Here is a 96,378-nt window from a genome sequence, read left to right on the forward strand (position 1 = left end):
CCGCGTACTGCACCGCCAGCGGCGGCAGCGGCGATGCCGGCCGTGCCGCACCGGAGGGTGGCGAGAACGATTCGTAGAGGGTGAACAGCTCGCGGAAGAGCACGCCCATGCTCCAGCCGTCGCTGACGATGTGGTGCATGGCGAGCAGCAGCACGTGCTCCTCGTCCACGAGGCGCAGCAGCGTCGCGCGCAGCAGCGGACCGCGCTCCAGGTCGAAGGGGCGCTCCGCGTCCTCCCGCGCCAGGCGGCGCGCCTCCTGCTCGCGCGCCTGCGGCGCGAGATCGGCGAGGTCCAGCACCGGCAGGCGCGCGGACGCGGCCGGGTGCACGACCTGCACGGCACCGCCCTGCTCCACCGGGCGGAACGTGGTGCGCAGCGACTCGTGGCGGCGCACCAGCTCGCCCAGCGCCCGCTCCAGGGCGCCCGCGTCGAGGCGCCCCCGCAGCCGGCGCGGCCGGGGCATGTTGTAGCCGGCGCCCTCCGGCTCCATCTGGTGCAGGAACCAGAGCCGCTCCTGCGCGAAGGACAGCGGCAGCGGCGCCTCTCGGGCGACGGGAATGAGCGGCGGGAGGGCGGCGCTCTCGCCCGCGCGCCGCCGCTCCTCCACGCGCCCGGCCACCTCCACCACCGTGGGCCCCTCGAAGAGCGCCCGCAGCGGCAGCTCCACCCCGAACAGCTCGCGGATGCGCGAGACCACCCGCGTGGCCAGCAGCGAGTGCCCGCCCAGCTCGAAGAAGCTTTCCTCTACCCCCACGCGCTCCAGCCGCAGCACCTCCGCCCAGATCCCCGCCAGCACCTCCTCCACCGGCGTCCGCGGCGCCACGTACCGGTCCGTGCCGGCCGCGTGCTCCGGCGCCGGCAGGGCCTTGCGGTCCAGCTTTCCGTTCGGCGTCAGCGGCAGCCGCTCGAGCACCACGATCGCCGCCGGCACCATGTACTCCGGCAGGCCCCGGCGCAGGTGCTCGCGCACCCCCTCCACCTCCACACCGCCGACGACGTACGCCACCAGCCGCTTCTCTCCCGGCTGGTCCTCGCGCACGATCACCCGCGCCTCGCGCACCGCCCCGTGCGCGAGCAGCCGCGCCTCGATCTCGCCCGGCTCGATGCGGAACCCGCGGATCTTCACCTGGAAGTCCGTGCGGCCCACGAACTCGATGGTCCCGTCCGGCAGCCAGCGGCCCAGGTCCCCGGTGCGATACATCCGGGCGCCGGCCTCGGCCGCGAACGGATCGACGACGAACCGCTCCGCCGTCAGCCCGGGCCGGTTCAGGTAGCCGAGCGCCACGCCCGCGCCGCCGATGTGCATCTCCCCCGCGACGCCGACCGGCACGGGCTGGCCGCGGGAGTCCAGGATGTAGACGCGCGTGTTGGAGATCGGCCGGCCCAGCGGGATCGTGCGCGCATCCGGCGCCACGTCGGTGACGGGATGGGTGATGGCGAACGTCGTGGTCTCGGTGGGGCCGTAGCAGTGGATGAGCGAGACGGGTCCACCCTCGGCCAGCACGCGCGCGAACGACGACGGATCGGCCGCCTCGCCGCCCGTCAGCAGGCGGCGGAGGCTGGCCAGCGCGCCGGGGATGGCCTGGGCGTGCTGGTTGAAGACGGCGGTGGTGATGAACAGCGTCGTGACCTGCTGGTCCGCCAGCGTCCCGGCGAACGCGTCGGGATCGAGCAGCACGTCCTGCGGGACGACGACGGTGCGGCCGCCGTGCAGCAGCGGCCCCCACACCTCCATCGTCGTCGCGTCGAACGCCGGGTTCGCCGCGAACGCCACCCGGTCGTCCGCGCCAAAGTCCGCATACCCGTTGTCGAACACGAGCCGCGCGATGGCGCGATGCGGCACCACCACACCCTTGGGCCGGCCGGTGGAGCCGGAGGTGTACATCACGTAGGCCGGCGCCTCGCCGTCGGCCGGAACGCGCGGATTTTCCGCGTTCCCCTCCGCCAGCGCATCCACGTCGACGCGCCGCACGCCGGGAAGCTCGGGAAGGTCGGCGCCGGGAAGGGCGAGCACGACCGCGGAGCCGCTGTCCGCGAGCATGAACGCGATGCGCTCCGCCGGGAACGAGGGGTCGATGGGCACGTACGCCGCGCCGGCCTTGAGGATGGCCAGCTCGGAGACGACCAGCTCGATGGAGCGCGGCATCAGGATCGCCACGCACGCCTCCGGCCCCACGCCCAGCGCGCGGAGGTGGTGCGCGAGACGGTTGGCCCGCGCGTTCAGCGCCGCGTACGTCAGCGAGCGGTCCTCGTGGACCACCGCCACCGCGTCGGGCGTGCGCTCCGCCTGCTCCTCGAAGAGCCGGTGGATGGGAGAACCCGCGGGGTGCTCCGCGTCCGTGCGGTTCCACTCCTCCACGACGTGCCGGCGCTCCGCCTCCGGCAGCACGTCGATGCTCCCGATCGCCCGCCCGGGAGTGGTCTCCAGCGCCTCGACCAGCCGCTCCAGCGCCGTGTGCATCATCCGGCACACCCGCTCCGCCTCCGCCGGGGCCGCCACCTGCGCCACCACCAGGAAATCGTCCCCCAGGTCGTTCACCGCGAGCGCCACGGGGTAGTTCGTCCGCTCCTGAAAGCGAATTCCCCGCCCGCCCGCCCCGGGCTGCCCCGCCGGCTGCGAACTCCCCCTCCCGCCGCTGTGGCGATAGTTCAGCAGCGAGGTGAACAGCGGCGCGGGTGCCGCCACCCCGCTGCAGCGCTGCGCCAGCGACAGCGAGGCGTGCTCGTGCCGCAGCAGGTCCGCCAGCAGCGCGTGCGTGCGCCGCACCGCCGCCTCGGCCCCCTCCTCTTCCACCCCGATCCGCACCGGCAGCGTGTTGATCAGCGGGCCCATCACCCGGTCCACTCCCTCGCCGCCCTGCATGCGGCCGAAGAGCACCGTCCCGAAGACCACGTCGCTCCGGCCCGAGACCCGCGCCAGCACCTGCGCCCACGCCAGGTGGCACAGGCTCGCCGCGCTCACCCCCAGCGCCCGCGCCCGCCGGCGCAGCCGCGCGGCGACGTCGCCCGCCACCGGAAGCCGCGCCTCCCCGATCCCATCTCCCTCCCTCCACACGTCCAGCAGCCCGTACGGCGCCGTCGGCTCCTCCACGTCGCCCAGCATGCCGCGGAAGAACCGCTCGTGCTCCTCCCGGCTCACCCCCAGGCGCGCCCGCGCCACGTAGTTGCGGAAGGGGAGCGGCGCCGGCAGCTCGGACTCGACACCCCGCAGGTGCGCCGAGATCTCCTCCTGCAGCACCTCCACCGACTCGCGGTCGTCCACCAGGTGGTGCATGAGGATCAGCAGCAGCCACCGGCCCCGTGCGCGGTCCTCGGCGATGCACGCCCGCAGCAGCGGCGCCCGCCCCAGCTCCATCCGGTACTGGCGAGGGTCATGGCGCCGCCACAGCTGCTCGGCCGCATCATCCGCCGCATCCAGCTCCACCTCATCCACCGACAGCGGCGCGTGCCGCCAGACGACCTGCACCGGCTCGCGCAGCCCCTCCCAGGCCACGCCCGTGCGCAGGATGTCGTGGCGGTCGATCACCGCCTGCAGTGCCGCCAGGTACTGCTCCAGGCGCGCGCGCGTGTCGAACTCGGTCACGCTCGACGTCAGGTACGGATCCCCCTCCTGCGACAGCAGATGGTGGAAGTGGATCCCCTCCTGCAGGTGGGTCAGCGGGTAGATGTCCTGCACGTTCGCGGCTCCGCCCGGCACCTCCGCCACGATCCGGTCGATCTCCACCTGCGTGAGATCCACCAGCGGGAGCATCTCCGGCGTGAGGAGCTCGCACCCCTCCGGGATCGCGTTCGCCGGGACCTCCATCTCGGGAAACGCTCCGCCCAGGGCCTGGGCCAGCTCCGCCAGCACCGGGGTGGTGAACAGGGCACGCACGTCCGCGTGTAGCCCCGCGTGCCGCATCCGCCCGATCAGCCGGATCGCCAGGAGCGAGTGCCCGCCCAGCTCGAAGAAGTGGTCCCACCGCCCCACCCGCTCCACCCCCAGCACCTCTGCCCAGATCCCGGCCAGCGCCGCCTCCACCTCTCCCAGCGGTGCCTCGTAGCTCCGCCGCGCGTACGCATCCCCCTCCGGCGCCGGCAGCGCCTTCCGATCCAGCTTCCCGTTCGCGGTCAGCGGGAGCGCGTCCATGAAGACGAACGCGGCCGGCACCATGTACTCCGGCAGGCTCTGGCGCAGGCGGTCGCGCAGCGCCTCGGCCTCCGCTTCACCCACCACGTACGCCACCAGCCGCCGGTCACCCGTCTCGTCCTCGCGCACGATGACGGTGCAGTCCCCGACGCCGGGCGCCTGGCGCAGCGCGGCCTCGATCTCACCCAGCTCGATCCGGAACCCGCGGATCTTCACCTGCTCGTCCAGGCGGCCCAGGTAATCGAGCGTCCCGTCCGCCAGCCACCGGACGCGGTCGCCCGTGCGATACAGCTTTCCGGCGCCGAACGGATTTTCGACGAACCGCTGCGCCGTCAGCTCCGGGCGGTTCAGGTACCCGCGCGCCACGCCGCCGCCGCCCACGTACAGCTCGCCCGGCACGCCCACGGGCAGCGGCCGCAGCGCCGGGTCGAGCACGTACAGCTGCAGGTCCGGGATGCGCACGCCGATCGGGCTGCCGGAGCCGCCGAACACGTCCGCCTCCGTCAGGCGGCGATAGGTGACGTGTACGGTCGTTTCGGTGATCCCGTACATGTTCACCAGCCGCGGCGTCTCGGCGCCGCGGCGCTCCACCCACTCGCGGAGCGTGGCGGGCTCCAGCGCCTCGCCGCCGAACACCACCACGCGCAGCGCCAGGTCGCCGCCCCGCTCGCCGTCGACGCGGATGAACTGCCGGAACGCCGAGGGGGTCTGGTTGAGCACGGTCACGCCCTCGCGCTGCACCAGCGCGTGGAACGCCTCGGGGTCGCGGCTGACCAGGTGCGGCACCACCACCACGCGGCCGCCGTAGAGCAGCGCACCCCACAGCTCCCAGACCGAGAAGTCGAAGGCGTACGAGTGGAAGAGCGTCCACACGTCGTCCGGGCCGAAGCCGAACCATGCGTCCGTCGCGGAGAAGAGCCGCGCCACGTTGCGATGCTCGATCAGCGCTCCCTTGGGCGCGCCGGTGGAGCCGGAGGTGTAGATGACGTACGCCAGCGAATCCGGCCCCGCGCCGCTCTCCGGGTTCTCCGCGCTCTCCGCCGCGATCTCGGCCGCCGCGCCGTCCAGGCTCACTAGCTCCACGCCCTCCCGCGCCGGGAGCGCGCCGCGCAGCGACTCCTGCGTCACCAGCACGGGCACGGCCGCATCAGCCAGCACGAACGCCAGCCGCTCGGCCGGGTAGCCGGGGTCCAGCGGCACGTAGGCGCCGCCGGCCTTCAGCACCGCCAGGAGGGAGACCACCATCTCCAGGCTCCGTTCCAGGCAGATCCCCACCCGCACCTCGGGGCCCACCCCGCGGCGCCGCAGGTGGTGGGCGAGCCGGTTCGCGCGCTCGTTCAGCTCGCGGTAGGTGAGCGACTCCTCCTCGAAGCGCACGGCCACCGCCCCCGGCGTGCGCGCCGCCTGCGTCTCGAACAGAGAGTGGATGCACCGGTCCGCCGGATACTCCGCTTCGGTCCCGTTCCACGCCTCCAGCACGAGCGCGCGCTCCGCCTCGTCGAGCAGCTCCAGCCGCGAAAGCCGTACGTCCGCATCCGCGGCGACCTGCTCCAGCACCCGTGCCAGGTGGCCCAGCATCCGGCGGATGGTGGAGCGGTCGAAGAGGTCGGTGCTGTACTCCACCGTGCCGTGGACGCCGCCGTCGTGCGGAACGGCGGTGAGCGACAGGTCGAACCGGGTGGTCTCCCACTCCGCGTCCACCCCCGCCATCCGCAGCCCCGCAAGAGGGCCTCCCCCGCCCTCGACGTTCTGGAGGATGAACATCACCTGGAAGAGCGGCGCGTGGCTCAGGGAGCGCTCCGGCTGCAGCTCGGCCACCAGCTTCTCGAAGGGCACCTCCTGATGCTCGTACGCGCCCAGCGTCCCCTCGCGCACGCGCCCCAGCAGCTCGCGGAAGGTGGGGTCGGCCGAGAGGTCGGTGCGCAGCACGAGCGTGTTGGCGAAGAAGCCGATCAGCTCCTCCACCTCCTTCCTCGTCCGTCCCGCGATCGGGCTGCCGACGACGATGTCCTCGCTCCCGCTGTACTTCGACAGCAGCAGCTGGAAGGCGGAGAGCATCACCATGTACAGCGTGGCGCCTTCGCCGCGGCCCAGCGCCTGTAGCCGGTCGAGCAGCGCGAGCGGCAGGTCGAACCTCTCCCGCGCGCCGCGGTGCGACTGCACCGGCGGCCGGGGCCGGTCCGTCGGCAGCTCCAGCAGTGCGGGCGCGCCCGCCAGCCGCTCCTTCCAGTAGCCGACCTGGCGGTCGAGCGCCTCGCCCTGCAGCTGCTCGCGCTGCCACACGGCGTAATCCGCGTACTGCACCGGCAGCTCGGCCAGCGGCGAATCGCTCCCCTCACGATAGGCCGCGTACAGCGCCGACAGCTCGCGCAGGAGGATGCCGCTGCTCCACCCATCGGTGACGATGTGGTGGACGCACAGCATCAGGACGTGCTCCTCCGCCGCCACCCGCAGCAGCGCGGCGCGGAAGAGCGGGCCCTCGGCCAAGTCGAACGGACGCGCCGCATCCTCCCGCGCGCGCCGCCGCACCTCCGTCTCGTGCGCAGTCTCGTGGAGCCCCGACAGGTCGTCGACGGGGAGCGCGAAGCCGGAGAACGGCGCGATCACCTGCACCGGCGAGCCGTCCACCTCGCGGAAGACGGTCCGCAGCGACTCGTGGCGGCGGACGATCTCGCCCAGGCTCCGCTCGAGCGCGCCCACGTCCAGCGCGCCGCCCAGGCGCAGCGCGGTGGGGATGTTGTACGGCGCGCTCCCGCCCTCGAGCCGGTCGATGAACCAGAGGCGCTCCTGGGCGAACGAGAGCGGGAGGGGACGATCGCGATCGACCGGTACCACCGGCGGCAGCACCGGCAGCCCGGCGCGGCGCATCTCCTCCACCCGCGCGGCCAGCTCCGCCACCGTGGGTCCCTCGAAGAGCGCGCGCAGCGGAACGACCACGCCCAGCGCGTTCTGCACCCGCGCCAGGAGCCGCGTCGCCAGCAGCGAGTGCCCGCCGAGCGCGAAGAAGTCGTCGTCCACCCCGACGGATTCCGTGCGCAGGACCTCGGCCCAGAGCTGCGCCAGGATCTCCTCCGTCGGCGTGCGCGGCGCGGCGGTACGCGCGTCCGCCGCGGCCGGCTCGGGCTCCGGCAGCGCACAGCGGTCCAGCTTGCCGTTCGCCGTCAGCGGAAGCCGGTCCAGCCGCACCCAGGCGGACGGGACCATGTACTCTGGCAGCAGCGCCTTCAGGTGCAGCCGGAGCGAGGCCGCGTCGGGCTGGGTCGTTCCCTCGGCAGGGACCCAGTACGCCACCAGCCGCCGATCGCCGCCCTCCGTCTCGCGCGCCATCACGGCGGCCTCCCGGATCGCCGGATGCGACGCCAGGGCGCTCTCCACCTCGCCCAGCTCCACGCGGAATCCGCGCACCTTCACCTGGCCGTCCACGCGGCCGGCGGGGACCACGGCACCGTCGGGGCGGTAGCGGCCCAGGTCGCCGGTGCGGTACACGCGGTCGGCCGGGTCGCCGGTCAGGGGATTGGCGACGAAGCGCGCGGCGGTCAGCTCCGCGTCGTTCAGGTAGCCGCGCGAGAGATAGGGGGTGCGGACGGCGATCTCCCCCAGCTCGCCGATGCCGGCCAGCGATCCCGACGGGGTGACGACCAGCAGTTCCACGCCGTCGATCCCCCGGCCCACGGGGACGGCCGGACTCACCTCCGCCAGACCGGTGGGGAGGCGGAAGCAGCCCATGGCCTGCGGCGTCTCGGTGGCGCCGTAGAAGTTGACGACCTCCGCGTTCGGGGCGATGGCGCGCAGCCGGGCCACGTCTCCCGCGCGCAGCACGTCGCCGCCGAAGCAGGCGAGGCGCAGCGCGGGCAGCTGTGCATCCCCCGTCCCCGTCGCGAGGATCTGTCCCATCGCGGGGGTGAGATGGACGATGGTGACGCCCGTCTCGCGCATCCATCCACCGAGCCACCCCGGCGTGCCGACCTGATCGGGATCGGGGATGGCGATGCTCCCGCCGACCGTCAGCGCGGCGAACACGTCCCGCAGCAGCGGGTCGTACGCGAGGCCGGAGAGGACGGAGACGCGGTCCGCATCCCCCAATCCGAGCTCGCGCGCGTACCAGCCGAAGAAGTGCGCCAGCGGCCGGTGCGTGCCGGCGATCGCCTTCGGCGTGCCCGTGGTCCCCGAGGTGAAGGCGACGTACGCCAGGTCGTCCGGCCCCACGGAGACGGCCGGCGCGGTGGAAGGGTATCCATCCCCCCCGCCCTTCCCGTCCGCCGTCAGCACGACGGTGACCCGGGCACTCTCCGCCAGCGCGGCGGCCAGCTACGCCGGCACCTCGCCCGCGGCGGAGATCCGCAGCAGGGCGGCGGGACGCGCCGCGCCGGCCTGCGCCGCCAGGCGGGCGGGCGGATACGCCGGGTCGAGGACGGCGAACGCAGCGCCGGCCTTCCACGCGCCCAGCAGCGCCCGCACCAGCGCCGCCGAGCGGTGCGCGTAGACGGCCACCACGTCGCCCGGCCGCACCCCGCCGTCGATCAGCCGGTGCGCGATGCGGTTGGCCGCCGCGTCCAGCTCGGCGTAGGTCCACGTCTCCATCGCATCGGAGATCGCCAGCGCTTCCGGAGACTGCGCCGCGTGGGCGGCGAACGCCTCATGCACGGCTCCGCGCCAAGCCTCGGCCTCGATCGGCCGTGCCGGGTCGGGAAGGATGCCGCGCGCCGCTTCCGTCGCCAGCGACAGCGCGCCCACGCGGGTCTCCGGCGCGGCCACGGCCTGGCGGAGCACGCCTTCGAGCTGCGCCAGGAGCGCGCGCATCCGCGGCGCGTCGAAGAGGTCGGCGGCGTAGACCAGGTTGACGTAGATCCCCCCGTCCCACTCCCCCACGTAGAGCGTGAGGTCGAACTTGCTGAACACCACGCCGCCCGGGCCGGCCCTCGCCACCTCCAGGTCGTCGGCGCGGAAGGCGCTGTCCTGGTAGTTGATGAGGTTGAGCATCACCTGGAACACGGGGGCGTGCGCCAGGCTCCGCTCGGGACGCACCTCCTCCAGCACCCGCTCGAAGGGGAGGTCCTGGTGCGTGTACGCGGCCAGCGTGGTCTCGCGCACCCGCCCCAGCAGCTCGCGGAACGACGGGTTGCCCGAGAGGTCGGTCCGCAGCGCCAGCGAGTTGAGGAAGAGCCCCACCATCCGCTCGGTCTCCGCCCGCGTCCGCCCCGCGATCGGCGCCCCGACGACGACGTCCTCCTGCCCGGCCAGGCGGCCGAGCACCACGTCCAGCGCGGCGAGGAGGACCATGAACAGCGTGGCGCCCTCGCGCCGGGCCAGCGCGTTCACCTCCGCCATCAGGTCGGACGAGACACGCAGGTGCTCGACCGCGCCGCGGTGCGATTCCACCGGCGGCCGGGGACGGTCGGCCGACAGCTCCAGGAGCGCCGGAGCGCCGTCCAGCGCGCGCCGCCAGTACGAGAGCTGCCGCTCCAGCGCGGCGGCGGACAGGCGCTCGCGCTGCCAGGCCGCGTAGTCCGCGTACTGCAGCGCGGGCTCCGGCAGCGGCGACGGCTCGCCGCGGGAAAAGGCGCCGTAGAGCGCGGAGAGCTCCTCCAGCAGCACTCCCAGCGACCACCCGTCGCCGATGGCGTGGTGGAGGTTGAGGAGGAGGTGGTGCTCGTCGTCGGCCACGTGGACGAGCGACGCGCGGAAGAGCGGCCCGCGCGCCAGGTCGAAGCGGTGCCGCGAGGCTTCGGCCGCCAGGCGCCCGGCCTCGGCCCGCCGCTCGCTCTCGGGGAGGTGTCGCAGGTCGGCGACCGGCAGGTCGAAGTCGGCCGGGGGCGGGGCGATCCGCTGCACGGGGACGCCGTCCACGGCCGGGAGCGTGGTGCGCAGCGGCTCGTGGCGGCGCACCAACTCGGCGAGCGCGCGGCGGAGCGCATCCTCGTCCAGACGGCCGGTGATGCGGTACGTGAACGGGATGGCGTACACCGGGCTCCCCGGGTCCAGCGCGTCCACGAACCAGAGCCGCTCCTGCGCGAACGTCACCGGCAGGTCGCCCTCGCGCGCGGCCGGGGCGATGGCGTCGTCGGCGCCGGCGTCGGCCGCCGCGCCGGTGCCGCGCAGACGGTCGATCTCGGCCGCGAGCCCGGAGAGGACCGGCCGCTCGAAGACGGCGCGCAGCGGCAGCTCCACGCCGAAGGCCTTGCGGACGCGCGCGGTGACGCGGGTCGCCAGCAGCGAGTGCCCGCCCAGGTCGAAGAAGCTCTCCTCGGCGCCCACCCGCTCGCGTCCCAGCACCTCCGCCCAGATCCCCGCCAGCACCTCCTCGGCCGGCGTGCGCGGCGCCACGTACCGGTCCTCCGCCGGCGCGAGCTCCGGCACCGGCAAGGCCTTGCGGTCCAGCTTGCCGTTGGGCGTCAGCGGGAGCGCGTCCAGGAAGACGAACGCGGACGGCACCATGTACTCCGGCAGGCTCCGGCGCAGGCGCGCGCGCAGCCCGTCGACCTCCACGCTCCCCACCACGTACGCCACCAGCCGCCTGTCTCCCGGCTGGTCCTCGCGCATCAACACCCGGGCTTCGCGCACCCCCGGATCCGCCGCCATCGCCGCCTCCACCTCTCCCGGCTCGATGCGGAAGCCGCGGACCTTCACCTGCTGGTCGTTGCGCCCCAGGAACTCGATCACCCCGTCCGGCCGCCAGCGGCCCAGGTCGCCCGTGCGGTACATGCGCGCGCCCGGCACGCCGACGAACGGATCGGGGACGAAGGCCGCGCGGGTCTTGTCGGGGTCGTTCAGGTAGCCCAGCCCCACGCCGTGGCCCCCGACGTGGATCTCCCCGGTGATGCCGACCGGCACCGGCTGCCCCTGGCCGTCGAGGATGTAGATCCGGGTGTTCGCCACGGGCCGCCCGATCGGCAGGCTCGCGACCCCGGGTGCCGGCGGGGCGCGCATGACGTGGTGCGTGACGTCGTCCGAGCACTCGGTGGGCCCGTACGCGTTCATCTGCGCGAGGTGGGGATAGCGCTCGAACCACTCGCGGCTGAGCTGCGGCGGGAACGCCTCGCCCGTGGGGATCAGCCAGCGCAGCCGGGAGAGGGAGATCTCCCGCCCCTCCGGCTCGCGGGCATGGTCCAGCATCGCCCGCAGCATGGTGGGAACAGCCTCGAAGACGGTGATCTCCTCCCCGTCCACCTGCCGCAGGAGCTCCGCCGGGTCGTAGGCGACCGCGTCGGAGAAGACGTGGGTCCGGCCGCCCACCATCAGCGCGGCGAGAAACTGCCAGACGGAGATGTCGAAGCTCTGCGGGCTGTTCTGCGCCACCACGTCGGCCGAGGCCAGCTCCAGGTCCTTCACCTTGGCGAAGAGGTGGTTGACCATCCCGCGGTGGTGGACCATCGCCCCCTTGGGAAGGCCCGTGGACCCGGAGGTGAAGATCACGTAGGCGAGCTGGTCGGGCGCGCGCTCCACCGGCCGGTCGCCGCCGCCCGGGCCGGCGGCCAGGAGGGCGGACAGGCCGCGGACGTGCGCCAGCGTGCCGGCGGCCTCCACCGCCGGCGCCTGGTGCCCGGCGTCGGCCACCAGCAGCCGCGCCCCGGATTGCCGCAGGATCCCGCGGATCCGCTCGGCGGGCCAGCGCGGGTCCAGCGGAAGGTAGACGGCGCCCGCCTTCCAGATCCCCAGCATCAGGGCCAGGAAGTCCGCGCTCCGCTCCGCGAGCACGGCCACGATGTCGCCGGGGCGCACGCGCTCGGCCTCGAGCGCCCGCGCCAGGGCGTTCGCCTTCGCGTTCAGCTCCGCGTAGCCGAGCGCGCCGCGGGCGTCCCGCACCGCCTCGGCGTGGGGCGTGCGCGCCGCCTGCGCCTCGAACAGCTCGTGGATGCAGCGGTCCGCCGGATACTCGGCTTCGGTCCGGTTCCACGCCTCGAGCACGAGCGCGCGCTCCGCCTGGCCGAGCAGCTCCAGCCGCGAAAGCCGCACGTCCGCGTCGGCGGCGACCTGCTCCAGCACCCGCTCCAGGTGGCCGACCATGCGGAGGGCCGTGCCGCGCTCGAAGAGGTCGGTGCTGTAGATCAGCACGCCGCGCAGGCCCTGGGGGGTGGCCGCGAGCTCCAGGGAAAGATCGAACTGGGCGCTCGCGTGCTCCGCCGCGACTCCGCGCACGTTCAGCCCCTGCAGCGCGCCTCCCCCGCCCCCGGCCTGCTGCAGCTCGAACATCACCTGGAACAGGGGCGAATGGCTCAGGCTGCGCTCCGGCTGCAGCTCGGCCACCAGCTTCTCGAAGGGAAGCTCCTGGTGCGCGTACGCGCCCAGCGTGACCTCCCGCACCCGCCGCAGGGTCTCGCGGAAGCTCGGATCTCCCAAGAGGTCGGTGCGCAGCACCAGCGTGTTGACGAAGAGGCCGATCAGCGCCTCGACCTCCTTCCGCGTCCGCCCCGCGATCGAGCTGCCCACGACGATGTCGTCGCTCCCGCTGTACTTCGAGAGCAGCACCTGGAAGGCGCCCAGCAGCGTCATGTACAGCGTCGCGCCCTCGCTCCGTGCCAGCGCCTGCAGCCGCTCCAGCAGCTCCGGGGAGAGCTCCACCGGCACCGTCGCCCCCCGGTACGTCTGCACCGCCGGGCGCGGATGGTCCGTCGGCAGCTCCAGCAGCTCCGGCGCTCCCGCCAGCCGCTCCCGCCAGTACGCCAGCTGCCGGTCCAGCACCCCGCCCGCCAGCTGCTCGCGCTGCCACACCGCGTAGTCGGCGTACTGCACCGGCAGCTCGGAGAGCGGCGACTCACGCCCCTCGCGGTACGCCGCGTACAGCGCCGACAGCTCGCGCAACAGCACCCCCAGGCTCCACCCGTCGCCGACGATGTGGTGCATCGACACCAGCAGCAGGTGGTCTTCGTCGCCCAGCCGCAGCAGCGCCGCGCGGAAGAGCGGGCCCGCCGAGAGGTCGAAGGGCCGTGCCGCCTCCTCCTGGACCCGGCGCGCGGCCGCCGCCTCGCGGTCCGCCTCGCCGAGCGCCGACAGGTCCTCCACCGGCAGGGCGAACCCGCCGAACGGCGCGATCACCTGCACCGGCGAGCCGTCCGCCTCGGCGAAGGTGGTGCGCAGCGCCTCGTGGCGCCGGACGATCTCGCCGAGCGCCCGCTCCAGCGCCGCCTCGTCCAGCGCGCCGCGCATCCGCACGGCGTTGGGAAGGTTGTAGAAGGCGTTCCCCGGCTCCATGCGGTCCAGGAACCACAGCCGCTCCTGCGCGAAGGAGAGCGGCGCCGGCCCCTCTCCGCGCGCGGGAATGGCGGCGGGGGCCGCGGCGGGGGCGGCCCCGGCCTGCTGCGCACGCCGCAGCTCCAGCAGCCTGCGCTGCGCGGGCGTCAGCTTCTCCAGGCGATCGGCCAGGTCAGTCATGGCCGCCCTCCTCCATCCCCGCCGCCAGCAGCGCCTCGACCTCGTCGTCGCTCAGCCCCTCCACCCCGGCCAGCAGCGCGCGCAGCTCGTCGTCGGCGGCCGGGCCGTCCACCACCGCCGCCAGCGCGGCCACCGTGGGCGCGTCGAACACGGCGCGCACGCCGATCTCCGCGCCCAGCTCCGCGCGGATGCGGGCCACCAGCTGCGTCGCCATCAGCGAGTCGCCGCCCTCCCCGAAGAAGTCGTCGTGCAGCCCCGGCGCAGCGCCGAGCAGCGTCTCCCAGATGCGCCCGATGGCCCGCTCCGTGGCCGACCATCCCGGGCGCGGGTCGCCGGCCGCCGCGTCCGCCTCCGCCTCGTCCGCCGCGGTGACCGCGGCCAGGGCCACGAAGCCGGGCTGCGGCGCGCGGTCGATCCAGAAGCGCTTGCGCTCGAAGGGGTAGGTGGGCAGCGGAACGCGGCGGCGCGCCTCGCCCCCGTGCACGGCGCGCCAGTCGACCTGGGTCCCCGCGGCCCAGGCGCGACCCAGCGCGCCCAGCAGCACCTCGACGTCGTCGGCCGGGTCGTCCGCGTGGCGGATGGAGTGGATGGCGGCGGATCCCGGCACCTGCCGCCTGACCAGCGACGACAGCGTGCGCCCGGGCCCGCACTCGATGAACACCCGCTGGCGCCCCTCCGCGGCCAGCGTGGCCACGCAGTCGGCGAAGCGGACGGCCTGGCGCAGGTGGCTCGCCCAGTACGCCGGATCCGTCGCCTGCTCCGGCGTGATCCACGTTCCCGTGAGGTTCGACACCCAGCGCAGCTCCGGCGCGCCGCGGGCGGTCTGGCGCACGCGCGCCGCGAAGGCGTCGAGGATGGGGTCCATCATCGGCGAGTGGAACGCGTGCGATGTCTCCACGCGCTTCGCCTCGATCCCGCGCCCCGCCAGCTCCGCCTCCAGCCGCGCGATCTCGTCGCCCGGCCCGGAGACCACGCAGCGGTCCGGCGCGTTGACCGTCGCCACGGACACCGATCCGCCCAGCGCCCCCTCCACCTCGGCGGCGGGGAGGGGGATGGCGAGCATGGAGCCCGGCGGCAGCGCCTGCATCAGCCGCCCGCGCTCGGCGACCAGGGCCAGCGCATCCTCCAGCGAGAAGACGCCGGCCAGGCAGGCGGCCACGTACTCGCCCACGCTGTGGCCGATCATCGACTCGGGCGCGACCCCCCACGCCATCCACTGCTTCGCGGTCGCGTATCCGACGGCGAAGAGCGCGGGCTGGGTCAGCGCCGTCTGCTTCAGCCGGTCCGCGCCGTCCGGGAAGATCGCCTCGCGCAGGTCCAGCCCCAGGTGCGGGCGCAGGAGCTCCGCGCAGCGGTCCAGCTCCTCGCGGAAGACGGGCTCGCGGTCGTAGAGGCCGCGCGCCATCCCCGCGTACTGCGCGCCCTGGCCGGGAAAGAGGAAGACGGCGGCGGGCGCCTCGCTCCCGGCCCGGCCGGCCACGCCGCGTGCCGCGTCGGCCAGCGCCTCGGCGGCCTCGGCGTGGGTGCGCGCCACGACGGCGCGGCGGTGGGCGAACGCGCGCCGCCCCTGCTGAAGCGTCCACGCCACGTCCGCCAGCGCCTGCTCCGGGTTCTGCTCCAGGTGCGCGGCCAGCCGCCGCGCCGCCGCGTCCAGCGCCGTCGCGGTGCGGGCGGAAAGGACCAGCAGCTGCTCCGCCCGCGACGGCGCGGGCGAGGGAGCCACGGCGGGCGGCTGCTCCATCACCACGTGCGCGTTGGTGCCGCCGATGCCGAACGACGAGACCCCGGCGCGCCGCGGCACCCCGGCGGGCGGCGTCCACCTTGCCAGCGCGGCGTTGACGAAGAAGGGGCTGGACGCGAAGTCGATCTGCGGGTTGGGCCGCGTGAAGTGCAGCGAGGGCGGGATCTCGCCCGTGCGCAGCGCAAGCGTGGTCTTGATGAAGCCCGCGATCCCCGCCGCCACGTCGAGGTGGCCGATGTTGGTCTTGATCGAGCCGATGGCGCAGTAGCCCGTGCGGTCCGTCCCGGCGCGGAACGCCTGCGTGAGCGCCTCGATTTCGATGGGGTCGCCCAGCTCCGTTCCGGTGCCGTGCGCCTCCACGTAGGTGATGGTGGCGGGATCCACCTCGGCGGCGGCGTGCGCGGCGCGGATGGCGGCGGCCTGCCCCTCCACCCGCGGCGCGGTGAAGCCGATCTTGGCGGAGCCGTCGTTGTTGATGGCCGACGCCAGGATCACCGCGTGCACGGTGTCGCCGTCCGCCAGCGCGTCTTCGAGCCGCTTGAGCGCGGCGACGGCCACCCCGCTCCCGCGCACCGCCCCCCGCGCCTGGGCGTCGAAGGCCCGGCAGTGTCCGTCCGGCGAACGGATGTTCCCCTCCTGGTAGAGGTAGCCGACGTGCTGCTGCGCCGGGACGTCCGAGCCCCCGACCAGGGCCATGTCGCAGTCGCCGCCCAGCAGCGCCTGGCAGGCCAGGTGCACCGCCACCAGCGAGGTGCTGCACGCCGTCTGCACCACCACGGCGGGGCCTTCGAGCCCCATCTCGAACGCCGCGCGGGTGGCCAGGAAGTCCTTGTCGTTCCCCATGCGCACGGCCATGTCGCCGGCCGCGGCGATCACGTCGGGGCGGGAGAGCAGGTTCAGGTAGTAGCTGCTCATGCCGGTGCCCGCGTACACGCCCACGCGGCCGGAAACGCGCGCGGCATCGTAGCCGGCGTGCTCCAGCGCCTCCCACGCCACCTCCAGGAACAGGCGCTGCTGGGGATCGGTGACCTCCGCCTCGCGCGGGGTGAACCCGAAGAAGGCGGCGTCGAAGCGGTCCACTTCCGCCAGCGCGCCCCCCGCGGGGACGTATGCGGGGTGGGTGCGCAGCGACTCCGGCACCCCCGCGGCGGCCAGCTCCTCGTCGGTGAAGCGGCGGATGGACTCCACCCCGGCGCGCAGGTTGGCCCACAGGGCGTCCACGCCGGGCGCGCCGGGAAAGCGCCCCGCCATCCCCACGACGGCGATCTCCAGCCCGGTGGGCTCGCTGGTCTGGCTCATCGATCGGTCGAAAAACTCGTCGTCAAAGAACAGGGAACAGGGAAACGTCTTCTCATCCGGTCACCCCCGTCAATCCTCACCCCGTCAATCGCGTCAATCCCGTCATCCCGTCACCCGTCACCCCGCGACCCCGTCGCGCCGGCCCGCCCCCTCGCCCGCAGCCTGTGCCGCCCGCTCCGAACCCGCGCGTCGTCCGCCTGGGCTGCGGCCGGCTCGGGCGCGGGGGCGTCCAGCGCAGCGGCCAGGGCGCTCACCGTCAGGTAACGGAACAGGTGGGTGATGGGCACCGGCTGGCCGAACGCCTCGCGCAGGCGCGCCTGCACCCGCACCAGCAGCAGCGAGTGGCCGCCCAGGTCGAAGAACCGGTCGTGCGCGCCCACGCTCTCCACCCCCAGCACCTCGGCCCACGCCGCGGCCACCTTGCGCTCCGCCTCGGTGCGCGGCGCCACGTACTCCCGGGACGCATACGCGTCTCCCTCCGGCGCCGGCAGCGCCTTCCGGTCCAGCTTGCCGTTGGGGGTCAGGGGAAGTGCATCCAGCGGCACGAACGCGCTCGGCACCATGTAATCCGGCAGGCTGCGGCCCGCGTGCGCCCGCAGCGCGTCGGCCTCCGCCGCGCCCACGACGTACGCCACCAGGCGCGTGTCTCCCGCCCCGGCCGCGCGCGCGACGACGGCGCACTCCACCACGGCCGGATGGCGGCGCAGCACCGCCTCGATCTCACCCGGCTCGATGCGGAAGCCGCGCACCTTCACCTGCGCGTCCAGGCGGCCCAGGTACTCCAGCACGCCCTCCGCCGTCCACCGCGCGCGGTCGCCCGTGCGGTACAGCCTCGCGCCCGGCTCGGCCGAGAACGCGTCGGGCACGAAGCGCTCGGCCGTCAGGCCGGGCCGGCCCAGGTAGCCCCGGGTGACGCCGTGGCCGCCGATGAACAGCTCGCCCGGCACGCCCGCCGGCTGCGGACGCAGGGCCGCATCCAGCACGTACACGCGCGTGTTCGCGATCGGGCGGCCGATGGGGATCGGCGTCTCCGCGACTTCGACCGCGTGGGTGGCGGACCAGACGGTGGTCTCCGTCGGGCCGTACATGTTGACGAGGCCGTTCGGCAGCACGGCCGTGATCTGCTCCGCCAGGTCCGGGGACAGCGCCTCGCCGCCGAGCAGGATGCGCTCGAGGCCCGACAGCGCCCCGATCCCGCTCTCCGCGATCATCATCGCCGCCAGGGAGGGCGTGCACTGCAGGTGCGTGACCGAGTGGCGGCGGATCTGCTCCGCGATGGACTCGCCGTCGCGCGCCCTGTCCGGCTCCGGCTGCACGACCACGCGGAAGCCGCGCGCCAGCGTCCAGAGCAGCTCCAGCACGTGGATGTCGAAGCTGATGCGCGTCACGGCCAGCCACGTCCCGGCCGCCGGTCCGCCCACCCGCTCGTCCATCCCGGCGAAGAAGCTCACCGCGTTCCCGTGCGTCACCTGCACGCCCTTCGGCTCGCCCGTCGAGCCGGAAGTGTAGATGACGTATGCCGCGTTCGCCGCATCGACCGGGGTCCGCGGCGCATCGGCAGAATTCGCTGCGATCGCGGCCGCGTCCTCATCCACCGAGACGATCCGCACGCCGTCCGTTGGCAGCAGGCCACGCAGCGATTCCTGCGTGACCAGCAGCGGCGCGCCGGAATCCTTCAGCATGTACGCCAGGCGACCCGCCGGATAGGACGGATCCAGCGGCAGGTACGCGGCGCCGGACTTCAGCACGGCCAGCATCGCCACCACCATCTCCGCCGAGCGATCCACGCAGATGCCCACGCGCGCCTCCGGCCCGGCGCCGAGCCCGGCCAGGTGGTGCGCCAGGCGGTTCGCCCGCGCGTTCAGCTCAGCGTACGTGAGCGACTCCTCCTCGAAGCGCAGGGCCACCGCCCCCGGCGTGCGCGCCGCCTGCATCTCGAAGAGCTCGTGGATGCACCGGTCCGCGGGATACTCGGCCCCGGTCCGGTTCCACTCCTCCAGCACGAGCGCGCGCTCCGACTCGCCGAGCAGTTCCAGCCGCGAGAGCCGCACGTCCGCGTCCGCGGCCACCTGCTCCAGCACCCGCTCCAGGTGGCCGAGCATCCGCTCGATCGTGCCGCGCTCGAAGAGGTCCGTGCTGTAGTTCAGTCCGCCGCGCAGGCCCTGGGGGGTCGCCATGAGCGTCAGGGAGAGGTCGAACTTGGCGCTCGCGAGCTCCGCTCCGATGCCGCCGACCTTCAGGCCCGGAAGCGCGCTTCCTCCACCCCCGGCGTCCTGGAGCGTGAACATCACCTGGAAGAGCGGCGAGTGGCTCAAGCTGCGCTCCGGCTGCAGCTCGGCCACCAGCTTCTCGAAGGGAAGCTCCTGGTTCGCGTACGCGCCCAGCGTCGCCTCCCGCACCCGCCGCAGCACCTCGCGGAAGCCCGGGTCGCCCGAGAGATCGGTCCGCAGCACCAGCGTGTTGATGAAGAAGCCGATCAGTTCCTCGATCTCCCCGCGCGTGCGCCCGGCAATCGGGCTCCCCACCACCACGTCCTCGCTGCCGGCGTACTTGCCCAGCAGCACCTGGAAGGCGCCCAGCAGCGTCATGTACAGCGTCGCGCCTTCGCTCCGTCCCAGCGCCTGCAGCCGCTCCAGCAGCTCTGGGGAGAGCTCCACCGGGACCGTGGCGCCCCGGTACGTCTGCACCGCCGGGCGGGGATGGTCGGTGGGCAGCTCCAGCAGCTCCGGCGCGCCCGCCAGGCGCTCCTTCCAGTACGCCAGCTGCCGGTCCAGCATCTCGCCCGCCAGCTGCTTGCGCTGCCACACGGCGAAATCGGCGTACTGCACCGGCAGTTCGGAGAGCGGCGACTCACGCCCCTCGCGGTACGCCGCGTACAGCGCCGACAGCTCCCGGAAGAGCACCCCCACGCTCCACCCGTCGCTCACGACGTGGTGCATCGAGAGCAGCAGCACGTGGTCTTCCTCGCCCAACCGCAGCAGCGCCGCACGGAACAGGGGTCCCGCCGAGAGGTCGAAGGGCCGTGCCACCTCCTCCCCGGCGCGCCGCCTGAGCGCCGCCTCGCGATCCGCCGCGCTCAACCCCGACAGGTCATCAACCGGCAGGACGAAGCCATCGAAGGGCGCCACCACCTGCACCGGCGAGTCGTCCACTTCCCCGAAGGTGGTGCGCAGCGTCTCGTGACGCCGGACGATCTCACCCACCGCGCGCTCCAGCGCCCGCTCGTCCAGCGCGCCCGTCAGACGCCATGCCCCGGGGATGTTGTAGGTGGCGCTCCCCGGCTCCAGGCGGTCCAGGAACCAGATCCGCTCCTGCGCGAAGGAGAGCGGCAGCGCTCCCGTGCGCTCCACCGGCACCACCGGCGGCAGCACCGGCAGCTCCCTGCGCCGCTCGTCCTCCACGGCCTTCGCCAGCTCCGCCACCGTGGGTCCCTCGAACAGCGCCCGCAGCGGCACCTCCACGCCGAACACCGCGCGGATGCGCGAGACCACCCGCGTGGCCAGCAGTGAGTGCCCGCCCAGCTCGAAGAAGCTCTCCGTCACCCCCACCCGCTCCAGGCGCAGCGTCTCCGCCCAGATCTCCGCCAGCACCTCCTCGGTCGGCGTACGCGGCGCCACGTAGCGCTCCTCCGCCGGGGCGAAGTCCGGCGCCGGCAGCGACTTACGGTCCAGCTTCCCATTCGGCGTCAGCGGCAGCCGGTCCAGGGCGACGAACGCGGATGGGACCATGTACTCCGGCAGGCTCCCCCGCAGGTGCTCCCGCAGCTCATCCGCCTCGACAGCCCCGACGACGTACGCCACCAGCCGCCAGTCGCCCGGCGCATCCTCGCGCGCCACGACCACGCAGTCGGTCACGTCGGCGTGGCCCCGCAGGACGGCCTCGATCTCTCCCGGCTCGATGCGGAAGCCCCGGATCTTCACCTGCCCGTCCAGGCGGCCCAGGTACTCCAGCGTCCCGTCCGCCCGCCAGCGCGCCCGGTCGCCCGTGCGGTACAGCCTCGCGCCGCCTTCCACCGAGAACGGATCCGGGACGAAGCGCTCCGCCGTCAGGCCGGCACGTCCCAGGTAGCCGCGCGCCACCCCCGCCCCGCCGATCAGGAGCTCGCCCGGCACGCCCGCCGGCTGCGGGCTCCCGAGCCCGTCGCAGACGTACAGGCGCACGTTCCCCAGGGGACGGCCGATCGGGTGTCCCGCCACGATCCCGTCCTGCGGGACGGGGTGCGTGGAGGCCAGGATGGTCCCCTCGGTGGGGCCGTAGAGGACGTGCGTCTCCGCCCCGGGGAGCGTCTCCCGCATCTCCGCCAGCAGGTCGGCCATGACCCGGTCGCCGCCCACGAAGACGCGCCGCAGCCGTCCCAGCCGGGGCGTCTCGCGCTCCGCATGCACCAGCTGCCGCATCAGCGCGGGGACGGCGTGCACCAGCGTGGCGTCCGCGATCTCCTCCAGCAGCGCGGGCGCGTCCAGCACCCGCTCGCGCTCCACCAGGCGCACCGCGCCTCCCGAGATCAGCGGCAGCAGCGCCTCGAAGAGCCAGATGTCGAAGGCGTACGAGGCCAGCGCCGGCATCACGTCGCCCTCGCCGACGCCGAACGCCTCGCGTGTGGCGGCCAGCAGGTTGGCCAGCGAGCCGTGCTGCACCAGCACCCCCTTGGGGCGGCCCGTGCTCCCCGAGGTGTAGATCACGTACGCCAGGCCCGCGTCGGAGGCGGGCACCTCCGGCGCCGCCTCCGCCGCCGTCTCCGGAAGCCGGTCCACCCGCACGAGGGTGGCCCCGTGCTCCGGCAGCACCCCGGCCGTGTCCCCCGTGGCGACCACCACCGGAAGCGCCGCGTCGGTGAGGATCCACCCCAGCCGCTCCGCCGGGTAGCCCGGATCGAGGGGGACGTAGGCGCCGCCCGCCTTCCAGATCCCCAGCACCCCCACCAGCAGCTCGGGCGTGCGCTCCATGCACAGCCCCACCGGGGTCTCGGGCCCGACCCCCAGCTCGCGCAGGTGCCGGGCGAGGACCGCCGCGCGCCGGTCCAGCGCGCCATAGGTCACGGCCTTTCGGCCGTCCAGGAAGGCAACGGCCTCCGGAGCGCGCCGCGCCCACTCGGCGAAGAGCGCGTGGGCCGGCGGGTCGGAGCTTCCGCGCTCCGTGCGGTTCCAGGCATCCACCACCAGGCCGCGCTCTTCTGCCGAGAGCAGCTCCAGCTGCGAGAGCCGCACGTCCGCGTCCGCGGCGACCTGCTCCAGCACCCGCTCCAGGTGCCCCAGCATCCGCCGGACGGTGGTGCGGTCGAAGAGGTCGGTGCTGTAGTTCAGTCCCCCGCGCAGGCCCTGCGCGTGCACGGCGATGTTCAACTCGAGGTCGAACCTCGTGGTCCCGAGCTCCGCTTCCACGCCCCCGCCCTTCAGACCGGCGAGACCGCCCGCGGGCTGGTTGCGGTCCTGCAGGGAGAACACGACCTGGAAGAGAGGAGAGTGGCTGAGGCTGCGCTCCGGCTGCAGCTCGGCCACCAGCCGCTCGAACGGCACCTCCTGGTGCTCGTACGCGCCCAGCGTCGCCTCGCGCACCCGCCGCAGCACCTCCCGGAAGCCCGGGTCGCCCGAGAGGTCGGTCCGCAGCACCAGCGTGTTGACGAAGAAGCCGATCAGCTCCTCCACCTCCCGGCGCGTGCGTCCGGCGATCGGGCTCCCCACCACCACGTCCTCGCTCCCGGCGTACTTCGAGAGCAGCACCTGGAACGCGGAGAGCATCACCATGTACAGCGTGGCGCCCTCGCTCCGCCCCAGTCGCTGGAGACGCTCCAGCAGCTCCAGGGGCAGCTCGATCCGCTCGCGCGCGCCCCGGAACATCTGCACCGCCGGGCGGGGACGGTCGGTGGGCAGCTCCAGCAGCTCCGGCGCGCCCGCCAGGCGCTCCTTCCAGTACTCCAGCTGCCGATCCAGCACCTCGCCCGCCAGCTGCTCGCGCTGCCACACCGCGTGGTCGGCGTACTGCACCGCCAGCTCCGGCAGCGGCGACTCACCGCCCTCGCGGTACGCCGCGTACAGCGCCGACAGCTCGCGGAAGAGCACCCCCAGGCTCCACCCGTCGCTGACGATGTGGTGCATCGAGAGCAGCAGCACGTGATCCTCGGCGCCCAGCCGCAGCAGCGCGAGACGGAAGAGCGGTCCCGCCGAGAGGTCGAATCCCTGCCGCTCTTCCTCCCCGGCCCGACGCCTGACCGCCGCCTCGCGATCCGCCTCGCCCAGCCCTGACAGGTCCTCCACCGGCAGGGCGAAGCCGCCGAACGGCGCGATCACCTGCACCGGCGAGCCGTCCGCCTCGGCGAAGGTGGTGCGCAGCGCCTCGTGACGCCGGACGATCTCGCCCAGCGCGCGCTCCAGCGCCGCCACGTCCAGGGCACCGCCCAGGCGCCACGCCGCGAGGATGTTGTAGGCGGCTCTTCCCGGCTCCAGGCGGTCCAGGAACCAGAGCCGCTCCTGCGCGAAGGAGAGCGGCAACGCACCCGTGCGCCCGATCGGCACCACGGGCGGCAGCACCGGCAGCCCCGCGCGGCGCATCTCCTCCACGCGCCCGGCCAGCTCCGCCACCGTGGGCCCCTCGAAGAGCGCCCGGAGCGGCAGCTCCACGCCGAACACCTGCCGCACCCGCGACACCACGCGCGTGGCCAGCAGCGAGTGCCCGCCCAGCTCGAAGAAGCTCTCCGTCACCCCCACCCGCTCCAGGCGCAGCATCTCCGCCCAGATCTCGGCCAGCACCTCCTCGGTCGGCGTCCGCGGCGCCACGTAGCGCTCCTCCGCCGACGCGAGCTCCGGCGCCGGCAGCGCCCTGCGGTCGAGCTTGCCGCTCGGCGTGAGCGGAAGCCGCTCCAACGGGACGAACGCCGCCGGCACCATGAAGTCCGGGAGCTTCCGGCGCAGGTGCTCGCGCAGGACCGCCGCCTCCACGCCGCCCACCACGTACGCCGCCAGGCGCCGGTTCCCCGCCGCGTCTTCGTGCGCAACCACCGCCGCCTCGCTCACCCCCTCGCGCTCCAGGAGCCGAGCCTCGATCTCTCCCAGCTCGATCCGGTAGCCCCGCACCTTCACCTGTGTGTCCACACGACCCAGGAACTCGATGGTCCCATCCGCCAGCCACCGCCCCAGGTCTCCCGTTCGGTACAGCCGCGCTCCAGGCTGGGCGCCGAACGAGTCGGGAACGAACCTCTCCGCCGTCAGCGCCGGCCGGCCCAGGTACCCCCGCGCCACCCCCGCGCCGCCCACGTACAGCTCGCCGGCGACCCCGACCGGCACCGGCTCCCCTCGCGCGTCCAGCAGGTAGATACGCGCGTTGGAGATCGGTCTCCCGATCGAAGCCCCCGGCGCCTCCCCCTCTGCGCCGCAGCTCCGCACCGTGGAGGTCACGCTCGCCTCCGTGGGGCCGTACTCGTGGTACAGCCGCGCGCCCGGCAGCCGGGCCCGGAGCTCCGCCACCATCCCCACGGGGATGGGCTCCCCTCCCAGTACGATCCGCCGCAGGCTGGAGCACCCCTCCAGCCCTGGGTGCTCCAGGAACGCCTGCATCTGGGAGGGAGTGAGGACCAGGGTGCTGACCTCCCGGCGGCGGACGACCTCCACCAGGTAGTCCACCTCCCGCTGTCCACCGGGCCGCACGAGGACCAGGCGGGCGCCCGCCAGCAGCGGCGAGAACAGCTCGCGCACCGAGACGTCGAAGCTGAGCGACGTCCTCTGCAGCAGCGCGTCGCCGGCTCCGAGCTCCCAGTGCCGTTCTCCCCAGGCCAGCAGGTTGATGACGCCACGGTGCCCGTTCATCACCCCCTTCGGCTGCCCCGTGGAGCCGGAGGTGTAGATGACGTACGCCAGGTTCTCCGGGGTCAGCGCCCCGCGCCCGGGATTGGAGTCGGGCCGGCCGGTCCAGGCGGAAGCCTCTCCATCGAGCACCTCGATCGGAACGCCGGATCCGTCGAACCGTTCCGAGAGCGAGCGCTGCGTCAGCAGCACCACGGGCGCGCTGTCCCGGAGCATGTAGCGCAGCCGCTCCTCGGGATACTCCGGATCGAGCGGCACGTAAGCCCCGCCGGCTTTGAGCACCGCCAGCACGGCGACGACCATCTCGATGCCGCGCTCCACGCACAGCCCCACCCGCGACTCCGGACCTACGCCCAGGTCTCCGAGGTGGTGCGCCAGCCGGTTCGCCCGCGCGTTCAGCTCCGCGTACGTCACCTCCTCGTCCTCGTAGACCAGCGCCACCGCGTCGGGCGTGCGCTCCACCTGCGCCTCGAAGAGCTCGTGCACGCAGACGCCCCGCGGATACTCCGCGTCCGTGCGGTTCCACGCCTCCACCACCGTGCGGCGCTCCGCCTCCGGCAGCACGTCGAGGCTCCCGATCGCCCGCCCGGGGGTGGCCTCCAGCGCCTCGACCAGCCGCTCCAGCGCCGTGTGCATCATCCGGCACACCCGCTCCGCCTCTGCCGGGGCCGACACCTGCGCCACCAGCGAGAACGCCTCCCCCAGGTCGTCCACCGCGAGCGCCACCGGGTAGTTCGTCCGCTCCTGTGCGCGAATGCCCCGCACACCCGCCCCGGGCTGCCCCGCCTGCTGCGAACGCCTCGTTGCGCCGCCGTAGCGATAGTTCAGCAGCGAGGTGAACAGCGGCGTGGGTGCCGCCACACCGCTGCAGCGCTGCGCCAGCGCCAGCGAGGCGTGCTCGTGCCGGAGCAGGTCAGCCAGCAGCGCATGCGTGCGCCGCACCGCCGCCTCGACCCCTTCCTCTCCCACCCCGATCCGCACCGGCAGCGTGTTGATCAACGGGCCCATCACCCGGTCCGCCCCCTCCCCGCCCCGGCCGAAGAGCAGCGTCCCGAAGACCACGTCCGCTCGGCCGCTCAGCCGCGCCAGCACCTGCGCCCACGCCAGGTGGCACAGGCTCGCCGCGCTCACCCCCAGCGCCCGCGCCCGGCGGCGCAGCCGTGCGGCGACGTCGCCCGCCACCGGAAGCCGCGCCTCCGCGATCCCGTGTCCCTCCCCCAACACGTCCAGCAGCCCGTACGGCGCCGTCGGCTCCTCCACGTCCCCCAGCATGCCGCTGAAGAACCGCTCGTGCTCCTCCCGGCTCACCCCCAGGCGCGCCCGCGCCACGTAGTTGCGGAACGGCAGCGGCGCCGGCAGTTTCGACTCGACACCCCGCAGGTGCGCCGAGATCTCCTCCCGCTGCACCTCCAGCGACTCGTGATCGCTGGTCAGGTGGTGTCTGAGCATCAGCAGCAGCCACCGGCCACGCGCGCGGTCCTCGGCGATGCACGCCCGCAGCAGCGGCGCCCGCCCCAGCTCCATCCGGTACCGGCGAGGGTCATGGCGGCGCCACAGCTGCCCGGCCGCATCCTCTGCCGCATCCAGCTGCACCTCTTCCACCGGCAGCGGCGCGTGGCGCCAGACGACCTGCACCGGCTCGCGCAGCCCCTCCCAGGCCACGGCCGTGCGCAGGACGTCGTGGCGATCGATCACCGCCTGCAGTGCCGCCAGGTACTGCTCCAGGCGCGCGCGGGTCTCGAACTCGCCCACGCTCGACAGCAGGTACGGGTCGCCCTCCCGCGACAGCAGGTGATGGAAGAGGATTCCCTCCTGCAGTGGGGCCAGCGGGTAGATGTCCTGCACGTTCGCGGCTCCGCCCGGCACCTCCGCCACGATCCGGTCGATCTCCACCTGCGTGAGATCGACCAGCGGGATCATCTCGGGTGTGAGGAGCTCGCACCCCTCCGGAATCCCGTTCGCGGGGACCTCCACCTCCGAGGACGTCCGGCCCACGGCCAGGGCCAGCTCGGCCAGCACCGGGGTGGTGAACAGCGCACGCACGTCCACGTACAGCCCTGCGCGCCGCATCCGCCCGATCAGCTTGATCGCCAGGAGCGAGTGCCCGCCCAGCTCGAAGAAGTGGTCCCACCGCCCCACCCGCTCCACGCCCAGCACCTCTCCCCAGATCTGGGCCAGCGCCGCCTCCACCTCACCCAGCGGGGCCTCGTAGCTCCGCCGCGCGTACGCATCCCCCTCCGGCGCCGGCAGCGCCTTGCGGTCCAGCTTCCCGTTCGCGGTCAGCGGCAGCGCGTCCAGGAAGACGAACGCGGCCGGCACCATGTACTCCGGCAGGCTCTGCCGCACGTGCGCGCGCAGCGCCTCGGCTTCGGCGTCGCCGACGACGTACGCCACCAGCCGCCGGTCGTCCGTCTCGTCCTCGCGCACCACGACCCGCGCTTCGCGCACCGCCGCGTGCGCCGCCACCGCGCCCTCCACCTCCTCCAGCTCGATCCGGAACCCGCGGATCTTCACCTGCTCGTCCAGGCGGCCCATGAACTCCAGGTTCCCGTCCGCGCGCCACCGCACCCGGTCGCCCGTCCGGTACAGCCGGGCTCCCGGCTCCGCGGAGAACGGATCGGGGACGAAACGCTCCGCCGTCAGCGCCGGCCGCGCCAGGTACCCGCGCCCCAGCTGCCCTCCGCCCACGAAGAGCTCCCCCGGCACTCCGATGGGACACGGCGACATGCGGCCGTCCAGCGCGTAGAGAACCGTCCCCGGCGAGGGGCGGCCGATCGGCACCGCGCCGGCCGTGGCGTCACGCGCCTTCAGGGTATGGATGCAGCAGCCGACCACCGTCTCGGTGGGGCCGTACTCGTTGGTGATCGACACCTCCGGGGCCACCTCGCCCCAACGCGCCACCACCTCACCCGGCAGGCTCTCACCGCCGACGACGAACCGGCCCGTGGCGCGTGCCGCCTCGCCCGGCGCCAGCTGCTCGAGCAGGAGCGACAGGTGGGCGGGCGTGATCTTTACGAAGCCGAACGGGCCGGACGAACGAAGTACCGTCGCCAGCGCCTCGACCCCTTCATCCGGTGCGAGCACCACGGCTTCGCCGGCCAGCAGCGGAACGAAGAGGCTGGTTACCGTCAGGTCGAACGAGAGCGACGAGTGCACCGGAGCGCCCTGCCCGCTCCCGGATGCGTACTCCGCGCCGGCCCACGCCAGATAGCGCGCGAGTCCTCCGTGCGGGATGGCGGCGCCCTTGGGCCGCCCCGTAGACCCCGAGGTGTAGATCACGTACGCCAGGTTCTGCGCGGCCACCCTGCTCTCCGGCGCATGCGCCGGCTCCCGTGCGATCGCGCTCCCCTCCACGTCCAGCCGCACCACGCGCGCGGCGTGCGCGGGAAGCCTCTGCTCGAGGGAGGAGTGCGTCAGCAGCACGGGCACCGCGGCATCCTGGAGCATGAACGCCAGGCGATCCGCCGGATACTCGGGGTCCAGCGGCACGTAGGCGCCGCCGGCCTTCAGCACGGCGAGTACGGCTACGACCATCTCCGGGGTCCGCTCCACGCACAGCCCCACGCGCACCTCCGGCCCTACGCCCAGCGCGCGCAGGTAGTGCGCGAGCTGATTGGCACGCGCGTCCAGCTCGGCGTACGTCAGCTCCGCTCCCGCGAAGACCACGGCCACCGTTTCGGGCGTGCGCGCCGCCTGCTCCGCGAAGAGCTCGTGCACGCAGCGGTTCGCCGGAACCCCGGCCGCCGTCCGGCTCCACTCCTCCAGCACCAGCGCGCGCTCCGCCTGGCCGAGCAGCTCCAGCTGCGAAAGCCGCACGTCCGCGTCTGCGGCGACCTGCTCCAGCACCCGCTCCAGATGGCCGAGCATCCGCTCGATCGTGCCGCGCTCGAAGAGGTCGGTGCTGTAGCTCAGTCCGCCGCGCAGGCCCCGGGGGGTCGCCGCGAGCTCCAGGGAGAGATCGAACCTGGCGACCTCCATGGCCGGTGCGGCTCCGCTCATCTTCAGCCCCGCGAGCGCGCCTCCCCCGCCCCCGGCGTTCTGAAGCGTGAACATCACCTGGAAGAGCGGCGAGTGGCTCAAGCTGCGCTCCGGCTGCAGCTCGGCCACCAGCTTCTCGAACGGCACCTCCTGGTGTTCGTACGCGCCCAGCGTCGCCTCGCGCACCCGCTCCAGCACCTCGCGGAAGCTCGGGTCGCCGGAGAGATCGGTGCGCAGCACCAGCGTGTTGACGAAGAAGCCGATCAGCTCCTCCACCTCCCCGCGCGTGCGCCCGGCGATCGGGCTGCCCACCACCACGTCTTCGCTGCCGGCGTACCTGCCCAGCAGCACCTGGAAGGCGCCCAGCAGCGTCATGTACAGCGTTGCGCCCTCGCTCCGCCCCAGCGCCTGCAACCGCTCCAGCAGCTCCGGGGAGAGCTCCACCGGGACCGACGCGCCCCGGTGCGTCTGCACCGGCGAGCGGGGATGGTCGGTGGGCAGCTCCAGCAGCTCCGGCGCGCCCGCCAGGCGCTCCCGCCAGTAGGAGAGCTGCCGATCCAGCGCCTCGCCCTCCAGCTGCTCGCGCTGCCAGACGGCGTAGTCCGCGTACTGCACCGCCAGCTCCGGCAGCGGCGACTCCCCGCCCTCGCGGTACGCCGCGTACAGCGCAGCCAGCTCGCGGAAGAGCACCCCCATGCTCCACCCGTCGCTGACGATGTGGTGCATCGAGAGCAGCAGCACGTGGTCTTCCTCGCCCAGCCGCAGCAGCGCCGCGCGGAAGAGCGGTCCCGCCGCGAGGTCGAACGGCCGTGAAGCCTCCTCCCCGACCCGGCGCCTGACCGCCGCCTCGCGATCCGCCTCGCCCAGCCCGGACAGGTCCTCCACCGGCAGGGCGAAGCCGTCGAAGGGCGCGATCACCTGCACCGGCGCGCCGTCCGCCTCCGCGAAGACCGTCCGCAGCGCCTCGTGGCGCCGGACGATCTCGCCCAGGCTCCACTCCAGCGCCGCCTCGTCCAGCGCACCCTCCAGGCGCCGTGCCACGAACATGTTGTAGACGGCGCTTCCCGGCTCCAGCCGGTCGATGAACCAGAGCCGCTCCTGCGCGAAGGAGAGGGGCAGCGCCCCCGTGCGCTCGGCCGGCACCACCGGCGGCAGCACCGGCAGCCCCGCGCGGCGCATCGCCTCCACGCGCCCGGCCAGCTCCGCCACCGTGGGCCCCTCGAAGAGCACCCGCAGCGGCACCTCTACCCCGAACACCTGCCGCACCCGCGAGACCACGCGCGTGGCCAGCAGCGAGTGCCCGCCCAGCTCGAAGAAGCTCTCCGTCACCCCCACCCGCTCCAGGCGCAGCACCTCCGCCCAGATCTCCGCCAGCACCTCCTCGAGCGGCGTCCGCGGCGCCACGTAGCGTTCCAACGCCGACGCGAGCTCCGGCGCCGGCAGCGCCTTCCGGTCCAGCTTCCCGTTCGGCGAGAGCGGGAGCGCGTCCAGGAAGACGTACGCGGACGGGACCATGTGCTCCGGGAGCTCCCGGAGCAGGTGCTCGCGCAGGACTCCCGCCTCCACGTCGCCCACCACGTACGCCACCAGCCGCTTCTCCCCGGGCACGTCCTCGCGCGCCACGACCACGCAGTCGGCGACGCGCTCGTGCCGGCGCAGCACCGCCTCGATCTCGCCCGGCTCGATGCGGAAGCCGCGCACCTTCACCTGCGCGTCCACCCGCCCCAGGAACTCCAGCTCGCCCCGGACCGACCACCGCACCCGGTCGCCGGTCCGATAGAGCCGCGCCCCGGTCTCGCCGCCGAAGGGATCGGGAACGAACTTCTCGGCGGTCAGTCCCGGCCGGCCCAGGTAGCCGCGGGCCACCCCCACCCCCCCCACGTACAGCTCGCCGGGGACGCCGAGCGGCGCCGGCCGGCCGGCCGCGTCCAGCACGTACACCCGCACGTTCTCCAGCGCCCGGCCGATCGCGGGGGCACGCCCGTCCGCCTCGCAGCGGGCGGAGGCCGCGCAGACCGTGGTCTCCGTCGGGCCGTAGGCGTTCACGAAGGCACGGCCCCCGCTCCACCGCTCCACCGTGGCGGCGTCCACCGCCTCGCCCGCGCTCACCACCGTGCGCAGCTCCGGCAGGTCGTCCGGCGGGAGCACGGACAGCACCGAGGGCGGCAGGGTGGCCACGGTCACCCGCCCGCGCCGCAGCGTCTCCAGCAGCCCCGGGCCGGGGAGGAGCGCCTCGCGCGGCGCCAGCACCAGCGTGGCCCCGGCCAGCAGCGCGTCGAACAGCTCCGCCACCGCCGCGTCGAAGGAAAGCGAGGCGAACTGGAGGACGCGGCTGGTGTCGTCGATGCCGAAGCGGCGGGCCTGCGCGTACGCCAGGTTGGGGACGCCGCGGTGCGGCACCATCACCCCCTTGGGCGTCCCCGTGCTCCCCGAGGTGTAGATGACGTACGCCAGGTTCCCGGGGAGCACGCCGGCGGTCGGCGCCCGCGCGCTCCCGGCCTCGATGCGCTCGCGGTCGGCGTCGAGGCAGACCACCTCGGCGGCGTGGGGCGGGAGCCCCTCCGGCAGGGGGAGGCGGGTGAGCAGGAGACCGGCGCCCGAGTCGGCGAGCATGAAGGCCAGCCGCTCGGCCGGGTAGGCGGGGTCCAGCGGCACGTAGGCGCCCCCGGCCTTGAGCACGGCCAGGAGCGAGACCACCATCTCCACGCCGCGCTCCATCAGCACGCCCACGCGCACCTCGGGGCCCACGCCGCGGCCGCGCAGGTGGTGGGCGAGGCGGTTGGCGCGGCCGTCCAGCTCCGCGTACGTGAGCGACTCCTCCCCGAAGCGCAGGGCCACCGCCCCCGGCGTGCGCGCCGCCTGTTCCTCGAAGAGCTCGTGGATGCACCGGTCCGCCGGATACTCCGCTTCGGTCCGGTTCCACTCCTCCACCACCAGCGCGCGCTCCGCCTCCGGCAGCACGTCGAGGCTCCCCATCGCCCGTCCGGGAGAGCGCTCCAGCGCCTCGACCAGACGCTCCAGCGCCGTGTGCATCATCCGGCACACCCGCTCCGCCTCGGCCGGGGCAGCCACCTGCGCCGCCAGCGAGAACCGCTCCCCCCGGTCGTCCACCGAGAGCGACACGGGGTAGTTCGTCCGCTCCTGGCCCATGATCCCGCGCATCCCCGGCAGGGCCTGCGGCGCCTCCCCGGACTGCGCGCGCTTCTTCTCTCCGCCCCCCTTGCTGTGGCGATAGTTCAGCAGCGAGGTGAACAGGGGGGTGGGCGCCGCCACCCCGCTGCAGCGCTGCGCCATCGCCAGCGACGCGTGCTCGTGGCGCAGCAGCCCGGCCAGCAGCGCGTGCGTGCTCCGCACGGCCGCCGCCGCGCCCTCGGCGCCCACCCGGAGCCGCACGGGGAGCGTGTTGATGAGCAATCCCATCACGCGGTCGGCGCCCTCGCCCCCGGCCATGCGGCCGAAGAGCACGGTGCCGAAGACCACGTCGTCCCGCCCCGACACGCGCGCGAGCACCTGCGCCCACGCCAGGTGGAAGACGCTCGCCGCGCTCACCCCCAGCGCCTGCGCCCGCTCCCGCAGCCTGCGGGAGAGCTCCGCGTCCACCCGCAGGAGCGCGTCGGTGACGCCGGTGCCGTCGCGCCACGCGCCCTGCACGCCGAAGGGAACGGTCGGCTCGGTGACGTCGCCCAGGAGCTCGCGGAAAAAGCGCTCGTGCTCCTCGCGGCTGACGCCCAGCCGCGCCTGCGCCACGTAGTTGCGGTACGGCTGCGGCGGCGGGAGCTCGTGCGCGCGCCCCGCCATGTGCGCCTCGACCTCGTCGTGGATCACGTCGAAGGTCGTGTGGTCCTCCAGGAGGTGGTAGTACCACCACAGGAGCACCCACCGCGCGTTCGCGGGGTCGGCGGCGACGAAGAGGCGCATCATGGGCGCCCGCCCGATGTCGATCCGGTGGTTGCGCGGATGGAAGCGCTCCCAGAGCTGCGCCGCCACGTCTCCCGCCGCCGGGTCGAACGCGACCTCCTGCACCGGGAGCTCGGCCCCGCGCCAGACCACCTGCACCGGCTCGCGCAGCCCCTCCCACACCACGCCCGTGCGCAGGATGTCGTGCCGGCCGACCACCCACCGCAGCCCGGCGAGGAAGGCGTCCAGCCGCTCGCGGGTGTCGAAGGCGACCCCCCAGGCGTTCAGGTACGGGTCGTGGTCCTCCGCCATCACGTGGTGGAAGAGGATCCCCTCCTGCAGCGGGGCCAGCGGGTAGATGTCCTGCACGTTCGCGGCTCCGCCCGGCACCCCCGCCACGATCCGGTCGATCTCCGCCTGGGTGAGATCGACCAGCGGCAGCATCTCCGGCGTGAGGAGTTCGCACCCCTCCGGGATCCGGTTCGCGGGGACCTCCACCTCCGGAGACGCTCCGCCCACGGCCAGTGCCAGGTCGGCCAGCACCGGCGTGGTGAACAGGGCGCGCACGTCCACGTACAGCCCCGCGCGCCGCATCCGCTCGATCAGCCGGATCGCCAGGAGCGAGTGCCCGCCCAGCTCGAAGAAGTGGTCCCACCGCCCCACCCGCTCCACGCCCAGCACCTCCGCCCAGATCCCGGCCAGCGCCGCCTCCACCTCCCCCAGCGGCGCCTCGTAGCGCCCCCGCGCGTACGCATCCCCCTCCGGCGCCGGCAGCGCCTTGCGGTCCAGCTTGCCGTTCGGCGTCAGCGGCAGCGCGTCCAGGGAGACGAACGCCGCCGGCACCATGTACTCCGGCAGCTCCCGGCGCAGGTGCTCGCGCAGCACGCCCGCCTCCACCTCGCCCACCACGTACGCCACCAGCCGCCTGTCCCCCGGCACGTCCTCGCGGGCCAGGACGACGGCCTCGCGCACCTCCGGGTGCTCGGCCAGCCGCACCTCGATCTCGCCCAGCTCGATCCGGAAGCCGCGGATCTTCACCTGCTCGTCCAGGCGGCCCATGTAATCGAGCGTCCCATCCGCCAGCCACCGGACGCGGTCGCCGGTGCGATACAGCTTTCCAGGGCCGAACGGATTTTGGACGAACCGCTGCGCCGTCAGCTCGGGGCGATTCAGGTAGCCGCGCGCCACGCCGCCGCCGCCCACGTACAGCTCGCCCGGCACCCCGATCGGCACCGGCCGCCGCGCCGGATCGAGCACGTACAGCCGCAGGTCGGGGATGCGCACGCCGATCGGGCTGCCGGAGCCGCCGAAGACGTCCTCGCGGCCGAGCGGCCGGTAGGTCACGTGCACGGTGGTCTCGGTGATCCCGTACATGTTCACCAGCCGCGGCGTCTCGGCGCCGCGGCGCTCCACCCACTCGCGGAGCGTGGCGGGCTCCAGCGCCTCGCCGCCGAACACCACCACGCGCAGCGCCAGCTCGCCGCCCCGCTCGCCGTCCACGCGGATGAGCTGCCGGAACGCCGAGGGCGTCTGGTTGAGCACGGTCACGCCCTCGCGCTGGACCAGCGCGTGGAACGCCTCGGGGTCGCGGCTGTCCAGCTCCGGCACCACCACCACGCGGCCGCCGTACAGGAGCGCGCCCCACAGCTCCCAGACCGAGAAGTCGAAGGCATACGAGTGGAAGAGCGTCCACACGTCGCTTTCCCCGAAGCCGAACCAGGCCTCGGTGGCCGCGAAGAGGCGGACGACGTTGGCGTGCGTCACCTCCACGCCCTTCGGCTTACCCGTGGATCCCGACGTGTAGATGACGTACGCCAGCGAATCCGGCCGCGCCCCGTGCTCCGGCGCCTCCGACGACTCGGCGGCGATCGCGTCGGCATCGACGTCGAGCCGGACGACCGTCGTCGCATCCGACCGCAGCCCATCCGCCAGACTGCCCGTGGAGACGACGATGGAGACGCCGGAATCTTCCACCATGTAGGCGAGGCGATCCTCGGGATACGCCGGGTCGAGCGGGAGGTAGCCCGCGCCCGACTTCAGGATGCCGAGGATGCCGACCACCGTCTCGAACGATCGCTCCACGCACAGGCCGACGAGCGTATCCGGCCGCGCGCCCAGCTTCCGCAGATGGTGGGCGAGGCGATTCGCCTCCTCGTCCAGCTCGCGGTACGTCTTCGGATGCCCGTCGAGCGTGACGGCGACGGCCTCCGGCGTGCGCGCCGCCTGCGCCTCGAACCGCTCATGGATGCAGCGGTCCGCCGGGTACTCCGCTTCGGCCCGGTTCCACGCCTCCAGCACGAGCGCGCGCTCCGGCCCGCCGAGCAGCTCCAGTTCCGAAAGCCGCACGTCCGCGTCGGCGGCGACCTGCTCCAGCACCAGTGCCAGGTGGCCCAGCATCCGCTCGACCGTGGCGCGCTCGAAGAGGTCCGTGCTGTAGTTCAGCGCGCCACGCAGACCCTGGGGGGTCGCCGCGAGCGTCAGGGCGAGATCGAACTTGGCGATCTCCATGGCCGCTCCGACGCCGCTCACCTCCAGCCCCGCGAGCGCGTCTCCCCGGCCCTCGACGTTCTGGAGCGTGAACGACACCTGGAAGAGCGGCGAGTGGCTCAGGGAGCGCTCCGGCTGCAGCTCGGCCACCAGCTTCTCGAAGGGCACCTCCTGGTGCGCGTACGCGCCCAGCGTCGCCTCGCGCACGCGCCCCAGCAGGTCGCGGAAGCCCGGATCTCCACCGAGGTCGGCGCGCAGCACCAGCGTGTTGACGAAGAAGCCGATCAGCTCCTCCACCTCCCGGCGCGTGCGCCCGGCGATCGGGCTGCCTACGACGATGTCCTCGCTCCCGCTGTACTTCGACAGCAGCACCTGGAAGGCGCCCAGCAGCACCATGTACAGCGTCGCGCCCTCGCGCAGTGCCAGCACCTGCAGCCGCTCCAGCAGCTCCGGGGAGAGCTCCACCGGGACCGACGCGCCCCGGTGCGTCTGCACCGGCGGGCGGGGACGGTCGGTGGGCAGCTCCAGCAGCTCCGGCGCGCCCGCCAGCCGCTCCCGCCAGTACGAGAGCTGCCGCTCCAGCGCCTCGCCCACCAGCTGCTCGCGCTGCCAGACGGCGTAGTCGGCGTACTGCACCGCCAGCTCCGGCAGCGGCGACTCCCCGCCTTGGCGGTACGCCGCGTACAGCGCAGACAGCTCGCGGAAGAGCACCCCCGTGCTCCACCCGTCGCTGACGGCGTGGTGCATCGTGAGCAGGAGCACGTGATCCTCGGCGCCCAGCCGCAGCAGCGCCGCACGAAAGAGCGGTCCCGCCGAGAGGTCGAACCCCCGCCGCGCCTCCTCGCCGGCCCGGCGCCTGACCGCCGCCTCGCGATCCGCCTCGCCCAGCCCCGACAGGTCCTCCACCGGCAGGGCGAACCCGCCGAAGGGCGCCACTACCTGCGCCGGCGAGCCGTCCACCTCGCCGAAGGTGGTCCGCAACACCTCGTGACGCCGCACGATCTCCCCCAGCGCGCGCCCCAGCGCCCGCTCGTCCAGCGCACCCGCCAGGCGCCATGCCGCGGGGATGTTGTAGACGGCGCTTCCCGGCTCCAGCCGGTCGATGAACCAGAGCCGCTCCTGCGCGAAGGACAGCGGCGCGGGACCGCCACCCGCGCGGGGGCGGATGGCGTCCGGCTCGTGCGCCGGGGCGGTCTGCTGCCGCAGGATCTTCTGCAGCAGGGCCCGGCGCTCCGGTGACAGCTTGTCTACTCGTCCGAGTACTTCGCTCATCGAGCCTTCGTCTCCGGTATCACGGCGGCGGGAGCCACGGCGGGTAACGGTCGGGACGGGAAATCAGTCCGCGCCGAGAAGCTGCAGCACCTCGTCGTCCGACAGCCCCTCCAGCTGCTCCAGCGCGTCCGCGAGCTCCGACTCCTCCACCCGCGCCAGCACCAGCTTCTCCACCTGCAGCGCCAGGCCGGCCACCGTGGGGCTCTCGAAGAGCGCGCGAAGCGGAAGCTCGATGGCGAATACGTCGCGGACGCGCGAGACCACGCGAGTGGCCAGCAGCGAGTGCCCGCCCAGCTCGAAGAAGCTTTCCTCCACCCCCACCCGCTCCAGCCGCAGCACCTCCCCCCAGATCCCCGCCAGCACCTCCTCGGTCGGCGTCCGCGGCGCCACGTACCGGTCCTCCGCCGACGCGCGCTCCGGCGCCGGCAACGCCTTCCGGTCCAGCTTCCCGTTCGGCGTCAGCGGCAGCGCGTCCAGGAAGACGAACGCGGACGGCACCATGTGCTCCGGCAGGCTCTGGCGCAGCCAGGCCCGCAGCGCGTCCGCCTCCACGGCGCCCATTACGTACGCCACCAGCCGCGTCTCCCCCGGCACGTCCTCGCGCGCCAGGACGACGGCCTCGCGCACCTCCGGGTGCCCGGCCAGCCGCGCCTCGATCTCGCCCGGCTCGATCCGGAACCCGCGCACCTTGGCCTGCGCGTCCAGGCGGCCCAGGTACTCCAGCGTCCCGTCCGCCATCCACCGCACCCGGTCGCCGGTGCGGTACAGGCGCGCGCCGGGCTCGGCCGCGAACGGGTCGGGCACGAAGCGCTCGGCCGTCGCGGCGGGGCGGTTCAGGTAGCCGCGCGCCACCTGCGCCCCGCCCACGTACAGCTCTCCGGGGACGCCGACCGCCGCCGGCCGCCTCGCCGCGTCCAGCACGTAGCAGCGGGTGTTGGGGACCGGCTTCCCGATCGGCACCTGCGAGACACGGCCGCTCTCCGGCGCCTCCCAGAGCGTCACGCCGATGGTGGTCTCGGTGGGCCCGTAGCTGTTCAGCAGGCGCACCCGTCCGCCCGTCGCGGCCTGCCACGCGCGCACCTGCCCCGGGAGCGCGGCCTCCCCGCCGATCACCACCAGCCGCAGCGACTCCGGGAGCGCCTCGGGACGGGCATCCAGGTGGGGCGACACGTGGTGCCACACGGCCGTGGGCAGATCCAGGACGCTGACGCCCCACCGGTCGCAGGCCTCCCAGAACGACCCGGGCGTCTCGAGCATCTCCTCGGTGCGCAGCACCAGGGTCGCGCCGGAGGCGAGCGTGGCGAAGATCTCCTCCGCCGCGGGGTCGAAGCTGATGGAGGCGAACTGGAGGAACCGGTCGCCCGGCTGGACCGCGAACTCCCGGGCCGCGTGGGCGGTGTAGTTGACGAGCGCCCGGTGCTCGACGGCGACGCCCTTGGGGGTCCCCGTGCTCCCGGACGTGTAGATCACGTAGGCCAGCGAGCCCGGCCCCGCTCCGCTCTCCGGGTTCTCCGCGCTCTCCCCCGCGAGCTCCGCCTCCGCGGTCTCCACGCTCACCACGTCGATCCCTGCCCGCACCGGGAGCGCGCCGCGCAGCCGCTCCTGCGTCAGCAGCACCGCCGCCGCGGAGTCGGCCACCATGAACGCCAGCCGCTCGGCCGGGTACGCGGGGTCCAGCGGCACGTACGCGCCCCCGGCCTTCAGCACGGCCAGGAGCGAGACCACCATCTCCAGGCTCCGCTCCAGGCAGATCCCCACCCGCACCTCCGGTCCAACGCCCAGGCGGACCAGATGATGCGCCAGCCGGTTCGCGCGCTCGTTCAGTTCGCGGTAGGTGAGCGACTCCTCCTCGAAGCGCACGGCCACCGCGTCCGGCGTGCGCGCCGCTTGTTCCTCGAAGAGCCGGTGGATGGGAGAACTCGCGGGATACTCCGCGCCCGTGCGGTTCCACGCCTCCACCACCTGCCGGCGCTCCGCCTCCGGCAGCACGTCGATACTCCCCATCGCCCGCCCGGGAGAGAGCTCCAGCGCCTCGACCAGCCGCTCCAGCGCCGTATGCATCATCCGGCACACCCGCTCCGCCTCCGCCGGTGCCGCCACCTCCGCGGTCAGCGAGAACTCCTCCCCCCGGTCGTCCACCGAGAGCGACACGGGGTAGTTCGTCCGTTCCTGTACGCGAATGCCCCGCCCGCCCACCCGCGGCTGCCCCGCCTCCCGCGAACGCCTCGTCGCGCCGCTGTAGCGATAGTTCAGCAGCGAGGTGAACAGGGGCGCGGGTGCCGCAACGCCGCTGCAGCGCTGCGCCAGCGCCAGGGAGGCATGCTCGTGCCGCAGCAGGTCCGCCAGCAGCGCGTGCGTGCGCCGCACCGCCGCCTCGGCCCCCTCCTCTCCCATCCCGATCCGCACCGGCAGCGTGTTGATGAAGGGGCCCAGCACCCGGTCCGCCCCCTCCCCGCCCTGCATCCGGCCGAAGAGCAGCGTCCCGAAGACCACGTCGCTCCGGCCCGAGACCCGCGCCAGCACCTGCGCCCATGCCAGGTGGCACAGGCTCGCCGCGCTCACCCCCAGCGCCCGCGCCCGCCGGCGCAGCCGTACGCCCAAGTCGCCCGCCACCGGAAGCCGCGCCTCCTCCATCCCATGTCCCTCGCCCCACACGTCCAGCAGCCCGTACGGCGCCGTCGGCTCCTCCACGTCGCCCAGCATCCCGCTGAAGAAGCGCTCGTGCTCCTCCCGGCTCACCCCCAGGCGCGCCTGCGCCACGTAGTTGCGGAAGGGGAGCGGCGCCGGCAGCTCGGACTCGACACCCCGCAGGTGCGCCGAGATCTCTTCCCGCAGCACCTCCAGCGACTCGTGGTCTTCCGTCAGGTGGTGCGTGAGCATCAGCAGCAGCCACCGGCCACGCGCGCGGTCCTCGGCGATGCACGCCCGCCGCAGCGGCGCCCGCCCCAGCTCCATCCGGTACCGCCGGGGATCATGGTGCCGCCACAGCTGCTCGGCCGCATCCTCTGCCCCCGCATCCAGCTGCACCTCCTCAACCGGCAGCGGCGCGTGCCGCCAGACGACCTGCACCGGCTCGCGCAGCCCCTCCCAGGCCACGGCCGTGCGCAGGATGTCGTGGCGGTCGATCACCGCCTGCAGTGCCGCCAGATACTGCTCCAGGCGCGCGCGGGTGTCGAACTCGGTGACGCTCGACTGCAGATACGGGTCTCCCTCCCGCGAAAGCAGATGGTGGAAGAGGATCCCCTCCTGCAGCGGGGCCAGCGGGTAGATGTCCTGCACGTTCGCGGCTCCGCCCGGCACCCCCGCCACGATCCGGTCGATCTCCGCCTGGGTGAGATCGACGAGCGGCAGCATCTCCGGCGTGAGGAGTTCGCACCCCTCCGGGATCCGGTTCGCGGGGACCTCCACCTCCGAGGACGTCCGGCCCACGGCCAGGGCCAGCTCGGCCAGCACCGGCGTGGTGAACAGGGCCCGCACGTCCACGTACAGCCCCACCCGCCGCATCCGCTCGATCAGCTTGATCGCCAGGAGCGAGTGCCCGCCCAGCTCGAAGAAGTGGTCCCACCGCCCCACCCGCTCCACCTTGAGCACCTCTGCCCAGATCCCGGCCAGCGCCGCCTCCACCTCCCCCAGCGGTGCCTCGTAGCTCCGCCGCGCGTACGCATCCCCCTCCGGCGCCGGCAGCGCCTTGCGGTCCAGCTTCCCGTTCGTGGTCAGCGGCAGCCGCTCCAGCGCGACGAACGCCGCCGGCACCATGTGCTCCGGGAGCTCCCGGCGCAGGTGCTCGCGCAGCACGCCCGCCTCCACCTGGCCCACCACGTACGCCACCAGCCGCTTCTCCCCGGGCTCGTCCTCGCGGGCCACGACCACGCAGTCGGCGACTCCCTCGCTCCGCCGCAGCGCGCCCTCGATCTCGCCCAGCTCGATGCGGAAGCCGCGCACCTTCACCTGATGGTCGAGCCGCCCCAGGTACTCGATGGCGCCGTCCGCCCGCCACCGCGCCCGGTCGCCGGTACGGTACAGCCGTGCGCCGCCCCGCACCGAGAACGGATCGGGGACGAAGCGCTCCGCCGTGAGTGCCGCGCGGCCCAGGTAGCCGCGCGCCACCTGCACGCCGCCGATGTACAGCTCGCCCGCGACCCCCACCGGCACCGGCTCGCCCGCCGCGTCCAGCAGGTAGATGCGGACGTTGGCCATGGGAGATCCGATCGGGGTGATGGCGGCCGCGTCGGGCCGGCCCGTGCACGGCCAGGCCGTGACGTCCACCGCGGCCTCGGTGGGACCGTAGACGTTGTACAGCCGCGCCCAGGGCGCCTGGCCCGAGAAGCGGCGGACGAGCTCCGCGGGGAGCGCTTCGCCGCCGCACATCACCGTCCGGAGCGCGTGGCACGCGGCCAGCCCTCCCTCGTCCACCAGGGCCTGGAGCAGTGACGGAACCGCGTGGAGGGTCGTGATCCCCTCGCGCTGCATCAACTCCAGCAGGTACCCTGGATCCCGGTGTCCCTCCGGCCGCGCCAGCACCAGCCGGCCGCCCACGAGCAGCGGGGGAAGCAGCTCCCGCAGCGAGGCGTCGAAGCTGTACGGCGTCTTGTGAAGCACCGCGTCGTCCGCGGAGAGCCCGGAGAGATCCTGCATCCAGCTCAGCGCGTTGATCACGGCGCGGTGCGGGACCCCCACGCCCTTGGGCCGGCCGGTGCTTCCGGAGGTGTAGATGGCGTACGCCAGGTGCTCCGGCGTGAGCGTGCCGCGTTCGGGGTTCGTCACCGGGCGGCGGCCCCAGGCCGGTGCGGCTTCGTCCAGCTCCAGCACCGGCGCGCCCGTGCTCCCGATCCGGTCCCGGAGCCTCCGCTGCGACAGCACCACCGCCGGGTCGCTGTCGGCCAGCATGTACGCCAGGCGGTCCGCCGGGTATGCGGGGTCCAGCGGCACGTATGCCCCGCCGGCCTTGAGCACCGCCAGGAGCCCCACCATCATCTCCAGGCTCCGTTCCAGGCAGAGCCCCACCCGCGCATCGGGGCCCACGCCCAGGGAGCGGAGGTGGTGCGCCAGGCGGTTCGCCCGCCGGTTCAGCTCCGCGTACGTGAGGGGCTCGCCTTCGAACACCAGCGCCGTCGCGTCGGGCGTGCGCGCCGCCTGCGCCTGGAACAGCTCGTGGATGCACCGGTCCACCGGATACTCGGCCGCCGTCCCGTTCCACGCCTCCAGCACGAGCGCGCGTTCCGCCTCGCCGAGCAGCTCCAGCCGCGAGAGCCGCACGTCCGCGTCGGCGGCGACCTGCTCCAGCGCCCGTGCCAGGTGGCCGAGCATGCGGACGGCCGTGCCGCGCTCGAAGAGGTCCGTGCTGTAGCTCAGTACGCCACGCAGGCCCTGGGGGGTCGCCGCGAGCGTCAGGGAGAGATCGAACTTGGCGCTCTCGAGCTCCGCACCGACTCCGCTCACGCTCAGCCCCGCGAGAGCGTCTCCCCGGTCCTCGGCGTTCTGGAGCGTGAACAGCACCTGGAAGAGAGGCGAGTGGCTCAGGCTGCGCTCCGGCTGCAGCTCGGCCACCAGCTTCTCGAAGGGCACCTCCTGGTGCTCGTACGCGCCCAGCGTCCCCTCGCGCACGCGCCCCAGCAGCTCGCGGAAGGTGGGATCTCCGGACAGGTCGGTGCGCAGGACGAGCGTGTTGGCGAAGAAGCCGATCAGCTCCTCCACCTCGCGCCGCGTCCGCCCGGCGATTGGGCTGCCGACGACGACGTCCTCGCTCCCGCTGTACTTCGACAGCAGCAGCTGGAAGGCGGAGAGCAGCACCATGTACAGCGTGGCGCCCTCGCCGCGGCCCAGCGCCTGGAGACGGTCGAGCAGCGCGAGCGGCAGGTCGAGCCGCTCCCGCGCGCCGCGGTGCGACTGCACCGGCGGCCGGGGCCGGTCCGTCGGCAGCTCCAGCAGCGCCGGCGCGCCCGCCAGCCGCTCCTTCCAGTACGCCAGCTGCCGGTCCAGCATCTCGCCCGCCAGCTGCTCGCGCTGCCACACGGCGAAGTCCGCGTACTGCACCGGCAGCTCCGGCAGCGGCGACTCCCGCCCCGCCAGGTACGCCGCGTACAGCACCGACAGCTCGCGGAAGAGCACCCCCACGCTCCACCCGTCGCTCACGACGTGGTGCATCGAGAGCAGCAGCACGTGCTCCTCGGCGCCCAGCCGCAGCAGCGCCGCGCGGAAGAGCGGCCCCGCCGAGAGGTCGAACGCGCACCGCGCCTCCTCCCCGAAGCGCTGTCTGATCGCCTCCTCGCGATCCGCCTCGCCCAGCGCCGAAAGGTCCTCCACCAGCAGGGTGAAGGCGCCGAAGGGCGCCACCACCTGCATCGGCGAGCCGTCCACGTCGGCGAAGGTGGTGCGCAACGCCTCGTGACGCCGGACGATCTCACCCAGCGCGCGCTCCAGCGCCCGCTCGTCCAGCGCACCCTCCAGGCGCCATGCCCTGGGGATGTTGTAGGTGGTGCTCCCCGGCTCCAGCCGGTCGATGAACCAGAGCCGCTCCTGCGCGAAGGAGAGCGGCAGCGCCCCCGCGCGCTCCACCGGCACCACCGGCGGCAGCACCGGCAGCTCCGCGCAGCGGATCTCCTCCACGGCCTTCGCCAGCTCCGCCACCGTGGGTCCCTCGAAGAGCGCGCGCAGCGGCAGCTCCACGCCGAACACCGCGCTCACCCGCGACACCACCCGGGTAGCGAGCAGCGAGTGCCCGCCAAGGTCGAAGAAGCTTTCCTCCACCCCCACCCGCTCCAGCCGCAGCACCTCCGCCCAGATCCCTGCCAGCACCTCCTCTGTCGGGGTGCGCGGCGCCACGTAGCGCTCCTCCGCCGACGCGAGATCCGGCGCCGGCAATGCCTTGCGGTCCAGCTTCCCGTTCGGCGTCAGCGGCAGCGCCTCAAGCACCACGAACGCCGCCGGCACCATGTACTCCGGCAGGCTCCGCCGCACGTGCGCGCGCAGCGCGTCCGCCTCGACAGCCCCGACGACGTACGCCACCAGTCGCGGCTCGCCCGGCACGTCCTCCCACACGATCACCCGCGCCTCGCGCACCTCCGCGTGCGCCGACAGCACGGCCTCGATCTCCCCCGGCTCGATGCGGAAGCCGCGGATCTTCAGCTGTTCGTCCAGCCGCCCCAGGTACTCCAGCGTCCCGTCCACCCGCCAGCGCGCCCGGTCACCCGTGCGGTACAGCCGCGCGCCGCCTTCCACCGAGAACGGATCGGGGACGAACCGCTCCGCGGTCATCGCGGAGCGGCCCAGGTAGCCGCGCGCCACCCCCGCCCCGCCGATCAGGAGCTCGCCCGGGACGCCCGCCGGCTGCGGGCTCCCGAGGCCGTCGCAGACATACAGGCGCACGTTCCCCAGGGGACGGCCGATCGGGTGCCCCGCCACGATCTCGTCCTGCGGGACGGGGTGGGTGGAGGCCAGGATGGTCCCCTCGGTGGGGCCGTAGAGGACGTGAGATTCCGCCCCGGGGAGCGCTTCCCGCATCTCCGCCAGCAGGTCGGCCATGACCCGGTCGCCGCCCACGAAGGCGCGCCGCAGCCGGGCGAGCCGGGGCGTCTCGCGCTCCGCCTGGACCAGCTGCCGCATCAGCGCCGGGACCGCGTGCACCAGCGTGGCGTCCGCGATCTCCTCCAGCAGCGCGGGCGCGTCCAGCACCCGGTCGCGCTCCACCAGGCGCACGGCGCCTCCCGAGGTGAGCGGCAGCAGCGCCTCGAAGAGCCAGATGTCGAAGGCGTACGAGGCCAGCGCCGGCATCACGTCGCCCTCGCCGACCCCGAACGCCTCGCGCGTGGCGGCGAGCAGGTTCGACAAGGAGCCGTGCTGCACCAGCACCCCCTTGGGGCGGCCCGTGCTCCCCGACGTGTAGATGACGTACGCCAGGCCCGCGTCGGACGCGGGCACCTCCAGCGCCGCCTCCGCCGCCGTGTCCGCAAGCTGGTCCACCCGCACGAGGGTGGCTCCGTGCTCCGGCAGCACCCCGGCCGTGTCCGCCGTGGCGACCACCACCGGAAGCGCCGCGTCGGCGATGATCCATCCCAGCCGCTCCGCCGGGTAGCCCGGATCCAGGGGGACGTAGGCGCCGCCCGCCTTCCAGATTCCCAGCACCCCCACCAGCAGCTCGGGGGTGCGCTCCATGCACAGCCCCACCGGGGTCTCCGGCCCGACCCCCAGCTCGCGCAGGTGCCGGGCGAGGACCGCAGCGCGCCGGTCCAGCGCGCCATAGGTCACGGCCTCCCGGCCGTCCAGGAGGGCGACGGCCACCGGCGCGCGCCGCGCCCACTCGGCGAAGAGCGCGTGGGCCGGCGAGTCGGAGCGTCCGCGCTCCGTGCGGTTCCAGGCATCCACCACCAGGCCGCGCTCTTCCGCCGAGAGCAGTTCCAGCTGCGAGAGCCGCACGTCCGCGTCCGCGGCGACCTGCTCCAGCACCCGCTCCAGGTGCGCCAGCATCCGCCGGACAGTGGAGCGGTCGAAGAGATCGGTGCTGTACTCCAGCGCGCCGCGGACGCCGCCGTCGTGCGGGACGGCGGTGAGCCCCAGGTCGAACCGCGTGGTCTCCACGTCCGCGGACACCGCCTCCATCCCCAGCCCCGCGAGGCCGAAGCCGGAGCGATCGGCGTTCTGCAGCGCGAACATCACCTGGAAGAGCGGCGCGTGGCCCAGGGAGCGCTCCGGCTGCAGCTCGGCCACCAGCCGCTCGAAGGGCACCTCCTGGTGCTCGTACGCGCCCAGCGTCCCCTCGCGCACGCGCCCCAGCAGCTCGCGGAAGGTGGGGTCGCCCGAGAGATCGGTGCGCAGCACGAGCGTGTTGGCGAAGAAGCCGATCAGCTCCTCCACCTCGCGCCGCGTGCGCCCGGCGATGGGGCTACCGACGACGACATCCTCGCTCCCGCTGTACTTCGACAGCAGCAGCTGGAAGGCGGATAGCATCACCATGTACAGCGTGGCGCCCTCGCTCCTGCCCAGCGCCTGGAGCCGGTCGAGGAGCGCGCGCGGCAGGTCGAACCTCTCCCGCGCGCCGCGGTGCGACTGCACCGGCGGCCGGGGCCGGTCCGTCGGCAGCTCCAGCAGTGCGGGCGCGCCAGCCAGGCGCTCTCGCCAGTATGCCAGCTGTCGATCCAGCCCCTCGCCCTGCAGCTGCTCGCGCTGCCACACGGCGAAATCCGCGTACTGCACCGGCAACTCGGCCAGCGGCGAATCGCTCCCCTCGCGATAGGCCGCGTAAAGCGCCGACAGCTCGCGCAGGAGAACGCCGCTGCTCCACCCGTCGCTGACGATGTGGTGGACGCACAGCAGCAGGACGTGCTCCTCGTCCGCCACCCGCAGCAGCGCGGCACGGAAGAGCGGGCCCTCGGCGAGGTCGAACGGACGTGCCGCGTCCTCCCCGGCCCGGCGCCTGACCGCCGCCTCGCGCTCCGCCTCGCCGAGCCCCGACAGGTCCTCCACCGGCAGGACGAACCCGCCAGAGGGCGCGATCACCTGCACCGGGCCTCCGTCCACCTCGCGGAAGACGGTGCGCAACGCCTCGTGGCGGCGGACGATCTCGCCCAGGCTCCGCTCCAGCGCGTCCACGTCCAGCGCGCCGCCCAGGCGCAGTGCGGTGGGGATGTTGTATGGCGCGCTCCCGCCCTCCAGCCGGTCGATGAACCAGAGGCGCTCCTGGGCGAACGAGAGCGGGAGGGGACGATCGCGATCGACCGGTACCACCGGCGGCAGCACCGGCAGCCCGGCGCGGCGCATCTCCTCCACCCGCGCGGCCAGCTGCGCCACCGTGGGTCCCTCGAAGAGCGCGCGGAGCGGAACGACCACGCCCAGCGCGTTCTGCACCCGCGCCAGGAGCCGCGTCGCCAGCAGCGAGTGCCCGCCGAGCGCGAAGAAGTCGTCGTCCACGCCGACGGACTGCGTGCGCAGGACCTCGGCCCAGAGCTGCGCCAGGATCTCCTCCGTCGGCGTGCGCGGCGCGGCGGAACGCGCGTCCGCCGCGGCCGGCTCGGGCTCCGGCAGCGCACGGCGGTTCACCTTCCCGTTCGCCGTCAGCGGAAGCCGGTCCAGCCGCACCCAGGCGGACGGGACCATGTACTCCGGCAGCAGCGCCTTGAGGTGCAGCCGGAGCGAGGCCGCGTCGGGCTGGGTCGTTCCCTCGACAGGGACCCAGTACGCCACCAGCCGCCGGTCGCCGCCCTCCGTCTCGCGCGCGGTCACGGCGGCCTCCCGGATCGCCGGATGCGACGCCAGGGCGCTCTCCACCTCACCCAGCTCCACGCGGAAGCCTCGCACCTTCACCTGGCCGTCCACGCGGCCGGCGGGGACCACGGCGCCGTCGGGCCGGTAGCGGCCCAGGTCGCCGGTGCGGTACACGCGGTCGGCCGGGTCGCCGGTCAGGGGATTCGCGACGAAGCGCGCGGCGGTCAGCTCCGCATCGTTCAGGTAGCCGCGCGAGAGATAGGGGGTGCGCACGGCGATCTCCCCCAGCTCGCCGATTCCGGCCAGCGATCCCGACGGCGTGATGACGAGCAGGTCGACGCCGTCGATCCCCCGGCCCACGGGGACGGCCGGGCCCGCCCCCGCCAGGCCGGCGGGGAGGCGGAAGCAGCCCATGGCCTGCGGCGTCTCGGTGGCGCCGTAGAAGTTGACGACCTCCGCGTTCGGGGCGATGGCGCGCAGCCGCTCCACGTCGCCCGCGCGCAGCACGTCGCCGCCGAAGCAGGCGAGGCGCAGCGCGGGGAGCTGTGCATCCCCCATCCCCGTCGCGAGGATCTGCCCCATAGCGGGGGTGAGATGGGCGACGGTGACGCCCGTCTCGCGCATCCATCCGCCGAGCCACCCCGGCGTGCCGACCTGATCGGGATCCGGGATGGCGATGCTGCCGCCGACCGTCAGGGCAGCGAAGACGTCGCGCAGCAGCGGGTCGTGCGCGAGGCCGGAGAGGACGGATACACGGTCCGCATCCTCCAATCCGAGCTCCCGCGCGTACCAGCCGAAGAAGTGCGCCAGCGGCCGGTGCGTGCCGGCGATCGCCTTCGGCGCGCCCGTGGTGCCCGAGGTGAAGGCGACGTACGCCAGGTCGTCGGCGGCGACGGACACCGCGGGCGCGGCCGAGGGGAACCCACCAAGCCCGTCGTCCCTGCCGGCCGGCAGGACGACCGTCGTCCGCGCGGTCTCGGCGAGCGCGGCGGCCACCTCCGCCGGCACCTCGCCCGCGGCGGAGATCCGCAGCAGGGCGGCGGGACGCGCCGCGCCGGCCTGCGCCGCCAGGCGGGCGGGCGGATACGCCGGGTCCAGGATGGCGAACGCCGCGCCGGCCTTCCACGCGCCCAGCAGCGCCCGCACCAGCGCCGCCGAGCGGTGGGCGTAGACGGCCACCACGTCGCCCGGCCGCACCCTGCCGTCGATCAGCCGGTGCGCGATGCGGTTGGCCGCCGCGTCCAGCTCGGCGTAGGTCCACGTCTCCATCGCATCGGAGATCGCCGGCGCTTCCGGAGACTGCGCCGCGTGGGCGGCGAACGCCTCGTGCACGGCCCCGCGCCAGGCCTCGGCCTCGAGCGGCCGTGCCGGGTCGGGAAGGACGCCGCGCGCTGCTTCCGTCGCCAGCGACAGCGCGCCCACGCGGGTCTCCGGCGCGGCCGCGGCCTGGCGGAGCACGCCCTCGAGCTGCGCCAGGAGGGCGCGCATCCGCGGCGCGTCGAACAGGTCGGCGGCGTAGACCAGGGTGACGTGGATCCCCCCGTCCCGTTCCCGGACGTACAGCGTGAGGTCGAACTTGCTGGCCACCTCGCCGCCCGAGCCGGCCTCGGCCTCCGCCACCTCCAGGTCGTCGCCGCGGAAGGCACCGCGCTGGAAGTTGGCGAGGTTGAGCATCACCTGGAACACGGGGGCGTGCGCCAGGCTCCGCTCGGGACGCACCTCCTCCAGCACCCGCTCGAAGGGGAGATCCTGGTGCGCGTACGCGGACAGCGTGGTCTCGCGCACCCGCCCCAGCAACTCGCGGAAGCTCGGGTCGCCCGAGAGATCGGTCCTGAGCGCCAGCGAGTTGAGGAAGAGCCCCACCATCCGCTCGGTCTCCGCCCGCGTCCGCCCGGCGATCGGCGTCCCGACGACAACGTCTTCCTGCCCGGCCAGGCGTCCGAGGACCACGTCCAGCGCGGCGAGGAGGACCATGAACAGCGTGGCGCCCTCGCGGCGGGCCAGCGCGTGCACCTCCGCCGCCAGGCCGGACGGGACGACCAAGCGCTCGAGCGCGCCGCGGTGCGATTCCACCGGCGGCCGGGGACGGTCCGTCGGCAGCTCCAGCAGCGCCGGCGCGCCCGCCAGCCGCTCCTTCCAGTAGCCGAGCTGGCGGTCGAGCACCTCGCCCCGCAGCTGCTCGCGCTGCCAGGCCGCGTAGTCCGCGTACTGCAGCGCGAGCTCCGGCAACGGCGACGCTTCGCCGCGCGAGAAGGCGCCGTAGAGGGCGGAAAGCTCCTCCCGCAGCACCCCCAGCGACCACCCGTCGCCGATGGCGTGGTGGAGGTTGAGGAGAAGGCGGTGCTCGGCGTCGGCGACGCGGACGAGCGACGCGCGGAAGAGCGGCCCGCGCGCCAGGTCGAAGCGGTGCCGCTTGGCTTCGGCCGCCAGGCGGCCGGCCTCGGCCCGCCGCTCCTCGGCGGGCAGGTGCCGCAGGTCGACGACGGGCAGGTCGAAGTCGGCCGGGGGCGGGGCGATCCGCTGCACGGGAACGCCGTCCACGGCGGGGAGCGTGGTGCGCAGCGACTCGTGGCGGCGCACCAGCTCGGCCAGCGCGCGGCGAAGTGCATCCTCGTCCAGACGGCCGGTGATGCCGTACGAGAACGGGATGGAGTACACCGGGCTTCCCGGGTCCAGCGCGTCCACGAACCACATCCGCTCCTGCGCGAACGTCACCGGCAGGTCGCCGTCGCGCGCGGCGGGGATGATGGCGCCCTCGGCGGACGCCATGCCGGTGCCGCGCAGGCGGTCGATCTCGGCCGCGAGCTCGGAAAGGACGGACCGCTCGAAGACGGCGCGGAGCGGAAGGTCCACGCCGAAGACCTTGCGGACGCGCGCGGCGACGCGGGTCGCGACCAGCGAGTGCCCGCCCACGTCGAAGAAGCTTTCCTCCGCGCCCACCCGCTCCCGTCCCAGCACCTCCGCCCAGATCCCCGCCAGCACCTCCTCGGTCGGCGTCCGCGGCGCGACGTACGCCTCCTCCACCGCCTCGTACTCCGGCGCGGGGAGCGCCTTGCGGTCCAGCTTCCCGTTGGGGTTCAGCGGGAGCGCGTCCAGGAAGACGAACGCGGACGGAACCATGTACTCCGGCAAGGTGCGCCGCACATGCGCGCGCAGCGACTCGGCCCGCGCCTCGCCGACCACGTACGCCACCAGCCGCGGCTCGCCCGGCGCGTCCTCGCGCGCCGTCACCACGCAGTCGGCCACGTTCTCGTGCCGGCGCAGCACCGCCTCGATCTCGCCCAGCTCGATGCGGAAGCCGCGCACCTTCACCTGCCCGTCCATCCGCGCCACGAAGTCCAGCATCCCGTCGGCGCGCCAGCGCACCTTGTCGCCGGTGCGGTACATCCGCGCGCCGGGGCGCTTGGCGAAGGGGTCGGGGACGTAGCGCTCGGCGGTGAGCGCCGGCCGCCCCAGGTAGCCGCGCGTGACGCCGGCGCCGCCCACGTAGATCTCGCCGGGGACGCCGACGGGAACGGGCCGTCCCGCGGGGTCCAGGACGTAGTGCGTGACGTTCCCCAGCGGCCGCCCGATCGGCGGTGGGCGGGTGCCGTCCGTGGCCTGCACGGCGGTGGAGCGGACGCTGACCTCGGTGGGGCCCCAGCCGTTGAAGAATCTCCGGCCGGGCGCCCAGCGCTCCACCAGCTCGGCCGAGCAGATCTCCCCGCCCAGGATCACCACCTCCAGCTCCGGAAGGTCGGCCCACGGGGTGGCCGCCAGCGCGCTGGGGGTGAACTTGGCGTGGGTGATCCGCTTGCGGGCCAGCAGGCCGGTCAGCTCGTCGCCGGGGATCGTCTCCTCGCGCGGGGCCACCACCAGCGTGCCGCCGTTGGCCAGCGCGGTGAAGACGTCGAGCACCGAGGCGTCGAAGTGCAGCGGGGCGAAGAGGAGCACCCGCGACTCCGGCCCGTTCCCGTACAGCCGGGAGAAGGTGGCGATGGTGTTGCACACGCCGCCGTGCTCCACCAGCACCCCCTTGGGCAGCCCGGTGGAGCCGGAGGTGTAGAGGACGTACGCCAGGTGGCGCGGCCCGATCTCCACCGCGGGCGGCGTGGCGGGATGGCGTTCCAGCTCCGCGTCCAGATCACCGCCGACGACGAGGACGTGGTATCCCGCGGCCCAGGGGCGCGCGGCGCTCGCCGCGTCGGCGATCACGATGCGGGCGCCGGACTCGGCCAGCATGAACGCGGTGCGCTCGTCCGGCGCCGCGGGGTCGAGGGGGACGTAGGCCGCGCCGGCCTTCATCACCCCCAGCAGGCCGGCGATCGCCCCGCTGCACGGCTCCAGGCAGAGCGCCACCCGCCCCTCGGGGCGCACCCCCAGCTCCACCAGCCGGTGGGCGAGGCGGTTGGCCCGCGCGTCCAGCTCGGCGTAGGTGAGCGACTCGCCGCCGAACTCCACCGCGGTCGCGCCGGGCGCGCGCGCGGCCTGCGCCTCGAAGTGGTGGTGGATGAGGACGAGGTCGGTCAAGGGCTCGTCGGTGCGGTTCCACGCCTCCACCACCAGCGCGCGCTCGCTCTCCGGCATCAGCGACAGCCGCTCCACCCCGCGCGAGTCGTCGGCCACCATCTCCGCCAGCACGCGCCGCAGGTAGCCCACCCAGCGCTCCACCGTCTCCCGCTCGAACAGCGAGGTCGCCCAGGTGAGGCGCCCGGCGATGCGCCCGTCCGACTCCTCCAGCGAGAGCGACAGGTCGAACTTCGCCGTGTCCCGTTCCACGCCCGCCGCACGCCCCAGCTCCAGCCCCGGCAGCGCCATGCTGCCCCGGGGCGCGTTCCGCCAGTCGAGCATCACCTGGAAGAGCGGGGTGTACGACATGCTGCGCGCGGGCTGCACCAGCTCCACCACCTGCTCGAAGGGGATGTCCTGGTGACGCTGCGCCTCGAGCGCCCGCTCCCTCACCCGCTCCAGCAGCCCGGCCACCGTCGGCGCGCCCGACAGGTCCACGCGCAGCGCCAGCGTGTTGACGAAGAACCCGATCAGCCCCTCGATCTCCGGCCGCCCGCGGCCGGCCGTCGGCGTGCCGATCACCACGTCCTCCTGGCCCGAGAGCCGGCTCAGCACCACGGCCCACCCGGCCAGGAGCGTCATGTACAGCGTGGTCTCGTGCCGGCGCGACAGGGCCTTGAGCCCCGCCGCGAGCTCCGCGTCCAGCTCCAGCGGGAACCCCGCACCCGCGTGGTCCATCTCCGCCGGCCGCGGGCGGTCCGTGGGCAGCTCCAGGAGCTCGGGGGCGCCCGCGAGCGTCCGCGTCCAGTACTCCGCCTGCTCCCGCAGGACGTCGCCCTCCACCCAGCGCCGCTGCCACGCCGCGTAGTCCGCGTACTGCACGGGAAGCGCGGGGAGCCGCGCCTCCCTCCCCTCGTGGTGGGCGGCGTACAGCGCCGAGAGCTCGTCGAAGAACACGCCCATGGACCACCCGTCGGTGACGATGTGGTGCATGGTCAGCAGCAGCACGTGATCGTCGTCCGCCAGGCGGATGAGCTGGCCGCGGACGAGGGGCCCGCGCCGCAGGTCGAAGGGCGCGCGCACCTCCTCCGCCATCACGCGCTGCAGCTCCGCGTCCGGGCGGCCCGCCAGGTCGAGCTCCACCAGGTGGAATCCCACCTCCGCGGGGGCGATGCGCTGCTCCGGGGCCCCGTCCACCTCCGTGAAGGTGGTGCGCAGGGCCTCGTGGCGGGCCACGATCCCGTCCAGCGCGCGCGCCAGTGCCGCCCGGTCCAGCGTGCCGCGCAGCCGAAGCCGCTGCGCCGCGTGGTACGCGCTCCCCAGGCCGCCCATCTGCTCCAGGAACCAGAGGCGCTGCTGCGCGAAGGAGAGCGGCAGGCGCCCGCCGCGGTCCACCCGCTCGATCGGCGGCAGCTCCGCACGCCCGGCCGCGGCCAGCACCTCCGCCAGGTCCTTCAACACCGGGCACTCGAACACCTTCCCCGGCTCCACCTCCAGCTCCAGCACCTCCTGGACGTGCGCGGCCATCTGCAGGGCGAGCAGCGAGTGGCCGCCCAGCTCGAAGAAGTCGTCGCGGCGGCCCACCCGCTCCACACCCAGCAGCTCGCTCCAGACCTCGGCCAGCACCTGCTCCAGCCCGCCCACCGGCGCCTCGTAGCCGTGCCGCACGAACGCCTCGCCCTCGGGCGACGGCAGCGCCTTGCGGTCCAGCTTGCCGTTGGGCGTGAGCGGCAGCGCATCCAGGTGGACGTACGCCGCCGGCACCATGTACTCCGGCAGCGTCTCGCCCAGGTACACCCGGAGCACGTCCGCTCCGGCCGTCCGGTCGCCCACCACGTACGCCACCAGCCGCTTCTCGCCCGGCTCGTCTTCCCGCGCCAGGACCACGGCCTCGCGCACGGCCGGGTGCTCCGCCAGCCGCGCCTCGATCTCGCCCAGCTCGATGCGGTAGCCGCGCACCTTCACCTGGTGATCCACCCGGCCGACGAAATCGAGCCGCCCGTCCGTGAGCCGGCGCGCCCTGTCACCCGTGCGGTACAGGCGCGCTCCGGGCTCGCCCCCGAACGGGTCGGGGACGAAGCGCTCCGCCGTGAGCCCCGGCCGGCCCAGGTAGCCGCGCGCCACCCCGGCCCCGCCCACGTACAGCTCGCCGGGCACGCCCACCGGCAGCGGCTCGAGCGCGTCGTCCAGGACGTAGGCGCGCACGTTGGCGATGGGCGCGCCGATGTCCGGCTTGCGCGCGGGGTCGGCGCACTCCGCCGCCGTGCTCCAGATGGTGGCCTCGGTGGGCCCGTACAGGTTCCACAGCCGGTGCCGCGCGCCCCAGCGCTCGACCAGCTCCGCCGGCAGCGCCTCGCCGGCCACCGTGATGGTACGCAGCGCGGGCAGATCCCCCGCCGGGAGCGCCGCCAGGGCGGAGGGAGGAAGGGTCACCGTGGTAACCGCGTGCCGGCGCAGCAGCGCCAGCAGCCCGGGCCCCGGCAGGAGCTCGTCGCGCGGGGCCACGCAGAGCGCGGCACCCGACGCCAGCGCCATCACCAGCTCGAAGGCGGCCGCGTCGAAGCTCAGCGAGGCGAACTGCAGCACCCGGTCGTCCGGGCCCACCCCGAACGCGCGCTGCTGCGCGGCCGCGACGTTGCACAGCCCCCGGTGCGGCACCAGCACGCCCTTGGGGCGGCCGGTGGAGCCGGAGGTGTAGATCACGTACGCCGGGTGCTCCGGCGCCAGCCCGCCACGTGCCGGGTTCGTCTCCCGCTGCGACGCCCACGCCGGCGCGGCCGCGTCCAGCTCCAGCACCGGCACGCCGCCGAGCCCGTCGAGCACCCCGGCCAGGGCCCGCGCCACCGCGCTCTGCGTCAGCACCACGGCCGGGGCGCTGTCGGCCAGCATGTATGCCAGGCGGTCGCGCGGATACGCGGGGTCCAGCGGCACGTACGCGCCCCCGGCCTTCAGAACGGCCAGCACGGCGGCCACCATCCCGGGGCCGCTCTCCACGCAGAGGGCCACCCGCACCTCCGGCCCCACGCCCCGCGAGCGGAGGTCGTGGGCCAGCCGGTTGGCCCGCGCGTTCAGCTCCGCGTAGCTCAGGCGCTCGTCGCCGAAGACCACCGCCGGCGCATCGGGCGCGCGCTCCACCTGCCGCTCGAACAGCTCGTGGATGCACAGCCCGCGCGGATATTCGGCCTCCGTCCGGTTCCACGCATCCAGCACCAGGTGCCGCTCGGACTCCGGCAGCAGCGGGAGCGCGTCCACGCTCCGCAGGTCGTCGGCGACGAACGCCTCCAGCACCCTGCGCAGGTACGCCAGGTGGCGCTCGATGGTGGCCTCATCGAAGAGCGCCGTCGCGTACTTGACGCTTCCCAGGATCCGGTCGTCCGCCTCCCACAACCCGAGCCAGAGATCGACCTTCGCATCCACGTGCGCGGACTCCACGGCCGCGCCCGCTTCCAGCCCCGGGAGCCACAGGGTGCTGCCGTCTCCCCGGGCCAGGTTCTGCCACGCGATCACCACCTGGAAGAGCGGGTGGTGCGACAGGCTGCGCGCCGGGTCGACCAGCTCCACCACCTGCTCGAAGGGGATGTCCTGGTGGTGCTGCGCCGCGAGCGCCCGCTCCTTCACCCGTCCCAGCAGCTCCGCCACCGTGGGCGCGCCCGACAGCTCCAGGCGCAGTGCCAGGGTGTTCACGAAGCAGCCGATCAGCCCCTCGATCTCGCGCCGTCCGCGGCCTGCCGTCGGCGTGCCGATCACCACGTCGTCCTGGCCCGAGAGCCGGCTGAGCACCACGGCCCACCCGGCCAGGAGCGTCATGTACAGCGTGGTGCCGTGCCGCCGCGCCAGCGCCTTCAGCCCCGCCGTGAGCGCCTCGTCCAGCTCCACCCCGAGCAGCGCCCCCGCATGGTCCACCTGCGCCGGCCGCGGGCGGTCGGTGGGCAGCTCCAGCAGCTCCGGTGCGCCCGCCAGCGTCCGCGTCCAGTAGTCCGCCTGCTCCCGCAGGACGTCGCCCTCCACCCACCGGCGCTGCCAGACCGCGTAGTCGGCGTACTGGACCGGCAGCGCGGGAAGGTGCGCCTCCCTCCCGTGGGCGTGGGCGGCGTAGAGCGCGGAGAGCTCGTCGAAGAGCACGCCGAACGACCAGCCGTCGCTGACGAGGTGGTGCATCGCCAGGAGCAGCACGTGATCGTCCGCCGCCAGCCGGACGAGCCGGCCGCGGACGAGCGGCCCCCGCTCAAGATCGAAGGGCGCGTGCGCCTCCTCGGCGATCAGCCGGCCGAGCTCGGCCTCCGCGTCGGCCCGTCCGCCGAGGTCGTGCTCGACCAGGTGGAACCGGCTCGCCGCCGCCGGCGCGATCCGCTGCCCGGGAACGCCGTCCACCTGCGCGAACGTGGTGCGCAGCGCCTCGTGGCGGGCCACGACCCCGTCCAGTGCCCGCGCCAGCGCGTCCACGTCGAGCGCGCCGCGCAGGCGCAGGACCTTGTGGAGGTGGTACACGCTCCCCGGGCTCCCCAGCTGCTCCAGGAACCACAGCCGCTGCTGGGTGAACGACAGCGGCAGCGCCCCCGTGCGCTCGGTCGGCACCACGGGCGGCAGCACCGGCAGCCCCGCGCGGCGCATCTCCTCCACGCGCCCGGCCATCTCCGCCACCGTGGGTCCCTCGAAGAGCGCCCGCAGCGGCAGCTCCACGCCGAACCGCTCGCGGACCCACGACACCACCCGCGTGGCCAGGAGCGAGTGCCCGCCCAGCTCGAAGAAGGGGTCGTGCACCCCCAGCCGCTCGACGCCCAGCACCTCGGCCCAGATCCCCGCCAGCACCTCCTCCACGGGGGTGCGCGGTGCCACGTACGTCCCTTCCGCCGGCGCGAGCTCCGGCGCCGGCAGTGCCTTGCGGTCCAGCTTGCCGTTGGGGTTCACCGGGAGCGCGTCCATGTGGACGAACGCGGCCGGGACCATGTACTCCGGCAGCCGCGCCGCCAGGTGGGCGCGCAGCGCCGCCGCGCCCGCGGGGTCACCCGTGTAGTAGGCCACCAGCCGCGGGTCGCCGACCTCCCGGTCGCGCGCCACCACCACCACCTCGTGCACGGCCGCATGCTCGGCCAGCCGCGCCTCGATCTCGCCCGGCTCGATCCGGAAGCCGCGCACCTTCACCTGCGCGTCGCCGCGGCCCATGAACTCGATGGTCCCGTCCGGCAGCCACCGCCCCAGGTCGCCCGTGCGGTACAGCCGCGCGCCGGGCGCCGGGCCGAAGGGATCGGGGAGGAAGCGCTCGGCCGTCTGCCCCGGGAGCCGCCGGTACCCGCGCGTCACCCCCACGCCGCCGAGGTACAGCTCCCCCGTCACCCCCACCGGCACCGGCTCTCCGGCTCCGTCCAGGACGTAGATCTGGGCGTTGGCGATGGGGCGGCCCGGCGGCATGGAGCGGCCGGGGTAGCTCGCCAGGTCCGCCCGGGCGAAGTGGTGGGCCGTGATCCCGGTCGCCTCCGTGGCACCGTACGGGTTCAGGAACTCGGGACGCGGCTCCGGCACCCTCGCGAGCTGCCGCGGGTACAGCGGCTCCCCGCCGAAGACCACGATCCGCAGCCCGCCGATCGCCCGCCCCCCGTCCGCCTCCACCAGCGCCTGGAAGCCCGTCGGCGTGAGGTTCATCAGGGTGATCCCCGACGCCACGATCTGGTCGGTGATCCTCCGGGGCTCGAACGGCTCGCGCGCCAGGTGCAGCCTCCCGCCCACGAACAGCGGGGCCAGCAGGTTGCGCTGCGTCAGGTGGAAGCTGAAGGAAGTGACGACCAGGACCGAGTCGCGCTCCGAGATCCGGGTGGCGCCCAGGTACCAGTGGAGCAGGTTCGACGCGCCCCGGTGCGTCATCTCCACCCCCTTGGGCCGGCCCGTGGAGCCCGAGGTGTAGATCACGTACGTCAGGTTCTCCGGCGACAGCGCGCCGCGCTCCGGGTCGGTGGCCGGCTGCCTCCCCCACCAGGGCGCGTCCTCGTCCAGCGCGAGCAGGGGCAGCTCCAGCCCCGCGAGCCGTCCGGCCAGCGAGCCCTGCGTCAGCACCACCACCGGGGCGCAGTCCCGCACCATGTCGAGCAGCCGCTCATGCGGATAGGCGGGATCGAGCGGCAGGTACGCTCCCCCCGCCTTCAGCACCCCCAGCACGGCGACCACCAGCTCGGGCCCCCGCTCCACGCAGATCCCCACGCGCACGTCCGGCCCCACGCCCCGCTTCCGGAGGTGGTGCGCCAGCCGGTTGGCCCGGGCGTTCAGCTCCCCGTACGTCAGCTCCCGGTCTTCGAAGACCACCGCCACCGCGTCGGGCGTGCGACCGGCCTGCGCCTCGAACCGTTCGTGGATGAACGACTCGGCGGGATACGGCGCCTGCGTGCGGTTCCACTCCTCCGTCACGCGTCGGCGCTCCTCGGCCGACAGCAGCGTCAGCCGGTCCACCGGCCGGGTCTCGTCCGCCGCCATCCCCGCGAGGACGCGGCGCAGGTATCCCGCGTAGCGCTCCACCGTCTCCCGGTCGAACAGCGCCGTCGCGAACACCATCTCTCCCGCGACCCCGCCCCCCTCCTCCCGCAGCTCGAGCGAGAGGTCGAGCCCGACCGTCGAGCGCGTCTCCAGACCGGGCAGCTCCGGCTCGCTCCCGTCCCGCCACACGAAGGCCGCCCGGAACAGCGGCGTGGCGGCGCCGTCCGGCTGCACCAGCTCCGCCACCCGCTCGAAGGGAAGATCCTGGTTTCGCAGCGCCCCCTGCACCCGCGCCTCGACCCGCCCCAGCAGCTCCGCGGCCGTGGGCGAGCCCGACAGGTCCACCCGCACCGGCAGCGGGTTCACGAAGCCCGTGGAGGTGCCGATCACCAGGTCCGTCTGCCCCGACAGCCGGCCCAGCACGGCGGCCCACCCCGCCAGAAGCGTCGTGGAGATGTGCGCACCGTGGCGGCTTCCGAGCGCCTTCAGGGCCGTAAAAAACTCCTCGTCCAGCTCCAGCCGGACGAGGGCCACGGCGTGGTCCGCCTGCGCGGGGCGCGAGCGGTCCGCCGGCAGCTCCAGCGGCTCCGGGGCGTCCGCCAGCGTCTTCCGCCAGTACTCCGCCTGCTCCCGCAGCAGCCCGTCGTCGCTCGCCGGCAGCTCCGCCCGGACCGCGCTCACCGTCACCGGCAGTGATGCGGAGGATGTCCGACCAGCAACCACGTCCATAGACTGTTTCCCGTCGAAAATCGCCTAAGACGTGAACCTGTGGGGCCCTTGTGCCCCGCAGGATTCGTTGTCGTGCCAGCCCACGTGATTTCCCGACACTCGCTGATCGGCCCCGCCCGAGAGTGGAGACAGCCTCCCACATCACCGCCTCGATGACTGAGGCGGGGGAGGCGGTCCGATTACGTCCGGCGGCCCAGCTTTTGGTCTGGAGGAATTGAACAAAGATGTCCAAAACGTAGGGAAATAACGATAACGTGGGCGATTGCCTTGCGTCAACCGTATCCCGTCACGTTTAGCGGAGTTATTTTGCTCCCTTTCTGACTCCCTGTCAGATAAGAGTTTGCGAAAAATAACGACCCGCTTAAACCTGAGGAATGAATATATCGCTTTGACACAAAAGATGCGCATCTGATGTACCGCTGCATTGACTCCGTTTGACTTCTATGACTTCCCTGTCGGACTGGAGCTTTTGCGAGGAGATGGGAGACTCGGCTATTCCTTTGAACAGCATGGAGTTACCACGATTTGCAGGTCAGGGGCTCCATGTGATCTCCAACAATTCCCTCTGCATATCAACCCCGAAGGTGCGCATCGGATTGGATGGAACATGACGCGGGAGAGTCGTTCGTGTGCCGCGGCGACCAGAGCCGCTGCCGCGCGAAGGACAGCGGCAGGCCCGCCCCGGCCCGCGGACTCGATCGCCGGCAGCTCCGCCCGGCGCGCGCTCACCGTCACCGATCCTGGACTTGCCAGCTTCAAATAAATCCCGGCACTCGCGCGTTGCCGCACGACCCTCGACCTTGGCGGATTATCCTGGCGGCGAACGCGCTTGCGCTCCTTCCGCGACCGGGCTTATCCTCGAAAAGAGTCTGAAAGCAGGTGCCGTATGGGCCGGGTCCTCCCGCGCCCAGCGCGCGGACGCGATCCGCCTCCTTTCGCCGAACCGACGGAGCAGGACGATGAGCACGCTGGTCGCCACCCGAGCCTTCGGGCGGATGGGGAACGGCCAGTTCACCGTAGACCTGAAGGGCGTGTGTCCAACCTCGATCATCCCGATTGCCCGAGCATGGCCGCCATGGTGGGCGCCTACCAGGCTCCGCACGCGCTCTACGACCGGGCGAGAGCCCTGGACGGGATCACGTTCGACCCGCTCGGCAACTGCTGGCTCGTCACCGACCACCGGGCCGTCCGGAGCATCCTCGAGGACCGGCGGTTCACCTCCGACCTGCGCTTCGCGAGCGGGGGGAGGGCCCGGCCGGCCCGGCGGTCGTTCATCCAGGACGCGGTCGAGAAGCAGATCATCTTTTCGGACGGGGCGGACCAGCACGGCGCCCAGCGGGTGATCCTGCAGGAGTCGTCTCGCAAGATGCAGGAGCTGTCCGGCTGGATCCGGGAGCTCGCGGCCGGGCTGCTCCAGCCGCTGCGCGCACGGGGCGGGTTCGACCTGGTGGCCGACTTTTCCCTGCCGTACGCGCTGCAGACCGTCTGCCGGGTGTTCGGCATCCCGGTGGACGACCCCGGCCGGGTGGCCGAGCTGGCGCGCTGGTCCTCCACCCAGGCGGACGTCACCAGCGGCTACCTGAACATCCGGATGCAGGAGATCATGCTGTTGGGCGACTTCTTCCGGAGGCTGGTCGCCGCGCGCAGGTCCTCGCCGTCCGACGACCTGGTCAGCGCGTTCCTCAAGGCGGGCACCTTCGAGCAGGACGAGGACCTCGTCGTCAACTGCATGGGGGCCTTCGCCGCCGGCAGGGTCACCACGCAGAAGCTGATCGGAGACGGCGTGCCGATGCTGTTCCCGGAGTGGGCCGCCTGGCGGGAGATGGTGGCGGCGAACCCGGGGACCAGCCGGCGGCTGACCGAGGAGCTGCTGCGGATGGTGACGCCCACCCGCTATCTCGGGCGGCACGCCACCGAAGACGTGGACCTTTCGGCCGAGTGGGGCCCCGGACACCTGATCCGGACGGGGCAGAGGGTCGTCCTGTTCCTGGAGGCCGCCAACCGCGACCCCGCCCGCTTCCCCGACCCGCACGAGCTGCAGTGGGAGCGGCAGCCGAACCCGCACCTGGCGTTCGGCCACGGCGCGCATCGCTGCCCCGGGGCGAGCATCGCGCGCGTGGAGATCCAGACCGCCCTGGAGACGCTGCTCGCGACCTTCGAGACGCTCGGTCCGGATCCGTCCGCACCGCCTGTCTGGGATCCGAACCCCAACCTCGGCGGCTATCGTTCGTACCCGTGCCTGTGCAGCTGAAGCCAGACTCTTTCGCCGGCCGGGCCGCGGCGCACGGGGAGGCCGGCCGCGGTGCGGAGCTCGCGATGCGCATCGGGAAGGTGCGCGGCCGTCCGCCAGGACGAAGCGGCTCACCAGGAGAGAGTGGTCCGCCGCGCGGGCGAACGCAGGTTCACGCGGAGGACACCACGCTGCCTCGGGGACGCCGTCCGGACGCGGATGCCGCGGTGGGGATGATCCAGGCCTTCAGGAGAACCGGGGATGACGGCATTCAGGTTCGATGATCCCGATCAGTACGTGCACGGCACCCCGTTCGCCGAGTTCGCGCGCCTGCGGCGGGAGGCGCCGTTCGCCTGGCACGAGGCGTCGCAGACGCGCGGCGGCTTCTGGCTGGTCACCCGGCACCACGACGTGGTGTCCATCTCCCGCGACCCGGAGCGCTTCGCCACCAGCGCGCCGCTGCTGGCCGACCCGCTGCCGCGCGCCCTGTGGGCTACGTTCCCGTCGGCGGCGATGATCGCCGACAACCTGATGACCTTCGGCCCCGAGCAGCACGCGCGCTTCCGGCCGCTCGCCACCGCGCTGCTGGCCCCGGCGTCGCTGCTGGCCATCGAGGACCGCGTCCGCGCCGTCTGCGCGCGGATCGTAGACGACGTCTCCGGCCGCGCCGGCTTCGACTTCGCCTCCGAGGTGGCGCTGCGGGTCCCCGTCGAGATCCTCTTCGGCATGTTCCTGGGCGTCCCGGACGACGACCTGGACCGGGTGCGGGACTGGGTGCTCACCATCAATGCCATGGACGACCCGGTCTTCCGCCCGCACAGCGGGGCGATGATCGAGGCCGCCAAAGCGCTGTACGAGTACGGGTTCGCCCTTTTCCGCCGGCTGCGGGCAGAGCCCCCCGGGCCCACGCTGCTGAGCACGCTGGTGCACGGCGAGGCGCCCCGGGGGATGACGCCGGAGCAGTTCTTCCTGGTGTACTGGTTTCCGCTGGTCGCCGGGGCGTTCGACACCACGGCCAGCACCATCGCCGGCGGTGTCCGGGCGCTGCTCGAGCACCCGGACCAGCTGCGCCGGCTGCGCGAGGATCCCACGCTCATCCCCGTGGCGGTGGACGAGCTGGTCCGCTGGGTCTCGCCCGTGATCTACTTTCGCCGGACGGCGACGGTGGACACGGAGTACGAGGGCCACCACATCCGCCGCGGTCAGAAGGTGGTGCTGTGCTACGCCTCCGCCAACCGCGACGAGGAGGCGTTCGCCGATCCCGACGTGTTCGATGTGGGGCGCAAGCCCAACCGGCACGTCTCCTTCGGATACGGCCCGCACTACTGCCCGGGGGGGCGCATCGGCTCGCTGGTGGTCCGCCTGTTCCTGGAGGCGCACCTGGACCGCATCGCCGGGCTGGAGCTGGACGGCCCCGCGACCTGCACCCGCTCGGCGTGGATGAACCGCATCCGGTCCATGCCCGTCCGCCACCGCGCGCAGGTGCCCGCGGCGGGAGCGGCCCATGCCTCGGCTGCCTGACCGGGCGCAGCTTGAAACGTGAACCCCCGCGGCTGCCGCACGTGCAGCGGCCGCGGGGGTTCGTCCATGCAGACCCTTGTTCGCGGGGTCGAGCCACAGCCAACCGCAACCGTGCGCCGGTCAATCCACCACCCGCGCCGACCCGGCACCGGGTCCCTCATACTGAATCCGGGAATTTGGTTAATACACCCAGACCCATCCCAAGCTGACGTCATCCTGAGGCCGGCCAGACCGTAATCAGCGTCTGCGCAAGCGTTTGCAGGCCGAAGGATCTATAATCGCGGCAGCACGAGATTCGATGGGACGCATCAATACTTCACGAAGACTTGGTATCAGTCGTCGGCATATCCGTAGTCCGCGAGGACGTCTCCGAACTCACGCTCGAACGCCCTCAGGTGGTGCTCCTCGAAGACGTCGCGCCAGGAGTCCGTTCGCCCCTCGTGGAAGGTCTTCGTGCCTCCGAACAGGCCCCTGGTGAGCTGCTCGGTCGGGACGTCGACGGCCAGGAACCTTGCCCAGCGCTCGACCGCCGCAGCCTGGACCGCCCGGCTCCCCCCGCCCTCTTCTCCGACCAGGTCTTCGAACCGGAGCTTGAGCACGTTCGGGTGATACAGCAGCCACCTGTTCTGCCTGTAGACGTTCCGATACGGGAACTCCGGATCGGAGATGGCGAACGACAGCATCCGGTCCATGCTCCCCAGGCTGCGGAGGATCGGTCGATACACCAGCGCGGGGGGGTGCTGGACGGCGACGTCACTCTCGGCGAGGAACCTGATCATCGAAACGATCTGCGCCCTGGGATCCCGGTAGTTGTACACCATGTACGGCGCGCCCGTCCTTCGCCACCCGTCCAGGAACCGCGGGCCGGCCATCTGCCAGGGGAACAGGTGGGTGGAGACCACCAGCCCGGGAAGGAACAGGGTCTCGTCGCTCAACTTCCGTATCTCGCTCCAGACCTCGTGCATTGCAGGCGCCACTTCCCACCTTATTCCCATGCTCTCGGACCTGGCGTGCTGCGCCAGCAAGGGCAGGAGGACGTCCGGTTCCAGGGCCGGGAATCTGTCGACGAGGGCGGCGACGGCTGGATTCCGGAGGAGGTTTCGTTTCATCTCCTCCCTGGGGATCCTGTCATCCGAGGGATTGATCGCATCGCCGGTCTGCAGGTACCCGGCCCGGCCATACAGCTTCAGGATCAGGTGGGAGCCGGACTTCGGGATGCTCACGAGAAGAGAGCCCGAGCAGGCAGCCTGGACGTCGTCGGTCTGGGTCATCCTTGATTCTTTCTTTTGGAGAAAGGAAAGCCCGGGCGGCAGCCGGTGCCGTGCTGGTTCCGGCCTGGCGCGCCGGGCCGCGCGGCGTGCGAACGACAGCGTCCGGAGGCTCCGGCGGGCCCGCCGGACCGGAGTGCGGCGACGCCGGGGCCGGGCTTTCGCCCAGCCGGACCCGGTAGCCGATCGGCTTCTCCTCCGCGCATGTTCAGTCACATTCGGAGTGACAATCTCGCCGCGCGCGTCGGCAGCCGAAGTCTCCACGATCTGCAGCTGGATGGGGCGCACGACACGGACAGGAACCCCGCGGAGACGCAGTTCGGCCCCGGATTCACGCGGCGCTGGTGATCCCCGGACTCGCGGGCATCCTTCCCCGGCCGCGCAGGCGACCGGGACTCACCACGTTCGTCCGTGCGGACCCTTTTTCGCGGTCGGTCCGCAGCCAGCCGCAACCGTGCGTCGGCCGGGGCGGATCCATGCCCCGGCGCGCCGTCAGAGCGACGCCAGCTCCAGGCGCTCGGGGGGAACGCCCATCACCTCGGCGTACTCGCGGCGGCCCCAGCGAAAGTACGACCACGCCTCGGCGCCGTCGTGGGGGTGGTCCCACTCCACCGGCCCGGCGGGGGGAGCGTGCAGCCGCAGCCCCTTCTCCTCCAGCCACGCGTCGTCGTAGACCGTGTCCTGATAGCGGTAGCCCTCGTCCGGGAGGATCACGGCGGTGAGCGCGTCGGGGTTGTTCCGGGCGTACCAGTCGGCCACCAGGAACGCCGCGCCGCTGGTGGGGCCCATGAACACCGCGTGCTCCGCGTGCAGCCGCCGGGTGGCGTGGTAGGCCTCGGCGGCGCCCACCCAGTGCACCAGGTCCACCGCCGCGTGGTCCACGTTGGCGGGCACCAGGCTGTTCCCCAGCCCGCGCAGCGTGCGCTTGCCTTCGGACAGGCCGAAGATGACGCTGCGGTGCGTGTCCACCGCCACCACGCTCAGCCCGGGGGAAAGGAGGCGGAGGGCCGACGCGGTCCCGCAGAGCGACCCGCCCGAGCCCACCGGGCCCACCAGGCAGTCCACCGCGCCGGCCGCGTGGGCGAGCTGCTCGGCGCAGGGGGCGAAGCTGGCCGGGTTCTGGGGGTTGGTGTACTGGCGGGGGCAGAACGCGTCCGGATTCTCCGCCAGGATCCGCTCCAGGAACTCGAGCCGGGCGATCTGGAAGGCGCCGGATGGGCCCGGGTCGCGCAGGATGTGCACGGTGGCCCCCAGCTCCTCCAGCCGGCGCCGCAGCGGCGGCTCGATGGAGGGGTCGCTCACCAGCTCCAGCGGGTGCCCGTGCAGCCGGGCCACCATCGCCAGCGACAGCCCGAACGTCCCCGAGCTGGTCTCCGCGATCACTCCGCCCGGCCGCAGCTCGCCCTCCTCGCGCGCCCTGGCGACGATGTAGCGCGCGGGGAGCAGCTTCGACAGCGTGAACACGAGCCCCACCAGGTTCGGGCGCAGCCACACCAGGCGGGGAAGCACCAGCGCGTCCACCACGCTGGCGTTGATCACGGGACCGGCCGACGCCTGTGTAGTCACACTCTCGCGGTGGCGATCGTCACGCGGGGCGGCACCGCGAACCCGTCGGTACGGTTCGCGTAGTACCGCCGCTCGGCCTCCTCGCGCGAGAGGAAGCCGGCGTCGGAGAAGCCGAGTGATCGCAGCATCGCTCCGAGCTCATCGGGTGTGAAGTAGCTGATCCACGGCTCGCCGGCCGACGCGGAACCCTCGGCGAGCCTCGAGGCCGCCGCGTCCGTGTGTGCGAACGTGAACACGATCTCGCTCCGCTTTGGGAACGACAGCACGGTGCGCAGCGTCGCCTCGATCGCGTCGCGGGTGAGGTACATCGTGACGCCGAGCCACGAGAAGAACGTGCGCTTCGCCGTGTGCACGCCGCAGCGCGCGAGGCCGTGGGAGAGCGTCTCGCGCTCGAAGTCGATGTCGGCGAAGCGCACGTTCGGCGGGATCTCGATCCCCGCCGCGGCAAGCGCCGCGCGCTTTGCCGCCTGGCTGGCCGGGTGATCGACCTCGACGATCGCGAGGCGGTGCGCCCAGGGTGGCTGGCGGTACGCGAAGGTGTCGAGCCCGGCGCCCAGAAGCACGTACTGCTCGACGCCGTCCGCAACGGCGTCCATGAGCGCATCCTCGGCGAATCGGCTCCGCAGGACCACGTGCGAGCGCAGGCCGCGCGAGGCCGGCGTCTGCAACTCGTCGGCGTGCGCGCGGATCTGCGCCTCGATGTCGCCGCCGAGCAGCCGCGCGACGACCGTGTCGTTCAACACGGGGGGCTTGCCGTCGACGATGAGGTGTGCCGCCCGCTCCACGGCGACGCCGCGCGCGGTGCCGCTCGCCGCGCGCCGGGCGCCTGTCATTTCCGTTTTCAGCCTCAGCAGCCGCAACGCACGTTCACCGGCGAGGCGGGCAACTGCCGCCTGCCAGCCCGGGGGTGGAGGGCGGAAGTCACGGGTGGCGGGATCCAGGCGTGCGTGCGCGATGGCATCCTGCGAGACGCCTAGTTCACTCGCCAGGTCCGCCGTTGTGATCGGCTCCAGCAAGCAGTCGGTCGCCTCCTTGTAATCCACAGCGCGCTCCTGCCCGTCTGGTGAACAAATGAATGGGCAAAGATCGGTTGGTGCATCACCAACAGGGGCAAGAACAAGGCTGGCCGCTCTCCCGCAAAGAAGGACGACCAGCCTCGACGCGAAACGACCCCGAAGGCCGCCCGCTCACCGAAGCTGCCCTGCTGGACGGCCCGGGTCAGTCAGGCATCGCGGACCTCCACGATAACCCGGGCGCTTGCCCCGGGTCAACAGTTCCCGTCAAATTTGGCGGAAGCATATTGGCTCTTTCTTACTTCCTGTCGGATAAGTGCTTGCGAGGAGATGACCGATCCGTTTAAACTTGAGGAATAAAAATTCCACGCTGACGCAAAAGGTGCGCTCCGGGCGGACGGCATGGCGTAATGAAGTCGTTCGCATGCTGCGGCGACCCGGTGTTTTATGGTGAGGCAAAGCTTGCCAAATCCGGCGGGTGAAGAGCTGACGGCCGGCATCGCACCCGGGCTGGCTCGCGCGTGAGGCGCCGGGCAGCCACTCCAGGCACTCTGGAAGCCGGAGGCGCCAGTGATCGGACGGGAGAAATGGAGAGCTGGATCGAGACCTGGCCGCGCCCCGCGGTAGCGACGTGCGACGCACCCGGGCTCGTCACCCACTTCCGGCGGTCGGATTCTCGCCCGGTGGTCTACCGGCGCGCATCGGTGCACGCCGGTGTCCCGCCTCGAAGGGAGCAGCGAAATGACTGACCTGGCGACCTCGGCCCGGGTGCTGCCGGCCGACCTGAGCCATATCGCGAATGTGACCATGCCTGCTCAGGGCCTGGGCGCAGTGGTCGTCGGCCTGGGGCGGGCAGGGTTGGGGCTGCACATTCCCGTCCTGGAGAAGATTCGCCGTGACGGGGCCGCAGCTTCACCCTTCGGGGCTGTCGTCGGTCTGGTCGACGCCGTGGAAGCGGGAACCAGACGCGCGCTGCATCGTCTCGAATACGACTATGGATACGACCCGGGGCGGATCAGCTGCGCGACCTCGCTCGCGGCTCTGAAAGGCATCGATCCGGACCATACGATCGTGCACATCTGCACGCCCGCGGACGATCACGCATCGGCCCTGCGCGCCGCGACCGAGGCCGGATTCCGGCGCATCATCGTCGAGAAGCCCTGCGCCGGCAACACCGCCGACGTCGACGAGATGCGGCGTATCGCCGATCGGACGGGCGCCAGCATCGCCGTGATCAACCCGTACCTGTACAGTCGCTCCGTCGCCAGCTGCAAGGACAAGATCCAGCAGGTGGGACAGCAGCCCCACTACCTGGAATTCGAGATGTCGAAGCCGCGGACAGCTCCGACGCTGTCCGGGCGCTCGCGGCCGGAATCCGTCATGGACGTCGAGATGCCGCATCAGATCGCCACGGCGCTGTACCTCACCGAGGCGTCGCGATACAGGGTGCTTCGCGCCGACGTGCGGCACATGCACTATCGGGAGATGGAAACCGAGCCCTGCCAGGTCGTCCGGAACATGGGAGTCGGCGTTATCGTCCTGGAGCTGGATCAGTGCATCGCGGTCCTCGTCTCCTATCTCGATGCGCTGACACGCACGCGGGAGCTGAAGCTGCGCTTTCCCAACACCGAGCACATCGAGGCGTTCCTGCCGGTCACGGGAGACGACCACTACAGCGTGATCATCGAGTACTCCGGTCACAATACCGATGGGTCGGCCGAGCAGACACTGGTCGCGAAGCTGCCCGACGACATGCTTGCGCGATGCCTGTTCGACATGTATACGCGATTCATTACCGATTCCCCGCAGCTCAGTGATCTCACCTTCAATCGGAAGGTGATCGATGTGATGGACAAGGCGAAGGCGTTCGCACGGATTCGAAGGTAGGGGCACGACGCCTCGATGCAGCACGCCCGGTTCGCATTTACGGCGGGCTCATCCTCCCGGGCGCGATCGGTTCACATCTCACGCTCACGGCCGAATGATCCGGCCGGTGAGTCATCCCGCCTTATCGCCACTTTCGGCTGACGACAATGGACGAAGCCCCGCCCCGGGATTCCGCCGCGATCGCGAGGCGGCTCGAAGCGCTTGCATCCGCGCTGCGCGGCGGTGCGAATCCGTTCCTCCACGATGCGGAGATGCCGGACCTCGTGTACGGCATCAATGGCTTCGGGATGAACTGGCTGGCCGCCGCGACCGACGTTCCCGACGTACGGGAGGTGATTCTCGACCGGCTTTACGACGCGGTGAGCTCGCGGCCGGACGCGCCCGGCATCCTGGTGAATCTCGGTCGGATCCTGAGATCGGACATCCATCCGACATCGTGGCTGAATACCGAGAAGCAGCGTTGGCGCCACCGGCTGGTCGACCTGCTCGGACGCGTGTGCCGTGAGCACGCCGGCACGGCGGTGGGCGAGAGTGCCGTTCGGGAGACCGTGCGCACGATCGTTTCCGATTCATGCATGGTCACGCTCGATGTGCGCGGGCAGTGCCTGGATGGCCTCGCCGAGTGTCTCGCCGAGCTTCCGTCACTGGACATCGAGCCGCACCTGGAGGTGGTGGAAGAGATCGTGACGCGGTTCCGCCCATGCCATGAGCGTGCGCTCGCGTTGCAGGTGACGGATACCCACGACACGATCGACCCTCACACCGACCTGCCGGACCGCCGGTTCCTGGAAGTCCTGGAGCGTGCCGCGATTGTGAAGGCACGAGAACGGGCCTTCGTTTTCGGAGCCAGGCTTGCCGACGCCGTTCTCGGCGTCCGGCCCGACGGACGCGCACCGTCGATTGCCGCGCTCGCGCAGGAAGGTCGTGCGGCACTGGCCGCGCTGCGGTCCGGGGTCCTCTCCTCGGCCGAGTTCGAAGCGTTCATCGAGGCGCGTCTTCCGAGCCGGGCCGGCGATCTCGCCGACTACGTGGTCAACCGTCACCAGGTGCTCGTCGACGGCCTGACCATCCAGGATCTGTTCCGGTGGCTGATCGCGGCGCCCGAGAACTCATCCAGCGACCGGCGTTCGCGCCGGACCATCACCGCCTTCTTCAGGCAGGTGCTCGGGATGGGGCAGGCCGCGAACGCGGGACTGGATGCGAGGCCGTTCTTCATCGACCATGGCTACGGACCGGATGGGAAGCAGCTCGATTGGCCGAGCTACGTGTTCCTGCCGGCGGGCACCATCTGGGGGAAGGGTGCGGGGGTGGACCTTTCCTGCGGCGTGGCGTTCGGCGGGGGAGTCGATCTCGCGGCTCGTCGCGGCCGCGACGCTGCGTATATCGGGGGAAGCTGGTCGGCCACCCTGTATCATGGCCATTCGCACGTGGGTGGCGGACACGGGTCGCAGGGAGCGGAGTCGAGGGATCGCATTCTTCACTTCGGTCTTACGGTGGATGACGGAGCGAGGCTTCCCTGGGGTGTGTACGTAGAAGCGGAACAGCATGTCGGCGGCCGTGTGTACCCGGGAGTCCGCACCTATCCACTGGCACCCGCGCGTTGAATCTGCTGGATTGCAAAGGGGTTGCAGCCTGTCCTGCGACCTTTCCGCGCCAGAGTCGATCAGCAGCCCCGACTCGACGGCACCCCCGGGCTGGCCAGGGCGCCCGCCGAGTCTCGCGCCCGACAGGGAACGGTGCCGGAATTGATCTCGTTGACACCGTGTGGCGTGACGGCCATCTTGACAGAGCGGCGGGAAACGGTTCGGCCGCCGCTTCCACCCCTTCCCATTCTCCGGAGGCCCCCTTGCGACGCATCTTCGCTCTTCTCCTCGTCACACCGCTCCTGGCGAACTGCTCCGAGTCCGTGACACCGGTGGCCCCTTCGGGGCCCGTGCACGACCTGGTTCAGTCGCCGCTGGATGACGGCTGGACGGATTCGCCGGCCGACGACTGGACGCTCGATGCGTGGCTCGCGCAGGCGCCGTCCGAGGAGTCGCCGCTGCAGAGCGCGCCCGGGGCGGGGGCGCTGATGTTCTTCGGCCACCCGACCGTCGGCACGGCTTACCCCCCGGGGGTGCACGACGAGTCGTTCCACGGCAGGGACAGGGTCATCCCGGGCGCCGTGGCGATCAATGCGGGCGACAAGGTGACCTTCCGGGTGTTCCCCGGGCACCGGGTGGCGATCTACAAACCCGGTACGCGGCCCGAGGACCTCGTGGTCATCCCCGGGTTCCCCTTCGTGGTCGACCCCACGAACCGGCTGGCGATCCAGGCGGCACCGGTGCCGGTGCTCTCGTTCACGTTCCACAATCCCGGCACCTACCTGGTGATCTGCGCCACCACGCCGCACTTCGTCAACGCCAACATGTACGGCTGGGTCCACGTGCGGTAGGCGGCACGACGACCGCAGACGACGAGGCCGCTCGTCTTCACGCAGAGACGCAGAGGCACGGAGAGTGGTTCTCTCCGTGCCTCTGCGTCTCTGCGCTGCGTGAGATATTCAATCAGGGCTTGATACGAAATCCGAGAATTTGGTTGATGCACCCGATCGGTTCCACGATGACGTCATCCTGAGGCCGGCCAGACTGTAATCAGCGTCTGCGCAAGTGGTTGCAGGCCGAAGGATCTATCATCGCGGCAGCACGAGATTCGGGGAAACGCACCAATACTTCACCCGGACCTGGTATGATTCATCATCAGTAGAGTCGAGCCGTGGCGTGGATGCCCGGTTTCCCCGGCCCGCTCATCGAACCGGACGTGCGGATTCCCGCATCCGGCTCTCCGACCGGGTTCACCTCGAGGCATGCGAAGGCGCCACCTGCCGACGTCTGTACAGTTGCACCAGGCCGAGATTCGACCCGCCGGGCGCTGCTTCAGGAGGGGAAGAAGGAGGGGATGCGCACCCCCTCGCCGCGGCCGCCCGCGACGCGCTGGACGAGGTCGGCGACCGCGAGGTCCAGGGTGCCGAGCCCGAAGGGGCTGAAGATGACGATTCGTCCGTCGTGCGGCGGCGGCTCCACCCTCCCCAGCAGGATCTCGCCCAGGGAGCCGTGGACGAAGTCGGTGTTCCCGGCCAGCTCCGAGGCCAGGTGGATGGAGGTCTGCGCCCGGTTCACGTGGTGGAGGTCGTCGACCACGTTGTGGTGGGCGAGGATGGCCTCGGGCGCCAGGTCGCGCAGCGACACGTGCAGGAGCGTGGCCCCCGGCGGGCAGACGGAGAGGTCGTGAACGTGCGGCCGGATGGCGGTGGTGCCGAAGGCGGTGAGGGGAGCCGCCGCGAGCACCTCCTCCACGCTCGCGGCCACCCGGAGCTCGGCGCCGGGGCGCCCGGCCGCGATCCCCTCGCCGAAGCGGCGGGCCCGCGCCTCGTCCAGGTCGAAGACCACGAAGCGCGGCACCTCCGGCCACGCCACGGCCAGGAAGTGCGCCACCTCGGCGTTGATGGGGCCGCACCCCACGAAGCCGACCGCCTCCGGCGCGCGGCCGCCGCGCAGCACGCGGGCGGCCAGTGCGGCGCTCGCGGCCGTGCGCTGCTTGCTGATGATGGAGCCCTCGAGGATCGCCCGCGGGCGGCCGGTGTCGCGGTCGTTCAGGATCACCACCGCCGAGGCCCGCTCCATCCCCCGGCGCACGTTCCCGGGAACGGAGGCGATCCACTTCACCCCGGCGAGCCGGAAGCCGTCGCCGAGGTAGGCGGGGAGCGAGATGATCCGGTCCTCCTCGCTGTCCGGGAAGCGCAGGAAGCTTGAGTGCGGGAGCGAGGTCTCGCCCCGCGCCTGGGCCTCGTACGCCCTCCGGACCGCGTCGACCACCTCGTCTTCGCGGCCGTGCAGCGCGCCCTCGACCTCGCGCGCGCCCAGGACCAGCACGTCGTCACCGTGCAACGGGAGGCTCCTTCTCGTCGCTCCAGAGGTGCGCGATGTCGCCCAGGTTGGCCTCCACCCAGGCGTCGCTGAAGATGGTGTCGAGGTAGCGGTCGCCGCGGTCGGGGAGGATGGCCACGCAGGTCGACCCCGCGGGGATCTCGCCGCGGAGCCGCTCGACCGCCGCCACCACGCCCCCCGACGAGCCGCCGGCGAGGATGGCCTCGCGCCGCAGCAGCCGGCGGCACCCGGCCACGCACTCCGCGTCGGTCACGAAGACGGGGCGGAAGGAGCCGGGGTCCGGGCAGAGGGGCGGGCGGATGGCCGAGCCCAGGCCGGGGATCAGGCGGCGGTGCTTCACCGTCGAGAAGATCTGGCTTCCCACGGCGTCCACCGCGATCACCCGGGTGGGCGCCCCCTGGTCGTGCAGGTAGTCCACACACCCGCGCAGCGTGCCGCAGGTGGCGGTGGCCACGAAGAGGTAGTCGAGCGGCGCCGGGGCCAGGTCGGCCAGGATCTCCTGGATCGTGGCCCGGTAGTGGGCGCCGGCGTTCTCCTCGTTCGCGTACTGGTCGGCCCAGAAGCTCCCCTCCACGGTGTCGAGGATCTCCCGGACGCGCCGCAGCTTGGCCGGGAGGAGCTCCCCCGTTTCCGGGTCGGGGCGGTCCACCACCTCGATCTCCGCCCCGTAGGCGCGCAGGATGGAGAGGTTGAGCGAGGTGGTCTTCGCGTCGACGATGCAGCGGAAGCGCAGCCCGTGGTAGGCGCAGGCCTGGGCCAGGCCGATCGCGGTGTTCCCGGAGCTCGCCTCCACCACCAGGGTGTCACGGCCCACGGCGCCGCTGGCCAGCGCGTGCTCCAGGATCGCCGCCGCCGCGCGGTCCTTGGAGCTTCCGCCCGGGTTGAACCCCTCGAGCTTGGCGTGGCAGGCGAACCCCACCCCCGCGAAGAGGCGCTCGAGCGGCACCAGCGGGGTGTTGCCGATGGTGGAGAGCACCCCCCGAGGCCTCGCACGCCCTCCCTGTCTGCGGGAAGACTCGGAAAGCAAGGCGGTGGGAGAGGCCAGTGTCACCCCGTGCAGCGGCGGGGCCGGTTTGATGTTCATCAGCCGTCCTGGCGTTGACCTGGGATGCGACCGGTCCGTTCCCGCGGCCGCCGCGGGACGGCCGGGTTGCCGGCTGACAGGCCGGGCTCACGGGGTGAGGCGGCTCGTGGGAACGGCGTGGCCCGGGCGCTGCCGCATCGGCGGCCGATGCGGCAGCGCCCGGGCCCGCCCCACGTTCGATTGTGCCTGGATTCCCTGCGCAACGCCGGTAGACGAGGTGCTCGCGGGTCGCGCCGCCCGGCGTGCGGCGCTCAGGGCGCCGCGGTCTGCAGGGCGCGCCCCAGCCGCGCCACGGCCTCGTCGATCATCTCCGGGGTGGAGTGCGAGAAGTTGAGGCGCATGCAGTTGCTCCCCGTGCGGCTGCCGTCCGCGGCGAAGGCGTGCCCGGGGACGAACGCCACCCCCTGCTGCAGCGCCACGCGCAGCACGTCGCCCGCATCGAGCCCGTCCGGGAGCTCCACCCACACGAACACGCCGGCCGCGGGACGGCGCCAGCGCGCGCCGGCGGGAAAGTGCTTCTCCAGCGCCGCGATCATCGCGTCGCGGCGCCGGCGGTACTCGCGGCGCAGCATGGACAGGTGGCCCGGCAGGTGCCCGCCCTCCAGGTACCGCGACGCCGCCCGCTGCGAGAAGGTGGCGGTGTTGATGTCGCTGGCCTCCTTGGAGATCGCCAGCAGCGGCACCAGGTGCTCCGGCACCATCAGCCACCCCAGCCGGAGCGCCGGCGCCAGCACCTTGGAGAACGACCCCACGTAGAACACCCACTCGCGCTCGAGCGCCCGCAGCGGATGCGCCGGGGGGCCGTCGTACGCCAGCAGGCCGTAGGGGTCGTCCTCCACGATCGGCACGCCGTAGCGGCGCGCCAGCTCCGCCAGCCGCACCCGCTTCTCCGGCGGCATGCTGACCGCCAGCGGGTTGTGCCCGTCCGGGACGGTGTAGATGAAGGCGGGGCGCGCGCCCCCGGCCAGCAGCGCCTCCACCGCGTCCACGTCCATCCCCGTCTCCGGGTCCGTGGGCACGGTCAGCAGCCGGGGCGAGAACGGCTCCACCGCCTGCTGAAAGCCGGTGTAGCACAGCGTCTCGGCGATCACCTCCCCGCCCGGCTCCAGCAGCAGCCGGGCGAGCAGGCTGAGCCCCTGCTGCGCCCCCGCGGTCAGGAACACCTGCTCCGGCGCGAACGCCACCCCGCGCTGCGCCATCAGCGCCGCCACCTGCATCTGCAGCGGCGCGTGCGGCGGCGAGTACTGCAGGGCGGCGGGGTTCTCGTGCAGCACCGCCGCCGACGCGCTGCCATACTCCGCGGCGGGGAACAGCTCCGGCGCGGGAAGCCCCAGCGCCAGCGAGATCGTGCCCGGGCGCGTGCCCACCGACAGCATGGTCTGCAGCGCCGACGTGCCCGAGCGTTGCGCCCACTCCGCCAGCCGCAGCGAAGGGGCGCCGGTCGCGGTCTCGATCATCAGATGTTCCCGCGGCGTTCCTGCTCGCGCTCCACCGCTTCGAACAGCGCCTTGATGTTCCCGGAGCCGAAGCCCTGGGCGCCCTGCCGCTCGATGACCTCCACGAACATGGTGGGGCGCGCCTCGATCGGCTCGCTGAAGATCTGCAGCAGGCGCCCGTCGTCGTCCGAGTCCACCAGGATTCCCAGCTCCTGCAGCTCCGTCATCAGCGCGGGCTCGATGGCGCCAACGCGCTCCTCCAGCACCTCGTAGTAGGTGCCGGGGATGCGCAGGAAGCGCACGCCGTTCTCGCGGATGGCCCGCACCGTGGCGCGGATGTCGTTGGAGAGGAAGGCCACGTGCTGCGCGCCGGCGCCGTGGTTGAAGTTCAGGTACTCCTGCACCTGCGACTTGCTGCCGTTGTGGGCCGGCTCCACGATGGGGAACTTGATCTTCCCCGAGGCGTCTTCCACCACCTTGGAGTTCATGGCGCTGTGCTTGGTCCACACCATCTCCTGGTGCGACTGGTGGAAGCCCAGCACGTCCTTGTAGAAGGCGACCCAGTGGTCCAGCTGCCCCTGCTCCATGCTCACCGCCACGTGGTCCACTTCCACGAACCCGACGGGGCGGGTGGCCGGCGCGTCGGTGATGGCCTCGAACCCGGGGAACAGCGTGTCGGTGTAGCCCTGCCGCTCCACCAGCGTGTGCACGGTGTCGCCGGGCGCGCCAATGGTGGCGCGCACCACGCGGCCGCGGTCGTCCTCGTGCACCTGCGGCGGCGACACCGGCCTGGCGCCGCGGCGCACCGCGGTCCGGAAGGCGAAGTCCACGTCCCTGACGCGGAACGCCACGTCCTTCACGCCGTCGCCGTGCAACGCCGCGTGCCGGGCGATCGGCGAATCGGGATCCAGCCCGCTGGTGAGCACCAGGCGGTTGTCGCCCTGCTCCATGACGATCGAGAGCCGGTCGCGCACGCCGGTCTCCAGCCCCGCTCGCGCCACCGGGCGGAACCCGAACATGCTGCGGTAGAAGTGCGCCGCCTGGTAGGCATTGCCCACGTACAGCTCCACATGGTCGATGCCGTCCAGCTGCAGCGCGCTCTGGATGGCGGGGACCCTGACGACTTCCGGCTCGAGCGTTGCCATGCCGCCTCCGTTGGTGGGGAGAGGAGAGTGTGCGGGCGCCGCGTGGAGGCTCGCCTCCCGCCGCGGCGCCGTCGTGCCGGGAGTCCGGCGGCGGCAGCAGCGCGCCGCGGTCATGGAAAGATGGATGCCCTCACGTGATCCGCCAAGATCCGTGAGTACCGTACTCTACTCATTCGCTTCCCCCCGCGTCAACCTTTACCCCCCCGCCAGCCCTGCTGCCGAGCACGGACCGCGGCTGAGCCGATCGGCCCGGAATCTCGCTGTTACAGGCGCTTTTGAACCCTGCGGGCTCGACTGGCCGAAAACGCCCGGTCACCGGCAGGAATGGGTCGAGACCTGCGGTACGCGGCGATCCGGGCAGGGGCCCAGCCGGAGAACACCGCCTTTTGGGGACGCCGGGGAGACGGGTCCGGTTGACGAATGATCAACCGTCCTGTAACTGATTAACTGTCCTGGAAAGTAATCCCACCTTGCTTCAACCCTCCTTTACGCCGCTCTCGCGTCTCCGGCGGACGTGTGCACGGGCCGATCGCCGTGCCGCCGGCCAGCGGGGGGGCTCCGCGCTCAGGCTCGCCAGGCGCTCCGGAGTGGCGGCGGGACCAGAGAGAAACGAAAGTGAACGTGACCGCACTGCCGAAGTTCCCGCCCGCGCCGGCGGAGAAGACGTTCGAGCCCGGGCTGCTGCGCGAGTTCTCCTCCCGCGTGTTGCAGACGTTCGGGGTGCCGGCAGCGGACGCGGAGCTGGCGGCGGGCGTGCTGAGCAGCGCGGACCTGCGCGGCATCGACACGCACGGGGTAGCCCGGCTGCCGCAGTACGTGGAGATGCTCGCGCAGGGACGCATCAACCCACGCCCGCGCATCCGCACGGTCCGGGAAACGCCCGCCACGGCCACGGTGGACGGAGACAACGGGCTGGGGCTGGTGGTGGGCCCGCGCGCCAACGAGCTGGCGATGGAGAAGGCGGAGCGGGTGGGAACCGGCTGGGTGGCCGTGGGGAACAGCAATCACTTCGGGGCGGGCGAGTACTACCCGCTGCAGGCGCTGCCTCGCGGCCTGGTCGGCTGGGCGATGACCAACTCCCCGCCGCAGGTGGCGCCGCTGTGGGGCGCCGAGAAGATGCTGGGGACCAACCCCCTGGCGATCGCGTTCCCCGCGCTGGAGGAGCCGCCGGTGGTCATCGACCTCACCACCAGCGCATTCGCCTTCGGCAAGGTGGAGGACGCGGCGCGCCGGGGGATCTCCATCCCGGAAGGGTGCGCCATAGACCGCGACGGCCGGATGACCACCAATCCGCACGCCATGCTGGACGGAGGCGCGCTCCTTCCGCTGGGGTCCGACCGCGAGCGCGGCGCGCACAAGGGGTACTGCCTGGGGGCGATGGTGGACCTGCTCTGCGGACCTCTGGGGGGTGCCAGCTGGGGGCCGTTCGCGCCGCCGTTCCCCGCGCACCTGCCGCCGCCGGCGCGGACCGTGGGAAAGGGGGTGGGGCACCTGTTCGGCGCGTTCCAGGTGGCCGCGTTCGCCGATCCGGCGGAGTTCGGACGCCAGGTGGACGACTGGATCCGCACGCTCCGGGCGACCCGGCCCGCCGAGGGCACCTCGGGCCCCATGATCCCCGGTGATCCCAACCGCCGCGCGGAACAGGTGCGGCGGCGGGAGGGGGTCCCCGTCATCCGGCCGGTGGTGGAGGCGCTGGAGCGCGTCGCCCGGCAGACAGGCGTCCCCCTCGGCTGAGGGGGCGGATCAACACACGAAATCGACCGAATTCTCAGACCGCCATCGTATGCGTTTCATGCCGCGGGGTGATCGACCGCGCTGAGCTTCTCGCAACCAGGTCCAGTTCCCTCGCAGCAGCCGCGCTCCCGGCAAAAGGCGGCGTGACTCACGGCTGTGGTAGGCTCTTGGTCAGCCGGATTCTCGCCCGACTGCAGATATGGGCGAGAACTGCCCAAGAATGCAGTTTCGGAGGCCATCGAAGCACTCCATCATGAAGCGTATGTCATCTAACCAGAATGAGTTATGAGGGCGTTACAGTTCGCTGACCAGAGAAAAAACCACGCTGCAGGTCGACCTGTCGAGAATTGCCCAAATTTCGCCGAGCGGCCGGATGTGAAAACGGTTGCCAGAATCGCAAGCCGCGATCTGACAACCGTTTACGTGCTACTCGAACTTAGCAGGGGTGAGCGAGGGGACTTGAACCCCCGACCTCCAGGGCCACAACCTGTTCCCGGCCGTAACCCACTGTAGTCAGCCGTAACGAAACCCCGCAGATTTCCTCACATTTTTTCGTGGCTGACCGTAAAAACGCGTAATCTACCGGAAGCGGAACCGACCCACGCTGACCCAACCGCTTATCCCACGAATCGGACGCTCGCTACAGCACGTCGACGATTCGCAAGCGGGGCACGGCCGCCTACACCGCCGCGCGCTTCCGGAAACTCGACCCGGCGCCGTCCAGACTCCCCTACCTCCTCCGCGGGAATGAGCCGCGTGCCGTAGCTACCAGTCGCCCTCGACTTCGCCGCCGCCGCGCGGCCACACGTACCCGAGGTTGCGGATCAGCAGCCACGGGAAGGGCATGTATCGCGTTGTCACGTAGATGTCGCCGGCGGTACCCGCGATGCTTCTCGAGTGCCAGGCGCTGATGTGCACCATCCCCTCGCGCGGCGTGTCGGAGGCCCACCCGAGGATGCGCACCATCGTGTAGGCGGCCGGCCCTCCATCCTCGTCCAGCACCCCCTCGCACATCTCCGAGTCCGTGACCAGCGGGGCGTCCGTGGGATCGTTGGCGTTGCGGCAGAGGTACAGCGGATGCCAGCCGGCGCGAGCGCTCGGGAGGAGGTAGAACTTCGCGAACTTCGAGAGCCAGTACCCGCCGGCCGTATCGCCCAGTTGCTCGTCTCGCACGTAGGCGTGGTCACCCCACCGCTCGAGCTCGTGGATGGGGACGCAGAACACCCTGCCGAGGTACACCTCCGACAGGGGGCAGCCCATCCGCAGGCGCTTCAGGAGGTGGTACGCGCGGAGCGTGTCGACCCCCGAGCCGCCCGACGGGTACTTGTTGTGGAGGATGCCCTGGTGGAGGATCCCCTCGGCCGTGGGGCCGTGGACGTGCAGGTGGGTAAAGAACGTCTTCTGCCACAGCGGCGCTGATCCCTGGACCATCCCGTAGTAGACCCCGTGGAGCATCCGGGCGTTCAGCTCCTGCTTTTCCTCGGTCAGGTCGAGCGGGTCCGAGTACCCAACCTCGGTGAGCCATACGTCGCGCCAGTCGACAACGCTCGGGTCAGCCCATTCCTGCATCGTGGCGACGACGTTCGACGCGTACTTGTCGTACTTGTGGACCGAGACCACAACCCGGTACCCCTCGGCTTCCGCCGCTTCGACCGCCGGCGCTGCGAGCCGCTCCTGCATCCACGTGCGCGCGGCGGCGGCCTGCAGGCACGAGTCGGGGTTCGGGGGAGCCCCGAATTGGGAGATCGGCATCTCGCCGATGACGAGCGTCTTGCCGGCATCGCGGATGATCGGTAACGCACGTGCGACCAGGACGTCGTAGTCGGCCCCGGTGCCCTTGAAGAGGGCGGTACAGGTCGCCTCGTTCCAGATCGACCACGCGTCGACTTGCGGATATCGCGACACGACCGTTCGGACGTAGTACTCCCACCACTCGGCATTCGGGACCTGGTGCGCGATGTCGACCGTGTCCGACATGTCCGCACGGCCGTACGGCGGCGTGTAGGCAAGCGTGCCGAGGATCTTGATTCCCCCGGCGTCGAGCCTCGCCACGGTGATGTCCGTGCTGTCGAAGTTCCACTGATGTTGCACGTACGCGAGTGCCGGCCAGTCAAAGTCGACGCGCGCCCACGTAATGCCGGCCTGCGTCATCAGCGGCACCATGTACTGGTCGCCGGTGTGCTGCAGGCCGTTCGCCATGATCCCGAAGCGCTCCGCGAACGACGGGTCCGAGATGTTCAGGCCGGTACCGAAAGCCATCTTAACGAATCGTGGCCGGCTCGCGCGCGAGCCGAAGCCTTCCCTGGGCAGACCCGTCGCCGATTCGTCCGTGCAGGCGGCGAGCGCGACGCCAAAGAGGGCAAGCCCGAGGCACATTCGTCTGGTCATTGGTGCGACTCCTCCTGTTGGTGGGGGGAGCGGCGTCCCGAAGTGAGCCGTTGCAGGGCCCTCGTAGGCCATCGCGCGCCCGGCTCACCTCGAAAGACCATGGACCGCTATCATCTTCTGGGCGCGTCGGTGCACGCGGCCAGCAGCAGCACGGGTTCCAGCGGAACGATGGATGGGACGAGACGGCGCATGTTCCCCCCTCGCATGGGCGTGGACGTCGCCAGAGATGTTCGCCGGGGGGCACCGCGCGAACCGCGGTGAACTGGCGGCCAGTCCCACAGTGCGTCGCCTTAGGAGCCAAGTCAACGATTTTAGTCGTTTATTGAACGCAACTCACCGGTTGCATCCCGAGTCTCGTGTCATTAAGGCAAATCCGTCGGAAAATGGAGTGGCAATAAATTGGAAAAACCGGAAACAACGAAACGGCCGCCGAACGTAAGGTACGTTCTGACGGCCGTTTGGAAGGGGTGAGCGAGGGGACTTGAACCCCCGACCTCTAGGGCCACAACCTGCTCGGGAGTTGTAACCACTTGTATCTGTCCGTAACGAATCCGCGGCTTCACTCACTTTTCTGAAGGCCGTAAACACCTGTAAATAAGCCGTAACCGCAGCGGTCCACCGGCCGTACACTGTACGGAAAATAAACTGGACGCTGCCTCCCCAGATCAGACAAACTCCAGCGCTGTGCGGATTTCACCCGAGTCGGAGAACAGATGCCTAACTCGGCTCCGCGCCCTTGAGACTACACCCGTCGCCGATCCCGACCACCACCAGCTCGGCCATCACCAACGTCCGCGCGCGGGTTTCCGCATCAATGTGTGCGGACGGGTCGAATCCGATCACCAGATCTGCATCCATGCGCCAATCTTGTTGACAGGCACAGTCGGAGTTCCTACTCTCGCCTGAAGGGGAATGGCAACCCTGTACGCCGACCACCTGCCGTCCGCCATGACGGCGTGTGCCCCGTGCCCGGCATGCAAGCAGGCCTCCAGGTGCCGGAACTCCCGCAGGGAGTCCGCAGCGTCTTCCTCAGCCACAACGGCCGTCAGAAGCAATGGGTCCGCCGCCTCGCCGCACAGTGGCGCGGGTTGGGCCTCCGAGTCTTCTACGACGAGGACAGCGTCATGCCCGGCGAGGACGTGATCGCCGCGATCGAGCGCGGCATCACCGGCTGCGACCACGTGGTCCTCGTGCTGAGCCCCGCCGCGCTTACGAGCCAATGGGTGGCCATGGAGATAGCAATGACACGCATCGGTGATCCGTCAGGCCGGGACCGGCGTTTGATCCCCATCCTGATCGAACCGGTCGACTCCGAATCGATCCGGCCCGCCATCCGTTGCCTGAGCATCGTGGACCTCACGGAGCCAGATCGCCGCAACGAGCGGTACCATCATCTCCTCCGTTCTCTGGGGCTCGACCGGCCCGACCTGCCCGATCCACCTGCATTCGAGGACGAACCTTTGCCGGTGCCGGCGTTCGATGCCACGGGCACGGCCGCGCCCAACGGCGACGGCGGCGCGCCGGTCGCCACCGTGACGCGCCAGCTCGGTTTCGAGTTGGTCATCGACGGCGACCTGGACGACTTCGACCCGCAGGCCCAGCAGAAGCTTTTCGCCGCGATCAAGGAGCTGCTCGAGACCGGCGACGAGTTGAAGATCCGCAACATCCGCCGCGGTAGCATCATCGTAACCTTGGACCTGAGCCCGGAGCAGGCGGAGCGGCTGTTCTGGGCGGTCCAGCGCGGCGAACTCGACGAACTCGGCGTGCGCGAGGGGCGCGTGCTGGACGAGGACGACGAAGCCGAGGACGACGAGGCCCGGGAGAGATGGCAGGCGGAAGGATCAAGGACCGTGCTCGACAGGATTGTGCGGGAGGGGAGAGGGCACAGTCTCCCGGTGCACTCCGCACCCGTGTTCCGCCACGCTAACGCCGCCCCCGGCGAGCCAAGGCCGCTCTCGTTCGCGCAGGAACGGCTGTGGTTCCTGTATCAGCTCCAGTCGGAGAACCCCTACTACAACCTGTCCGGCACGGCGCGGATCCGTGGAGTGCTGGACTACGCGTCGATCGAGCGCGCGCTGCAGGAGATCGTCCACCGTCACGAGGTGCTGCGGTCTACCTTCCATACGAGTCACGGCTACCCGGTCGCGGTTGTCGACGCGCAGCCACGGTGCGCCCTGGTTGTGACAGGGCTGACAGAGGTGAACGACGCCACCCGCGCAAGCGTGTTGCGGCGACTCATCACCGACCAAGCGCTGCAGCCGTTCGACCTAGGTACCGGCCCGCTTCTCCGCGTGATGGTGGCCGCGCTCCGGCCGACCGAGCACCTGCTCCAACTCACGGTGCCCCGGATTGTGGGCGACGAGTGGAGTCTAGGACTGCTGTTCCGGGAGCTGTTGGCTCTCTATCGGGCCTACCGGTACGGGCGCGAATCACCGCTCTCGGAACTGACGCTGCAGTACGCCGACTTCGCGGCGCGGCAGCGCGAGCTGCTCGCCGGCACGTGGGTGGAACGGCAGCTCACTTGGTGGAAGGAGCGGCTCGCCGGCGCGCCGGCCCTGCTGGAGCTGCCGACAGACCGGCCTCGCCCGGCGGTGCGGTCAGACCACGTCGGCAATGAACGGATAGAGGTTTCGCGGGAGTTGCACGAAACGCTGCGCGAGTTGGCGCGGCGCGAGGAGCTTACGCTGTACGAAGTGCTGCTGGGCGCCTTCCAGATGCTGCTGGCCAAGTACAGTGGAAGCAATGACGTGCTGGTGGGAACCCGGGTTGCCGGGCGACGGACCTCCGTGCTCGAAGAGATGGTCGGCTGTCTGGCGAACACGGTGGTGATGCGCACCGACCTGTCGGGAAACCCCTGTATCCGCGAGGTGTTGGCACGGGTGAGGATGGGCGTAATGGGAGCGTACGCGCACCAGCAGCTCCCGTTCGAGGTGCTTGTGGAGGAGCTACGGCCTGAGCGCAGCCTGAGCCACAATCCCCTGATCCAGGTTTGGTTCGCGCTGAACTCCAAATTGGAGCTTTCGGACTTCCTTCCGGGGCTGCAAATGGAGCCGGTGGAGGCGCCCCTCGCCACGCCAGGGTTCGACCTCGATCTGCTCTTCATCGAGCACTCCGGCGGCTTGCGAGGGGTCCTTCGCTACAGCAGTGACCTCTTTGAGCGGAATACTATCGAACGGATGCTATGTCACCTGAAAAGAGTGTTGGAGCAGGTTGCCGAACAGCCGAAACTACTAGTTTCCGAACTGCAACTTCTGACGGATGCAGAGCGGCAGCAAGTGATCAGCGAGTGGAACGACACGGACCGCGAGTACGCGCTCGTTCCAGTCCACGAGCAGTTCGCCTTGCAGGCTCGACGGGCACCGGACGCCGTCGCGTTGCTGCACGCGGAAGGCGCGATGACGTACGCCGAGTTGGACCGCCGCGCGAATGCGCTCGCCCGGCACCTGCGCGAACTCGGCGTGGGCTCAGAAGCGCGGGTGGGCGTGTGCATGGCGCCTACGCCGGACCTGCTTGCGACGATTTTAGCCACGTGGAAGGCGGGTGGCGCCTGTGTTCCCCTCGACCCACGCTACCCGGCCGAACGGCTGGATTGCATGATCTTAGACGCAGGGATCTCGGTGGTGCTCACCGGAGGGAGCGCCTCCCAAGCGTTCACGCAGCCCCGCGCTAACGTGCTGCGTGTGGACCAGCTTGGCGGCGAGGAGGACGGCGCGCCAGCGGTGTTCTCCGACCTCCGAAACCTCGCCTGCGTGATCTACACCTCCTGCCCCACGGGGATGCCACGCGGAGTGATGGTGGAGCACGGCTCGCTGGCCCACTTGCTGGCGGCGGCATGCGAGACGTTCGATGTCCAGCCGTCCGACGTAGTGCCGCTGCTGGCGCCGCTCGTATCCGATGCCTGGCTCATCGAGGCGCTCCTGCCGCTCGCGTCCGGCGCGGCGGTCCGGCTGATCGACCGGTCGCAGGTGCTGGACGTTCCCTCCATCGTGGCGCAGATCGCGGACGCGACGCTGCTGCACGCTGTGCCCGCCTTCCTGCAGGAGGTGGGGCGGACGGAAAGCTCCGCACCTCGCCTGCAACGGCTCCGCCGCGTCTTCATCGGTGGAGAAGCGGCTCCGCCGGGGCTGCTGGAGGAAAACCGGTTGACGTTCCGGAGCGCAGAGACGCACGTGCTCTACGGCGCCATCGAGGGAGCCGTGGTGGCATCAGCGCACCGCGTGGCGTTCGAGCGCGATCTTGACGCGCGCGTGATAGGGCGGCCGCTGGCGAACGTGCGCCTCTACGTCTGCGACGCGCGAGGGAACCCGCAACCGCCGGGAATCCCGGGCGAGCTCCTGATCGGCGGCGCGGGGGTGGCGCGCGGGTACCTGAACCACCCCGCCGCGACAGCCGAACGATTCATTCCCAATCCTTTCGGCGGCAGGGCCGGAGCGCGGCTGTACCGCACCGGCGACCGCGCGCGGTGGCGGGCGGATGGAATGCTCGAGTACCTCGGCCGCCTGGACCGGCAGGTGAGGCTCTTCGGATTCCGCGTCGAGCCAGGCGAGGTCGAAGCCATGCTTTGCAGGCACCCCCGGGTACGTGGGTGCGCTGTCGTGACGTCGGTCGATTCTCGCGGCGAGACGCGCCTGACAGCGTACGTGGTGGGCGACGCCTCACCAGAAGCGCTGCGTTCCCACCTTGGCCATCTGCTGCCGGAGTACATGGTACCCGCGGCATTCGTCTACCTCGATGCCCTTCCGCTGAACGCGCGCGGAAAGGTGGACCTTGGAGCGCTTCCGCAGCCGGATTTCACCTCCACGAGGCCGTACGTGCCGCCGCGGACTCTGGTGGAGAAAATGTTGGCGGAGATCTGGGCCGAGGTGCTGGGCGTGGAGCGCGTGGGCGTCGAGGACGACTTCTTCCTGCTGGGCGGCCACTCGCTCCGGGCCACACAGGTGCTGGCGCGGGTGAGACGGGCGCTGGAGGTGGAGGTCCCGCTCCGGGTGCTCTTCGAGACGCCCACGGTGGCCGGGGTGGCCGCCTGGGTGGAGGCCGGCGGCGGCGCGCTCGCCGACGCCCTAGCCGAGCTCGAAGGCCTGAGCGACGATGAGGTGGCCGCCCTGCTCGCCGAGATCGGCGACGAGCCGTGAGCCACAGCCGTCTGACGCAGTTCGGCCTCGTTGTCACTGAGGAGCAGGCGGAGCACGATTCCGAGTCACGGGACCACGGGGCCGCGGTGATCAGGGTGCTCGCCGGGGAATGAGAACGCATCCTGTGGATGTCCATTTTACGCTCCGGACGGCACCCAACGCCGGTTCCGTTACGGCTCGTTACAGCGAGAATGGACACCTCGGAACGGAATTTCCCGTACAAGAAGGCCCGTCCAAGGCGACAAATCGCGTAAAATGACGAAACGGCCGCCAGAGCTAAACCATGCTCTGACAGCCGTTTGCAAGGGGTGAGCGAGGGGACTTGAACCCCCGACCTCCAGGGCCACAACCTGGCGCTCTAACCGACTGAGCTACGCCCACCGTAAGATGTACTTCCCGCGCCCCTTCCGCCCACCAGCCACGCGCCAGACAGGACTCGAACCTGTGACCCACAGCTTAGAAGGCTGTTGCTCTATCCACCTGAGCTACTGGCGCAGGTACCGCCGATCCATCGGAACCGCTCCAACCCAGTCGGGGCGGCCGGATTTGAACCGGCGACCCTCTGCTCCCAAAGCAGATGCGCTACCGGGCTGCGCCACGCCCCGATCGTCCAACAGGCCAAAAAGATAGCGATTTCGCCGCTTCCAGTCAACCGCGGGCCGCCATTTGTGCGCCGGATCAGCGGCCCCAGCCGCTCCGGAGCGCCTCCGCCGCGGCGCGCACGGCCCTGCCGCGGTGGCTCACCGCGTTCTTCCGCTCGGGGGGAAGCTCGCCGAAGGTCATCCCCTCCCCGGGCATCCAGAAGAGCGGATCGTAGCCGAAACCGCCGGTGCCGCGCGGCGCGTCCAGCACCACGCCGTCGCAGGTGCCGAGGTGCACCTCCCCTCGTCCCGACGCGTCGGCGAGGGCGGCGGCGCAGACGTAGCGCGCGGTGCGGCGCTCGGGCGGAAGGCCATCGAGAAGCCGCAGGAGATGGCGATTGTTGCCCTCGTCCTGCCACAGCCCGCGGCTCTCCTCCTCGCCGGCGAAGCGGCGCGAGCGGACGCCGGGGGCGCCATCCAGCGCGTCCACGCAGATCCCCGAGTCATCGGCCAGCGTCAGCTCGCCCGTCTTCCGCGCGAAATACCGCGCCTTGGCGAGCGCGTTCTCCTCGAAGGTGTCGAAGATCTCCAGCGCGTCCTCGGCCGGCGTCTCCTCCACGCCGAGGTCATCGAGACCGACGATCTCCAGCTCGGGAAAGCCGGCCAGGATCTCGCGGATCTCGCACACCTTGCCGGGGTTGCGCGTGGCGACGAGCAGCCGCGCCATCTCACAATCTCCCAAAAGAGATGAATCACACGGAGGGACCGGAGGAAACGGAGGAGTGCGATGAGTTTCCTCCGTTTCCTCCGCTCCCTCCGTGTGAGAATCAGCAGTGCCGGTTCACGAGCCGGCGACCGCGGCGCGCTGGGCGGCGTGGAGGCCGGCGACGCAGCGGTTCATCATCTGCGTCAGGAAGTAGAGCTGCTCGGGGGTGAAGTGGCCGTGCTCGCCGGTGCCCTGGATCTCGATGATGCCGCCGGACTCGCGCGCGACCAGGTTGAGGTCCACCTCGGCGGCCGAATCCTCCGAGTAGTCCAGGTCCAGCAGCAGCCGGCCATCGACCAGACCCGCACTGACCGCCGCGACGAATTCGCGGAAGGGCGACGCGGCGAGCCCCTTCTCGCGCGCGATCCAGGCGCAGGCGTCGTAGAGCGCCACCGCGCCGCCGGTGATCGACGCGGTGCGGGTGCCGCCGTCGGCCTGCAGCACGTCGCAGTCGATGGTCACCTGGCGCTCGCCGAGCGCGGCCATGTCCACGCAGGCGCGCAGCGAGCGGCCGATCAGGCGCTGGATCTCCTGCGTGCGCCCGCCCACCTGGCTGCGCTCGCGGAGCGTGCGCGTGTTGGTGGCGCGCGGCAGCATCGAGTACTCCGCCGTCACCCATCCCTCGCCGCGCCCTTTACGCCACGGCGGCACGCCCTCCTCGACGGACGCGGTGCAGAGCACGCGCGTGCGGCCGACGGTGATCAGGCACGAGCCCTCGGCGTACTCGGCCACGCCGCGCTCCAGCCGCAGCGGACGCGGCTCCTCGGGCGCGCGGCCGTCGTTCCTCGCCATCCCCTCACCCATCTTCCGCCCCCTGGCGAACGCGTTGCAGGATCGACGTGGTGGAGCGGCCGGGCACCAGCGTGATCGTCTCCACCCGCCCGCCGGCCGCCTCCACCTCGTCGGCCCCGACGATGGTGTCCCTCGTGTAGTCGCCCCCCTTCACCAGCACGTCGGGAAGGAGGGCGGAGATCAGCTCGCGCGGCGTATCCTCGTCGAACAGCGTGACATAGTCCACCGCGGCGAGTCCCGCGAGCACGTACGCGCGGTCGTCCTGGGGATTGACCGGGCGGTCGCTTCCCTTCCCCAGCCGCCGCACGGACGCGTCGGTGTTCACGCCGACCACGAGGAGATCGCCCAGCGCGCGGGCGCGCGCGAGGTAGTCGACGTGGCCGCGGTGCAGCACGTCGAACACGCCGTTGGTGAACACCACGCGCTCGCTCCGCGGCCGGCGGAGGCGCGCCAGCAGCGCGTCGCGGGTCAGCACCTTCGCGGCGGGATCGGTCACGGCGCGGCGGGCTCGGGAACGCGGGGAGATTCGCCGCGGATGCGGGCCAGGATCTCGCCTGCGCCCATCTCCAGCAGCCGCGCGGCCAAGCGGCGTCCGACGACGGCGGCATCATCTCCCGACTCGATGTCGAACTCGTCGATGGCGATGAACTCGGAGTCGCGCAGCACCTGCTCGCCCTCCACGTCGGCGACCAGGCCGTGCAGCGTCAGCCCCTCGTCGTCCACGCTCGCCAGCGCGCCGATGGGGATCTGGCATCCCCCCTCGAGCGCGGCGAGGAAGGCGCGTTCGGCCGTCGTGCACGCGCGGGTGTGGGGATCGTCGAAGCCGGCCAGCAGCGCGCGCATCCGCTCGTCGCCCGCGCGGGCGACCACGGCGAGCGCGCCCTGGCCCACCGCGGGAAGCCACTCGGCGGGGTCGAGATACCCGGCGATGCGCGGCTCCCACCCCAGCCGCAGCACGCCCGCCGCGGCGAGGAGGATCGCGTCGTAGTCGCCGCGGTCGAGCTTGGCCAGCCGGGTGTTGAGGTTGCCGCGGAGATCGAGGACGTCGAGGTCAGGCCGCAGCGCGCGCAGCTGCGCCCGGCGGCGGAGCGAGCTGGTGCCGACGCGCGCGCCGGCGGCGAGCGTCGCCAGCGTCCCCCTCCCGCCCGGGGGGAGGATGAGCACGTCGCGCGGGTCCTCGCGGTGCGACACGGCCACGATCTCCAGCCCGTCGGGAACGCGCGTGGGGACGTCCTTCAGCGAGTGCACGGCGAGGTCCGCGTCGCCCGCCAGCAGCGCGGCATCGATCTCCTTGGTGAACAGCCCCTTGTCGCCGATCTTCGCCAGGGGGACGTCGAGAATGCGGTCGCCCGTGGTGCGGACGACCGCGATCTCCACCTCCAATTCCGGCGAGGCCGCGCGGATCGCCGCCTCCACGGCGCGTGCCTGCCAGAGCGCCAGCTCGCTCCCGCGCGAGGCGATGCGGACCGGGGCGCTCACCACTGGCTCTGCGCCCCCTCGATCACCTTCTGCACCATCTGCTCCAGCGCCTTGCGCCGCCCCACCTCCACCGTCTCGCCCCGCTCGCGGCTGAACAGCCCAAGGGCGGAGATGGAGTTCCCCTGCCAGAGCACGCGGTCGTTCTTCACGTCGTAGATCTCCGCGTCGAACGTGATCCGCACCTGCGTCTGGTTCGTCGTGACGCGGCCGCCCGGCGTGTTGGGATCGATGTTGGTGACCGCCTCGTCGTAGCCGCTCAGCTTGCCGCGGATGATGGCGTCGGCCGTCTGCTGCGGCGCCAGGCGCACGCCCAGGTTGCGCGGCAGCTCCGTCTGCAGCTGCCGCTGCACGTCGCTGCGCAGGAACTCGTACGGCGTGGTGTTGTCGAACAGGTCCACGTACACCGTGCGGATGTTGGACGGCAGCCCGCCCCCGGTGAAGTGGTAGAGACAACCGGAGACGAGCAGCACCGCGAGGGCGACCGCGCTAGCGGCCCGTGCCCGGCGGGCTCCAGACGTCATCAGCGAACGAAGCGACATCGGTGGATGATTCCAGCGTAAGGTTCAGGTTGCGGTACGCGGGCCAGTCGCGGTAGCGCGCGGCCTTGAGCGCGCCGTCGCCGCCGCGCTCCAGCTCCACGCTCTCCTCTACACCGCCGCTCTTCGTGCGGCGCACCGACTGCAGCCGCCCGTCCTGCGCGCGGTACTCCAGCGTCCCGTCGCTCCCCAGGTCGTAGCGCAGGGTGACGCGCCCGCCCTCGTCCGTCGCCGACGTGAGACGGGCGGACGAGGGGGGACGGACGACGCCGACCGCGGCCCAGAGGAGCGCGGGGCTGGGGAGCTTGAAGCGCTCGGCCACGGCGGCAGGGATGCGCGGCGTCTCGTCCACCAGCGCGGCGGCCAGGATGGTCTCGCCGCGCGGGCCGAACAGGTCCAGCCGGAAGCGGTCCGGCGCGGCGTAGCGGGCCACGCCGCGGCCGCTGAAGCGCGATCCCGCCTCGTCCAGCGACCAGCCGAACTGTGCCTGGCGGGGGGACGAGGGCACCGTCGCGCGCCGCAGCGCCTCGGCGATGGAGTCCGGGCTGGCCGCCGCCGCGCCCGATCCCGCCGCCGGCGCGGGGGATGGAGACGCAGCCGGCGCGCCCGCCCCGCCCGCCGCGGTGGCGCAGGCGGCGAGCGACGCGGCGAAGGCGGCCAGGGGGATGAAGCGATCGTACATCAACGCACCTCTTCCACGCGGATGATCCGGTCGCCGGGAAGGATGCGCCCGACGACCTCCATCCCCCGCACCACGCGCCCGAACACCGTGTAGGTGCCGTCCAGGTGCGGCTGCGGCGAATGGGTGACGAACCACTGGCTCCCGCCCGTGTCGGGCCCGCTGAGCGCCATCCCCAGCGTGCCGGCCTCGTACGGGTGCCGGTTGATCTCGTCACGGATGGCATACCCCGGACCGCCGTTGGTGTCCCCGCGCGGATCGCCGCCCTGGATCACGAAGTTCGCCACCACCCGCGGCCACTCCTGCCCGTCGAAGAACTTCCGCCGCGCGAGGGCGAGGAAGTTCTCCACGGTGAGCGGCGCATCGTAGGCGAACAGCTCCAGCTCGATCGTCCCCCGGTTGGTGACGATGCGCGCGTGCGGCCGGGGACGGACGAGAGTGGAGGCGACGAGGCGGCGGTAGCCGTCCGGCGAGCGCCCGGTCATGATCGGCAGCGGCTCGCCCCAGCCGGGAACGTCCTCTCCGAACGCCGTCTCCACGTGCTGGCGGACCAGGTAGTCGCCCGAGCGGCCGAAGCGCGCGAAGAAGGCCCGGGCGACGCCGGTGTCCTTCCTCCCCAGCGCCCCCAGCGCGTCCACGGCGGCCAGCGCGGCGTCGTCCATCGAGTCGCGCTGGGCGCGGGCGTACGCGTCCAGCAGCAGCGGCGCGTCGGCGGGATCGGCGATCTGGCCCAGGCCGCCGATCGCGTTCACCCGCGCGTAGAAGTCGGGAGATTCCAGTCCCATCCGCAGCAGCGGCCGGATGCGCGCCACGCTGTCGCCCGCCGCGCCGATGGCGGACTCGAGCGCCGCGGTGGCGATGCGCCCGTCCGCGTCGCGCACCGCCGCCTCCAGCCGCGGCCGCAGCGGCGACGTGGCGAAGTTGCCCTTCGCGGCCGTGGCGTAGACGCGCGCCGCGGCGGCCCGCGCGCGCCACCCGCTTTCGCGCATGAACGCGTCGGCGACCTCGGCCGCGGCGGCCGGATCGACCTCCCCGAGCGACGCCAGCGCGGTGGTGCGCAGGAAGATGGGCTTCGCCGCGTCCATCGCCACGGCGCGGAGGGGCGCCGCGGCGGCCGGCGCCTTCGCCCCCAGCCGCGCCAGCGATTCCGCGGCGGTGATGGCGAGGTAGGCGTCACCGCCATTCAGCAGCGCGATCAGGCGCCCGATGGCCTCCGGCGCGTCGTACGAGCCCAGCGTGCGCACCGCGTTCACGCTGACGGCGTGCTCGCGGTCCGACGTCGCCGCGAGCACGATCCGCAGCGCCGCGGGGCGGCCGACACCCGACGAGTCCGCCATCGCCGCCGTCAGCCCGCGCAGGGCAAAGGAGCGCACGAGCGGCTCGGGATCCGTCGCCACGTGCGCGAGGGCGGCGCTCCCCTGCGGGCTGGCGCGGCGCGAAAGGGCGTACGCGGCGCGCCAGCGGATCTCCGGATCGGTGGAAGAAAGCCAGCGGATGGCGACGTTCGCGTTCACCGGCCGCGGGAAGCGCCACCAGGCCAGCAGCGCCTCGCCCACGGCGCGCCGCACGCCGGGTCCGCCGGCCGGCGCGTGGGCGAGGAAGTCCTCCACCGCCTGCTTCCCGCGCTGCGTCGGCATCTTCGCCAGCGCCAGCGCCGCCTCGCCGATCACCGTCGGCCGGCGTGCCACGTCCCCGGGCTTCAGCACGGAAACAAGCGCCTCCACGGCGGTCGTATCGCGCAGCAGCCCCAGCGCGAACGCGGCCGAGGCAGCGACGGAGGTGTCGGCATTCGCCAGTCGCAGGACGACCATCCGAGTCGCGCGCCTGTCGCCGATGCGGCCCGCGGCCAGGACGGCGCGGCGGCGGACCGTGGCGTTCGCGGCGGCGGCGTTTGCGTTGATGGCGACGGAATCGTACTCGCGGCGGTCCTCCAGCCGGAGCAGCTCGGCCGCGCGCGTCAGGTCCGCGCCGGAGAGCTGGGTCCGCTGCGCGGCGGCGGGGTGCGCCGCCAGGCCGGGACAGGCGATTGAAATCGCGGCAACAACGGCCCGAAGTCCCTTCGGGACTGCGGCCCAGGCGTTTGCGCGGATGGACCGGATTCCGGTGGGGAGCATCCTCATCTTCACTCCGTTCCGCGGAAGGCGGCGATCAGCCCGGGCGGCAGGCGCACGGGCGTGCCGCCTCGGTCGATGGCGATCAGGTCGGTGCGCGCGCTCACCAGGCGCTTCGTCTCGTCGCCGTCGACGCGCAGGATCTCGTAGTCGAAGCTCACCCCGCGCGAGCGCACGGCGGCCAGCGTGGTCACCACGCGCACCAGGTCGTCGTACTTCGCCGAGGCGTGGTAGCGGAGGTTGACCTCCGTCACGGCAAGGAGGACGCCCTGCCGCTCCAGGTCGGCGTACGAGCGCCACAGCCGGCGGATCAGCTCCGTGCGCCCGATCTCGCACCACGGCAGGTAGTTGGCGTGATGGATGATGCCCATCTGGTCGGTTTCGGAGTAGCGGGCGCGGAACTCGACCGTGCACGACGGGGCGGCGGGCGTCATCGACCGGAAAGCCGTTGGGGGATGGAGACCGGGATCGGGCGGGGGATTCTACCCGCGCGGGCGCCGGCATGTCAAACGAAAGCGGGGCCGCGGCTTGTGCGCGCCGGCGGACGGCGATTCACCGGGAAGCGGCGCACCACCGTGGGCCGCGCGGAACGATCCTCTTGTTACGAATCGTGTGGATGCCTATGCTTTGCCCGCCCCCGCAGGATCGACGCTCACCACTCGCCCATCCCGAAAGGTCTCCAGCGATGAACAAATCCGAGCTCGTCCAGGCGCTGGCCGCGCGCAGCGGCCTCAACAAGGGCCAGGCCGCGCGCGTCGTCGACGCGCTGTTCGACGTGGAGGAAGGCCTCATCTCGCAGGCGCTCCGCGACGGCAACAAGGTCCAGATCACCGGCTTCGGCAGCTTCGAGACCAAGCACCGCGCGGCTCGGACGGGAAGGAACCCGCGCACGGGGAAGGAGATCAGCATCGCCGCGTCCACCTCGCCGGCGTTCCGCGGAGGCAAGGGGCTGAAGGACGCGCTCTCGACCACCAGCTGAGCGCGGCCGCCTCCCATCCAGTACAGGGGCGGGGATGCTTGTCGCGTCCGGAGGCGCGGCCTAGCTTCCCCGCCCCATGAGCGAAAAGCCCGTCTACGTCGTTTCCGACACCCACCTGGGCGCCGTTCCCGCCGAGACCGAGCGCGCCTTCCGCGGCTTCCTGGACCACGTCGCGTCCGAGGCGCAGTCGCTCCTCATCAACGGCGACCTGTTCGACTTCTGGTTCGAGTACCGCACCGTCATCCTGCGCGAGCACTACCGCACCGTGGCCAAGCTGGCCGACGTGGTCGACGCGGGGGTGAAGGTGTGGTTCGTGGGCGGCAACCACGACGCGTGGGCGGGAAGCTTCCTGCGCGACGAGGTGGGCGTGGAGCTGCTGGAGGGGCCGGCGGAGCTGCTGCTGGCGGGACGCCGCACGCTGGTGGCGCACGGCGACGGCGTGGGGAAGGGAGACTTCAAGTACCGCGCGCTGAAGGCCGTCATCCGCCACCCCATCTCCGTGGGGGCCTTCCGCATCCTGCACCCCGACCTGGGGCGGCGGATCGCCGGCGCGGCCTCGAGCACCGAGCACAAGGCCGGCAACGGCGACGCGGCGGCGCGCGGGCGGGCGGCGTTCATCCGCCGCTGGGCCGAGGAGCGGCTCCGCGCGGACCCGGGGCTCCAGCTCGTCCTGGCCGGCCACGCCCACGTCGCCACGGTGGAAGAGGTCGAGCCCGGCCGATTCTATGTCAACTCCGGAGACTGGCTGCACGACTTCAATTACGTCGTCCTCCCCCCGGGCGGGGGTCCGCCCGAGCTGCGCGCCTGGCCGAAGCCCGCGCCGCGGCTACTTCCAGAAGGCGGATAGCACCCCGCTCAGCAGCACCCCCACCAGCGCCGACCCCACCGCGCTGGCCACCCACAGGTAGAACCCCGTCCCCAGCCGGCGCGTGCTGTAGCCCACCAGGTGCTGCGCCGCCTCGAGCGCCCGCAGCCGCGGATAGCGGTAGCGGATCGTTCCGTCGGCGTCCTCGTCCGCCGCGGGAATGGCGCGGATCAGCCGCGCGCCCTCCGGCAGCACGATGGCCACCGACAGCATCTCGCACGCGACGTTGAAGATCTGCCAGTCGGTGAACGCCACCGTCCGCTCCAGCGCCCGCGAGCTGGAGATGGCGCGCACCGCCGTCTCGTACGAGTAGCCGAACGCGTACCTCCCGCCGCGCGGCACCGGGTTCCGCAGCCGCACCTCCAGCACGCTCGTGCCGTTGTCCGCCGCGTCCAGCCGGAACTCCAGCCCGCCCTGCGCGTCCGACGCCCGCGCCTCGGCGATCTCGCCGTGCTGCGCCTGGATGTTGTAGTACCACATCGACGCCGCCACGGGCCCCGTCGTCTCCAGCTCGCAGGCGAACTCGAAGCGCGCGCGCTGGGGATCGGGAAGGAGCGTCACCCGCACGTCGGCGTGGTGGAGGCGAAAGCCCGCGTCGAGGTTCGCCTGCCGGAACTCGACGGGCGAGGACGCCTGGAGCGGCCCGAACAGGGGCACCTGCCTGGGATCGTTCATCGTCGGGGAGCCGGGGTCGAGGGTGAATGCTCGATCAGGGGAAAAACGAAGGGCCGGTATTACCGGCCCCCGCCGCCAGCCCCGCCGGGCTGGCAGATGACGATCCCCTTGACACCCATGGCTCCCTCCCTGGAGTTGGTGTTGGACGTAGTATACATGATCGCGGGCCTTTCGTAAAGGGGTTGAATCCGAGTTTCGAATCCGCTGGGTCGAGACGGGGTCAGCCCCAGCCCAGCGCCTCCATCAGCCACTCGCGCCAGGACCGCGGCTGCGCACGATAGACGACGGTGACGGTCACAGTTTCCAGCGGGCGCAGCGCGCGCACCCGCCACGCGACGCCGCCCGCCGCGGCGCCCGCGGACGCGGGGATGGCGGCCAGGTACTCCGCCCCGGGCGGCAGCTCCACGCACAGGTGCAGCACGGCGCAGGGGATGTTGAAGATGAACCAGTCGGCGAAGGTGACGGTGCGGCTCGCGCCCTCCGGCGCCACCACGGTGCGGATGGCGGCCTCGTAGCCGAAGGAGAAGGTGCAGCGCTCGCCTGTGTGGACGGGGTGGCGCAGGCGCACCTCGAGGCGGGTACCCGGCGCCTCGCCGGGAAGGAAGCGCGCGGAGAGCTTGCCCTCCGCATCCCAGGCGCGGAGGTCGTCCAGCTCCGACGTGTCCGCTGGAAGGTGGTAGCACCAGTAGCGCGCGGGGACGCACCCCAGCGTCTCCAGCTGGCACTCGTACTCGTAGCGCGCCCGCCGGTCGCCCAGCAGGGTGATGGTGACGGTGGCGGAGACCAGGCGGTAGCCGTCGATCCCCGGCCGCGCCTCGCGGAAGCGGTGCGGCGTGGTGACGGGGTCGGCGGCGGACACGGGATGGATCGTCGCGTGCATGGTGGACCTCCGGTGCGGGTGATGGCCGTCGCATCGAACGTTAAGGCACGTAACGGGCTACGCTGCGCGACCGCGGCGGGCCGCCAGCTCGTCGATCTCCTTGATTCGTCAGCGGTTCAGCGCCCCGCGCCTCCGGCGCCGCCCGGCTGGAAGATGTAGATCCGGATTCGCATCAACGTGGCAATCGTGGACATAGATTGACGAAGTGGACGGGCGAGCGCACGAGGATAGCGCCCGCCGCCCTCGCGGTCAAGAGTCTTGTCTGGAGAGGTGGATCAGGCGGGGACCGGCGGGGCGGGATGCAGCGGCTCGTGGATGATGTCGACGTGCTCCACGGGGAGCGGCTCGCCCCAGATGCGGGCTGCCACGGCGGCCACCTCGCCCGCGTCGCCGGTGGTGAGGAGGCGCAGCGAGCCGGGGCCTTCCGCCGCCAGCGCGCCCGCCTCGCGCAGGACGCTGGCGGTGCGCCGGGCGATGGCGGGGCCGCTGTCGAGGATCTGCACCCCCGGTCCCAGCGCCGCGGCGATCTGCTCGCGCACGAAGGGATAGTGGGTGCAGCCGAGCACCACGACGTCGACGCCGGCCTCGGTGAGCGGCGCGGTGTACTCCGCCATTCGCGCGCGGATGACGTCGTCGTCCAGGTGCCCGTCCTCGATCAGGTCGGCGAGGCCGGGGCAGGGCTGGGAGAGGACCTGGGAACCGTTCGCGTAGTTGTCGATCAGCCGCGCGTACCGGGCCGAGCGCAGCGTGCCGACGGTGGCCATCACCCCCACGCGGCCGCTCTTCGACTGGGCGACGGCGGGCTTCACCGCGGGCTCCAGGCCGATGACGGGGATCGCCAGGCGCTCGCGGAGGAGCTCCAGCGCGGCGCCCGAGGCGGTGTTGCAGGCCACGACCAGGACCTTCGCCCCGCGTTCCTGCAGCCAGCGGCCGGCGGCCAGGGTGCGCGCGCGGACCTCGTCGTCGCCGCGGTCGCCGTAGGGGACGTAGGCGCTGTCGGCCAGGTAGAGCAGCTCCTCGTGCGGGAGCGCGCGCCGGATCTCGCGGGCCACGCTGAGGCCCCCGATGCCGCTGTCGAAGATGCCGATGGGCGCCGCCATCAGTTGCCCACCGGAACGCTGACCTGCAGCTGCGCGCCGCCGGTGGGCGCGGGCGCCACCCCCACGTGCCGGTCGAAGTCGCGCAGGTAGGCCGAGACGAAGGCGTCGGCGCCGGAGAAGAAGAACCAGAACACCGAGAGGGTGATCCAGTCCTCGCGCTCGTTGCGGCGGGCGCGCACCAGCGGCAGGGTGCGCTCCGGATCGAGGATACCCGCCTCGTGCTGCGTGGCCTCGAGCTCCCTGGCCTCCTGCAGCTTCTGGTTGGACTTGTAGACCATCCACAGGCTGCCGGACTCGAGCGCGAAGTACACCGCCCCACGCCCCGGCGCGCCGATGGACGACTGGCCCCACCCCGGCAGGATCAGCGAGCGGAAGAATGCGTCGCGCGGCGAGATGCGGTAGCGCCGCTGCAGGCTGTCGGGCACATTCACGCGGGGCCGCGTGGTGTCGGGCACCATCGGCTGGCGCTGGCGCTCGCCCAGGCGCAGCGAGTCGGTGACCTGCGCGCGCGCCGGCGCGGCCGCAGCCAGCAACAGCGGCACGGTGAGCAGGGCCAGGCGGCGCCACGAAAGCGGGATCATCTCGGCTGCGGGTCTTCTGGGTTCAGGCGACGGCCGTTGCAAGCACCGGTCCGGCGGCCAAAGCTAAGCTGCGGACGGGCATGGGCGCAAAGGCGCGGGGGTTAGGGCGCGGTGAGGGCGCTCGCTTCGGAGGGACCGCGCAGGGCGGATGAACCCACGGCTGCAACGGCACGAAGCCTC

34 protein-coding genes and 3 tRNA genes are annotated in these 96,378 nt (G+C 72.3%); 9 read left to right on the forward strand and 28 right to left on the reverse strand.

The features are described 5' to 3' along the window. The 5 genes from VF092_11165 to VF092_11185 all read right to left on the reverse strand — a co-directional run. The coding region (locus VF092_11165) for an amino acid adenylation domain-containing protein (GenBank protein ID HEX6747842.1) at positions 1–8,398 on the reverse strand (8,398 nt) is incomplete at its 3' end. Positions 8,399–8,437: 39 nt separating this feature from the next. Next, entirely contained in the window at positions 8,438–13,498 is a 5,061-nt protein-coding gene (locus VF092_11170) for an amino acid adenylation domain-containing protein (protein ID HEX6747843.1), read from the reverse strand. After that, complete coding sequence (locus VF092_11175; GenBank protein HEX6747844.1) at positions 13,491–16,538, reverse strand: beta-ketoacyl synthase N-terminal-like domain-containing protein; 3,048 nt, start codon at positions 16,536–16,538, stop codon at positions 13,491–13,493. Before VF092_11175 ends, VF092_11170 begins: the two co-directional genes overlap by 8 nt. 110 nt (positions 16,539–16,648) lie before the next feature. Then, positions 16,649–35,968, reverse strand: a complete 19,320-nt coding sequence (locus VF092_11180) for a non-ribosomal peptide synthase/polyketide synthase (protein HEX6747845.1) — start codon at positions 35,966–35,968, stop codon at positions 16,649–16,651. Between the two features lie 63 nt (positions 35,969–36,031). Next, positions 36,032–57,796 (reverse strand): non-ribosomal peptide synthase/polyketide synthase, encoded by a 21,765-nt coding sequence (locus VF092_11185; GenBank protein ID HEX6747846.1) that lies wholly within the window; start codon positions 57,794–57,796, stop codon positions 36,032–36,034. A 1,114-nt stretch (positions 57,797–58,910) separates the two neighbouring features. On the opposite strand from VF092_11185, the gene VF092_11190 reads away from it, so the two are divergent. Together VF092_11190 and VF092_11195 are read left to right on the forward strand one after the other, a co-directional pair. Then, positions 58,911–60,095: a cytochrome P450 gene (locus tag VF092_11190; protein ID HEX6747847.1), complete on the forward strand. Its 1,185-nt coding sequence runs from the start codon at positions 58,911–58,913 to the stop codon at positions 60,093–60,095. A 240-nt stretch (positions 60,096–60,335) separates the two neighbouring features. Then, on the forward strand, positions 60,336–61,595 hold the full coding sequence (locus VF092_11195) for a cytochrome P450 (protein ID HEX6747848.1): 1,260 nt from the start codon (positions 60,336–60,338) through the stop codon (positions 61,593–61,595). 332 nt (positions 61,596–61,927) lie between these two features. Here VF092_11195 and VF092_11200 read toward each other — a convergent pair whose 3' ends face one another. The 3 genes from VF092_11200 to VF092_11210 form a co-directional block, all read right to left on the reverse strand. Next, on the reverse strand, positions 61,928–62,866 hold the full coding sequence (locus VF092_11200) for a hypothetical protein (protein HEX6747849.1): 939 nt from the start codon (positions 62,864–62,866) through the stop codon (positions 61,928–61,930). A 489-nt stretch (positions 62,867–63,355) separates the two neighbouring features. Further along, positions 63,356–64,402 carry a pyridoxal-phosphate dependent enzyme gene (locus tag VF092_11205; GenBank protein HEX6747850.1) on the reverse strand — a complete coding sequence of 349 codons (1,047 nt, stop codon included), beginning with the start codon at positions 64,400–64,402 and terminating at the stop codon, positions 63,356–63,358. Between the two features lie 23 nt (positions 64,403–64,425). After that, complete coding sequence (locus VF092_11210; protein ID HEX6747851.1) at positions 64,426–65,472, reverse strand: class I SAM-dependent methyltransferase; 1,047 nt, start codon at positions 65,470–65,472, stop codon at positions 64,426–64,428. A 711-nt stretch (positions 65,473–66,183) separates the two neighbouring features. Between VF092_11210 and VF092_11215 the strand changes: the two genes are divergently transcribed. The 3 genes from VF092_11215 to VF092_11225 all read left to right on the forward strand — a co-directional run bounded on the left by VF092_11215 (position 66,184) and on the right by VF092_11225 (position 69,763). Further along, positions 66,184–67,329, forward strand: a complete 1,146-nt coding sequence (locus tag VF092_11215) for a Gfo/Idh/MocA family oxidoreductase (GenBank protein HEX6747852.1) — start codon at positions 66,184–66,186, stop codon at positions 67,327–67,329. Positions 67,330–67,475: 146 nt separating this feature from the next. Beyond that, positions 67,476–68,933 carry a hypothetical protein gene (locus VF092_11220; GenBank protein HEX6747853.1) on the forward strand — a complete coding sequence of 486 codons (1,458 nt, stop codon included), beginning with the start codon at positions 67,476–67,478 and terminating at the stop codon, positions 68,931–68,933. Positions 68,934–69,175: 242 nt separating this feature from the next. Next, the gene (locus VF092_11225) at positions 69,176–69,763 is read left to right on the forward strand and encodes a hypothetical protein (GenBank protein ID HEX6747854.1); all 588 of its coding nucleotides are present in this window, start codon (positions 69,176–69,178) and stop codon (positions 69,761–69,763) included. A gap of 481 nt (positions 69,764–70,244) precedes the next feature. On the opposite strand, the gene sbnB is transcribed toward VF092_11225, so the two are convergent. From sbnB to hppD, 4 genes are all read right to left on the reverse strand, one after another. Next, positions 70,245–71,255 carry a 2,3-diaminopropionate biosynthesis protein SbnB gene (gene sbnB, locus VF092_11230; GenBank protein HEX6747855.1) on the reverse strand — a complete coding sequence of 337 codons (1,011 nt, stop codon included), beginning with the start codon at positions 71,253–71,255 and terminating at the stop codon, positions 70,245–70,247. Next, positions 71,245–72,231: a 2,3-diaminopropionate biosynthesis protein SbnA gene (sbnA, locus tag VF092_11235; protein HEX6747856.1), complete on the reverse strand. Its 987-nt coding sequence runs from the start codon at positions 72,229–72,231 to the stop codon at positions 71,245–71,247. Before sbnA ends, sbnB begins: the two co-directional genes overlap by 11 nt. Before the next feature lie 359 nt (positions 72,232–72,590). Next, positions 72,591–73,796 (reverse strand): PLP-dependent aminotransferase family protein, encoded by a 1,206-nt coding sequence (locus VF092_11240; GenBank protein HEX6747857.1) that lies wholly within the window; start codon positions 73,794–73,796, stop codon positions 72,591–72,593. Next, complete coding sequence (gene hppD / locus VF092_11245) at positions 73,796–74,920, reverse strand: 4-hydroxyphenylpyruvate dioxygenase (GenBank protein ID HEX6747858.1); 1,125 nt, start codon at positions 74,918–74,920, stop codon at positions 73,796–73,798. The genes VF092_11240 and hppD overlap by 1 nt, the downstream gene beginning before the upstream one ends. A gap of 615 nt (positions 74,921–75,535) precedes the next feature. Between hppD and VF092_11250 the strand changes: the two genes are divergently transcribed. Next, positions 75,536–76,654 carry an Ldh family oxidoreductase gene (locus VF092_11250; protein ID HEX6747859.1) on the forward strand — a complete coding sequence of 373 codons (1,119 nt, stop codon included), beginning with the start codon at positions 75,536–75,538 and terminating at the stop codon, positions 76,652–76,654. A 765-nt stretch (positions 76,655–77,419) separates the two neighbouring features. On the opposite strand, the gene VF092_11255 is transcribed toward VF092_11250, so the two are convergent. Next, the gene (locus tag VF092_11255; GenBank protein ID HEX6747860.1) at positions 77,420–79,042 is read right to left on the reverse strand and encodes a hypothetical protein; all 1,623 of its coding nucleotides are present in this window, start codon (positions 79,040–79,042) and stop codon (positions 77,420–77,422) included. A gap of 992 nt (positions 79,043–80,034) precedes the next feature. Between VF092_11255 and VF092_11260 the strand changes: the two genes are divergently transcribed. Then, positions 80,035–84,174, forward strand: a complete 4,140-nt coding sequence (locus VF092_11260; protein HEX6747861.1) for an amino acid adenylation domain-containing protein — start codon at positions 80,035–80,037, stop codon at positions 84,172–84,174. A gap of 307 nt (positions 84,175–84,481) precedes the next feature. Here the strand turns inward: VF092_11260 and VF092_11265 are convergent. The 11 genes from VF092_11265 to VF092_11315 form a co-directional block, all read right to left on the reverse strand. Then, positions 84,482–84,555, reverse strand: a tRNA-His gene (locus tag VF092_11265). Positions 84,556–84,595: 40 nt separating this feature from the next. Further along, a tRNA-Arg gene (locus VF092_11270) sits at positions 84,596–84,669 on the reverse strand. Positions 84,670–84,705: 36 nt separating this feature from the next. Beyond that, a tRNA-Pro gene (locus tag VF092_11275) sits at positions 84,706–84,779 on the reverse strand. 73 nt (positions 84,780–84,852) lie between these two features. Next, entirely contained in the window at positions 84,853–85,482 is a 630-nt protein-coding gene (locus VF092_11280; protein ID HEX6747862.1) for a non-canonical purine NTP pyrophosphatase, read from the reverse strand. Between the two features lie 114 nt (positions 85,483–85,596). Then, on the reverse strand, positions 85,597–86,313 hold the full coding sequence (gene rph, locus VF092_11285; GenBank protein HEX6747863.1) for a ribonuclease PH: 717 nt from the start codon (positions 86,311–86,313) through the stop codon (positions 85,597–85,599). Positions 86,314–86,317: 4 nt separating this feature from the next. Continuing rightward, complete coding sequence (gene rfaE2 / locus VF092_11290) at positions 86,318–86,809, reverse strand: D-glycero-beta-D-manno-heptose 1-phosphate adenylyltransferase (protein ID HEX6747864.1); 492 nt, start codon at positions 86,807–86,809, stop codon at positions 86,318–86,320. Beyond that, positions 86,806–87,792, reverse strand: a complete 987-nt coding sequence (gene hemC, locus VF092_11295; GenBank protein ID HEX6747865.1) for a hydroxymethylbilane synthase — start codon at positions 87,790–87,792, stop codon at positions 86,806–86,808. The genes rfaE2 and hemC overlap by 4 nt, the downstream gene beginning before the upstream one ends. Further along, positions 87,789–88,331 carry an LPS assembly lipoprotein LptE gene (gene lptE / locus VF092_11300; protein ID HEX6747866.1) on the reverse strand — a complete coding sequence of 181 codons (543 nt, stop codon included), beginning with the start codon at positions 88,329–88,331 and terminating at the stop codon, positions 87,789–87,791. Before lptE ends, hemC begins: the two co-directional genes overlap by 4 nt. Then, complete coding sequence (locus tag VF092_11305) at positions 88,279–89,010, reverse strand: hypothetical protein (protein HEX6747867.1); 732 nt, start codon at positions 89,008–89,010, stop codon at positions 88,279–88,281. Before VF092_11305 ends, lptE begins: the two co-directional genes overlap by 53 nt. Beyond that, the gene (locus VF092_11310; GenBank protein ID HEX6747868.1) at positions 89,010–91,127 is read right to left on the reverse strand and encodes a peptidylprolyl isomerase; all 2,118 of its coding nucleotides are present in this window, start codon (positions 91,125–91,127) and stop codon (positions 89,010–89,012) included. Before VF092_11310 ends, VF092_11305 begins: the two co-directional genes overlap by 1 nt. Before the next feature lie 2 nt (positions 91,128–91,129). Continuing rightward, positions 91,130–91,552, reverse strand: coding sequence for a thioesterase family protein (locus tag VF092_11315; protein ID HEX6747869.1), 423 nt, complete (start codon positions 91,550–91,552; stop codon positions 91,130–91,132). A gap of 251 nt (positions 91,553–91,803) precedes the next feature. On the opposite strand from VF092_11315, the gene VF092_11320 reads away from it, so the two are divergent. Both VF092_11320 and VF092_11325 read left to right on the forward strand, forming a co-directional pair. Then, positions 91,804–92,097 carry an HU family DNA-binding protein gene (locus tag VF092_11320; protein ID HEX6747870.1) on the forward strand — a complete coding sequence of 98 codons (294 nt, stop codon included), beginning with the start codon at positions 91,804–91,806 and terminating at the stop codon, positions 92,095–92,097. 76 nt (positions 92,098–92,173) lie between these two features. Next, a complete protein-coding gene (locus VF092_11325; protein ID HEX6747871.1) occupies positions 92,174–92,944 on the forward strand; it encodes a UDP-2,3-diacylglucosamine diphosphatase in 771 nt (256 codons plus the stop codon). On the opposite strand, the gene VF092_11330 is transcribed toward VF092_11325, so the two are convergent. The 4 genes from VF092_11330 to VF092_11345 form a co-directional block, all read right to left on the reverse strand. After that, the gene (locus tag VF092_11330) at positions 92,924–93,637 is read right to left on the reverse strand and encodes a hypothetical protein (GenBank protein ID HEX6747872.1); all 714 of its coding nucleotides are present in this window, start codon (positions 93,635–93,637) and stop codon (positions 92,924–92,926) included. The two genes, VF092_11325 and VF092_11330, sit on opposite strands and share 21 nt — an antisense overlap. A gap of 220 nt (positions 93,638–93,857) precedes the next feature. Then, on the reverse strand, positions 93,858–94,517 hold the full coding sequence (locus tag VF092_11335; GenBank protein HEX6747873.1) for a hypothetical protein: 660 nt from the start codon (positions 94,515–94,517) through the stop codon (positions 93,858–93,860). Between the two features lie 275 nt (positions 94,518–94,792). Further along, positions 94,793–95,617 (reverse strand): glutamate racemase, encoded by an 825-nt coding sequence (gene murI / locus VF092_11340; protein HEX6747874.1) that lies wholly within the window; start codon positions 95,615–95,617, stop codon positions 94,793–94,795. After that, the gene (locus VF092_11345; protein ID HEX6747875.1) at positions 95,617–96,198 is read right to left on the reverse strand and encodes a DUF5683 domain-containing protein; all 582 of its coding nucleotides are present in this window, start codon (positions 96,196–96,198) and stop codon (positions 95,617–95,619) included. Before VF092_11345 ends, murI begins: the two co-directional genes overlap by 1 nt. Positions 96,199–96,378 lie beyond the last annotated feature (180 nt).

Source organism: Longimicrobium sp. (assembly GCA_036377595.1).
Taxonomy (GTDB): domain Bacteria; phylum Gemmatimonadota; class Gemmatimonadetes; order Longimicrobiales; family Longimicrobiaceae; genus Longimicrobium.

Excerpts from the sequence above, each read along its gene's own strand:
- VF092_11320 (HEX6747870.1), top strand. The coding sequence starts at position 91,804 with ATGAACAAATCCGAGCTCGTCCAGGCGCTGGCCGCGCGCAGCGGCCTC.
- VF092_11220 (HEX6747853.1), top strand. The coding sequence starts at position 67,476 with ATGGACGAAGCCCCGCCCCGGGATTCCGCCGCGATCGCGAGGCGGCTC.
- VF092_11325 (HEX6747871.1), top strand. The coding sequence starts at position 92,174 with ATGAGCGAAAAGCCCGTCTACGTCGTTTCCGACACCCACCTGGGCGCC.
- VF092_11305 (HEX6747867.1), bottom strand. The coding sequence starts at position 89,010 with ATGTACGATCGCTTCATCCCCCTGGCCGCCTTCGCCGCGTCGCTCGCC.
- VF092_11195 (HEX6747848.1), top strand. The coding sequence starts at position 60,336 with ATGACGGCATTCAGGTTCGATGATCCCGATCAGTACGTGCACGGCACC.
- VF092_11240 (HEX6747857.1), bottom strand. The coding sequence starts at position 73,796 with ATGATCGAGACCGCGACCGGCGCCCCTTCGCTGCGGCTGGCGGAGTGG.
- VF092_11255 (HEX6747860.1), bottom strand. The coding sequence starts at position 79,042 with ATGACCAGACGAATGTGCCTCGGGCTTGCCCTCTTTGGCGTCGCGCTC.
- lptE (HEX6747866.1), bottom strand. The coding sequence starts at position 88,331 with ATGTCGCTTCGTTCGCTGATGACGTCTGGAGCCCGCCGGGCACGGGCC.
- VF092_11200 (HEX6747849.1), bottom strand. The coding sequence starts at position 62,866 with ATGACCCAGACCGACGACGTCCAGGCTGCCTGCTCGGGCTCTCTTCTC.
- hppD (HEX6747858.1), bottom strand. The coding sequence starts at position 74,920 with ATGGCAACGCTCGAGCCGGAAGTCGTCAGGGTCCCCGCCATCCAGAGC.
- VF092_11190 (HEX6747847.1), top strand. The coding sequence starts at position 58,911 with ATGGCCGCCATGGTGGGCGCCTACCAGGCTCCGCACGCGCTCTACGAC.
- VF092_11170 (HEX6747843.1), bottom strand. The coding sequence starts at position 13,498 with ATGACTGACCTGGCCGATCGCCTGGAGAAGCTGACGCCCGCGCAGCGC.
- VF092_11335 (HEX6747873.1), bottom strand. The coding sequence starts at position 94,517 with ATGCACGCGACGATCCATCCCGTGTCCGCCGCCGACCCCGTCACCACG.
- VF092_11215 (HEX6747852.1), top strand. The coding sequence starts at position 66,184 with ATGACTGACCTGGCGACCTCGGCCCGGGTGCTGCCGGCCGACCTGAGC.
- VF092_11310 (HEX6747868.1), bottom strand. The coding sequence starts at position 91,127 with ATGAGGATGCTCCCCACCGGAATCCGGTCCATCCGCGCAAACGCCTGG.
- VF092_11280 (HEX6747862.1), bottom strand. The coding sequence starts at position 85,482 with ATGGCGCGGCTGCTCGTCGCCACGCGCAACCCCGGCAAGGTGTGCGAG.
- VF092_11345 (HEX6747875.1), bottom strand. The coding sequence starts at position 96,198 with ATGATCCCGCTTTCGTGGCGCCGCCTGGCCCTGCTCACCGTGCCGCTG.
- murI (HEX6747874.1), bottom strand. The coding sequence starts at position 95,617 with ATGGCGGCGCCCATCGGCATCTTCGACAGCGGCATCGGGGGCCTCAGC.
- VF092_11315 (HEX6747869.1), bottom strand. The coding sequence starts at position 91,552 with ATGACGCCCGCCGCCCCGTCGTGCACGGTCGAGTTCCGCGCCCGCTAC.
- VF092_11180 (HEX6747845.1), bottom strand. The coding sequence starts at position 35,968 with ATGAGCGAAGTACTCGGACGAGTAGACAAGCTGTCACCGGAGCGCCGG.
- VF092_11330 (HEX6747872.1), bottom strand. The coding sequence starts at position 93,637 with ATGAACGATCCCAGGCAGGTGCCCCTGTTCGGGCCGCTCCAGGCGTCC.
- rph (HEX6747863.1), bottom strand. The coding sequence starts at position 86,313 with ATGGCGAGGAACGACGGCCGCGCGCCCGAGGAGCCGCGTCCGCTGCGG.
- VF092_11175 (HEX6747844.1), bottom strand. The coding sequence starts at position 16,538 with ATGAGCCAGACCAGCGAGCCCACCGGGCTGGAGATCGCCGTCGTGGGG.